Origin of the sequence: Pontibacter mucosus, assembly GCF_003054055.1 — a bacterium.
Lineage (GTDB): Bacteria > Bacteroidota > Bacteroidia > Cytophagales > Hymenobacteraceae > Pontibacter > Pontibacter mucosus.
The window spans coordinates 344,617-459,959 of record NZ_QBKI01000002.1; the positions used below are offsets into that span (position 1 = coordinate 344,617).

At 53.6% G+C, this 115,343-nt stretch carries 87 protein-coding genes (2 of these 87 only partly in view); 46 read left to right on the forward strand and 41 right to left on the reverse strand.

The genetic code is table 11. The features are described 5' to 3' along the window. The 3 genes from C8N40_RS05095 to C8N40_RS05105 form a co-directional block, all read left to right on the forward strand. Positions 1 to 1,463: the 3' portion of a Tex family protein gene (locus C8N40_RS05095; protein WP_108210703.1), read on the forward strand. 790 nt of this gene lie to the left of the window's left edge; only the last 1,463 of its 2,253 coding nucleotides appear in the window; its start codon lies off the left edge, out of view; its stop codon occupies positions 1,461 to 1,463. A 171-nt stretch (positions 1,464 to 1,634) separates the two neighbouring features. Further along, a complete protein-coding gene (locus C8N40_RS05100) occupies positions 1,635 to 2,273 on the forward strand; it encodes a porin family protein (protein WP_108210704.1) in 639 nt (212 codons plus the stop codon). A gap of 284 nt (positions 2,274 to 2,557) precedes the next feature. Continuing rightward, positions 2,558 to 3,106 carry a porin family protein gene (locus C8N40_RS05105; RefSeq protein WP_108210705.1) on the forward strand — a complete coding sequence of 183 codons (549 nt, stop codon included), beginning with the start codon at positions 2,558 to 2,560 and terminating at the stop codon, positions 3,104 to 3,106. A gap of 123 nt (positions 3,107 to 3,229) precedes the next feature. Here the strand turns inward: C8N40_RS05105 and C8N40_RS05110 are convergent, their stop codons facing one another. Together C8N40_RS05110 and C8N40_RS05115 are read right to left on the reverse strand one after the other, a co-directional pair. Beyond that, positions 3,230 to 3,643, reverse strand: coding sequence for a SpoIIAA family protein (locus C8N40_RS05110; RefSeq protein ID WP_170114021.1), 414 nt, complete (start codon positions 3,641 to 3,643; stop codon positions 3,230 to 3,232). A 76-nt stretch (positions 3,644 to 3,719) separates the two neighbouring features. After that, positions 3,720 to 5,129, reverse strand: a complete 1,410-nt coding sequence (locus C8N40_RS05115) for a high affinity choline transporter 1 (protein ID WP_108210707.1) — start codon at positions 5,127 to 5,129, stop codon at positions 3,720 to 3,722. Between the two features lie 176 nt (positions 5,130 to 5,305). Here C8N40_RS05115 and C8N40_RS05120 point away from each other — a divergent pair, with 176 nt between their 5' ends. From C8N40_RS05120 to C8N40_RS05175, 13 genes are all read left to right on the forward strand, one after another. Then, complete coding sequence (locus tag C8N40_RS05120) at positions 5,306 to 6,202, forward strand: M48 family metalloprotease (RefSeq protein WP_108210708.1); 897 nt, start codon at positions 5,306 to 5,308, stop codon at positions 6,200 to 6,202. A gap of 109 nt (positions 6,203 to 6,311) precedes the next feature. Next, entirely contained in the window at positions 6,312 to 7,028 is a 717-nt protein-coding gene (locus C8N40_RS05125) for a head GIN domain-containing protein (protein WP_108210709.1), read from the forward strand. 14 nt (positions 7,029 to 7,042) lie between these two features. Next, on the forward strand, positions 7,043 to 7,624 hold the full coding sequence (locus C8N40_RS05130) for a hypothetical protein (protein WP_245904998.1): 582 nt from the start codon (positions 7,043 to 7,045) through the stop codon (positions 7,622 to 7,624). Between the two features lie 165 nt (positions 7,625 to 7,789). Continuing rightward, positions 7,790 to 8,008, forward strand: coding sequence for a hypothetical protein (locus tag C8N40_RS22400; RefSeq protein ID WP_146173512.1), 219 nt, complete (start codon positions 7,790 to 7,792; stop codon positions 8,006 to 8,008). A 1,080-nt stretch (positions 8,009 to 9,088) separates the two neighbouring features. Beyond that, entirely contained in the window at positions 9,089 to 10,006 is a 918-nt protein-coding gene (locus C8N40_RS05135; protein ID WP_108210711.1) for a M28 family peptidase, read from the forward strand. 212 nt (positions 10,007 to 10,218) lie between these two features. Next, positions 10,219 to 10,983 carry an outer membrane beta-barrel protein gene (locus C8N40_RS05140; protein WP_108210712.1) on the forward strand — a complete coding sequence of 255 codons (765 nt, stop codon included), beginning with the start codon at positions 10,219 to 10,221 and terminating at the stop codon, positions 10,981 to 10,983. 92 nt (positions 10,984 to 11,075) lie between these two features. Continuing rightward, positions 11,076 to 12,098, forward strand: coding sequence for an SDR family NAD(P)-dependent oxidoreductase (locus tag C8N40_RS05145; RefSeq protein ID WP_108210713.1), 1,023 nt, complete (start codon positions 11,076 to 11,078; stop codon positions 12,096 to 12,098). A gap of 75 nt (positions 12,099 to 12,173) precedes the next feature. Then, positions 12,174 to 12,692 (forward strand): NUDIX domain-containing protein, encoded by a 519-nt coding sequence (locus C8N40_RS05150; RefSeq protein WP_108210714.1) that lies wholly within the window; start codon positions 12,174 to 12,176, stop codon positions 12,690 to 12,692. Between the two features lie 194 nt (positions 12,693 to 12,886). Beyond that, on the forward strand, positions 12,887 to 13,573 hold the full coding sequence (locus C8N40_RS05155; protein WP_108210715.1) for a response regulator transcription factor: 687 nt from the start codon (positions 12,887 to 12,889) through the stop codon (positions 13,571 to 13,573). After that, positions 13,570 to 14,931, forward strand: a complete 1,362-nt coding sequence (locus tag C8N40_RS05160; protein ID WP_108210716.1) for a sensor histidine kinase — start codon at positions 13,570 to 13,572, stop codon at positions 14,929 to 14,931. The genes C8N40_RS05155 and C8N40_RS05160 overlap by 4 nt, the downstream gene beginning before the upstream one ends. Positions 14,932 to 15,009: 78 nt before the next feature. Continuing rightward, positions 15,010 to 16,314 carry a TolC family protein gene (locus C8N40_RS05165; RefSeq protein WP_108210717.1) on the forward strand — a complete coding sequence of 435 codons (1,305 nt, stop codon included), beginning with the start codon at positions 15,010 to 15,012 and terminating at the stop codon, positions 16,312 to 16,314. 15 nt (positions 16,315 to 16,329) lie between these two features. After that, positions 16,330 to 17,436 (forward strand): efflux RND transporter periplasmic adaptor subunit, encoded by a 1,107-nt coding sequence (locus C8N40_RS05170; protein ID WP_108210718.1) that lies wholly within the window; start codon positions 16,330 to 16,332, stop codon positions 17,434 to 17,436. A gap of 5 nt (positions 17,437 to 17,441) precedes the next feature. Further along, positions 17,442 to 20,549 carry an efflux RND transporter permease subunit gene (locus C8N40_RS05175; RefSeq protein WP_108210719.1) on the forward strand — a complete coding sequence of 1,036 codons (3,108 nt, stop codon included), beginning with the start codon at positions 17,442 to 17,444 and terminating at the stop codon, positions 20,547 to 20,549. Positions 20,550 to 20,982: 433 nt separating this feature from the next. Here the strand turns inward: C8N40_RS05175 and C8N40_RS05180 are convergent, their stop codons facing one another. Then, positions 20,983 to 21,714, reverse strand: a complete 732-nt coding sequence (locus C8N40_RS05180) for a ZW10 interactor (RefSeq protein ID WP_108210720.1) — start codon at positions 21,712 to 21,714, stop codon at positions 20,983 to 20,985. Positions 21,715 to 21,751: 37 nt separating this feature from the next. Further along, a complete protein-coding gene (locus C8N40_RS05185; protein WP_108210721.1) occupies positions 21,752 to 23,611 on the reverse strand; it encodes a glycoside hydrolase family 3 protein in 1,860 nt (619 codons plus the stop codon). Positions 23,612 to 23,906: 295 nt separating this feature from the next. On the opposite strand from C8N40_RS05185, the gene C8N40_RS05190 reads away from it, so the two are divergent. The 4 genes from C8N40_RS05190 (at position 23,907) to C8N40_RS05205 (ending at position 26,848) form a co-directional block, all read left to right on the forward strand. Continuing rightward, a complete protein-coding gene (locus C8N40_RS05190; RefSeq protein ID WP_245904999.1) occupies positions 23,907 to 24,620 on the forward strand; it encodes a rhomboid family intramembrane serine protease in 714 nt (237 codons plus the stop codon). A 4-nt stretch (positions 24,621 to 24,624) separates the two neighbouring features. Beyond that, entirely contained in the window at positions 24,625 to 25,419 is a 795-nt protein-coding gene (locus C8N40_RS05195) for a TVP38/TMEM64 family protein (protein ID WP_108210723.1), read from the forward strand. 386 nt (positions 25,420 to 25,805) lie between these two features. After that, positions 25,806 to 26,213, forward strand: coding sequence for an RlpA-like double-psi beta-barrel domain-containing protein (locus tag C8N40_RS05200; protein ID WP_211318043.1), 408 nt, complete (start codon positions 25,806 to 25,808; stop codon positions 26,211 to 26,213). 71 nt (positions 26,214 to 26,284) lie between these two features. Further along, positions 26,285 to 26,848 carry an HD domain-containing protein gene (locus C8N40_RS05205; RefSeq protein ID WP_108210724.1) on the forward strand — a complete coding sequence of 188 codons (564 nt, stop codon included), beginning with the start codon at positions 26,285 to 26,287 and terminating at the stop codon, positions 26,846 to 26,848. Positions 26,849 to 27,522: 674 nt separating this feature from the next. Here the strand turns inward: C8N40_RS05205 and C8N40_RS05215 are convergent. Next, a complete protein-coding gene (locus C8N40_RS05215) occupies positions 27,523 to 27,762 on the reverse strand; it encodes a hypothetical protein (protein WP_245905000.1) in 240 nt (79 codons plus the stop codon). Between the two features lie 134 nt (positions 27,763 to 27,896). On the opposite strand from C8N40_RS05215, the gene C8N40_RS05220 reads away from it, so the two are divergent. Further along, positions 27,897 to 28,853: a sterol desaturase family protein gene (locus C8N40_RS05220; protein WP_108210726.1), complete on the forward strand. Its 957-nt coding sequence runs from the start codon at positions 27,897 to 27,899 to the stop codon at positions 28,851 to 28,853. A gap of 2 nt (positions 28,854 to 28,855) precedes the next feature. On the opposite strand, the gene C8N40_RS05225 is transcribed toward C8N40_RS05220, so the two are convergent. The 3 genes from C8N40_RS05225 to C8N40_RS05235 form a co-directional block, all read right to left on the reverse strand. Continuing rightward, positions 28,856 to 29,290: a hypothetical protein gene (locus C8N40_RS05225; protein ID WP_108210727.1), complete on the reverse strand. Its 435-nt coding sequence runs from the start codon at positions 29,288 to 29,290 to the stop codon at positions 28,856 to 28,858. 205 nt (positions 29,291 to 29,495) lie between these two features. Then, positions 29,496 to 29,927, reverse strand: coding sequence for a hypothetical protein (locus tag C8N40_RS05230; protein WP_108210728.1), 432 nt, complete (start codon positions 29,925 to 29,927; stop codon positions 29,496 to 29,498). A 96-nt stretch (positions 29,928 to 30,023) separates the two neighbouring features. Then, the gene (locus C8N40_RS05235; RefSeq protein ID WP_108210729.1) at positions 30,024 to 31,073 is read right to left on the reverse strand and encodes a nucleoid-associated protein; all 1,050 of its coding nucleotides are present in this window, start codon (positions 31,071 to 31,073) and stop codon (positions 30,024 to 30,026) included. A 277-nt stretch (positions 31,074 to 31,350) separates the two neighbouring features. On the opposite strand from C8N40_RS05235, the gene C8N40_RS05240 reads away from it, so the two are divergent. Further along, positions 31,351 to 32,073: a porin family protein gene (locus C8N40_RS05240; RefSeq protein ID WP_108210730.1), complete on the forward strand. Its 723-nt coding sequence runs from the start codon at positions 31,351 to 31,353 to the stop codon at positions 32,071 to 32,073. 129 nt (positions 32,074 to 32,202) lie between these two features. Next, positions 32,203 to 33,204, forward strand: coding sequence for an alpha/beta fold hydrolase (locus tag C8N40_RS05245; RefSeq protein ID WP_245905001.1), 1,002 nt, complete (start codon positions 32,203 to 32,205; stop codon positions 33,202 to 33,204). Positions 33,205 to 33,208: 4 nt separating this feature from the next. On the opposite strand, the gene C8N40_RS05250 is transcribed toward C8N40_RS05245, so the two are convergent. Beyond that, a complete protein-coding gene (locus C8N40_RS05250; protein ID WP_092103335.1) occupies positions 33,209 to 33,436 on the reverse strand; it encodes a hypothetical protein in 228 nt (75 codons plus the stop codon). A 379-nt stretch (positions 33,437 to 33,815) separates the two neighbouring features. Here C8N40_RS05250 and C8N40_RS05255 point away from each other — a divergent pair, with 379 nt between their 5' ends. Further along, a complete protein-coding gene (locus tag C8N40_RS05255; protein WP_108210731.1) occupies positions 33,816 to 34,169 on the forward strand; it encodes a hypothetical protein in 354 nt (117 codons plus the stop codon). A gap of 143 nt (positions 34,170 to 34,312) precedes the next feature. Here C8N40_RS05255 and C8N40_RS05260 read toward each other — a convergent pair whose 3' ends face one another. The 3 genes from C8N40_RS05260 to C8N40_RS05270 form a co-directional block, all read right to left on the reverse strand. Next, positions 34,313 to 34,699, reverse strand: a complete 387-nt coding sequence (locus C8N40_RS05260) for a hypothetical protein (protein ID WP_108210732.1) — start codon at positions 34,697 to 34,699, stop codon at positions 34,313 to 34,315. A 296-nt stretch (positions 34,700 to 34,995) separates the two neighbouring features. Beyond that, on the reverse strand, positions 34,996 to 35,400 hold the full coding sequence (locus C8N40_RS05265) for a response regulator (RefSeq protein WP_108210733.1): 405 nt from the start codon (positions 35,398 to 35,400) through the stop codon (positions 34,996 to 34,998). Between the two features lie 27 nt (positions 35,401 to 35,427). Beyond that, positions 35,428 to 38,754: a PAS domain S-box protein gene (locus C8N40_RS05270; RefSeq protein WP_108210734.1), complete on the reverse strand. Its 3,327-nt coding sequence runs from the start codon at positions 38,752 to 38,754 to the stop codon at positions 35,428 to 35,430. Positions 38,755 to 39,115: 361 nt separating this feature from the next. On the opposite strand from C8N40_RS05270, the gene C8N40_RS05275 reads away from it, so the two are divergent. Together C8N40_RS05275 and C8N40_RS05280 are read left to right on the forward strand one after the other, a co-directional pair. Next, positions 39,116 to 41,350, forward strand: a complete 2,235-nt coding sequence (locus C8N40_RS05275; RefSeq protein ID WP_108210970.1) for a heavy metal translocating P-type ATPase — start codon at positions 39,116 to 39,118, stop codon at positions 41,348 to 41,350. Between the two features lie 135 nt (positions 41,351 to 41,485). Further along, positions 41,486 to 41,695: a heavy-metal-associated domain-containing protein gene (locus tag C8N40_RS05280; RefSeq protein WP_108210735.1), complete on the forward strand. Its 210-nt coding sequence runs from the start codon at positions 41,486 to 41,488 to the stop codon at positions 41,693 to 41,695. Positions 41,696 to 42,221: 526 nt separating this feature from the next. On the opposite strand, the gene C8N40_RS05285 is transcribed toward C8N40_RS05280, so the two are convergent. Together C8N40_RS05285 and C8N40_RS05290 are read right to left on the reverse strand one after the other, a co-directional pair. Beyond that, positions 42,222 to 43,238: a PorP/SprF family type IX secretion system membrane protein gene (locus tag C8N40_RS05285; protein ID WP_108210736.1), complete on the reverse strand. Its 1,017-nt coding sequence runs from the start codon at positions 43,236 to 43,238 to the stop codon at positions 42,222 to 42,224. Between the two features lie 9 nt (positions 43,239 to 43,247). After that, entirely contained in the window at positions 43,248 to 49,118 is a 5,871-nt protein-coding gene (locus C8N40_RS05290) for a T9SS type B sorting domain-containing protein (RefSeq protein WP_108210737.1), read from the reverse strand. 992 nt (positions 49,119 to 50,110) lie between these two features. On the opposite strand from C8N40_RS05290, the gene C8N40_RS05295 reads away from it, so the two are divergent. The 9 genes from C8N40_RS05295 (at position 50,111) to lhgO (ending at position 60,096) form a co-directional block, all read left to right on the forward strand. Continuing rightward, positions 50,111 to 51,499: an undecaprenyl-phosphate glucose phosphotransferase gene (locus tag C8N40_RS05295; RefSeq protein WP_108210738.1), complete on the forward strand. Its 1,389-nt coding sequence runs from the start codon at positions 50,111 to 50,113 to the stop codon at positions 51,497 to 51,499. Beyond that, entirely contained in the window at positions 51,489 to 52,313 is an 825-nt protein-coding gene (locus C8N40_RS05300) for a WecB/TagA/CpsF family glycosyltransferase (protein WP_245905002.1), read from the forward strand. The genes C8N40_RS05295 and C8N40_RS05300 overlap by 11 nt, the downstream gene beginning before the upstream one ends. Before the next feature lie 403 nt (positions 52,314 to 52,716). Next, positions 52,717 to 53,520: a glucose-1-phosphate cytidylyltransferase gene (gene rfbF, locus C8N40_RS05305; RefSeq protein ID WP_108210739.1), complete on the forward strand. Its 804-nt coding sequence runs from the start codon at positions 52,717 to 52,719 to the stop codon at positions 53,518 to 53,520. A 51-nt stretch (positions 53,521 to 53,571) separates the two neighbouring features. Next, positions 53,572 to 54,657 carry an NAD-dependent epimerase/dehydratase family protein gene (locus C8N40_RS05310; RefSeq protein ID WP_108210740.1) on the forward strand — a complete coding sequence of 362 codons (1,086 nt, stop codon included), beginning with the start codon at positions 53,572 to 53,574 and terminating at the stop codon, positions 54,655 to 54,657. Positions 54,658 to 54,666: 9 nt separating this feature from the next. Then, positions 54,667 to 55,230: a dTDP-4-dehydrorhamnose 3,5-epimerase gene (gene rfbC / locus C8N40_RS05315; protein ID WP_108210741.1), complete on the forward strand. Its 564-nt coding sequence runs from the start codon at positions 54,667 to 54,669 to the stop codon at positions 55,228 to 55,230. 43 nt (positions 55,231 to 55,273) lie between these two features. After that, positions 55,274 to 56,632: an NAD(P)H-dependent oxidoreductase gene (locus C8N40_RS05320; RefSeq protein WP_108210742.1), complete on the forward strand. Its 1,359-nt coding sequence runs from the start codon at positions 55,274 to 55,276 to the stop codon at positions 56,630 to 56,632. A 77-nt stretch (positions 56,633 to 56,709) separates the two neighbouring features. Further along, a complete protein-coding gene (locus C8N40_RS05325) occupies positions 56,710 to 57,483 on the forward strand; it encodes a nucleotidyltransferase family protein (protein WP_108210743.1) in 774 nt (257 codons plus the stop codon). A gap of 19 nt (positions 57,484 to 57,502) precedes the next feature. Continuing rightward, positions 57,503 to 58,708: a glycosyltransferase gene (locus C8N40_RS05330; protein WP_108210744.1), complete on the forward strand. Its 1,206-nt coding sequence runs from the start codon at positions 57,503 to 57,505 to the stop codon at positions 58,706 to 58,708. Positions 58,709 to 58,872: 164 nt separating this feature from the next. Then, entirely contained in the window at positions 58,873 to 60,096 is a 1,224-nt protein-coding gene (lhgO, locus tag C8N40_RS05335; RefSeq protein ID WP_108210745.1) for an L-2-hydroxyglutarate oxidase, read from the forward strand. Between the two features lie 82 nt (positions 60,097 to 60,178). Here the strand turns inward: lhgO and C8N40_RS05340 are convergent, their stop codons facing one another. Genes C8N40_RS05340 through C8N40_RS05350 form a run of 3 tightly spaced genes read right to left on the reverse strand, consistent with a single transcriptional unit; the run spans position 60,179 to position 64,067 of the window. Then, positions 60,179 to 61,414, reverse strand: a complete 1,236-nt coding sequence (locus tag C8N40_RS05340; protein WP_108210746.1) for a glycosyltransferase family 61 protein — start codon at positions 61,412 to 61,414, stop codon at positions 60,179 to 60,181. A 40-nt stretch (positions 61,415 to 61,454) separates the two neighbouring features. Next, a complete protein-coding gene (locus tag C8N40_RS05345) occupies positions 61,455 to 62,591 on the reverse strand; it encodes an alginate O-acetyltransferase AlgX-related protein (protein WP_108210747.1) in 1,137 nt (378 codons plus the stop codon). Between the two features lie 6 nt (positions 62,592 to 62,597). Further along, positions 62,598 to 64,067, reverse strand: a complete 1,470-nt coding sequence (locus C8N40_RS05350) for an MBOAT family O-acyltransferase (protein ID WP_108210748.1) — start codon at positions 64,065 to 64,067, stop codon at positions 62,598 to 62,600. Positions 64,068 to 64,423: 356 nt separating this feature from the next. Here C8N40_RS05350 and C8N40_RS05355 point away from each other — a divergent pair, with 356 nt between their 5' ends. From C8N40_RS05355 to C8N40_RS05365, 3 genes are all read left to right on the forward strand, one after another. Then, the gene (locus tag C8N40_RS05355; RefSeq protein ID WP_108210749.1) at positions 64,424 to 68,083 is read left to right on the forward strand and encodes an Ig-like domain-containing protein; all 3,660 of its coding nucleotides are present in this window, start codon (positions 64,424 to 64,426) and stop codon (positions 68,081 to 68,083) included. 6 nt (positions 68,084 to 68,089) lie between these two features. Beyond that, positions 68,090 to 69,094, forward strand: coding sequence for a PorP/SprF family type IX secretion system membrane protein (locus tag C8N40_RS05360; RefSeq protein WP_108210750.1), 1,005 nt, complete (start codon positions 68,090 to 68,092; stop codon positions 69,092 to 69,094). Positions 69,095 to 69,339: 245 nt separating this feature from the next. Next, positions 69,340 to 71,628: a LamG-like jellyroll fold domain-containing protein gene (locus C8N40_RS05365; protein ID WP_108210751.1), complete on the forward strand. Its 2,289-nt coding sequence runs from the start codon at positions 69,340 to 69,342 to the stop codon at positions 71,626 to 71,628. A 59-nt stretch (positions 71,629 to 71,687) separates the two neighbouring features. Here the strand turns inward: C8N40_RS05365 and C8N40_RS05370 are convergent, their stop codons facing one another. From C8N40_RS05370 to C8N40_RS05455, 18 genes are all read right to left on the reverse strand, one after another. Next, complete coding sequence (locus tag C8N40_RS05370) at positions 71,688 to 74,537, reverse strand: PA14 domain-containing protein (RefSeq protein WP_108210752.1); 2,850 nt, start codon at positions 74,535 to 74,537, stop codon at positions 71,688 to 71,690. A 605-nt stretch (positions 74,538 to 75,142) separates the two neighbouring features. Then, on the reverse strand, positions 75,143 to 76,393 hold the full coding sequence (locus tag C8N40_RS05375; protein WP_245905003.1) for a glycosyl hydrolase: 1,251 nt from the start codon (positions 76,391 to 76,393) through the stop codon (positions 75,143 to 75,145). Beyond that, positions 76,394 to 77,233 (reverse strand): glycosyltransferase family 2 protein, encoded by an 840-nt coding sequence (locus C8N40_RS05380; protein ID WP_108210753.1) that lies wholly within the window; start codon positions 77,231 to 77,233, stop codon positions 76,394 to 76,396. A gap of 17 nt (positions 77,234 to 77,250) precedes the next feature. After that, positions 77,251 to 78,498, reverse strand: coding sequence for a glycosyltransferase family 4 protein (locus C8N40_RS05385; protein ID WP_108210754.1), 1,248 nt, complete (start codon positions 78,496 to 78,498; stop codon positions 77,251 to 77,253). A gap of 8 nt (positions 78,499 to 78,506) precedes the next feature. Next, positions 78,507 to 79,442, reverse strand: a complete 936-nt coding sequence (locus C8N40_RS05390) for a nucleotide-diphospho-sugar transferase (RefSeq protein ID WP_108210755.1) — start codon at positions 79,440 to 79,442, stop codon at positions 78,507 to 78,509. Between the two features lie 62 nt (positions 79,443 to 79,504). Next, complete coding sequence (locus tag C8N40_RS05395; protein ID WP_108210756.1) at positions 79,505 to 80,806, reverse strand: O-antigen ligase family protein; 1,302 nt, start codon at positions 80,804 to 80,806, stop codon at positions 79,505 to 79,507. 15 nt (positions 80,807 to 80,821) lie between these two features. Next, positions 80,822 to 82,024, reverse strand: a complete 1,203-nt coding sequence (locus tag C8N40_RS05400; RefSeq protein ID WP_108210757.1) for a glycosyltransferase family 4 protein — start codon at positions 82,022 to 82,024, stop codon at positions 80,822 to 80,824. 43 nt (positions 82,025 to 82,067) lie between these two features. Further along, positions 82,068 to 83,594 (reverse strand): lipopolysaccharide biosynthesis protein, encoded by a 1,527-nt coding sequence (locus C8N40_RS05405; RefSeq protein WP_108210758.1) that lies wholly within the window; start codon positions 83,592 to 83,594, stop codon positions 82,068 to 82,070. Positions 83,595 to 83,673: 79 nt separating this feature from the next. Further along, positions 83,674 to 86,046, reverse strand: coding sequence for a GumC family protein (locus C8N40_RS05410; protein ID WP_108210759.1), 2,373 nt, complete (start codon positions 86,044 to 86,046; stop codon positions 83,674 to 83,676). Between the two features lie 2 nt (positions 86,047 to 86,048). Continuing rightward, the gene (locus C8N40_RS05415) at positions 86,049 to 86,816 is read right to left on the reverse strand and encodes a polysaccharide biosynthesis/export family protein (RefSeq protein WP_108210760.1); all 768 of its coding nucleotides are present in this window, start codon (positions 86,814 to 86,816) and stop codon (positions 86,049 to 86,051) included. Positions 86,817 to 87,167: 351 nt separating this feature from the next. Beyond that, entirely contained in the window at positions 87,168 to 87,392 is a 225-nt protein-coding gene (locus C8N40_RS05420) for a DUF1737 domain-containing protein (protein WP_108210761.1), read from the reverse strand. A gap of 277 nt (positions 87,393 to 87,669) precedes the next feature. Then, positions 87,670 to 88,968 (reverse strand): sensor histidine kinase, encoded by a 1,299-nt coding sequence (locus tag C8N40_RS05425; RefSeq protein WP_108210762.1) that lies wholly within the window; start codon positions 88,966 to 88,968, stop codon positions 87,670 to 87,672. Beyond that, a complete protein-coding gene (locus tag C8N40_RS05430; RefSeq protein WP_108210763.1) occupies positions 88,952 to 90,331 on the reverse strand; it encodes a sigma-54-dependent transcriptional regulator in 1,380 nt (459 codons plus the stop codon). Before C8N40_RS05430 ends, C8N40_RS05425 begins: the two co-directional genes overlap by 17 nt. A gap of 757 nt (positions 90,332 to 91,088) precedes the next feature. Continuing rightward, positions 91,089 to 92,267, reverse strand: a complete 1,179-nt coding sequence (locus C8N40_RS05435; protein WP_108210764.1) for an ABC transporter permease — start codon at positions 92,265 to 92,267, stop codon at positions 91,089 to 91,091. After that, complete coding sequence (locus C8N40_RS05440; protein ID WP_108210765.1) at positions 92,264 to 93,505, reverse strand: ABC transporter permease; 1,242 nt, start codon at positions 93,503 to 93,505, stop codon at positions 92,264 to 92,266. Before C8N40_RS05440 ends, C8N40_RS05435 begins: the two co-directional genes overlap by 4 nt. A gap of 2 nt (positions 93,506 to 93,507) precedes the next feature. Further along, the gene (locus C8N40_RS05445; RefSeq protein ID WP_108210766.1) at positions 93,508 to 94,209 is read right to left on the reverse strand and encodes an ABC transporter ATP-binding protein; all 702 of its coding nucleotides are present in this window, start codon (positions 94,207 to 94,209) and stop codon (positions 93,508 to 93,510) included. Between the two features lie 654 nt (positions 94,210 to 94,863). Further along, positions 94,864 to 96,345, reverse strand: coding sequence for a TolC family protein (locus tag C8N40_RS05450; protein ID WP_108210767.1), 1,482 nt, complete (start codon positions 96,343 to 96,345; stop codon positions 94,864 to 94,866). A gap of 152 nt (positions 96,346 to 96,497) precedes the next feature. Continuing rightward, complete coding sequence (locus tag C8N40_RS05455) at positions 96,498 to 97,742, reverse strand: efflux RND transporter periplasmic adaptor subunit (RefSeq protein WP_108210768.1); 1,245 nt, start codon at positions 97,740 to 97,742, stop codon at positions 96,498 to 96,500. Positions 97,743 to 98,241: 499 nt separating this feature from the next. Here C8N40_RS05455 and C8N40_RS05465 point away from each other — a divergent pair, with 499 nt between their 5' ends. The 5 genes from C8N40_RS05465 (at position 98,242) to C8N40_RS05485 (ending at position 104,452) form a co-directional block, all read left to right on the forward strand. Continuing rightward, entirely contained in the window at positions 98,242 to 98,844 is a 603-nt protein-coding gene (locus C8N40_RS05465; protein WP_108210770.1) for a short chain dehydrogenase, read from the forward strand. Between the two features lie 69 nt (positions 98,845 to 98,913). Next, on the forward strand, positions 98,914 to 100,689 hold the full coding sequence (locus C8N40_RS05470) for an aminopeptidase P family protein (RefSeq protein ID WP_108210771.1): 1,776 nt from the start codon (positions 98,914 to 98,916) through the stop codon (positions 100,687 to 100,689). Positions 100,690 to 101,402: 713 nt separating this feature from the next. After that, positions 101,403 to 101,840 (forward strand): GNAT family N-acetyltransferase, encoded by a 438-nt coding sequence (locus C8N40_RS05475; protein WP_108210772.1) that lies wholly within the window; start codon positions 101,403 to 101,405, stop codon positions 101,838 to 101,840. A gap of 3 nt (positions 101,841 to 101,843) precedes the next feature. Next, on the forward strand, positions 101,844 to 102,548 hold the full coding sequence (locus C8N40_RS05480; protein WP_108210773.1) for a 3'-5' exonuclease: 705 nt from the start codon (positions 101,844 to 101,846) through the stop codon (positions 102,546 to 102,548). After that, a complete protein-coding gene (locus tag C8N40_RS05485) occupies positions 102,545 to 104,452 on the forward strand; it encodes a DUF294 nucleotidyltransferase-like domain-containing protein (protein WP_108210774.1) in 1,908 nt (635 codons plus the stop codon). Before C8N40_RS05480 ends, C8N40_RS05485 begins: the two co-directional genes overlap by 4 nt. 40 nt (positions 104,453 to 104,492) lie before the next feature. Here the strand turns inward: C8N40_RS05485 and C8N40_RS05490 are convergent, their stop codons facing one another. After that, on the reverse strand, positions 104,493 to 106,544 hold the full coding sequence (locus C8N40_RS05490; RefSeq protein WP_170114024.1) for a T9SS type A sorting domain-containing protein: 2,052 nt from the start codon (positions 106,542 to 106,544) through the stop codon (positions 104,493 to 104,495). 388 nt (positions 106,545 to 106,932) lie between these two features. Here C8N40_RS05490 and C8N40_RS05495 point away from each other — a divergent pair, with 388 nt between their 5' ends. Beyond that, the gene (locus tag C8N40_RS05495) at positions 106,933 to 107,853 is read left to right on the forward strand and encodes an AEC family transporter (RefSeq protein WP_108210776.1); all 921 of its coding nucleotides are present in this window, start codon (positions 106,933 to 106,935) and stop codon (positions 107,851 to 107,853) included. 85 nt (positions 107,854 to 107,938) lie between these two features. Here C8N40_RS05495 and C8N40_RS05500 read toward each other — a convergent pair whose 3' ends face one another. The 3 genes from C8N40_RS05500 to hemN all read right to left on the reverse strand — a co-directional run bounded on the left by C8N40_RS05500 (position 107,939) and on the right by hemN (position 111,222). Then, positions 107,939 to 108,568, reverse strand: a complete 630-nt coding sequence (locus tag C8N40_RS05500) for a hypothetical protein (RefSeq protein WP_108210777.1) — start codon at positions 108,566 to 108,568, stop codon at positions 107,939 to 107,941. A gap of 560 nt (positions 108,569 to 109,128) precedes the next feature. Then, positions 109,129 to 109,656, reverse strand: a complete 528-nt coding sequence (locus C8N40_RS05505; protein ID WP_108210778.1) for a CopD family protein — start codon at positions 109,654 to 109,656, stop codon at positions 109,129 to 109,131. 189 nt (positions 109,657 to 109,845) lie between these two features. Next, positions 109,846 to 111,222, reverse strand: a complete 1,377-nt coding sequence (gene hemN / locus C8N40_RS05510) for an oxygen-independent coproporphyrinogen III oxidase (RefSeq protein ID WP_108210779.1) — start codon at positions 111,220 to 111,222, stop codon at positions 109,846 to 109,848. Positions 111,223 to 111,374: 152 nt separating this feature from the next. Here hemN and C8N40_RS05515 point away from each other — a divergent pair, with 152 nt between their 5' ends. Further along, on the forward strand, positions 111,375 to 112,475 hold the full coding sequence (locus C8N40_RS05515; protein WP_108210780.1) for an alanine racemase: 1,101 nt from the start codon (positions 111,375 to 111,377) through the stop codon (positions 112,473 to 112,475). A 128-nt stretch (positions 112,476 to 112,603) separates the two neighbouring features. Then, on the forward strand, positions 112,604 to 113,440 hold the full coding sequence (locus C8N40_RS05520; protein WP_245905004.1) for a glycoside hydrolase family 25 protein: 837 nt from the start codon (positions 112,604 to 112,606) through the stop codon (positions 113,438 to 113,440). Between the two features lie 804 nt (positions 113,441 to 114,244). Here C8N40_RS05520 and C8N40_RS05525 read toward each other — a convergent pair. Then, complete coding sequence (locus tag C8N40_RS05525) at positions 114,245 to 115,180, reverse strand: hypothetical protein (RefSeq protein ID WP_108210782.1); 936 nt, start codon at positions 115,178 to 115,180, stop codon at positions 114,245 to 114,247. Positions 115,181 to 115,255: 75 nt separating this feature from the next. Continuing rightward, a protein-coding gene (locus C8N40_RS05530; RefSeq protein WP_108210783.1) for a glycosyltransferase crosses the window boundary here: on the reverse strand, positions 115,256 to 115,343 show its 3' portion. The gene runs 1,733 nt beyond the window's last position; only the last 88 of its 1,821 coding nucleotides appear in the window; its start codon lies off the right edge, out of view; it ends in the stop codon at positions 115,256 to 115,258.

Genomic DNA, 115,343 nt, shown 5'->3' on the forward strand with positions numbered 1-115,343 from the left:
AGCAGGTGCGTCTGGCTGCCAAGGATTGCTACAAGCGTTTGCTGAAGCTGAGCATGGAGACCGAGGTGCGCCTGAGCTCAAAGAAACGTGCCGACGAGGAAGCCATCCGCGTGTTTGCCGATAACCTGCGTCAGTTGCTGCTGTCTTCGCCGCTAGGCCAGAAAACAGTACTGGCCCTGGACCCGGGTTTCAGGACCGGTGTAAAGTCGGTGGTGCTGGACAAGCAGGGCAAGCTGCTGCACAACGAAACAATTTACCCGCATACCGGGCAGCACAAAGAGCAGGAGGCCGCCCAGGCCGTGCGCTACATGGTCACCCGTTTTGAGGTGGAGGCCATTGCCATTGGTAACGGTACGGCCAGCCGCGAAACCGAGGCCTTCGTGAAGAGCCTCAAATTGCCGGCTTCGGTGCTGGTGGTGATGGTGAACGAGAGCGGTGCCTCTATCTACTCTGCCTCTGAGGTTGCCCGCGAGGAGTTCCCGGACCAGGACGTAACGGTGCGTGGCGCTGTTTCCATTGGCCGCCGCCTGATGGACCCGCTGGCAGAACTCGTAAAAATTGACCCAAAAAGTATAGGCGTGGGCCAGTACCAGCACGATGTAGACCAGTCGGCCCTGAAGCACTCGCTGGACGACGTAGTGATGAGCTGCGTGAACGCCGTGGGTGTGGAGGTGAACACGGCCAGCAAGCAATTGCTGACTTATGTATCTGGTCTTGGCCCGGCCCTGGCGCAGAACATCGTAGAGTTCCGTAACCAGAACGGTCCGTTCCGCACGCGCACCGAGCTGAAGAAAGTACCGCGCCTGGGCGAGAAAGCTTTTGAGCAGGCAGCAGGCTTCCTACGCATCCGCGACGCTGCTAACCCGCTGGACGCCTCTGCCGTGCATCCGGAAAGCTACCCGATTGTGGAGCAGATGGCTAAGGATTTGGGCGTAACGGTGCAGGATCTGATGAAGAGCGAGGAACTGCGCAAAAAAATCAACCTCAAAAATTACGTAACCGACACGGTTGGTCTGCCCACCCTGCAGGATATCATTAGCGAACTGGCCAAGCCGGGCCGCGACCCGCGCCAGACCTTCGAGGCGTTCAGCTTTACAGAGGGCGTGAACGAAATCAAAGACCTGCGTGCCGGCATGAAGCTGCCGGGCATCGTGACCAACGTAGCGGCCTTTGGTGCCTTCGTGGACATCGGCGTGCACCAGGACGGCCTGGTACACGTGAGCCATTTATCTGACCGCTTTGTGAGCAACCCGCACGAGGTGGTGAAGGTTGGGCAGAAGGTAGAGGTAACCGTGCTGGAAGTAGACGAGAACCGCAAGCGCATTTCCCTCAGCATGAAAGGCGACCCGGCTGCTCCAAAGCCTTCGGGCGGCGGTCGTGGCAAGGGCGGCAACAAGCGCGAGGAAGAACCGATGAACGACTTCCAGGCGAAACTGGCACAGCTGAAAGGCCGCTTTAAGTAAGCTAAAGAAAGTATAAGGATAAAAAAGCCCCTGCTAAAGTATAGCAGGGGCTTTTTGTATTTAAAAAATTGGGCTCTGTAAAGATGGGGCGGAAATATTATTATAGTATAAAGTATATATATGATAACGTTTTTGGATATTTGCCACATCCAATCATTTTAAAACCTGTTTATGAAAAACAAATTTTTACTTACCCTGCTGTTTGTTGTGGCCCTAGGCTACACTTCCATGGCACAATCCGTTACAATTGGTCCTCGTGTAGGAGCTACTTTCGCTAAGGTGGCCATGTCAGAAGAGGAAGATGGTTTTTCCAACGATGATATCGACTCCAACGCAGGCTTGCAATTTGGCGCTGTGGCAAATTTCATGATCAATGACATGTTCTCCATCCAGCCAGAACTGCTTTACATACAGAAAGGCTTCAAGATTGGAGAAGATGAGTTCAGTGCCAAGCTCCGTTCGAACTATATTGAGGTTCCTGTTCTGGCAAAAGTATACTTTGGTACAGAGCAGCTGCGCGGCTTTGCGACTGGCGGACCCACTATAGGCTACTGGGCAAGCGGCAAAAACACCGCAAAATTCGGAGGCTCTGAAGCTAGTGAGGACTACGACTTTGATGACTCAGATAACCGTTTGGAGTTGGGTGCCAGCTTCGGCATTGGTGCTGCCTATAAAGTGGGCCAGGGAGAACTGAACCTGGACGTGCGCTATGGCCTTGGCTTTTCCAGCCTTTATGAAGCTGAAGGAGACGAAGCAAAAACAAGAAACCGCGTGCTTGGCGTTTCCCTGGCTTACCTGTTCAGCCTGTAACAGCATCTGATTTTATACTTTAAGGCGGCTCCTGCACCAGCGGGAGGCGCCTTTTTTATTGCACCGGAAAGTAAAAAGCATTTGCCACTTTACGTACTAGCTGGTGCAGTTTGGAAGTGGCTTTAAGGCTGAGTCTTTCTCTTGAATAACTTATAGCTTGTTGATGCACAGTGTATAACATAATTCGGATGTGTTTTTATATATAGAAATTGAATTATATTTCGGAATTTATATATAACCATTACTTTTGCACTGTATATTTTTAACAATTTAACTTTTAGTCTATGAAGACATTTTTACTAGCATTAGTAGCAGTTGTTATGACTGCGGGAACAGCCTTTGCACAGCAAGAACCTGGAAAGCTGAAACTGGGCGCCGGACTGGCTTACGGAACAGAAGCTGGCTTAGATGAGGATGGCGGAAAAGGGGGCTTGGGCATTTATGTTGGCGGTGAGTACTTCTTCACGGAGAAAATCAGCGCTGCTCCAAGTTTTACTTATTTCTTTAAGTCAAAGGCTGACTTTTACGGTGCAGAAATATCAGGTCAGGCCAGCACCTTAGACATCGACGGCCGGTATTACTTTGCAAGCACTGAGACGGTATCGTTTTATGGCATGGCAGGTCTGTCGGTGGCGTTTGCCAAGGTAGAATTTGATGGTGAAGATAGCTGGGGAGCCTCAGACTCGGCTTCAGACAACAAGGCAGGTGTTAACGTTGGGGCAGGATTGGTTTATCCACTCACCGAAACGTTGGACCTCAATGCCCAAATCAAGTATAACACGCCACTGGAGCAGCTTGCCATTCAGATTGGCATTGCCTTCCCAATTAACTAAACAACAAGTATACAGCAGCTATACTTTATAAAAAACGCCTCTGGGGTACTTGCTCTGGAGGCGTTTTATATTAGTCGGTTACGTGTCTTGTCTTAACCTGTAGTACTTCTGGTAATAAAGCCGCTAAGATACCTCATCCTTAAACCACTCCAGCGCGTCTTCCTCTTTCTCAAAGAATTGCATTTCAAAAGGGATGATGTCTCTGGCTTTGTCCATCATGTTCTCCAGGATGAGTCGGCTAAAAGTATCGGCAGGTTCTAAAAAGGCCATTTTGCGGAGAGATGATTCGGTGGCAAGGCGGGGAGCAATCACCTCATTGGCCCAAATCTGGTCCTCTATCGAGATAATGCCACTTTTCTGGTTATCTACCAGCCAATAAAGCAGGCGCTGGTTAATGGCAGTTTCCGTTGCCAGTTGCAGACCCTTTCGATACGTCTCGGAAGACACTGTGCCTTCTGCCTGTAGTACGATTAGATGATGCTCCGCCTCAGTATAAATATAGAAAGAAGGGGTGTTGAGCAGAACTATTTTAGGCAAAGGCATAGGTGCATGGGCAGTGGTAAGGATTAGTTGTTTAAGTAGTACGAAATCTGGGAAAAATAGTATACAGGTTTCAGCGAGCAACTTGTTCTTGTGCTTCGTCCAGCTTTGGCTCCTTCAGTTTTACCAGTAATTGGCCTGAAAACAACCCGCCTATACTTCCGGCCAGTCCGTAGAGCATGGGGCTTACGGCTGTGCTAAAGTATAAAGCCAGCAGCCATACGCCCATTCCGGCCAGCATAGAGAAAATGGCCGCTGCAGCGGTGGTTTTGCGCCAGAACATGCCCGCCACCAGCGGCACAAACAAGCTCACCAAGCTCAAAGCCGACGATTCGCTCACCAGTTCATGGATATTGCTGCGCATCAGCGCCATGCCCAGCGACACGGCTGCCACCAGCAACACGCTCAGCCTGGAAAGCAGCAGCAATCCCTTGTCGTTGATGTTGGGGAGGAGAGGCCGCAGCATGTTTTCGCTCAGCACGGCGGCCGGGGCAAGTATGGCGCCGCTGGCCGTGCTGATGATAGCCGACAGCAGGGCCCCGAAAAACAGTACCTGCACCGCCAGCGAGGAGGATCCCATTACCAGGCCGGGTACCAGCAGTTGTGCATCCTGTTGCAGCAGGTCCGGATGGAGCTCTTTGGCGTAAAGCGCCAGCACAAGGGGCATAAAGGCCACCGTCAGGTATAAAAAGCCGGCTGCGATGGAGGAGGCCACCGCCACCCGCTCCGACCGCGCCGACATCACCCGCTGAAACACATCCTGCTGCGGAATGGAGCCCAGCCCAATCGTGATCCAGAGGGCAAAATAGTTGAGCCAGCTGATGCTGTCGCGCTCCTGCGGCACAAACCGGAAAAAGTCTTCGGGCAGCGAGGCGGTTACCTGCTGTAGCGGCACCTCCTGCATCAACTCCCACGAAATAAACATCAACCCGACGATGATCATCACCGTCTGCACAAAATCCGTGACCGACACGGACCACATGCCGCCCATAAAAGTATAGCCCACCACCAGCATACTTCCCAGCACAACACCAGAGGCTGTGGAGATGCCGAACACCTGGTTCATGATGATGCCCAGCGCCACCATTTGCGCCGCAATCCACCCGAAATAGGAAACGATCATGAAAAAGCCGGCGATTTGCTCGGTCAGGCGGTTGTAACGCACCCGGTAGTAGTCGCCCATGGTGAGCAGGTTCATGCGGTAGAGGCGTTTGGCAAAGAACAAGCCCACCAGCACCAGGCAGAGCGCAGCGCCAAACGGGTCCTCAATCACCCCCAGCAGCCCGTGCTGCGCAAACTCAGAGGAGGCTCCCAGCATGGTTTCGGAGCCGAACCAGGTGGCAAATACCACCGCGGTGGAAATGTAGAAGGGCAGCTGCCTGCCCGCCAGCAGAAAGTCTGTGGTGTTTTTAACGCGTCTGGAGGCCCAGAATCCTACCCCCACGTTAAAGAGCAGGTAAAGCAGCACAAGAAGTAGAAGCATGGCTAAAGGTTAGAAAAGCGAAAATAAGCGATCCGGAAAAATGATAAAAGAGGAGGCTGCCGGCGAATGGTACAAAAGTGGATGGGTGCTGCATTTTTGGCAGCATACTTGCTATTATACTAGCCGTGCCGGAACCTGCGTTCTCAGGTATAGCCGCTTCATACCAAAGATTTACCATGCCATACTTCAAAAAAATAGCTGTAGTGCTTAGCCTTGTACTTGCCCCGGTGCTGGTGCAGGAAGCTGCAGCCGCAGCAGTGCCTCCTGCCGCTGTGGCTGTTCAATCCGATACCCGCGACATTGTGCAGGAGATCATTAACGTGGTGGGCCTGAAGCCCCGCTTCGAGCTGCGTGCCGCCGATATAGACAATGCTGCCGCTGTCATCTACAACGGCAAGCGGTACATCCTCTACAGCGAGCGCTTCCTGGATGCCATCAACAATGCCGTGCACACCGACTGGGCCGGCGTAAGTATACTGGCCCATGAGATAGGCCACCACCTGAACGGCCATACCCTGAGCCGCAGCGGCAGCAACCCCGCCGACGAACTGGAGGCCGATGAGTTCTCGGGTTTTGTGCTGCGGAAAATGGGAGCAAGCCTGGCCGAGGCACAGGCCGCCATTAATTTGCTTTCAGAGGAGGAAACCTCGCGATCGCACCCGGGCCGCAGTTACCGCCTGGCCGCTATCAGCAAAGGGTGGCGCAGCGCCGACGAGCAGCTGCTGGCCAGCGCCAGCAACCCCAAACCCGATAGCCGAGCCATAGAGCCAGCTCCACGGCAGCCGCGTGTAGCTCAGCAGCAGCCCACCGCTCAGTCGGCCTCGCTCAGCAGCCGCATGGTGCTCTCCAAGGTGGTGTTCAGCCAGGCCCCCCGCGAGCAGTTTTACCTCACCACGCGCCTCCAGCTGGTGCACCTGACCAAAGACGGCCCCCGGGTAATAGGGAAGCTGGTGAAAACCGGAGACGCGCGTTACCCTTATTACTTTAAAAGCGAGTACCTGAGAACTGTTTTCATTACCGAAAGGGGCGAACTGGTGAACAAACAAGGGCAGCGGGTAGGGCACCTGGCATAAGGTACAGCACAAAAGCCGCAGGGAAGGCCACATCGCAGGAAAGCGGGGTGGCCTTTTTTATACTTTGGAAATTAATATATTGCAGCAAAAAGTATAAAATCTCTAAACTATGAAAATCCTGAAACTGCCGCTATACCTTTCCCTGCTTATGCTGGTGTGTGCGTTCACTTCCTGCAACTTAAACTGCCTTCGGGGCGAGGGCGATGTGGAAAGCCGCACCCTGGAACTCGAGCGCCTCAGCGGTGTTGACGTTAGCGGCGGCACTAAAGTATACATCTCCAGGGGAGAGCGGCAGCAGGTGGAGGTAAGAGGACAGGCGAACATCCTGAACGAGCTTGAAACCGACATAAACGGCGACGGCACCTGGGAGATAGGCTTTAAGCAATGCCTGAGCAACCATGAAACCGTGGAAGTATACATTACGGTGCCGGAGCTGCACACAGCGCGGGTAAGTGGTTCCGGTGCTGTGGAGTTGCAGGATGTGTTCGAGAGCCGGGAATTTAAAGCCGGTGTGTCGGGTTCTGGTAAAGTGCTGCTGCGTCTGGCTGCCGAGAAAGTAAGCGCGCGTATCAGCGGCTCTGGCACAATTCGTGCGGCAGGTGTGGCCGACGTGCAGGACATCTCCATCTCGGGCTCGGGTAAGTATAACGCCTATGACCTGAACAGTCGCAGGGCGCAGGTGGATATTTCCGGTTCCGGCAGGGCAGAGGTAGCGGCAGAAGAGGAGCTGAAGGTGGATGTGAGCGGCAGTGGCCAGGTATACTACGCCGGCAACCCAAGCGTTTCTTCGGATGTGTCGGGCTCCGGAAAAGTAATGAAAAGGTAATTTTAGGAATGAGAATGAAGAAGATAAGTAACTACGCGCTCTTGCTGATGCTGTTGGTTTTTGGCTTTGCGTGTAAAACAAAGAACGATGTAGAGGCCTTTAAGGAGGCAAAGTATGATTTGCAAAGTATAGATCAGATGGAGGTGAACGGCGTTGATTTGCTTAAGAAGAAGCGCCCGCAGGATTTCTCCTTCAACGATGCCGCCACACTATACACGGCCTTCTCCCAGAACGCACTCAACGCGGTGTCCACCATCGGGCTGAACGTGGAGCTGCCCGAGGGGAGCCAGGAGCGCACCATGACGGTAACGCAACTCAAATGGCAACTGCTGGTGGACGACAAGCATACGCTGGATGGGTTGGTAAGCGAACCGGTAGAACTTAAAAACGGGCTGAACACCATCACCATCAGCTCGCCGTTAACTTTTGCCACGGACGGCGGCAACCAGCCAGACCTGAACAACCTGCTCCGCCTGGCCACGCTCCTCAACAAGGACAGCGCCGACCGGCCCAAGATAACCCTGCAGATAAAACCCACGATCCAGACCTCGGTCGGGCCCTTCGAGCTGCCTGCCTTCATCAAGATAAAAGGATAGTATAAAGACCAGGTTTGCCGCCTGGTCTTTGTGTTTCCGGAAGTTTATTTAAAATTTTATGATGGGTTTGTAACTTTTAAGGGAATGCAATCGTAGTGGCACGATTTTTAAACACCTTCTGTTGGAGTACTGAAGCAAATATCCAATTTTCAACCAACGAAGAAGATGACCTACAACGATTTAAAAACGGAAGAACTGTTTGTAGAAGCAAGTGCCATCAAATTTTACATGCGCCACTCAGGTTGGGTAAATCCGGGTGAGATTATAGGAAGCCGCAGTACCGTTACAGTCCAGGAAACCTATTCCTCCGATTCACATCACGATACTAGCAGCAATCAACCGCTCCGCCAGCGCAACTGGATTGAGTGGGTAAGGTCTCTGTAAGCTATAAGTTATTGCCAAAGGTAGCAGCCTCTGCTGTGCCGGTTTTCCGGTGTAGCAGAGGCTGTTTTATTTATACTTCTATTTATGACTTCTATACTTGCTGCATGGCAGTGAATCTTCTCCCTGGCGCAAGTCTTCCGCTGTTCCGGACATCCTTGTCCGGAACGAAGGCTGCTGCGGACTTCCAAGTCCGCGTAAGCTATACTTTTATACTTTGGCTATGCTTTACACTTAGCTATACTTCCATTCACTCGCTGGCGCGGGTTTGCAACCCGTGCCTACCTAAGATGTTGGGTTTTCCCGATATGCTTCGGGACAGGGCATCCCAACAGGCTTGAAAAGCCATGCTTTATACTTTGGCTATACTGTTATACCTGCGGTTTATACTTTCATAGCCACTGCTTCCTTCTGTTTGAACCAAGCTATACTTCCAAACCACAGTTCATCCTGTAGTTCCCACAAACATCTCGTTTCATTTCCCGCTTTGGTGCCCTCCTAGGCCGGGAGGCCTCGCCTTGGGGGAAGGGGCCCTCGATAAGGGCATCGCGCTGTGTTCCCTCCTTGCCTCGCTTCGCTCAGCATGCCCTTGACGGGCACCGGATCTCACAAGGCGCTCCACCCAAAGGCTGGGAATTTTTCGATAGCTACGGCTATTACTACTGTCCCCTTGAGGGGACTACAGGGGTGTAAAGCCAGTGGTAAAAGTCTTTGCTAAAAGTAAACACCCCTATTGTCCCCTCAAGGGGACAGTTTCTGTAGAACTTAACAGCCAAAGTCCCTCTTTGAAGGTGGTAGGGGGATGTAATCGTCAGCAAATGATTCCCCTCTTGGGAGTGGCTAGGGGTGGATTTATACTTTGTAGGGACAGGTCGCGACCTGTCCGTGCGAGACCAGCAACTATAAAACTTATACTTTAGTCGAAGTAATAACAGGCTCCCCGCCTTAGACTACCGAGAACGGGTGTTCGAAGGTAGCGAGCGCAGCTCTGAGGGGCCAGGGGTGGTTGGACCCGGTGTTGCAATCTGCTCAACTCCACACTTGCCAGAACCGCGTGCAACGCTTACCTTCGGTTTTTATACTATGAAGAAACTACTCATATTCGCTTTTATACTTGCTGCCCCTGTTTTGGGGCTGGCGCAGAAAAGTAAACCCGATGCCGCCGTGTTGCTGCGGGACGTAAAGGTGCTGGCCGCCGACTCCATGCAGGGCCGCTTAAGCGGCACGCAAGGCAATCTTATGGCACAGGAATACCTTCTGAAGCGTTTTCAGGAAATAGGGCTGAAGACGTTTAACGACACCTACAAGCAGCATTTCCGGATAGACTCCAGAAGGGCGCAGGTGGAACAGGCCACTAACCTGATTGGCTACATTTCCGGAAAGTCAGAAAAGGTGATTGTGGTAACGGCCCATTACGACCATGTGGGGCAGCGGGACGGGGATATCTACAACGGGGCTGACGACAATGCCTCTGGGGTAGGTGCCTTGCTGGCCGCAGCAGCGCATTTCACGAAACAGCCTCCCAAGCACACCATCATCTTTGCCGCCCTGGATGGCGAGGAACTTGGGCTGCAAGGTGCCAAAGCTTTCCTGGACAACCCGCCGGTGCCGCTGGCCAGCATCCTGCTCAACGTGAACATGGACATGCTCAGCATCAACGACAAAGGAGAGTTGTATGCCAGCGGCGCCTTCCATTACCCGCAGCTGAAGCCATACTTGCAGAAAGTGAAGCCCCGCAAGAACGCCCGCCTGCTCCTGGGTCACGACGATCCCGCGCTGGGCCGCGACGACTGGACCGGGCAGTCAGACCATTTCCGGTTTCATGAGCGGGGCATCCCCTACGTATACTTTGGGGTAGAGGACCACCCGCACTACCACAAGCCTTCGGATGATTACGAGAACATCAACCCAACTTTTTACCCGGATGCGGCGGCCCTGGTGATAGACTTCCTGGAGCTGATGGACAACCACATGGACCGGCTGCCGGCGCATACGCAATAGGCTGAAGGGGCTTTTGGTAACGGGGTGCGGCTGCCAAATATATGTTATACTTTAACTATTCTGATATTTCCATATATTTACTGTGGAACTGTCATCTTTCTGCCCGATAAAACGTAGAGAAGAGGGAAGTGAAGGCATTCACGTAGCCAATCGTTGGAGCGCCTGCGGGTGCTGCCTGCCTACTCAAAAAGATGTTTAACCTGTCTGATGATATGAACAGGAAACGATACTATCTGCTTACATTCTTACTTCTTCTCTTACTGAACCCCTGGGATGCCCTGGCGCAGCAATACCGCTATAAACGCGGGAGCAAGGAAACCAATGTGCTGGAGCGGGGTTGGGTGATACTGCTCGGAGGCGGGGTAACGGCCGTGCGCAGCGACATTTGCGGCAGCTGGGACTGCAACGACATTGGCCCGAACGTGAGCGTGGGCGGCCTGTATAAGATTTCGCCATACTTTGGCGTGAGCGGCACAATAGACTACGTAAAGTTGGGGGCCGTGGAGAAAAACCCGGAGGCACCGCTCAACATTGCCTTCGAGTCGGAGGTGATAGAGGTGGCGGCGTCTGCGGTGGTTAACCTGCTCGACAGTTACGCTGGCTCCGGCAACTACCGGGCTAAGCGCAAACGCTTTATCGTGCCCTACATCCGGGTAGGCTTGGGCGGTTTATACTACAATGCCACTTCCTTTCCTGCCGACCGCAAGCTCAACGACTCGCAGGTGACCTATGATCCGCAGCAGAAGTATCCGGCCTTCGCGGCAGTTGTTCCGGTGGGCGGGGGCATCCGGTTCTACATCAACGATGAGTTTAGCCTGGCCGGGGAACTCGGATACCGCATCACCAGCACCGATTTACTCGACAACATTCCTGCCACCCTTACCAACGGCTCCCGCAAGGATGAGTATGGCGTGCTGGCCATCAAGCTGCAGTATACTCCGGTTTTTAAAAACAAGATCTTCTCGAAGAAACCCTAGCAGCTTTATACTTAACCCCGCTAATTCTACCGCCGTAGAGGTAAGGGCAGGTGCACAAAGGCATCTGCCCTTATTTTTATACTTCTACCGCTATGGAAACAAAAGACAGAAATAATCTCTTCTGGCTGGCTGCCGGCGTAAGTGCGCTGGCTGTGGGGCGTGCCGTGATCCGGAGCCTTACTGCCTATGACTTTAACGGGAAGACCGTGCTGATAACGGGCGGCAGCCGCGGACTCGGGCTGGTGATGGCAAGACAGCTGGCTAAGGATGGGGCCAAGCTGGTGCTCTGCGCCCGCGACGAAACCGAGCTGGAAAATGCCCGCATGGAGCTGACCGGAAATGGTGCCGAGGTGCTGGTGCAGAAATGCGACGTGACCGACGAGCAGCAGGTAAACGATATGATCACCAATGTGCAGAACGAGTTTAGCCCGATTGACGTGCTGATAAACAATGCAGGTATCATCCATGCCGGCCCGGTGGCGGAGATGACGGTGCAGGAGTTTGAGGAGGCCATCAACATACATTATTGGGCACCGATTTACACGACCCTGGCTGTGCTGCCCGCCATGAAGTCCCGGGGGGGCGGCCGCATCCTCAATATTGCTTCCATTGGTGGCAGGATAAGTGTGCCGCACCTGGTGCCCTACAGCGCCAGCAAGTTTGCCTTAGTGGGTTTGTCGGAGGGTTTGCGGGCTGAGCTGAAAAAGTATAACATCCTGGTCACCACCGCTACACCGGGGCTGATGCAGACAGGCAGCCCGCGCCATGCCTATATCAAAGGGCACCATAAGCAGGAGTATACGCTATTCAAGATCATGGATTCCAGCCCGATTACCTCTATTCCCGCCGAACAATCGGCTCGCCAGATGCTGAACGCGCTGCGCCACGGCGATGCTACCGTGACCACTACTGCCTTTGCCACGATTGGTGAGTTGCTGCACAGGCTCTCACCGGGCCTTACTACGGATATACTGGCGCTGGTAAATGCCATACTTCCCGGCGAGGGGGGCATCGGGAAAAACAGGGCCAGGGGCTACGAGAGCGAAACGCCTTTGTCGGAGTCGTGGCTGACGGAGCGCACGCAGAAGGCTGAGGCCAGAAACAACGAAGTATAATTTTATACTTGTACAAAGTATAAATGGCCCTATACTTTATTTTCTAACTTTATACTTGCCACAACATTCACCCTTATGAATATCAAGAGCAGAGAAAAGGCCTATGATGGCTACTTTAAAATCTATAAACTAACCGTAGAGCAGCAGGGACACACCTTTACCCGCGAGCAGTTTGACCGCGGCGATGCCGTGGCCGCCTTGGTGTTTGACACCGAAAAGCAGCAATACATCCTGACCAGGCAGTTCCGGGTGGGCTCGGAGTCGGAGCTGGTGGAAGTGGTGGCCGGCATGGTAGATAAGGGCGAGCAGCCTGAGGAAAGTATAACCCGCGAAATTGAGGAGGAAACCGGCTACCACGTAGACAGGCTGCAGCACCTGCACACGTTCTATTCCTCGCCGGGTGGCACCACCGAGCGGGTCATGCTATACTATGCTGAGGTGACGAAGCAGAACGGCGCAGGCGGCGGCAACGCCCATGAGCACGAGTTCATCGAGATCCTGCACCTCAGTCCCGAAGAGCTGGACGCCCTGGAGACACCAGATGCCAAAACCATCATCGCGCAGCAGTGGGCTAAGTTGCACAGGAGGAGGTAGGATGCTTTCACAGTTCTATCAGCAAAAGTATAAAGTATAAAGTATGTAGGCTAAAACGCTGGGCGACAGCTGCTCTGCAGAACATGCCCGGCGGGTTTGGTGTTGCGCTTACATACTATTAAGTATAAGCTATACCTGCAGCGCTGGCTGCGTTCCAAAAAACGGGGTCGGCCAAAATGCTTACCTTTGCCCCCATGAGAATCCTGATAGTAGAAGACGACCCTACCCTGAACAGCAACATCATCAAAGCCCTGAAGCATGAGGAACTTCAGGCGGAAGGCGTTTTTGACGGTTTGCTGGCAGAGAAACTGCTGCGCAGAGAGGCCTACGACTGCATTGTGATGGACATTAACCTGCCCGGTAAGACAGGTTACGATCTATGCAAGGACTACAGAACCCTCAACACCACCACTCCGGTACTGATGCTGACCGCTTTCTCCGAGCTGGAGGACAAGGTGAAGGGGTTTGAGTGCGGCGCCGACGACTACCTGACCAAGCCATTTTACATGCGGGAGTTGGTGATGCGCGTCAAAGCACTGCTGAAGCGGGCAAACCAGCAGCAGACAGCTTCCAGCGTAAACGACATAATCGTGGCCGGGGATATCAGCATCCATACCGCACAGAAAAAGGTCACCAGGCAGGGCACGGAGATCGCGCTGACGCCGCGGGAGTACCAGATTCTGAAAAAGCTTTGCGAGCATGCCGGAGAAGTCGTTTCCAAAAAAGACCTCATCAGCGAGATTTGGGGAAGCGCCCTCGATGTAAACACGAACACGGTGGAGGTGTACGTAAACTTTCTGCGCAACAAGGTGGATAAGCCTTTTGAGAAGGAGAGCATCAAGACAAAAGTAGGGTTCGGGTACTTTATTGCGTTTGAATGAAGCTACAGAACAGAATACTTTTATACTTCTCCAGCACGGTCATCACCCTGACAGCCATTTCGCTTACTGTTATTTACCTGCTGTTTTCTGAGCACCGGGAGCAGGAGTTCCGGCAACGGCAGCGGGAGAAAATCAAGCTGACGATTGAGCTGTTGGCCAAGTATAAGGAGATGAGCGAGAACCTCACCGAGATGATGGACCGGCTCACCATCCACGACTTCTACGATGAGAAGGTGCTGATCTTTGACCGGCACAAGGACCTGATTTATGAAAGCGTGGACGACCTGCCCATCGCCAACAGAAACGCTATACTTACCCAACTGTCGCCTGCCATGCGGGAGATAGAAATAAGGGAGAACGGCTACGAGATTATCGGTGTCTACGAGGAAAGGGCGAACACCCACTTCTACGCCATCAGCAAGGCCTATGACAAGTTCGGCTATACTAAGCTCAACTTCCTGCGCAATACCCTGATCTTTATCTTTATCTCCATCTCTGCCCTGGTAGTTTTTATCTCGCTGTTCCTCTCCAGGCGTATTTCGGAGCCCATTATCCGGCTTGCCCGGAAGTTGGGTCGTTTTAAGGTAGGCGATAACCCCGACTACACCGCGCTTCAAACCAACACCTACGAGCTCAATTACCTAAACGAGAAGTTCCACCAGCTGCTCAAGCGCACCAACGAGTCGTTTGATTTCCAGAGACATACCATCCACCACATCTCCCACGAGCTAAAGACGCCCATTGCCATTCTGGTGTCTGAGCTGGAGCGAATCGGGCAACACCAACTCCCCGGCGACCTGAACCGGCAACTGGAGGAGCAGATTACGAACGGCAAATCACTGGGCGACATCATCAACACCTTGCTCGAAATTTCCAAACTGGAGGCTGGGCAGGAGGTTTTTACGCAGGCCGTTCGGGTTGATGAGCTGATTTTTGACTTAGTGGAGGGCTTCAGCCTGATTCACCCCAGCTTCATCTTCGAGCTCAACTTTATTCCGGAGAACATTGATGAGACCAGACTGGAGATAAGAGCCAGCAGGACGCTCCTGCGTCAGGCTTTTCAGAACATTCTGGCCAATTGCATCAGCTACGCGGATAATGGCACGGCAAAAATCAACATCGACTGCGCAAGCCCCAGCCAGTTAAAGGTGCAGTTTAGCAACTCGGGCCGGGCCGTCAGCCAGGAGGAGCAAAAGTACCTGTTCAACCATTTCTTCCGGGGGGAGAACAGCCGCGGCAAGGGCGGTTTTGGACTGGGCTTGGTGCTGGTCAAGAGAATCATCAACCTCCACCACGGCACCATTGAGTACGCGCACGCCGACAACCAATTCAATGTTTTCGAACTGACCTTCCCTTAAGGTAATTTTTATCCGCCTTAAGGCCTTTTTAATCTCGCTGCCCGGACCTTTGCCTGCAGTTAAAAGCAGCGAGGTAAAATGGATATCATTAAGTTCGGCACGTTATACTTTCTTCTTCTCTTATTTTCTTTCCCGGCCAGGGCACAGGATACACTAAGGCTCAGCCGTGAGCAGAGCGAGGCCCGCTTTCTAAAAGAAAATTTACTGCTAATGGCCGAGAGCCTGCAAATCTCGCAGGCAGAGGCCGTGCTGATGCAGGCAAAGCTGTGGCCCAACCCCAGCCTCTCTGTGGATGAGGTTAACCTGTGGGCAACCGACAGGCAGTTGCGTGTCTTCGGGGAAGAGCTGCAAGGGTTTAACGGAGGCAGCTTCGGCAAAAACCAGCAGATTAGCCTCAGCATTGAGCAGCTGGTGCTCACGGCAGGCAAGCGCAAAAAGCTGATGGCCCTGGAGCAGGTAAGCGTGGATAAATCACGGCAGTATTTCGAGGACCTGCTGCGCCACCTGAAAATGGAGTTCCGTGGCCAGCTGACCAACCTGCAATACCTGCAGCGCGTCAGGGATATCTATCAGGTCCAACTCAGTTCTGTACAGCAGCTCACCCAGGCCTACAAGCGGCAGGTAGCGCAGGGCAGCATCCCCCGGGGAGAGTACATCCGCCTGAAGGCGCTGGAGCTCGAACTCGCCAAAAACATCAGCGCGCTGAACGAAGACCTGAACGAGGCGCAAAAGGAGTTGAAATTGCTGATGCGGCTGCCCGCCACTACGCACCTGGAACTTACCGACGACGGCTATACCCGGGATACCCAGCAGCTGCAGGCGCTGGCACTGGAGCACCTGGTTTCGCGAGCCAAAGAGTCCCGGCCGGATTACAAACTGGCTGAGCTGGAGCAGACCTACTTCGACAAGCTTTATACTTACGAGCGCGCCCAACGGGTACCCGACCTGACGTTCAGTGGCGGCTACGACAGGGGCGGTAACTTCATGTATAATTTTGTTGGCTTCGGCGTCGCCATGGACCTGCCCTTCTTTAACCGCAACCAGGGCCATATTAAAGCTGCCAAAATCGGCAGGGAACAGGCGAAGTTACTCTTCCAGCACAAAGACCAAAGTATAGAAAGCGAAACGGTTTTGGCCTACCAGAACCTGCGCAACGCCCTGCACTTTTATAGCCAGATTGAGCCGGATTATGAGCAATCGCTCGATGAGTTGCTCAGCAGCTACACCCGCAACCTGACGGGCAGAAACATCAGCCTGCTCGAGTACCTCGACTTCATGGAGGCTTACCTGGAAAACAAGAAAATCATACTGGAGGCGGGCAAGGAGCTAAACGACAAAGCCGAGGAGCTGAACTTCGCTATAGGGCAGGATATCATCAATTAAAAACGGATAAGGAAGATGAAAATAACACAACATGCTGCTGGGGCCTGTTTGGCCGCACTGGCGCTCAGCGGGTGTGGCAGCAATAACCCGGAGGTGTCACAATCAGAGCGCGTGGAGGCGTTTTGTTTGGAAGACTCTTTCCGGCAGAAACTGGAGTTTGAGCAACCTGTCAGCAAGCAGGTAACCGAAGGCATCCCGCTTACCGGAGCCGTGGAGACCAACCCGGATAAGGTAGTGCAGTTCGTGAGCCTGGTGGGGGGCGTTATCTCCAATACTTATTTCTCGCTGGGGGATAAAGTGGCGAAAGGGCAGGTGCTGGCCGAGTTAAGAAGCTCCGAGCTGAGCAGCCTACAGGCCGAAAAGAATAACCTGGAGCTGCAGATGAAGGTAGCCGAGAGCAGGTTGCAATCGACTAAATCTATGTATGAGGATGGCGTTTCGTCGCAGCGCGACCTGCTGGAGGCGCAAAGCGAGCTGGACATACTCAAGTCCCAAATGCAGCGGGTAAACGCCAACTTGACCCTCTACAGCGCCAGCCCCGAGAAAGGCGTGTTCCAGCTAAAGGCACCCACCTCCGGCATCATCACCTCCAAATCCATCGCGGCCGGAACACAGATTTCGGCAGAAGGAGAGCCCCTTTTTACGATTTCTGACCTGAGCGAAGTATGGGTGATGGCCAATATCCATGCCTCCAACGTGCAGTATGTGCAGGAGGGTATGTCGGTTGACATCAAATCTCTTTCATACCCGGATGAAACCTTCAAAGGCAGGGTAGCGGCCGTGTCGCAAGTATACGATAATGAGGCCAGGGTGCTGAAGGCAAGGGTTGTGCTGCCCAACACAGACCTGAAGTTCAAACCGGGGATGCTGGTCGATGTGATGGCCCTGAAAGAGCAGGACTTGGAGGCCCTGAGCATCCCGACCAGGGCGCTGGTGTTCGACAATAACCAGGACTTCGTGATTGTGCACCGCTCGGATTGCGAACTGGAAATCCGGAAAGTGGAGGTCTTAACCAGCAGCAACGGCACCACCTTTCTCGCCGCCGGGCTAAAGGAAGACGAGACACTTGTTTCAAAAAATCAGCTTCTGGTTTACGAGCAGCTTAAGAACTTACAGGATTAGTACGCATGCAAAAGTTTATACAAGGCATTGTCGCCTTCTCGCTGAAGAACTCCATCATTGTCTTCTTTCTCACGGGCTTATTGTTGGTGGCAGGAGTCATCAGCTACATCAACACACCTATTGAGGCGTTCCCGGACGTAACCAATACCCGCGCCCGGATTATTACCCAGTGGCCAGGAAGAAGTGCCGAGGAGGTGGAGAAGTTCATCACGCTGCCCCTCATGAAGGAGATGAACACCATCCCCAAGAAGTCGGAGGTGCGCTCCATCTCGCTTTTTGGCCTGTCGGTGGTGACGGTGATTTTTGAGGATGATGTAGAGGACTTTTACGCGCAGCAGTATGCCGCCAACCGCTTGCAGGGGGTGGACTTGCCGGATGGCGCAGATGCAGGCATTGAGCCGCCTTACGGGGCCACCGGGGAGATTTTCAGGTATGTGCTCAAGAGCAAAAGGCCCATTAAAGAACTCACCGCTATCCACGACTGGGTGATTGAGCGGGAGCTAGTCGCAGTGCCCGGCGTAGCCGACGTGGTGAGCTTTGGGGGCGAGGAGAAAATCTACGAAATCCGGATAAACCCCACCAAGCTGGCCAATTACGACCTGTCTCCCCTGGAAGTATACGAGGCGGTGTCGAAGAGCAACATCAACGTGGGGGGCGACGTGATAGAGCGCGGAAGCCAGGCCTATGTGGTGCGCGGCGTGGGCCTGCTGGAGAGCATTGCCGATATCGAGAACATCCTCATAGAGGTAAGAGGCACTACGCCCATCCTGGTAAAGCACGTGGCCGAGGTGGAAGTATCTGCCAAGCCGCGCTTGGGCATTGTGGGCCTGCAGGACGAGGATGATTTGGTGCAGGGCATCGTCATCATGCTTCGTGGCGAAAACCCGGGCGACGTTATTGCGCGGCTAAAGGATAAAATCGCTGACCTGAACGACCGCATCCTGCCCAAGGATGTACAGATAGAGCCCTTCATCGACCGCACCGACCTGGTGGATGCCACGGTTAGCACGGTGAGCAAGAATCTGGTGGAGGGCATATTCCTCGTATCTGTCATCGTCTTTATCTTTCTGTTCAACTGGCGCACCACCGTTATCGTTGCGTCCGTTATCCCGCTCTCCTTTTTGTTTGCCATTGTGATGCTGCGCATCCAGGGCTTGCCCGCCAACCTGATTTCCTTGGGCGCCATTGACTTCGGCCTGCTGCTGGAAGGTACGCTGGTGATTGTGGAGACGGTCTTTGTGGCGATGGAAAGGCGGGCGCACCAGCTGGGGATGGAGCGGTTTAACCGGATGAGTAAATCGGGGCTGATAAAGAAGAGCGCGGGCAGTGTGGCCACTTACATTGTATTTGCCCAGATTATTCTCATCGTGGCCCTGCTTCCCATCTTCTCCTTCCAGAAAGTAGAAGGGAAGATGTTCTCTCCGCTGGCCTTTACCCTGGGGTACGCTTTGCTCGGGTCGCTGCTGCTGAGCATCACCTACGTGCCTGCCCTGTGCAAAGTGATGCTGAAGAAAGACATCAAAGAGAAGGAAAATTTTATCTCCCGCTTCTTTCGCAAAAACCTGTTCAACCTGTTTCTGTGGAGCTTTAGGCGGAAAAAGGCCGTTGTGGCTGGTTTTGTGGGTATCCTGGCCGTCTGCGCGACAAGCTTTCTGTTCTACGGCTCTGAGTTTATACCCAAGCTGAACGAGGGAGCCCTCTACGTGAGGGCCACGCTACCCAACAGTGTGAATATCGAGGAATCGCAGCGGCTGGCCAAGGAGATGAAAGCCAGGCTCCGGGAGTTTGAAGAGGTGAAGTTTGTGCTCAACCAGGTAGGGCGCCCCAACGACGGCACCGACCCGACCGGCTTCTTCAACATCGAGTTCCATATCCAGCTGTACCCCGAAAAGGAGTGGACCCGGGAGATAAAGAAGGATGCCCTGATTGACGAGATGAGGCAGGCGCTGCAGGCCTACCCGGGCATTGTGTTAGGCTTCAGCCAACCCATCCAGGATAACGTGGAAGAGTATGTGGCCGGGGTGAAGAGCTCTTTGGTGGTGAAAATATTCGGCGACGACCTTTTTGAGTTGGAAGGATATGCCGAGCAGGTGGCCAATAGCCTCCGGGACGTGAAAGGCATCGAAGACCTGAACATTTACCGCAACATCGGCCTGCCCGAGCTACGGGTGCAGTTGCACGACCACAAGCTGGCCCGCTACGGGGTGGATATCTCCGATGCCCAGGCGGTAGTGGAGATGGCCATAGGCGGCAGGGCGGCCACAAAGTTCTATGAGAACGAGCGCATGTTTGATGTGCGGCTGCGCTTTGCCAAAGAGTACCGGGATGATGACCAGAAAATCGGCAACATCCTCATCCCGACCAAGGACAACCGGAAGATTCCCCTGAAGGAGATAGCTACCATTCAATACCTGACAGGCCCGGCCTTTATCTACCGCGAGGGCAGCAGCCGCTACATTGCCGTTGGCTTTAGCATCGAGGGAAGAGACCTGGGCAGCACGATTGCGGAGGCGAAGGCAAAAGTTGCCAGCGAGGTGCAGCTGCCGGCTGTGAACAAGATGGTGTGGGCGGGCGAATTCGAAAGCAAAGAGCGGGCAAGCAAGCAGTTGGCCGTGATTGTTCCGGCGGTTTTGCTGCTCATCCTGTTCCTGCTATACTTTAACTTCGGCACCGTCAAGGACACGCTGATTGCGGCCAGCACCATTCCTTATGCCTTCATTGGGGGCTTCATTTCGCTTTGGGTAACGCAAACCATTTTTGGGATCTCGGCGGGCATCGGGTTCATCATCTTGTTCGGGGTTAACACCATCAACAGCATTATTTTGATTGCCGTGATGAAAGAGAACATGAGGCGGATGCCGCTGAAGGAGGCCATCAGCAACGGCGTGTATGCCCGCATCCGGCCTATCGTGATGATTGCCCTGATGGGCTCCATGGGCCTGCTTCCTGCCGCACTCTCGACAGGTATGGGCTCCGAGATCCAAAAACCCCTGGCGATTATGATTGTGGGCGGGCTGCTTATCTGTATGATTTTGTCGCTGACGGTATTGCCGCAGGTGTTCTACTTTGCCTACCGTAAAACAGGGCATGCGAAACAGCGGCAGGTCAGGTAGCTCGCCTCCGCCGGTGTTTATACTTGAAGGTTAGTTGTTTGTGTGAGCAGGCCAGGCCTCGGAGCCTTCTTCTGTAGAAGCTCAGGGTGCCTGGCCTGCTGTGTTGATAGGGGGCTTAAGTATGGAAAGGCTATACTTTATAATCCAAGTTGCGACTTACTACTATCGTTCAGATGTAAACCCACCCCTAACCCCTCCCGAGAGGGGAATTCCTGCAAGTGTGAAATGCTTCCCCTCCTCGGAAGGGTTGTGGGGGTATCGTAACTTAGCTTTTATACTTCGCTTGGGAAACAACAGGCGCTACAGGTTCCTCCTACCCGAGGGGCATGCTGGCGACAGAAAAAGCTAGGGTAGGAGATGTATAGCAGGCAGAAAGTATAAAAGCTAACTATAGTCTCTGGTTAGCTTTTATACTTTGGGTGTATTTATACTTTTACTCCTCTACGTCCCGGAACATATCCTTGGTATCGGCGGCGCCTTCCAGGGTCAGGTACTCTGCCTGCAGGGTGCGGATTTTGAGGTTATCAGACGTGCTTATTTGCCCTTCAAGCTGGCGGCGGCGCTCGTTCAGCTGGCTGTATACATGGTCCACATAGTCCCAGTCGTTCTGGGTCCAGTTGCTCTTTTTGGTGCGCACGGTGCCGATAAAGGTTAAATAGGCCTCCCGTAGCTGTGCTGGTTGCAGTTGGTCGAGGTTGGCGTACTCGCGCAGCAGGTCCTTTTGCCAGCTGGTTACTTTTTCTGCCTGCAGTGGCTGTTGCATACGGCGCTCCTGGCGCTCCTCCCAGCTGCGGTAGCGTCTCTGCAGGTCCCGGTACTCGGCCTTAGACTTCTCGGAGAGGCTGTCGAAGTTCTCTTCCAGTTGGGCGTTGCGGCGGCGAAGCTCCTCTTTTACCTGCGGCCACTCGCGGCGGATGGCGGTATCGCCTTTCTCTACCTGCTTGTTCAGCCAACCCCTGAACTCCTCCAGCTCCCGCTCCGCAGTTTTTCCTGAGCGCACCACGGTAGCCGTATCGCGCTCTTCCGTAGTGGTCGCAGCGCCTTCCTCGCCCGCTACCTCGCGGCGTCCATCGCAGCTCCACAGCAGGGCAGCCAGGCAAAGTATAAAAGTGATATTTAAAGTATAGGTGGCCTTTTTCATCAGCATGTTTCTAGCATTTTTCATTTGATGCTATAGTACGAAACTTGCCGGTTCAGGATGCTTATTGTGCCGCAGCGCTCGCCATAAACGGTTTGTTCAGGTAAATGCCGTCGCCAAAGGCAAAGTGCTTGTTTACTGTGACAGCCAGCTTACCGCGGGCGGGCACCTTGCCGAATATAACCTCAGCGGCGGCGGCCTGTGCATGAAAGTAGCCCTGGTAGGCTACCAGCAGCGCCCGGCTCTCCTCTATGTCCGGAAACTGGTTTAAAGTATAGGCATTGTTGAAAAGCGTGATAACCGCCTTGTTGGACCTGGCTAGTTGCTGCACCAGCTTGGTGGCGTCTTTGGAATAAGCCACATTATTGCTTGGGCGTAAGCTAGGGCCGTAAAGCGCCACCAACACCACGTCATACTTTTTCAGTTGTTTCCAAAGTTTCTTGGTCTCTTTGGCGTTGGCCTTGCGTGAAATAAAGAAGTGGTCGGTTTCGGTGGCTATCTGGTTCACCTGCCGCTGAAAGGCCGTCACCCGGGTAGCCCCGATAGACAGGGTGGCAACGGTTTGCTTCGGTGACTCCTGCAGCGGGAGCATCTTCTTCCGGTTGTTCAGGAGCGTCACCGAGCCTTCCGCTATCCGCTTGTTTATCAGGTCGGCCATGGGCGGGTTCAGGTCCTCGTACAGGTTCTCCAGCGCCACCGGTTTATACTTGTCCAGCCCCAGCCATTGCTTGGCCGCCAGCACACGTTTGCAGCGCCTGTCTATTTCTTCCTGCGTCAGGTCGCCTCTTTCAATGGCCTCCTCCACGGCACGGATAGCTTTGGGTACGCTGTTCAGGCGCTCCAGCACATCGTTGCCGGCCATCAGGGCGCGGGCTTCGGCCTCGCCGGGCTCAAAGAATTTGGTGACGCCCTTCATCACCATCGCATCCGTAAAAATCAGGCCCTTGTAGTTGAGCCGCTGCTTGAGCAGGCCGGTAACGATTGGCTCTGAAAGGGTGGAGGGCAGGTTGGGTGTAGGGTCGAGCTGCGGGATGTGCATGTGCGCCACCATCATACCGCCCAACCCGTGCTTGATCAGCTCCTGGAAAGGGTACATTTCCAGCGAATCCAAACGCCCGCGGCCAAAGGGGATAACGGGTAAATCGTAGTGTGAGTCCACGTCGGTGTCGCCGTGGCCGGGGAAGTGCTTGGCCACGGCCATAATGCCGCCATCCTGCATGCCCTGCATATAAGCGATACTTTTAGCGGTCACGTCGTACTTGTCCTCGCCAAAAGAGCGGTAGCTGATTACCGGGTTGTTGGGGTTATTGTTCACGTCGGCCACCGGCGCGAAGTTGATGTGCATGCCCAGGCGCTTAAACTCCTGGGCCACCTCTACGCCCATGCGGTAAATCAGTTCGTTATCGGTAAGGGCGCCCAGCATCTGCTGCGAAGGGTACTCCACGGTAGAGTCCAGCCGCATGCCCACGCCCGTCTCTGCGTCCATCGAAATCCACAAAGGCACTTTGGAGGCAGCCTGGTATGCATTGGTAAGCTTTGCCTGGCGCACCGGCCCTCCCTGGAAAAAGATGATGCCACCCACCTTATACTCTTTGATAAGCCGCATCACATCCGCCTCATACTTGGGCCCCCGGTTAGAAAAAGCCTCTATAATAATGAGCTGCGCGATGCGCTCCTCGGAGGTAAGCGTGTTGAAAACCGAGTCAACCCAATAGGAGGAAGTATCCTCCAGGGCGGCAATAAGGGAAGCAGGACGGTTGTAGGCAGAGGGCCTTTCCACCGGGAAAAACTGTCCCTGATCTTCGGAGTAGCTGCTGCGCTGGGCATCAGAGCCCTCGCAGGCATACAGGAGCACCGCCAGCAGGGGGAGCATCCATAGCCAGCGCTTGCTTAATCGGTTTGCCGTGTAGTGAGTGCTTTGCATGATACTTCTTTTATAACGCACCAATTTGTACTTTCTTGCCTTAAACTGGTGTCTCTTTAACAGGAGTATACCTGATAGTATACCTTTTACGGTGTAACGGGCAATTACGTATGATTCGGATTGTTGAATAAGGTAACTGCATCCAGGACGCTTTTTGTTCATTTTGGGTTATCTTTAGCCAAACACAGCTTCATCTATGGCCCGCTTTTCATCCGGAGATTATATAACGCAAGCAGAGGGGGAACCCCCTCATTTTGGCTACAGCTTTCTGCCGGGTTTGCTGTTTGTGGCTCTTATGTGGCTGGTTAGTTTTCTGAGCTACCTTACCCATGTCAACCTGGCCTTTCTGGGGATAATGCCGCGCAATTTCCTGGGCCTGATCGGGGTATTCCTGGGGCCCCTGATACACGGCGACCTGCTGCACCTGCTCTCCAACACCTTTCCGCTGGTGCTGCTCTCGGGGTTTATACTTTACATGCACCGCCGTGTGGCGCTTAAGGTAGTGGTGCTGGTGTACCTGCTCAGTGGCCTGCTTACGTGGTTTATCGGCAGGCAGGCCTACCATATCGGGGCGAGTGGCGTGGTGTATGGCCTGGCGGGCTACCTGCTGTTTAACGGCTTTCTGCGGCAAAACCGGGGCGCCATGGCAGTATCGCTGGCTGTGCTGTTTCTGTACAGTGGCCTATTTTACGGGATTTTCCCCGGTGAGGAGCGGGTGTCGTGGGAGGGACATTTGGCTGGCCTGCTTAGCGGCTTGGTAGCAGCCATTACCTTTGGGGAAGGGGAGCTAACCAGGGAGGAGAACAGGCCTTTGGAACCGGATGTGGTGCAGCGCCACGTGAGCAGTACGGCAGGCAAGCACTACCAGCACATGTTCATCAGCTACAGTGTGCAGCCGCAAGAGCTGAGCAAGCCTTACCATTATACGTTGGATGCTGCCGGTTTATCGGCGAAAGTGTCAACCCCCGCCGCTCCTGCTCCGTCTAAGGAAAAGGCCAAGCCCAAGTAAACCTATGCGCGAGAAGCAAGAAGAAACCCGCCAATACCCCAAACAAGCAAGCGAGCTAAAGAGCCGCTTTGACGCTGACTCATCAGCATCCCATCCCGATACCCGGCAGCAGGACGACGAGGTGAAGCAGAGCAAGTGGCCCCTGTTTATAACCGCCGCAATTATCGGCTGCCTGGTGGCGTCCTACTTTATTTTCCCTGGCTTTCAGCAGGGGGTACAGGACGGCTGGGAAGTGCTCACGAGCGGCAACGAGCAACGCATATCGGAGTGGGTAAGCCAGTTTGGCTTCTGGGGACCCTTTTTCATTGTGGCGGCCATGGTGGCCCAGATGTTTCTGCTGGTGATAAACGTGGTGGCGCTGATGCTGGTGGCCATTATCGCTTACGGGCCGGTATGGGGTTCTGTCATTGCTGTAACGGCCGTGGCGGTGGCCTCAACTGTGGGCTACTGGATCGGCCGTGGACTGGGGGAGGCAACCGTAAGCAAGCTGATCGGGCAGAAGTCGGAGCGGAAAGTGGCTGGCTTTATGGACAAGTACGGCATTTGGGCCATCATCATTGCACGCATTTCTCCTTTCCTCTCCAACGATGCCGTTAGTTTGGTGGCGGGCCTGGCTGGGATGGGCTACTTTAAGTTCATGGCGGCCACGCTGGCTGGCATCGTGCCGCTTACTATTCTGCTGGCTTGGCTGGGCGAGGATAACGACCGCCTCATGAATGGCTTGATCTGGGTTTCAGCCGTCAGCCTGGCTGTGTTCCTGGGCTACTTGGGGTATAAAAAGTTCATCAGCAAGGAGTAAGTCGCCGCGATGCTACGGTTTATAGTTTATTCACAGTGCAGCCTGGTGCCGGGGGGATTTTCCCCCTCTTAAATGCGAAAAAGTTATCTCAACTTTAAGGTCTATACTTTGTTTATTTATAATGAATATTATAAAAATCTTACGTATTTGATTTTTCTCTAAAAGGCCCTTTAGCAGCATTCCGGATAACATTGCAAAACCCAAACAAAAATCCCTCGTTTAAGCGGTTTATTGTTTAGAAAATCGATGTTTCACGAAATGGACTGCTTATGTTTAGGATCAAAGTACTCGCAGCCGTGTTCTATGTAGTAGTGGCACTGGCTGAAGAATTATCCTTCTTCCAAGCTGATTCTTCCGCTCCGAATATCGAAGAAACGCCCTCCGGAATGATCCTAGAATGGCCCCCGCTGGAACCAGAAGACAAGGACACCAACCCGGAAGCGTTACCCGAACCTACCCCGACCCTCACAGTTACTGCTTCCATATACCACCCAGAGCCTGGCCAGACCGATTCCACACCCTACATCACCGCCGACGGCTCACGCATCAACAAAAAAGACCCCAAAAAACACCGCTGGATTGCCGTCTCCCGTGACCTGCATAGCAGATGGGGAGGGGTTATGGAGTTTGGCGACTCGCTTTGGGTAACGGGCATATCAGAGGAGCTGGATGGCCTGTACATTGTGCGTGATGTGATGAATCAGCGGATGCGCAACAAGATAGACATACTGGTAGGCAGGCACGATCCCATTTACGGCAAGTGGGAAAACGTGCAGATCGCGAAGCTGGATTAGCAGGCAAAGTTACCTTGTGCTGCTGCAGGATTATCGTTATTTTGGGTGCTTAGAACCTAAAAGATAGCGAAATGATAACCTACCAGGAGGCCAGGGAACTGCTCGAAAGTATGACCCGAAGCGAAAGCTTGCTGCGCCATGCGTATACCGTGGAATTGGTGATGCGCGCCTATGCAGCCAAATTGGGGGAAAATGAAGAGCAGTGGAGCATCACCGGCCTGCTGCACGACGCTGACTACGAAGCCCACCCGGATCAGCACCCCAAGGTGATTGTAGGCTTGCTGCGGGAGCGTGGCGAGGAGGAAATGGCGCATGCTATTTCGGCGCACTATACCAGGTGGGGTGTACCCTACAACTCGCTGCTGGATAAGGCGCTGCTTGCCTGTGATGAGATCACGGGCTTCATTGTGGCCTGCGCCTTAATCCGTCCGGGAAGGCTGCAGGGGCTAGAGGCAAAATCGGTTGTGAAGCGGCTGGGGCAGAAGAGCTTTGCCGCCTCTGTTGACAGGGAGGAGGTACGCCTTGGCGCCGAGAAGTTTGGCGTGGACCTGAAGGAGCACATCAGCTTCATCATCGGGGTACTGCAACAGCACCAGCAGGAGCTGCAACTGGAGCCTGTGGGCGAGCAGGCGTAGATTACTGGAAGCAAAGTATAAAAGCGGCAGCTGCTGGTAAAGTGGCTGTCGCTTTTGTGTTTTAGACGCGAGTTCTGACCTGTACCGGGTCCAACCACCCCTGGCCCCTCCTTGTCTAAGGAGGGGAATCTGTAGCTACTTTGGCTGAAGTATAAGTTCTATAGCTGTTGTCCTTGCGCGGACAGGTCGCGACCTGTCCCTACAGAGTATAAACTAAGTAGGCGATTACACCCCTATTGAGCTTTGCTCGCAAACGGCGAACTCTCGTTCTTGTTTGTCCTCAAGGGGACAGTTTATACTTACTCCTTTACCTGTCATCTCGAGCAGCGCGAGAGATCTATCTGGGATTCTAGTTTGATCTCTCCCAAAAGTCGAGATGACAGCAGGGGCAGCGGCTATCGAATGATTCCCAGCCTTTGGGTTGAGCGCCTTGTGAGATCCGGTGCCCGTTAAGGGCATGCTGAGCGAAGCGAGGCAAGGAGGGAACACCGCGCGATGCCCGAAGGCGAGGCCTCCCGGCCTAGGAGGGAGCCAAGTTGGAGATGCAACAATAGCCTACGTAAGTCTGGAGGATGAACAGAGGCTAGAGAGGATAGCTAGGTTCCAGTGGAAGGAAGCGGTGGCTATGAAAGTATAAACCGGCAAGTATAGCAGGCATCAAGCAAAACCCGCTGCTACGAAGTATAATCCTTCAAAATCTCAAACCCCTCCTTATCATCCTTCGCCTCTACCACCTCATCTATCACATATTGGATTTCCGGCTCCGTCCAATTCTCTTTCTCAGCAGCCTTTATAAATATATCGAGGGCGGCAAAGCGGGAGCCCTGCGCTGGTATAGTGGCTTTCACCTTTTTCCGGATACGCATCGTTCTGTTTTTGCCCCAATTTACGAAGTATACGCCAAATCGCGCCACTTTATACTTTGCTAATCCCTTCTTTGGCTGTCCATCAGGCGCGTACTACCTATAATCATACTTGCCGAAGCTAATGCTAGGCTAACCCTTTTGCGCGCTGGTCGTTTTAATAGGCTACATCATGTTTCTTGCCGATGGAGAAAGAGCTATACACCTTCGACGACCTTACCCGACTCAACGACCTTACCATGATGCACTACGCCGCCCCGATCATTGTGCTGTCGGTGGTGGGGGAGTGGCTCTATGGGGTTTATAAGAACAGGAACACCTACCATCCGACGGAGTTTGTCTCTGCCCTGACCATTGGGGGCGTGAATGCTGTGATGGGAGCCATGCTGAAGTTGTGGCTATTCGGACTGGCGCTGGTTATCTATAACATGGTGCCCTGGGCCATTCCCCGGGGCTGGGTGGGCTTTGTGGTGTGCTTTGTGGCCGTGGATTTCTGTCGCTACTGGGCGCACAGGATAGCGCACGAGCAGCGGTTTTGGTGGGCTACCCACGTGACGCACCACTCCTCGGAGCGCATGAATTTCTCGGTTTCTTTCCGCACCGGCTGGACCCAGCACATCAAGTTCATTTTCTTTATACCAGTGCCACTGCTGGGCATCGACCCGTTCACCTTCTTTATCTGCCACCAGGTGGCGGTGCTGTACCAGTTTTTTGTGCATACGGAGCTGGTGCGTAGACTGCCTAAACCGATAGAGTACATTTTCGTTACGCCGTCGCACCACCGGGTGCACCACGGCTCCAACCCCGGCTACATCGACAAGAACTATGGCTCCACCTTTATTATCTGGGACAGGATGTTCGGCACGTTTGAGCCGGAGCGCGAGCAGGTAAAGTATGGACTAACAAAACCGGTGAGCACCTTCAACCCGGTGTACCTTGTGTTTCATGAGTGGATGGATATTTGGGAAGACATGAAACATGCCAAAACCTGGAAGGAGCGGTTCCTTATACTTTACAAGCCTCCAGGGGCCATTGTGACGGAGCACCAGCGCAGAAGCCAGCACGAGCAGCAGGCGATTGAGCCAGTCAGGCAGCAAAGTATAGATCTAACCCCGGTGCAGCAGGAGCTTGGGAAAGTATAACCCTACTCTTGCAGGAGCCAGTGCAGGGCGCTTTCCTCGTCCGGAAAAGCATCAAACTGCAGTTCGCTTTTTGCGATGCCCTCCTCCTCCAGCCTAAGCCTTATCTGCATTGTACTAAGCTCTACCATTGAGTGAGGATCCTCGATACGCGCCCACTTAACTACAGAAGAACCCCTCAGCGACATGACGATCTTTTGCCAGAACCAGTTGCTATCCTGAAGGTCGAGGTAGTGCAGCGCACGTACGTTTCCTAAAATATACTTTGGCTTGAAAACATGGATCAAGTCCAGCAAGGCCAGCAGGTTCTGGCGCATCTCCTCCCCCTCCATGTGCTGTTTGCAGTAGGCCTTAATAATGGAGAGCGTCAGGTCTACGCTGATAGTGCATAGTTCGGTCTCCTTTACCACAATAATATTTCTCTCCTGTTTCGCTTCCATATTGCTCAATAAAACATACTTCAGATTTAAGGAAACTTCGGCTAGGTAGTTGAGACCTTGTTTTAAAGAGTAGAAATAACAAGATGGCCACACATAAGCAAATTTTAGTGTCAGACGGTCTGGTTTTGTTAGTGAAGGGAGATGAAATGGGGGATACAGGAACCGGGGCAAAAGAAAAAGCACGGCGGGAGCCGTGCTTGCTGAGTTAGTAACTGTCCTGGTAAGCGGAGTTTTGCTGCCTGGCGGCGGGGTTGCTCTGCATCTCGCGCGGCACGCCCATTTTCTCCTCGCGGCGCTGCTGGTATTGCTGAAACTGCTGCGGCGTCAGTACATCCTTCAGCTGCGACAGCCTGGTCTGGCTGATCATGTCCATCTGGGTTACCAGCTTCTTAGGGTTGTTCTTATACTTCTTCTGAGCCTCTTCGGCGCTTTTCAGGCTGCTCAGGTTAATGGCGTATACTTTCTGACTTTGCTGCGGCGAGAGGCGCAGGTTCCTGGTAAAGCCGGCGGTAATGGCCTCGGCCCGTTGCTCCAGCGTTTGCGCGGCCTGCGCGTTTTTGGCCTGCGGCTGTTGGGCCTGCGCAAAAACGGAGGGGGCAGCGATGGCAAATGCGATGGCAAAGACAATCTTCTTCATACTTTTCTTGTCGTTTTCTGTCCTGCTGGTACAGGCAATTATCGTTCCGGTTCTTTTAAGAAGTATAAAACAGGTTTCGGCTGCTGATAGTTTCGCTTAGCTCTCGTTGTAAAAGTATACTTTGTAGAAGTGCATGCCGCGCTCCTTGTCAAAGCCCCGCTCCACGTACTGCTCGCTCTGCTCGGGGTTGTAGCCGCTGAACTTTATCTCTATCTGGGTGTCGAGCTTTATAAAGTTGCGGAACTTACGCTTCATGTTGCGCACCGTGTTTTTGTTGATTTCAAAGTCGGTGAAGCCCTCAATGTCGCGCTCTTCGGCAAATGTATGGCTGTACTGCATAAAGCGCTCCTTCGTCTCCGGCTCGTCTATCACGCTGCTGGTAAACTCCTCCAGGTCAAATGTTTCGCTTTTGGAGAAGTAGTCCACCGAGCGGCTGATGAAGTCCACCTGCGCCTTTTTGCTTTCGGTGCGGGCGAAAACCTCCTCCGAGAAATCCTTGCACAGATTCAGAACGGCTTTGGTGTTAAAGTTAGTGTCCTTCAGCTCGGTTACGCTCAGGAAATCGTCTTTCCAGAAAACGGCGTCATAGCTGTTGGCGTCCACCATTTTGACCCGGAACCCGTCCTCGGCCTGTGTGTTGTAAATCATGCAGCCCTTGTCTACGCCCTTCAGGTTCACGCCGAAATGGTAGTTCACATTCAGGTCGTCCGCCTCATCCTGGAAAGTCAGGAACGTATCCTTGTTCTCGGATTTGAACACACCGATGGCGTCCACCACCTCGTCATCCATCACGCAGCCCTCAAAGTATACCACGTACAGCTCGCCGCTCTTCACCTTCGGGTGGTCCGACTGCTGGTAGAGGTGGTTGAGGATGTGCACCGAGTACTCGTGGAAGTTTTGCGGCTCGGTAAACATCAGCGCCGCGTAGGCAAACATCTCGTTCAGGGCCAGGTCAGAAGTATGGGTAAAGCGGAAAAACTCCTCCTGCTTAAACGGCGACAGGAAGTAGTTGAGCAGCAGGTCGTACAGTTGCTCGTCGTGCAGGTCCACCAACTCCCTGGAGGCCACCACGCCTTCCTCTTTTGCCTTGTTCCCGACCCGGTGCACAGCCAGTTTCCTCAGGCGCACCTGCGTTCTGTCTTTCATCTGTTAAGCTTCTTTTTTAAGGCTCCAAAGCTACGCATTTAGCCGCGCATTGCCGATGCGGAATCGAAATCACTTATACTTTTAAGTAGGGATGTGGCGACAGGTACGGCAAGAAGTATAGAATCTTGCTAAAATATGATATTGGTAATCAGTATTTTATACTTTTAAGAGTTTGGTGAGTAAGGGAGTTTATACTTTTCTGGCATGGTTATTTCTTTAGCGAGATCGAGCAGGCCAGCTTAACGGAAAAGGATGAAGAAACAAATCTACTATTACCATGAAAAAGATTTTCCTACTCATAGCAGTGGCTGTGGGACTGGCAGCGGCCAGTGCCGAGGCCCAGCAGCAGCCTGTTCGATACAACAAGCAATCTGCCTATAATAACAACCCAAATCAGGTGCGCTTCGGCATCAGGGCCGGCCTCAACCTGGCCGACTGGCAAGGTGAAACCGTGCAAAGCATGCAGGATCTGGTGGATATGTCTGGTGGGTATGTGAGCAAAGAGATGCGCCCAGGATTTCATGTGGGCACGTACGTAAGTATACCGGTAGCGCCGGGCTTCGAGATTGAGCCAGGGCTGCAGTACTCCCAGAAAGGCACCGTGCTGAAAGGCAAGATTCCACTCGAGCAATTCGACTTCCTGAACGCCAACGTAACCCTGACCAACAAGGCGGAGTACCTGGACCTGCCCATACTAGCCAAAGTATACGTAGGCGAAGGATTCCATATTTTCGCTGGCCCGCAGGTGTCTTACCTACTCTCTAACAAAGTATCGGCCGAGGCCGGCGCCTTTGGGTTTAAGGCCCTGAACCAGGAGTGGGACATGAACAGCGGCTTCCGCGAGTTTGATGTGGCCCTTACCGGCGGTCTTGGCTACAGGTTTGCCAGCGGCTTCAACCTCAGCGCCGGCTACGATTACGGCCTCAACTCCATCGACAGCAATGGCAACTTCGATACCTACAACCACGTGATAAAGGCCTCTGTAGGCTTTACCTTCTAAAAGTTTAGTGTTTGAGTGATTTACTGGGGCCCACCGCTATTACAGCGGTGGGCTCTTCTTTTTGCAGGGGCAGGAAAGTATAACTTAATCCCGGGCCAGCCTGTTATGAGGGGGAAAACCAAACATGTAATGATGCATAAACTTAACTTACTGCTGTTTAGCCTGCTGCTACTGGCAGGTCAGGTGCTGGCCCAACAGGTGCCGGCCTCCCTCAATGCCACCCTCGACGGCTATGAGTATCCCCACCCGGTAAATTATTTTGAAGTAGAACTGGAAGGGGGGAAGTATAAAATGGCCTACATGGATGTGGCTCCGGCCAAAAAAGCAACCGATGCGCCGGTGGTGATGCTGCTGCACGGCAAGAATTTTATGGGAGCCTACTGGCGCCAGACCATCGACTTTCTTTCCAAAAACGGCTTCAGGGTAGTAGTGCCGGACCAGATTGGCTTCGGAAAGTCTGACAAGCCGGAAGTATACTACACGTTCCACCAGCTGGCCCAGAACACGCAGCAGTTGCTGCAACACCTTGGGGTGAGGCAGGTGGCGGTGGTGGGCCACTCCATGGGTGGCATGGTGGCCACGCGTTTTGCGCTGATGTACCCGGAGATGACTTCCAAACTGGTACTGGAAAACCCCATCGGGCTGGAAGATTACCGCGTGATGGTGCCCTACAAAAGTATGCAGGAGCTATACCAGGCCGAGCTGAAACAAACCGAGCAGGCTATCCGCAATTACCACCAAACCTATTACCCCGCCTGGAAACCGGAGTTTAACGAATGGGTGCAGGTGCCCGCTGCCCAAATCAATCACCCCGATTACCCGAAAGTGGCTAAAGTATCCGCCTTGACCTTTGCCATGATTTACCAGCAGCCGGTGGTGTATGAGTTTGGAAATGTGAAGGCTCCTACCTTGGTGGTAATAGGGCAGGAGGACCGCACCATCGTAGGGAAGGGGTATATCCAGGACAAAGCGAAACAGCAGCAGTATGGGCAGTACCCGCAGCTGGGCAAGCAAACGGCCAAGGCAATTCCTCAGGCACAACTACTTGAGCTACAGAACGTGGGACACATTCCGCACCTGGAAGTTCCGAAGCGCTTCCACCAGGAACTGCTGCGTTTCCTAAAGAAGTGATTTATTAATGGTGGTGATGGTGGTCGTGGTCGCCGGGTTTGCTGTTAAAGTTGGCGATGGTGCCAAGTATAAAAAAGGCGATCCAGCAAACGTAAAGCGCGTTAAAGTTATCCACCGTTTTGCCTAGCAGCAGCATAATCAGGTTGGCGACTAAAGACATCACCAGGCCGGTGGTGGCCACAAACTGGTAGGAGTTCATCTCCCGCGGGTCGTATATCTTCGATAACTTCATTTGCTGCTGTTAATGGTTAATTACCTGGTAACGCATATTTCGTACCGGAGGTGCCATGGGGGCAAAATTTAAGCAAAGATAAGGGAAGCCTCCGTACTTGCGGCAGTTTATACTTTATAACTTGAATTGCGCTAAACCCGCCTTTCCCAAGAGGTAAATTCCTGTGACTGTAGTGTAATTCCCCTCTTGGGAGGGGTAGGGGTGGGTTTACACCTTCCCCAAAGTATAAATCGCGACCTGGTTTTATACTTCCGTCTGAAAGTATAACTCAAGCCAGATTATACTCTATAGTTTGTTTATTATGTTAATAAGGGTGAGTTGCTTTCAAACCGGGGCCTTGTTACAGCGTATACCTCTCTGTAACTAACCTTCAGAAACGATGAATAATAGAGAGGAAGATAAAAAGAAAGCTCCATCCGAGGAGAAGAACATACATAGCGACTATAACAAACGCGTAGGCATGGGCAATTCCCCTGACCCGACTGCAAAACGCAACATGGGACCCGAAGGCTATACCGAGCGCCCGGGGCAAAAAGACAAGCTTAAGAACATGCACATCCGGGGCGACGAAACAACCGGCTACGGCGCCCACGATCCGTTAAGCACGGAGTCTTTCGCGCAGGGCCCTGGCTTTGAGGCAGAGGGCAGCGACACAGGCATGTCCGGCGACACGGCGGGAATTCGCAAGGGCGAGCAGCCCCTGGGCGAGAATAGGAAAGGAGACGCAGACTAAAGCCGCACGTAACAAAGTTTTAATAAAGTATAAATGCAGCAGCGGGAGCCAATCATGGCTCCCGCTGCTGCATTTATAGGTATTTCCATTCGATGCAGGCCGGCAGGTGTGACGGCCTGCATCATCTTGGGCGTTTCGGGTGGTTAGTCCTCGTAGCTGACGGCTACGAAGCGGGTTTGCTGCTGCTGTGTCGGCTGACTTTTATAGTTAGCATAGGCCTGCAGCTGATTAGGGTTTAAGAAAGCCGTTACCTTCTCATCGTACTCCTGAGCCAGCTTCTCCAATAGCTGCTCGGCAAGGTGAGTGTCGTTGCGGTGGTTTTTGAGGATTTCCTGGGTGGCAGCAATACGCTCCCGGTTCAGTTCCTTCAGTTTAATGTACCCCAGCTCGTTTAGCCGTAGCTCGTTAGCCATGGAGCGGGTAAGGTTGGTGCAGTATGCCTCCGCCTCCCGGCTCAGGGTAATGTTGGATTGTGCGGAAACGGAAGTATGAATTAAGAAAGCAAACGCAAATAGTAAAATGTATTTCATAGGGTTATCTGTTAAGTGTAAAATTGTATTAATTTTTGTATCCCTCCTTGCCCCTATATAGCTATATAGAAGCCTCGGAAGACACTCAACAGTACGCACCTGTTAAAAGAAGGGTTGTATGATTTTTGTATTTAATATTGAATATTGTATACAGTATATATAAGAGTATATAAATTTACTTATGTTGTAGCAGTTGGCGGTGTGTAAAGACAGGGGGGCGGAGACACAAAAAAAGCCACCGCAGCGAGCAGTGGCTATACTTTAGCAATAGCTATATTTATAGTTCAGGGCAGATTTTACGACAGGAGGTAATCTTCCTTGATCAGGTGCAGGATTTCAGGCGAAAGCGGTTTTGAAAAGAAGTCGCGCACCTCGGAATGGGTCTTGGCGCAGATGATATCCTCTCTGTCCACAGCAGAGGAGAGCATAAACAGGCAGCATTTTTTGGTAACAGCCTCCGGCAAGCTCCTATAGGCATCCAGAAACTTCCAGCCATCCATACCCGGCATGTTGATGTCGAGGAATATCAGATCCGGAAACTCCTCGGGGTTCTGCTCAGCCGCCTGCTTCAGGTTGTTCAGCGCATCCTCTGCCCACTCATAACTCACCACCCTTTCCGCGAAGTTTTCACTCCTGATGATCGTCTCACAAACAAAATTGTTTATCTGATCATCATCAATAAGAACCACCTTTTTTAACATACCTCTCCTAATGTTCTGTCGTCTGTTTTAAATATAGACTTTGAATGTAGTGCCCTTGCCAGGCTGGCTATCTACCTCGATTTTCCCCTCCAGAAGGTCTACCTGGGTTTTTACGAGGTGCAGCCCCAGGCCCCGGCCTTCTATGTGCGGATGGAAGCGCTTGTAGAGTCCGAACAAGCTGCCCCTTACTTTTGCAAGATCGATGCCAAGACCATTGTCTGAAACTTCGATACAAATATAATCCTTTTCCTTATAAGTTCTTAAATAAATGCTTGGCTTACGCGCCGGGTCACGATACTTGACGGCATTTGTTATCAGATTCTGCAAGATGCTGTACACGTAGCTTCTCAGCGAGACAATGCCGGGGGCTTCGCTGAAATCATATGCCACCTCTGCACCGGATTTCTCCAGCTCCATAGAGATGCTCTTCAGTATATCCTGCAGCAGCTCCTCAAATAGCACCTCCTCCGAAACACTCAGCACCTGCCCGCGCACCGTCAGGATGTAATTCAGGTCGCGGATGATGTTATCGAGGTTCTGGGCCGACTTGGCCAGGCTGTCAATAATGTGCCTGTTGAGCTCCGACTCCGGCCGCTGGCGGTCATATACTCTGGTCAGGCCAAGTATGTTGGCGATGGGGGCCCTGAGGTTATGCGACACGATATAGGCAAACTGCTGCAGGTTTTGGTTTTGTAGCTGCAGCTGCTCGGTTAGCAGCGTTCGCTTAGCCTCCACCAACTTGCGCTCGGTAATATCGGCGGCGGAGGCGTCCAGGCGCAGTATTTTGCCATCTTCATCCAGCATAGGGGAGAGGCGCAGCAATACCCATTTCTCCCTGCCGTCGCGAGCTATGATGCGCATTTCGTGCTGTATCTTTTTGCCCAGCGGCACTTCTTCCTCCAGCAGGCCCCGCAGCGCCGGATAATCATCCTTATGGATAATCTTTGGCCAGAGGTGATCTTCTATAAATTCTTTTTCACTATATCCTGTGATATCGCAGCACTGCGGGCTGATGTAGAAGATCCGGAAGTCGGCATCGGCTGAGAAAATAACCTCTGGGATGTTCTCGATGGTGGACTGGAAAAGGTCCTTGGCCTCCCTTACCTCCATCTCTTTCTGCTTCTGCTCGGTGATATCCTGCGCGGTGCCCGTTACTTTCAGCACCTGCCCGTCGTGGGTTACCAGTGGCTCCATAGTCTGGTGCAGGTATTTGACCGATCCGTCCTTTAGTTGTATGCGGTGCTCTGTCGTAGCAGCTGTTTTCTCCTCAATCACACGCAGGAAAGCCTCTAAAGCGTCGTTTCTGTCGTCGGGGTGGAAAAAGGAAACGATGCTATTAAAGGTTACCGTAAAAGTATGGGGGGCGATGCCATAGATATTGTACAGGTTGTCGGAGATGGTGAGGGTGTCGCGCAGGATGTCGTATTCCCAGCTGCCGAGTTTGGCCAGTTTCTGGGCCCTGGTGAGCTGTGCCTCGTTGTTGCGGATGGCGGCTATGATTTTGCGCTGCTCCGATATATTATGGATGCTCATGGCCACCGCAATGATCTCCTGCTGCTGCGTCATCACGGGGCGATAAGCCACCTCAAACCAGAAGTCGCCGAAGCCGGTTTCGTAAGTGGTGGGTTTGCCCTGCATGGCCCGTGCATGACTTTCCAGGAGCATGCTCTTCTGTTCTTCGGCCGTGATGCTGAGTATGCTTTGCCCGGCCTGCAGTTCCCGAAGCGTTAGCTGCTTCACCTCCCTGGCTGCCACAGCGTTGAAAAGTATGACGTTCAGGTCCTTGTCCAGCAGGTAAATAGCCTGTGGCGAGCTGTCGAGCAGGGCGCGCAGGTTGGCCTCGCTTGCTATCAGCTGCTGCTGTGCCTCTGCCTGGTCTGTAATATCAATAAAAGTACCGTTATAGATAAGCGTCCCGTCCTCTTTGGAGGAAGGGAGCCCGTGCCCGCGAATCCAGGTCCACTTTTGCCGCACCTTGTTCCAGAGCCTGAAGTCTTTTACCCAGGGCTGGAAGTGGCGGGTGGCCAAAGCTATACTTTCCTTCACATCCGGCAGGTCGTCCGGGTGAACGGCATCGAAAAGTATGTTCAGGTCCTGGTATACTGCTTCCGGCGTAACCCCGAATAGCCTCGTAATGCCGCCGCTCAGAAAGGGTATGCTCATGTGCCTGTCGGCGTCCATCCTGAACTGGTACACGGCACCGGGTATACTGGAGCTAACCTCGCGGAGTTGTTGCTCCCTCTTGTGCAGCTCTTCTATAAAGTCCTCCTGCTTTTGCACGTTCTCAGACGTTACAAGGCGGGGAAACGCGCCATCTGCCGCTGCAAACGCATGCGACTTAAGTTTCACCCAGAAAACGGAGCCATCCTTCCGCTTGTGCAGAACCCGCTCGCTGCAGGCGAAGGCGGCCTTATCCAGCTGGCTGAGATGTCTTTTTGTTTTCTCCCGCTCCTCCTCCGGCCTGATATCCAGGATTGTCATTTGCCGGAACTCCTCCGTAGTATAGCCATACTCCTGCACGGCCGCCTCGTTTACCTCCAGAAACCGGTACGTATCCTGATCATACACAAACAGGGGGATCGGGTTGAGATCGAAGAGCCGTTTGAAGTGCAGTTGGGTTTGTTCCAGTTTAAGCTGTAGTGCCTCCCGCTCTTCTATCTCCTTATTGAGCCTGTCGTTCTCGTGCTGCAGCCGCCTGGTAACCCTGCTTGATGCAAAGGCTGCCCAGATAATGCAGACAGCCGCCAGCAAAAGCAGAAAAGCATAATTGTCAATAATATCCGTAACGGCCGGGAAAAACTCAGAGGTGTGCCTTTTGCCTGCCGCTGTAAGCCCGTTGCTAAGGTTGATGAGGTTTGCCTGGTGACGGATATAGAAAGGGGTTACGTGCGCCCTGTTGTACGCCGTTGCCTTTTGCTGCTGCTGGTTACGGGAGAGCCTGATCAGGCTGTCTGCATGGGCATGGTATTGCTCGAGGTCCTGGCTGATGCTGTGTAGGGTGCGCCGTTGCTCAGGCTGCTCCAGCACCGTGTGCAGTTCCCTGATAGTAGCCTCGTTGGATGCGTAGGCTTTTGCAAGCTCACGGTGTATGCTGTCTTTGCTGGCCCTATCGGCTGTGCGCAGGTGCGCGCTTAGCAGATCCTGGGTCAGTTCTTTGTTCTTGAAGAGGCTGTTTGCCAGTTCCAGCCGTTTGTAGGTGCGCAGCATCTCGCCTCCGTACTCCTGCTGCAACTGACTAACCTGTATGTAAAAGAAAAGGCAAACCGATACAAGGGCCACCATCATGCTAAGGAAGGCTATACCTATATACCGTATAGCCCGCGCATATCCCTGCCTGTTCTCAGGTGTTATCATTATTCTCTGTAAGCGTCAAGTCATACCCTCCGAACTGTTTGTTCCGGGGTTTAAGGTAAGCAGGTAAGTATAGTGCAATAAAGATATTGTGGTCCTTATTGTACAATAATAGATAAGAACATAAGAATGACCAAGGAAAGTGCTTTAAAATTATTTGGAATTAGCAAAATACCTTTTTGGGTAGAAGTAAAGGTAAGCATACAAAGTATAAATGCAGCAGCTATACAGTGCAACCACATCATGGCACCGGGGCAGGAGCGCCCACTTCGTTAGCGTAAACTATATAACCCTTATCCGGAATTATGTAACATCCCTGGAGACAATGAGAGGTATCTTTGTAACAGATAAAACGATGAAAGAAATGGCAACTGTAAAAGATAGAAAACTAACCAAAGCCACCTTTCCGGTAGAAGGAATGACCTGTGCCTCCTGCGCCAACAGTATCCAGAGTATGCTGAACGCGCGCGATGGGGTAGCCGAGGCTAACGTGAACTTTGCCGGTAAAACCGTGCAGGTGGCCTACGATGCCCAAGAGGTAAACCCTGTGCAACTGCGCGAGACCGTGCAGGAGATCGGCTTTGATATACTCATAGAGGAAACCACCCAGGAAGAACTGGAAGAGCGGCAGGCTAAGTCGCTGGCGGCACTAAAACGCAAAACGGTTATAGCCAGTATCCTGGCTTTCCCGGTGTTTGTGCTGGGCATGTTCTTCCACGACACCTTCGCCTGGGGCAACTGGGCCATGCTTATACTGACCACGCCGATATTGCTGTGGGCGGGGCAGCGCTTTTTTACCGGCGCCTGGGCACAGGCCAGGCACGGCCGTGCCAACATGGACACGCTGGTAGCCCTTAGTACCGGCATCGCTTATGTGTTCAGCGTGTTTAACACCGTATACCCGGAGTTTTTCCTGAGCCGCGGGCTGATGCCACACGTGTACTTTGAGGCGGTGGCCGTCATCATCGCGTTTATACTTCTGGGCAAGTACCTGGAGGAAAATGCTAAGGACCGGAGCTCTTCGGCTATTAAAAAACTGATGGGCCTGCAGCCCAAAACCGTGCGGGTGCTGCGAAACGATACCCAGATGGAGCTGAAGATAGAAGAGGTACAACTGGGCGACAGGGTCGTGTTGCTGCCGGGCGAGCGCGTGCCGGTGGATGGAGAAGTAGCTTCGGGCTCTACCTATGTGGATGAAAGTATGCTGAGCGGGGAGCCGCTGCCGGTGCAGAAGAACCCGGGCGATTTGCTCTATGCCGGCACCATTAACCAAAAAGGCAGCGTGCAATTGATTGCGCAGAAAACCGGCGGCGAGACCATGCTGGCGCACATCATCAAACTGGTGCAGGAGGCGCAGGGCAGCAAGGCCCCGGTACAGAAACTGGTAGATAAAATTGCGGGCATCTTCGTACCAATCGTGCTGGTGATTGCTATACTCACCTTTGCGGCCTGGATGGTGTTTGGAGGCCAGGCCTACCTAACCGAAGCGCTGCTCTCGACAATCTCGGTACTCGTTATTGCCTGTCCGTGTGCGCTGGGTTTGGCTACGCCAACAGCCATCATGGTGGGCGTGGGACGAGGTGCTGAAAACGGCATCCTGATAAAAGACGCGGAGAGCCTGGAGCACGCCCATAAAGTGAATGCCGTAATACTGGATAAAACCGGTACCATCACCTTGGGTAAACCCTCTGTAACGGATGTGGTATGGGCGCAGGATACGCCGGAGCAGGCGCAGCTCGAAACCCTGTTCTTTTCAATGGAGGCACAGTCGGAGCACCCTATTGCGCAGGCCATTTATACCTTCTACAAAGAGCAGGGACGGCAGGCCGTGCAACCTGACGCTTTCAACAGCCTTACAGGTCTGGGCATTGAGGCTACCTTCGCAGGCAAGCGCTACCTGGCTGGCAACGAGAAGCTCCTGCGCCAGCAGGGCGTGGTGCTGCCGGAGTACCTGCTGCAGGCGGCAAAAGCCCTGCAGGATGACGCGAAGACGGCCATCTTTTTTGCCGATGCCGCTCAGGCGCTGGCCGTGTTTGCCGTAAGCGACCCGATTAAACCTGCCGCCGCCGAAGGTATAAAAGCTCTGCACGAGGCCGGTCTGGAAGTATACATGCTCACCGGCGACAACAGGCAAACGGCAGAGGCCGTGTCCCGTCAGGTAGGGATAGACCATTTCCAGGCAGAGTTGTTGCCCAACGACAAGGCAGAGTTTGTGAAGAAACTGCAGGCAGAAGGCAAGGTGGTAGCCATGGTGGGCGACGGCATAAACGATGCGCAGGCGCTTGCCACCGCCGACGTAAGTATAGCTATGGGACAGGGCACGGACGTAGCTATGGAAGTGGCGGGTATCACCCTCATGCGCTCCGACCTGACGCAGGTAGCCAGGGCTGTGAAGCTATCAAGGGCTACGGTGCAGACAATCCACCAGAACCTGTTCTGGGCCTTCTTCTACAACGTCATCTGTATTCCGGTGGCGGCAGGGGTGTTGTTCCCCTTCACCGGCTTCCTGCTGAGCCCGATGGTTGCGGGGGCGGCCATGGCCCTGAGTTCGGTGTCGGTGGTAACCAATAGCCTGAGACTTCGCGGCAAGAAATTATGAGAGTTAGAAAGTTGAGAAGTTATAAAGTTAGAAAGTATAAGTCTTATACTTTGGTGGGGCGAACCTGCAACTCGTGCCGCTGCTCTCAATAAGTGTAAAGTGTGTTAATTATGTTAAATATAAAACTAGACAAGTATGGAAACCTATAAGTTTAAAACCAATATCAACTGCGGAAACTGTGTAAAAGCTGTAACCCCACACCTCAACAAGCTGGAAGGCGTGCAGGAGTGGAAGGTAGATACTGACAATCCGGATAAAGTGCTGGAAGTGAAAGCAGACGCAGTGGACGCCCAAACCATCGAAAATACCGTGAAGAAAGCTGGTTTTGAAGCAGCGCAAATTTAAGTATGAAGTATAAGTTTAGCTTTAGCTTTAGAAAGGCTGACGGGGTTTGTTCCCTGTCAGCCTTTTCGTTTTGGGGAGCAAGTATAAATTGATGTGAGGCTGTGTGTTTTACTTACAAATAAGCCTTTTACATATCCTCGCACACTTCTGGCGGGAGTGCGTAATGAATTGACGCCCATACATGCGTGTAATAAGTGTGAAAGTATAGGCAGCGAAAGTATAAAGTGTATACTTCAGTGGCCAGAGGCCGGGGGATAGCTCACACTCGCCAGAGGCGAGCGAGGGCGGATTGGTTTTCCCTAATTGAGCTTATTGCCATTGCGAATTACAAATCCGCGGTTCCTAACTTTCGGATTACAAATCCGAAAGAGCATATAATAAGTTAATCTAGGTCATAGTCCACAGCTATAGCTAGTCACGAGTACAGAGGAGTATAGTTTTATACTTTGAATGGGCTGAAAAAGAAAAGGACAGCTAAAGTAGCTGCCCCATTTCTGTACTCTCAAAACTAAACCATTATTTATATCTACCAGGCCCATTCCGGGCAAATTATCTTGCGGGTGTTGCGCAGCTTGAAGCCAAGCACTACTTCGTGGCTGCCGGCGCTGGCATGCCCGAGCGGAGAAGTGGTGGCATCATAGGAATATCCCAGGTCGAGGAGGGGGCTGATGTTGATGCCCGCCATCGCTGCCACTGACTCCTGGTGCCGGTACGTCACCCCGGCCCAAATCCTGTCGGCATACATCACTTTCATCGTGGCATCCACCGACACCGGACTTGGCTGTGCCACCTTTACCATCACCGAAGGGATAAGTGAAACATAGGGAGCTACGTCCACGCGGTAGCCGCCTGTTACGTAGTAGTGTTGCTGCAGCGAGCCATCGTCATCAGACGGAGCATTGTCGGTAAGGTATTTACGCTTGCTCGGTACCAGCTGCGCCCCTGCCACGCCTGCGTAAAAGTTGCGCGAGTACAGCCAAAGGCCCATGCTCAGGTCAAACTTCACCTCGTTTACCCTGCCATCATAAATAGCGGGGTCGTGCAGGCTGTTGCCGGCCAGCTTCACCTTCGCCGGGTCCAGGCTGTACTGTATAATGCCTGGCTGCACGCCGGCAGAAACCTTCACGGTGCGCGAAAGCGGCTGATGATAGGCATAACTGGCCGAGACGCTGCCCCGCTTCAATGGACCTGTTTCCGTGGACATGGCCATCAAGCCGAAGCCGTGGTGTGAGCGAACCCTGCGGTACATGTTCGTGGACTTCATGCTCGATTCCTTCGCCATCCCTCTGCCACCATAAGTGCTGCCACCCGACTTGTTTATCGGCATGTGCAGCGTGGCATAGTAGGTCTGAGGTGCTCCCTCCAGCCCCGACCACTGGTGGCGCGTTCCCAGCCTCAGGTCGGCATAATCCTCGATGCCCGTAATGGCAGGGTTGGCGAGGTAATTATTCAACGTATATTGGGTAAATTGAGGGCGCTGCTGGGCAAAGGCGCTGCCAGTTGCCACCAAAAACATCACACCCAAGGCTAAAAGTTTGTTCATAGATCTGGCTTATTTAACGATAGTTACACTGCCGGTAAGCGGCTTTTCGTTTCGGTCTAATTTGATAACATAGTAGTAAGTGGCCATTGGCAGCGGGTTACCGTTCTGGCGTCCGTCCCACGGCTGTTTGTAGCCATCGGATGCGAATACCAGGTTGCCCCACTGGTTAAAGATTTCCACCCGGCAGTTGCTATACTTTTCGATGTTCTCGATGACCCAGGTGTCGTTGATGCCGTCCTGGTTTGGCGTGAACGTGTTTGGGATGTCAACGTATGGCAGCACCACGACCACCACTTCATCCGTGAAAGTACAGCCGCCCTCCGTCATAGCCGTTACCGTGTAGACGGTGGTTTTCTCAGGCTTAACCATTGGGTTGGCGATGTTCGGGTTATCCATGCCGACAGCTGGTGACCAGGTATAGGTCAGGCCGCCGCTAGCCTGCAGTTGGGTACTTCTGCCTTCCAGAATGGTCACATCAGGTCCCGCGCTCAGCTTAGGCTCCGTTACGGTAACCGTTACCGGCAAACGCTTGCTGGCACAGCTCTGCACCTCCTGCACATAGTAGGTAGTGGTATGGAGCAAAGCCGGCGTTTTAAAGGTGCTGCCTGTGGCAACCGGGGTTCCGCCTGCCGCGCTGGCATACCACTCCAACTTGCCTACGCCTGTGCCTTTGGCCGTTAACGTCGTGCTGAGGCCGGCGCAGATGGTAGTGCCTTGTGCCACAGGAGTTTCTGGAAGCGGAGTTACTTTCACTTCCACCGGGTTGCTGGTAAGCGAGCCGCAGGACGCAGACGTAACCACACGGCGGAACCAGGTGCCCTCCGTCAGCGGGTTTGGCGTATAGTCCTTGCGGTTGTTTTGACCCGGAGCCGGCGTATACACCCCATTGCGTGCCTTGCTTTGCTCCCACAGGTAGGCCGGGTTGCCGCTGCCTCCGCTTGGCTCAGAACCTACCAGTGTAGCAGGTGCCTCGCCGTAGCAAACAGTCTGCGTGCCGGAAAGCACCACGTTGTTACTCAGGGCAGGCTTCACGGTAACCAGCACGGCATTACTGGTGCTGCTGTAAGCGCCGGAGGTGGCCACGCGGCGGAACCAGGTGTCCTGGCTAACCGGGCCAGGCTGGAAGTTCTGCGCATCGTTCGGAGCACCGTTATAGCCCTGTGCTGTTACAAAGCCCGTCTTATCGCCTTTGGTGCTCATCTCCCAGCGGTAATTAAAGTTGCCCTCACCGCCTTTTGGCACGTCGCCTTCCAGCAGGGCTGGCAGACTGCCGGTACAAATTACCTGGTCCGCTTTGATGACATTGCTGGCGATTTCAGCAATCACCGAGATTTTAACTGCGTTGGAAACAGCCTCGCAGCCGCCGGAAATAATTACCCGACGGTACCAGGTGTCCTGATACAAGCCTCTCGGGAAAGTATAGTCGGCATTCAGGTTGTTGCCCTCCGCCGGGGCAAAGTTCTGGCCGTCGGTACTGAACTCCCAGCGGTAGCTATACTTGCCGTTGCCACCTTTTACCGGAGCCGTGTTCAGGCCAGTTAGCGTGGCTGGCTTGGTACCGGCATAGATGCTTTGGTCAGCCTTGATATTATAGTTCTCAATCGGAGCGTTTACCGTTACCTTCACCGGCTCAGAGTAGCTAATACAGCCACCAGAGGTAACCTTGCGGCGGAAAAGCGTGGTTCGGCCCAGGCTGCCCGGCTGGTAGCTGCCGTCGGCGCGGGTGTTGGCGCCCGGAGCCGGCATAAAGTCGGTGCTGCCTTCTGGCTTATACTCCCAGGCATAGTTATACTTGCCGGCTTCGCCACCCGTGGTCGGCGTGAGGCTGGTCAGCAGGGTAGGGGTGCCGCCCTGGCATACTTCCTGGTCTCCTGTAATCAGGTTCAGGAGCTTGGGGTTCACGGTGACTGTTACCGGGTCGCTGGTGCTCACCGTGCAGGTGCCCAACATGACTACTCTGCGGAAAGAGGTGGTCTCGGTCAAGTTGCTTGCCGTCCAGTCTTTAGCGTTGCTGCCGCGGCTGTTCGGTATTTCGCGGTACTCGCCGCCTGCCGTTCTGGCCTCCCAGTAGTAAGTATAGCTGCCTGCGCCGTAGCCGCCTTCCGGCATTTGGCCAGTTATCGTAGCTGCATCGCCCTCGCAAATAGTTTGCGCGCCGGAGAGGATGTTCTTGCTGATAGGCGGCATTACCCGCACCAGGATGGTGTTGCTGGTTACTGCCTGGCAAGAGCCCGACTGCACCACGCGCTTATACCAGGTATTGCCGGTATGTGGCGTTGTTGGCTTGTAGTTAGGCGTGTTGCTGTTTTCTATCGCCGTAAAGTTGACGTTGTCCTTGCTCACATACCAGGTATAAGTATAGGGGGCGGCGCCTCCTGCCAATACCCCCTGAATCTCGTCCGGTACCTGGCCGTGGCAAATCGTCGCTACTTCGCGCAGCTCATTTTTGGTAATGGCCGGGATTACTTTCACTTCTACCGCTTCGGAAGCCAGCGCGCAGCCATCAGAGTATACCATCCGCTTGTACTTGGTCGGGAGCTTGAGCCCTGCCTGCACCTGGTAATCTTTACCGGTGGCGCCTGGAATGTTGGTGAAGGTGGTGCCGTTTTGGCTGCTCATCCACTGGTAAGTATAGGAGCCCTTGCCGCTTCCGCCAACAGGCTCTGAACCCGTTAGGGTAAACGGCGCATCCTCGCATACAATTTCCGGAGCCGAGATGGTGTTGTTGTCCAGGATAGGGTTTACCGTTACCTGCACCTGGGTGCGCGGGCCGGCGCAGTTGCCTACTACCGCCTCAGCAAAGAAAGTAGTCGTGCGCTCCACAGTCGGCTCGTAAACGTTGCTACCCTCTTTTACCAGGAGGTTGCCGCTGGCATCATACCAGTTATACTTGCTGGCATTGCCCTGCGCCACCAGCGTGGCCTTTCCGCCCCCGCAAATGATAACAGGTGCTACCACAGGCGCTGCAATCTCCGGACGCACGATTACGGTGACGCGGGTGCGCGGACCGGCGCATTGGTTCTCGCCCACGTGCTCGGCATAAAAATCTGTTGTTTTAGTCAGGTTGCCGGTCTCGAAGCCAGTACCTGCCGGAGTAGTGGCGATGAGTTTGCCTCCGTTCAGTTGGTCGTACCAGTTCACGTGGCCCGATTGTACAGCTGCCTGTAAGGTGGTCGAGGTGTTAAAGCAAATGTCTTTGATGCCCGATACTATCGGAGCGGCAGGCAGCGGTTTTACCACCACCTGCATCTCGTCGGTGGTGAAGCAGGTGCCGGTATACACCTTGTAAGTCAGCGTATATGTTCCTACTTCCGATGGCGTGAAAGTGCCGTCCACCGATACGAATTTAGAACCGCTCCACTTGCCACCCGCCGGACTAGCACCAAGTATAAACTTGCCCTCGTTCAGGCAGACCTCCTGTACTTTTTGTGCTACAGCAGCCTGCGCCACGTCGGTTACCTGCACCGTCATCTGGTCGGAGTTGGTACAGCCTTTGGCATCGGTGTAAGTATAGGTCAGGACAAAGGAGCCCCTGCCGTTCGGGATGAAGATGCCGTCAGCGCTCACATGCTCGCCGCTCCAGGTACCGCCTGCCGGGCTGGCTTTTAGCGTCAGTGGGGTAGGGTCGTCGCAAACAGTCATATCAGGGCCAGCATTTACTTCTGGCAAGGGGTTCACGGTTACCGTTACCGTAGATGTGCTGCTGCAGCCGGTGGCGCTGTTGTAACCTGTTACCGTGTACGTGGTAGTCTCGGATGGAGAAGCCGTTACCTCAGCCCCCGAGGTAGCGCTAAGACCCGTGCCCGGCGACCAGGTATAGGTGTCGGCACCGGAGGCCGTAAGTATAGCGCTGCCTTGTCCCTGGCAAATCTCCTGAGACGAAGCGGCTACTTTCACCTCTGGCAACGGGTGCACGACTACGGTATAGGTGGTGGTGCTGGTACAGCCTGTTTCTTTGTTCGTACTTGTGATGGTATAAGTGGTTGTCTCTGTCGGGTTGGCGGTTACCGTGTTGCCGGTGGTGGCACTTAAACCCGTGGCAGGTGCCCAGGTATAGGTGTCTGCGCCTGCTACTGTCAGGGTGGTGCCGCTGCCGCTACTACAAATGCCTTCTGGGGCAGCCGGGGTCACCTTTAGCTCCGGCAAGGGGTTGATGGAGATTTGCTGCGTAGCTGCCTCTGATGCCCCACACTCGTTGGTGGCCACTACACTAACCGTATAGGTGCCTGCCTCCGTGAAGTTTATACTTGGGTAAGCCGAATCCGCATCAGTGCCCTCGGCAAAGCTTGCCATTCCCGGACCAGATACGGACCAGGTATATTGGCTGATGGTGCCGAACTGCGCATCATACACAGGGGCGTGCAGCTTGCTGTCGGCTGTAAAGGCGATGGTCTGCGGGCCGCAGTATACTTGCTGCGCGGGCAGTTGCACCTTCGGCTTGCCTTTGATAACGACGGTGGCTTCTTTTAGCGAGGTTTGGCAATTGTTGCTGGCAGTCAGGGCGATGGTGTAGGTGCCCGGCTTGGTGAACTGAAACTCGGCATTTCTGGAGCTGGACTTTGTGCCATTGGCGAAGGCCCACCCTTCGGCAGGGCTCACGCGCCAAGTATAAGCTGCTTCCGGACCGGTAGAGGTATTGGTGGCAGCGAAAACGGCTGTCACGCAGCTATTGTCCCCGTTCAGGGTGAAATCGGCTACCGGAGGCTCTTCGATGGTGATAACCTTGTTCACGGTACTCGCCAAACACTTCGTGTTAAGACCCGTTGGCGTGGCCGTCATCTGGATAGAATATGTACCCGGTTTGGTGAATTTCACCGAAGGGCTCTTGGTCTTGCTGTTACCGGAAGTATACTCCCATCCATCTGCCGGAGAGATTACCCAATCCACGATATAGCTGCCGGCACTGGCATCCGTGTTGGCGTTGGCATTAAAGCCTTCAATCGTTTTATCGGTCAGTTTTATAGGAGCGTTCAGACAGGCAGTTCCAAAGGCGAAATCAGCTATAGGGCCTTTGGACACCTTGATACCGCCCACCGTGGCAGGTGTGGTGCCGCAGGGGTTGGTGGCAGTAGCCGTTAAGGTAAAGGCGCGTCCCGGTTTCTTCATCGAGGACTCGGTGAAGGTATGCTCGATGGTGGAAGGCAGGTTAGCGTGCGAGAACACCATCGGTGCCGAGCCGTCGTCGAACTGAAAAGTATAAACCGTTTGCGGGGAGTTATACTTGGTGATTTCCTTGTCGATGTCGAAAATGAAAGTGGCCGGGGCACAGTCGTTGGTGTTGCCGCGGCTGGAGATACCCAGGCTGGGGTTACTGCCAATGAAAACGCGCTCCTCATGGGTGCTGCTGCAGCCGTGCGCGTCATAAGCCGTTACGATCAAACGGAAAGAGCCACCCGATTTATACGTATGGGTGGCTGTCTCAAATTTTGCTCCCAGGGTGGTGGAGTTCCCATCGCCCCAGTTAATAACATAGCGGGTGTTCGTCTCTTTGGTGGTGGAAGCGTTCTCAATGGTGAGCTCAAACGTGGCCACGTTGCCCGCATAGCTACAGGAGGTAAAGAAGCTGATTGGGTCGGCCACCGTGGCATCCGGACCATTCGTTATCACCAGTTCCTCGGAGGTAGCCTCGCAGCCATCGGCCTGTGTGGTTTTAACCGAGTAAGTGCCAGGTTGGGTGATGGTTATACTTTTAGAAGTAGCCCCGGTAGACCACAAATAGGAGTCAGCCTCGGTGGCTGAAAGTATCACCTGGCCATCGCCGCAAAGGCTGCCGGAAGTGGTGATTTGTACGGTACAGGTTTGGGCGTAGGTTGAGTTTGAGAGGGCACTCCAAAGCTGCAGCAGTAGCAGACATAAAATGCCTAGGGCAGGGGATCGCATATACTTTGGCTGTAAAATTTCTCTATATAAAGCTGCTCTTGGTTATTAAAATCACATCCCTGGAGCCACGGCTCATACCCGGAAGGAAGTCGCCATTTCAGAAATGTTTCAATAAAGGAGCCTGCTAATCCTAAGTGCTTGCTGTGCATTCGGGTTTAAGTCCAAAAGCCGAAGGGGCAGGCTCATTACAGGTAAGTGCTTTTAGAGGCGCTAAAGTTCAAAACGGAGCATGTTTTTTTGAAAAAAGCCAATGAGTTTTGAAACCTAAAATTTCTATGTTTCGTATAGCGCTGATTTTTTGATGATTACAATTTTTTAGTCCGCTAAAGCAAGTTTGAAGAGAAGGACCAGAGCTTGCTGCGCGAAGACGTTTTGGACTCTTTCAGTAGCGCAATAACGGCTCAATAGCAGCGCGTTAAGTATAATATTTATATTTCCTTATATTTATATCTAGTCAGTATAGTTATACTAAATAATTAGAATAGTTATACTTTAGCGTGCTGATACAACTTCTCCGCCGGTCTTTCCTTCACCACACTCCCGGTCTCCCATATTAGGTGCTGATATATTGGAAGAGTTACATATCTGTGTGAGCGGCGGTCAAGTAGGGGGTGTATGGCGGGTAGTTGCAGGTGTGCATTAGAGCTAATAAGTGAGCTTTTTGAATATATAGATATGCTAATTTAGATATATTATTAAATTATTCTTTTTTAATAGAACTTAGTAAAATCATAAACCTTCCTGTTGGTGCGCCCGTATTTCCCACTACACTCACAAGACCAAATGCTGCAGCTTTAGTGCTACAGTTAATGTACTTAAAAGCACGGCCCCTTCACATAAGGCCGGACTGAGCCGGAGACGCCGGCATTGCATAAAGACTGTTGTAAGTAAGGAGGCAGCAAATAGGCCTGCAGGTAGCTAGTGATGATGGAACGTGAGGCAGAGACAAGATTTTCAAAGTTTACTTATGACCCCAAAATGTACTCAACCAAATGAATAGATATAGACATTACTATGGCTTTAACAGAGTACTTCTGTTGATTCTCGATATTACGCTTATCGCCTTCGCTTTTAAGCTGTCAAACATGCTCCGCTACGGGAGCTTCGAGTTTGAGTATCAATACAATATCTTCTTCGTGCTGTTCGCCCTGGTGTGGTGGATTGTGTCCGGCTTCTCTAACTTTATTGTGCGGGTGGACAGCTTCCTGCCGATAGACAGGCGTTTGGGAAATCTTATCAACGTGTTCCTGATGCACGCGCTCATCCTAGCCAGCTGTATCGTTGTCTTTAACCTGGAGCAGCTTTCGCGCCTGCTGTTACTGTATACGTACCTGTCCACTGCGTTTCTGATTGGTCTTAGCCGTCTGGTGCTGCACATGGCCGATCGCTACTTTACCGACTCCGATATGGCCCACACACGCTATGTGATAGTTGGCTCGGGTCCGGCAGCCGTTTCTTTGCAGCAAACCCTGAGCAACAACGATGAGATAGGTACCAAGTTCATGGGCTTTTTTGATGATGAGGTGGACCCAAGCAGCCCACACCAGGTGCTCGGAAGTATAGAAGACATGAAGGACTACTGCCTGCAGCACAGCATCGACGAGGTATACTATGCCAAGCCCATCATCGACTCTGAGCAGATAGAGGAGCTGACCGAGTTTGCCAACGACAACTTCATCTACCTGCGCCTGGTGCCTGATTTCAGCGCCATCGTGAAGAAGGAAGTGAACATGTATTTCTACCACAACATCCCGATGTTGAGCGTGCGCAACGAGCCGCTGGAGCTGGCCTCTAACCGCATTGTGAAACGCATTTTCGACGTGGTCTTCTCCCTGGCGGTTATCCTGCTGATTTTCCCAATCCTGTTCCCCATCATTGCCCTGCTGATTAAGCTGGAGTCGAAGGGACCAGTGTTCTTTAAGCAGCTGCGCCCGGGCAAGAAAAACAGGCTGTTTGTGTGCTACAAGTTCCGCACCATGCGTGTGAACAACAACACCGAGCTACAGGCTACCAAAAACGACCCACGCATTACGCGCTTCGGTGCCTTTATGCGCAAGACCAGCCTCGACGAGCTGCCGCAGTTCTTCAACGTGCTGCTGGGCGACATGTCGGTAGTAGGGCCACGCCCGAACCTGGTGTCACAGCTGGACCAGTACTCCAAGGTTATCTCCAAGTATAAAACACGCCACTTCGTGACGCCGGGCATTACGGGCTACGCGCAGGTGAGCGGCTACCGCGGCGAGACCAAGGAAGTGCACCTGATGGAAAAGCGCGTGGAGTACGATGTGATGTACATGGCCAACTGGAGCCTGATGATGGACATGAAAATTATCTTCCTCACCGTATGGAACATGATTAAAGGTGAAAAAAATGCTTACTGATACGACGACCCTACAAGAAAAACCTGTTGCCGCCGAGCCACCTATAAAAGTAAAGCGTCAACTGCTCGGCTCCCTTATCTCGGCCGGCTCTTTCAACGACTTTGTGAACCATGTTTTCTGGCTCTCCGATACGAAAGACTCCTCGTATGTGTGCTTTGCCAACGTACACATGCTCATGGAGGCCAGGCAGGACAAGGAGTTCCAAAACCTGCTCAACAACGCCGACATCGCCTCGCCGGATGGCGGGCCGCTGTCGAAGCTGATGAAGCTGCTCTACGGCAAGCACCAGGACCGCGTGCCGGGTATGGACCTAATGCCGCGCCTGCTGCAGGAGGCTGAGAAACGCGGCAAGTCTGTGTTCTTCTACGGCTCCACCGATCCGGTGCTGGAGGCGGTGGTAGCCCGCACCAAAGCCGATCTGCCGAACCTGCGCATCGCTGGTTATTACTCGCCGCCTTTCCGCAAGCTCACGCACATTGAGGATGAGGCCATCACGAACATGATCAATGACTCTGGTGCTGACCTGGTGTTTGTAGCCCTGGGTTGCCCGAAGCAGGAGCGCTGGATGGCGGAGCACAAAGGCAAAGTGAAGGCCTGCATGCTGGGTGTGGGACAGGCCTACATGACCTATGCCGGGCTGGAAAAGCGCCTGCCCAAGTGGGCCCGCGACCTGAGCCTGGAGTGGACCTACCGCCTGTGGCAGGAGCCGGGCAGATTGTGGAAACGTTATCTGCTCACCAACAGTAAGTTTATGTATGAGGTAACCAAGCTGATGCTCTTCGGCCGAAACAAGCGGGCAGAACTGAGCCAGTAAGTCTACGTATAGCTTTGATGCATAACGAAGCAAAGTACAATGAGATGGAGGCACTTCATCGTTCACCATTACCGTCATAAGCAGCGCTACAGCCTGTTCAGGCAATCCGCTGTGCAATTTTACGGGAAGGTGAGGTGCGGCAGAAGCAGTGCGCAAGCCTTGTGCCTCTCGACTAAACATGATGGCTTTACACGCTATGCAGGGATTACATCGGCCCATGCAGCCATTTCCAACAGCCAGCCTAAGCTGATGCGCAGCTAACAGAGTATCAAAAAGTTCTTATTTCAATAAATCCTAATATAGAAATCTCCGTATCAAGCAAAAGCATGCATCTCGAAGATAGTACAAATTTCTCCGGAGCATGCGCCAACATTATGTTTTATTTCTAAACCCTTTACAATAGATGAAAGCAGTTATACTTGCCGGCGGTTACGGTACAAGAATAAGCGAAGAAAGTGGTGTGCGTCCCAAGCCCATGGTAGAAGTTGGCGGTAAGCCAATTCTGTGGCACATTATGAAAATCTATTCCCACTACAACATTAACGAGTTTGTGATTTGCTGTGGCTACAAAGGCCATATGATCAAAGAATACTTTGCCAACTATTGTCTGTATAACTCGGATGTCACCTTCGATATGCGCAAAAACGGCATGGAGGTGCACAAGAACCACACAGAGTCGTGGAAGGTGACGCTGGTGGATACCGGCGAAGGTACTATGACTGGCGGGCGCCTGAAGCGTGTGAAAGACTATGTAGGCAATGAAACCTTCTGTATGACCTATGGCGACGGCGTGAGCGATGTGAACATTGCCGAGGCGATTGAATACCATAAAGCGCAGGGCACCAAAGCCACTCTTACCGCGGTGCAGCAACCGGGCCGTTTCGGTGCCTTTACCCTTTCTTCAGAAGCCACAAAGGTCCCTCAGTTTAAGGAAAAACCTACCGGTGGCGACATGCCGTGGATTAATGGCGGCTTCTTTGTGCTGGAGCCAAGCGTGTTCGACTACATTGAGAACGACAGCACGACCTGGGAACGCGGCCCGCTGGAAACACTGGCCGAGGAAGGAGAGCTCTCCGCTTACCGCCACAGCGGCTTCTGGCAGCCTATGGATACCCTGCGCGACAAGCATGTGTTGGAAGAACTTTGGCAAAGCGGCAAGGCACCCTGGAACGTGTGGCACAAAATGCTTTCCGGTGTTGTAAACTAACCCTCAGAGAACCCCAAACCCTTTTCTTACTATATATCCCTCTTTAAAAAAATGAAAATACTGATAACCGGAAACATGGGTTATGTTGGCCCTGGCGTGGTAGAGCGTCTGCGTGCTGCCTATCCCGAAGCTACCCTGGTGGGCTACGACATGGCCTACTTTGCCAACTGCCTGACCAACGCACCTATACTTCCTGAAAGCCGCCTGGATGTGCAACTTTATGGCGATGTACGCACCATGCCTGCCCACGTGCTGGAGGGCGTTGATGCCGTCGTACACCTTGCCGCCATCTCCAACGACCCGATGGGTAAGAAGTACGAGGACATCACGATGGAGGTAAACTATAAATCGAGCGTGCGCATTGCCGAAATGGCCAAGGCTGCCGGGGTAAAGAACTTCGTGTTTGCCTCCAGCTGCAGCATGTACGGTGCTGCCTCCGAGCATGCCAAAACAGAAGACTCTGAGCTGAACCCACTCACCGCCTACGCCCGCTCCAAAGTGGCAACCGAGAAAGACCTGAAACCACTGGCCGGCGATGGCTTTATCGTGACCTGCCTGCGTTTTGCCACCGCCTGCGGCATGAGCGACCGCTTGCGCCTGGACCTGGTGCTGAACGACTTTGTGGCAGGGGCCGTGTCCACCGGTAAAATCAATATCCTGAGCGATGGAACGCCTTGGCGTCCACTGATTCACGTGAAAGACATGGCGCGCGCGATTGAGTGGGCTGTTACCCGTCAGCCGTCCAACGGGGGCGAGTATTTAGCTGTAAATACCGGCTCTAACGAGTGGAACTACCAGGTGTACGAACTGGCCAATGCCGTGGCAGAGCTGATTCCGGGCGTGGACGTGACCGTGAACAAAGATGCCGCTCCTGATAAGCGCTCTTACCGTGTCAACTTCGATCTGTACAAGCAGCTGGCCCCAAACCACCAGCCGCAGTATACCTTAACCCAAGCGATTGAAGGGCTGTACGAAGGGCTTAAGGAGATGGAGTTTAAGGATGGCGATTTCCGTAACTCGCTGTTGATGCGCTTGATGGTGCTGAACAGCCTGCAAGAGACAAACCGCCTGAACGAGCAGCTGCAGTGGCAGCGAAACAGCGCCAAAGTGGCTGAAACCGAGTTAGAAACTGCCTAAGTTATACTTATGATTTTCACTGAGACCAAGCTCAAAGGAGCTTATATCATAGACGTAAAACGCATAGAGGACGAGCGCGGCTTTTTTGGACGTTCTTTCTGCCAGAAAGAGTTCGAAGAGTTTGGCCTGACAAATGATATCCGCCAGACCAATGTGTCCTATAATAAGAAGAAGGGCACCCTGCGCGGCATGCACATGCAGCTGGCCCCGAACGAGGAGACAAAGTTGGTACGCTGCACCCGCGGCGCCATCTACGATGTGATCATTGACATGCGTCCAGATTCGGAGACCTACAAGCAGTGGATTGGTGTGGAGCTTACAGCTGACAACTACCGCATGCTGTTTGTACCGGAAGGCTTTGCCCACGGCTTTATCACGCTGGAAGACAATACCGATGTAACCTATCAGGTAACGGAGTTCTACACACCAGGTGCTGAGAAAGGCGTACGCTGGAACGATCCGGCCTTCAACATTCAGTGGCCGATAGAACCGGTAGTTATCTCAGAAAAAGACCAGGCGCATCCGGATTTTGTGGATGAGCGGGAAGTAAACACAGGAAAGCTGCTGGTGTAACCAGCGGCTTTTTCTCTTCAAACCTAAAACTTATACTTTAGACATGATAATAGTAGATACAGCGCTGGCCAAACGCCAAGCTGAGGGCAACCCGGTACGCGTCGCCATGGTAGGAGCCGGTTTTATGGGCCGTGGCATTGCCCTGCAAATCTGTAAATATACGCCGGGGATGGAGCTTGTCGCCATTTCCAACCGCACCCTTGATAAAGCAAAACTAGCCTACAGCCAGGCAGAGATAGCGGATGTACAGGAGGTAGCATCCCTGGCAGAACTGGAGGAGAATATCCGCCAGGGCAAGTATAGCATCACCGAAGATGCCTCGCTGCTGTGTGAGGCAGAGGGTATTGATGCTGTAATTGAGGTAACCGGCGCCGTGGAGTTCGGCACCAACATCGCCATCAAAGCCATACAGAATGGCAAGCACATCATTATGATGAATGCCGAGGTAGATGGGACCATAGGCCCGATTCTGAAAGTATACGCTGATAAAGCCGGCGTGGTGTTTACCAATGCCGATGGCGACCAGCCGGGCGTGACCATGAACCTGTTCCGTTTTGTAAAGGGATTGGGCGTAAAGCCGGTGCTTTGCGGCAATATCAAAGGGCTGCACGACCCGTATCGCAATCCCACTACGCAGGAAGGCTTTGCCAAGAAGTGGGGGCAGCAGCCATCGATGGTTACTTCCTTTGCCGATGGCGGCAAGATTTCCTTTGAGCAGGCCATTATCGCCAACGGCACAGGCATGCGGGTAGCCAAGCGCGGCATGCACGGACCAACGGTAGCCAGCGGCACCTCGCTTAAGGATTGCGTACACAACCTCTACCCGCTGGAGGACCTGACCAAAGGCCCGGGTATTGTGGACTACGTGGTGGGCGCTGAGCCAGGCCCGGGTGTCTTTGTATTAGGAACATATGATAACCCGATTCAGCAACACTACCTAAACCTCTACAAGCTGGGTGAAGGTCCGTTATACTTGTTCTACACCCCATATCACCTGTGCCATTTTGAGGTGCCCAACACTGTAGCGCGTGCCGTATTGTTCAACGATGCAGCCCTGACGCCGGTAGGTGCTCCGCAGGTAGAGGTAGTTTCAGCCGCTAAGATTGACCTGAAAGCAGGGGATGTGCTTGATGGTATCGGCCATTACATGACCTACGGCCTGTGTGAAAACGCAGACACGACCGCGGCAGAAAGACTGTTGCCGCTTGGGGTGGCAGAAGGCTGTGTGCTGAAGCGTGACATTCCGAAAGACCAGGTGATTACGTATGACGATGTCGTGATGCCGGAAGGCCGTTTGGTAGACCAGCTTCGTATGGAGCAGGCTGCCTATTTTGCTGCCAAAACCGAAGACGAGAGAAATGGTGTGCTGAAGCAACTGCATAAAAAAGCGGCTTCCGTTTAAGACATAACTCTCAAACTGAACCAAAAATGTCGCGCATCGCAGGCCACAGGTAGCGGTGCGCGCTTTTTATGATTAATATGGCAACTGATGTCGTAGGCATTGTACCGGCCGCTGGCGTTGGCTCCCGGCTCTCACCCCTTCCGTGCAGCAAGGAGCTTTTTCCGGTAGGCTTTGAGGCGCACCCGGAGCATGGCACGCCACACCCAAAGGCTGTGTCGCAGTACCTGCTCGAGCACATGCAGCGTTCTGGGGCCAGGCAAGTATTCGTTATACTTCGAAAGGGCAAGTGGGACATCCCCAATTACTACGGCGACGGCAGCCAACTAGGGCTGCAGCTGGCTTACCTCATCATGCAGAAACCTTACGGCAGTCCCTTTTCTGTAGATCAAGCCTATTCTTTTGTAAGGCAACAGCGGGTGGTGTTCGGCTTCCCGGATATCCTTATTGAGCCAGAGAATGCCTTTGAGCGCTTGCTGCAGCGGCAGGAGCAAACCGGGGCTGACGTGGTGCTGGGTTGCTTTAAGGTGCCTTACCCGCACAAATGGGATATGGTGGAACTGCAGGAAACAGGTGCGGTGCAAGCCATACTTCCAAAGCCTGCAAATTCTAACCTTACCCTTGGCTGGGCCATCGCCTGCTGGGGGCCGCGCTTTACCGAGTTTATGCATACCTACCTGCAGAAGGTGGAGGAGCATTTAATTGCTCGCGGCGGCGAGCTGAGCATGGGGGAGGTGGTGCAGGCGGCCATTAACGCGAGGCTGCTGGTGCAGAGTGAGGTGTTCGACAACGGCACCTGCCTGGACGTGGGCACCCCGGAAGACCTGCAAGCAGCCATTCGTAGATTATCCTGATTGACGACTTTTATACTTTATGCGCATACTTCAGATACATAACTTTTACAAGCAGGCCGGGGGAGAGGACACGGTGTTCGAGCAGGAAGCGCAGCTGCTGCGGGCACATGGCCATACGGTGGAGCAGCTTACCTTCTCGAACAACAACGTAACAAGTATAAAAGACAAGCTGCAGGCGGCGCTGGGGGTGGTGTATAACCCGCAGAGCGCAGGCATTATCAGCAAAAGTATAAAACGCTTTAAACCCGATGTGGTGCACGTGCACAACTTCTTTCCGCTGGTGTCGCCGGGGGTGTTTTGGGTGTGCCGCAAGTATAAAGTGCCGGTGGTAATGACCCTGCACAATTACCGCCTCCTATGCCCGAGCGCCGTGCTATACTACGATGGGCAGGTGCAGCTGGAGAATGTGCAGCAGCGGTTTCCCCTTAAACCAATCCTGAAAGGCGTGTACCGGGGATCTAAAGTAGAAACGGCCTCGGTAGTGCTGGCCACCGGGGTGCACAAGCTGTTAGGCACCTGGCGCGGGAAGGTAAATAAGTTTATAGCCCTGACGCCAGGTGCAGCGGCGCTTTTCCAGAACTCGTCCCTCCACCTCAGGCCAGAGCAGCTAAGTATAAAACCTAACTTCACGGCTGACCCGGGATTGGGTGCTGCCACCCGCGAAGATTACTTTTTATACCTGGGCCGGCTGACCGAGGAAAAAGGCATCCGGACGCTGCTGAAGGCGCATACCCTAAAACCATTTCCGCTCCGGATCATTGGCACGGGGCCCTTGCAGGCGCTGGTGGAGGCGTATGCCGCGAAGCATCCGGCGGTGGAGTATATGGGCTTCCGGCCACGCGAAGAGGCCATGGAGCAGCTTAAAAAAGCCCGTGCACTCATTTTCCCGTCGGAGTGGCTGGAGACGTTCGGTATGACGGCAGTGGAGGCATTTGCCACCGGCACGCCGGTGATCGCCTCTAAGATTGGTGGTGGTGCCCACCTGGTGCAGCACCAGCACAACGGGATGCATTACACGCCCGGAGACGCGCAGGAACTGGTCAGGCAAGTAGAATTGCTGCAGCAACTTCCCGATCTGGCCAGGGCACTGGGGCAGAACGCCCGCAACGACTACGAACAGCTGTATACACCGGATATAAATTGCCAAATGCTGGTTTCCATTTATGAAGACGCTATCGGCCTGAAAAAGCAACAAACCAGTTTAAAAGAAATCGCTCAGCTATAGCCATATTGCATGAAATGATGCAAACAGGAAGACTGGAAAAGAAGTAGCAGGTATGTCTATATAATTTAGACTCTATATATAATTCAGCGTATAAGCTTTTAGTGCTACCCCACCTGGACTGTGGGGCAGTATAACACAAAATAGAAAGATAAAGCCATAACAGCATGTCATTAAAGAAGTACGATACTATTGTTATAGGAGCAGGTCTGGTTGGCCTCTCCGTTGTTTACCACCTCAAACGCAAAAATCCTGACAGCAAAGTGCTGCTGATCGAGAAGGAAGATAGGGTTGCCAAGCATCAGTCAGGCAATAACAGCGGCGTCATTCATAGCGGTATTTACTATGCCCCCGGTAGCCTCAAGGCCAAAAACTGTATCGCGGGCTATAGCTCTCTGCTGGCATTTGCCGAGGAGCATAACATCCCTTACGAACTTTGTGGTAAGATTATAGTAGCCACAACGCCGGCAGAGGTTGTCAAGCTGAAGGAGATTCACAACCGGGGGATCCAGAACGGCTTACAGAACCTGAGGGAGTTGAGGTCGCTGGAAGAAATACAGGAGCTGGAACCGCACTGCACCGGCATCCGGGGCATTCATGTGCCGCAGACCGGTATCATCGACTTTCCAAAGATGGCTGAAACGCTCCTGGACCTGTACCAGAACCAATATGGAGGGGAGGCTGTGTTTGGCGAGAAGGTGATTAACATCCATTCGCAAAATAACACCGTGCATGTGGAGACAGACAAGCACATGTACGCGGCAGACCACCTGGTGAGCTGCGCCGGATTGTTCTCCGACAGAGTGGCCAACATGACAGAGAAGGAGAACGACCTGCGCATTATTCCTTTCAGGGGGGAGTACTACAAGCTGAGTAAGGAAAAAGAGCACCTCGTAAAAGCCTTGATATACCCGGTGCCGGATCCGAGCTTTCCGTTCCTGGGCGTCCACTTTACCCGTATGATACGCGGTGGAGTGGAAGCCGGGCCAAATGCAGTGCTTGCTTTCAAGCGGGAAGGGTATAAGTTCCAGGACTTCAACCTGAAGGATACTAAAGAGACGTTAAGCTGGCCTGGTTTCTGGAAAATTGTAGCCAAGTATGGCCAGACAGGCATGGGCGAGATGTACCGGTCTTTATCTAAAGCGGCCTTTACAAAAGCCTTGAAGAAACTGGTGCCGGAGGTACAGGAAAGCGACCTGGTGCCTGGTGGTGCCGGCGTAAGAGCGCAGGCCTGCGACCGGAACGGAAAGCTGATCGATGATTTTAACATCCTCAAGAGTGCCAATATTATACATGTTCGCAACGCTCCCTCTCCGGCGGCTACCTCATCGCTGGCCATCGGAAACCATATCGTTAACGAACTCCTGGGCGAGAAAGCAGCTGTAATTTAGAGGCTCCCAAACTATAAAAAACGCCCCGACCTTTATACTTTATGGTCGAGGCGTTTTTTTATTATAGGTTGGATGGCGGAGTTCAGGCGATTTTATATTCCTTGCCCGCACTTGTGCGCATCCGGTCTAATATGTCTATTACTTTATCGATTTCCACCACTACGTGCTCCCGCTGCCCCTGGTCGGCGTTGCGCACGATCTTGTTGCCCTTGCAGATAATGTAATCGTAGTCCAGGTCCAGCTTGGTGGCGATGTCGTAGAACGGCTCAATCACGAAGCCCTCGTTAAAGATCTCGATCATCTTGGTGCCCGGCTTGCAGAAAATCATACTTATCAAGCCAGCGCCGGTCGCTCCCAATACTACTTTGGCCTTGGAGAATAGCCTGATCTTCTCTTTTATACTTAGTTTGCTCGACACGATGCTCCGGAAGCCATACGGCTCCAATTCCTCCAGCAGCTCCTGCTCGTTGAGTACGTTGCGGATGGCGGAGTCGGAGCGGCTCACGTACAGATAAGGCGTTTCCGGGGTGATGCTGTCGGTCTCCTCTTCGGCAAAAGGTAAAAACACCTCCTGCAGGTAGTTGCATAGCCATTTCGGAACAAGCGTGTGGTTGCCGCGCGGGGCCGTAGAGGCAATGATACAGTCGGCGGCGATGTGCGGAAACTTATCGCCCTCAATTATTTTCTCCTTCGGTATACCCAGCAATTCCAGTGTCTCAGATTGAAAGTCGTAGCGGGTGCTGGGCACATAAAACCAGTCTACTTTATCGTAAAGGCCGCTTTCGTGCAGCAGGTGCAGGCGCGGGAGCACGTCCAGAAACCAATGCCCAATGTTGTTGAGGCCCGCGCCGCCCGTCAGCAGCGAGAATACGGTGCCTTTATACTTTACCGGCGGCTTAAAGTAGCGCTGCTCAAAAATGTTGTTCAGGTTTGGCTCCGATACCTTGCCTCTGCTCAGGCTCAGCGACACGTTCTCCACCAGGCGGTTGTACTGCGATACCACCGCCACACTGCTCTCATTATCGGTATAAATGCGGCCGTTCGGCACCTCCACTACCATGTAGTCTGTCTCTACCTTTCTTTTCGGTTTCCAGTACTCGGAGCAGGCCTCATACAGGTCTTCGGAAATAAGCAGCTCCGTGGTGAGGTGGGGGTAAATCGGGTGTATTCTGACCTCGCGGGCGTTATTGGCCGAGAGTTGCTCCAGGTTTATCCGGCACACGCCCCCCGGGCGGTAGTGGGTATTATGCGGGATGTATCTTCCCAGTATCTTCTTTAATTTCTTGCTGCCTTTGGTATAGTAAGCTTTAAGTTTCATGGGTATTTTAGGTTTAATAGGTATTACATTCAATTTCCGGCTACTCCTCCTTGTAGTTCACCAGCAGGTGCTCTTCCGCCTCATACGGCGTTGCCTTAAGTTGTGCTACGGTGGAGTGCCTCGTTAGCAACTGGGCCGCTACTTTTACGGCTACTTCGTTCCAATGGGCATCATCTACCGGGTAAAGTTGCACCTGTTGCTGCTGGTAAAGCTCCCTGAAAGCAGGCTGCAGGTCTACGTATGCCACCCCGCGCGCATCAAGCCGGCGCAGCAGCTGCGGCAGAAAAGTGGCCTCTTTCTGGCTGGGGAGCAGTTGGTAGTAAATATTTTCCTTGTTTGGGATGGGCAGGAACACAAAGTGCATGCCCCGCTCCTGCAGCGCATCCCGGTAGCCTTCCAGCACATCGGCTATGCGGTCCAATTCCTCCTCCGGATACGCCCGGTTGGCCTGCTCGCCTTCCATGAAAAACTCGTTGTGGTAGCTGATGTACGCCTTACGCCCCATGGCACGGTCTATTTCGGCCAACATGCGGTGGTAGAGCGACAGCTTGGAAATACGGTCGGCTTTTACAGTAAGGTTTGTCAGGAAAGGGGAGGAGCTGATGAGCTTGCCGGTCAGGTTCCTGACTTTGGAGCCGAGGCTGTTGTCCCCAACGGCCGGGAGCTCGGGGATACGCCGTTCTATACTTGACACAATCACGAGCTCAGGCGGGTTTTCCTCAAAGCGGTCGGTGGCCAGGAAACGGTTGACGGTGGCAGGGGCAAAGGAATATACATCCCGGCCAAGGTGCTGCTCCAGCACTTCCGCCAGCGTCTCTTCCTGTGATAACTTGGCCCCGGTAATGTTGGAGTCACCGATGAGCAGCACGTCGTTTTTTGTGTCGCGGTTGCGGTAGCCATAGGGGTCGGTATACCACTCCACCTGCCGCTTTTGGGCAAAAGGTGTGCGTGGGGCCAGCTCGCCCTCCTCCTCCATCTGCATGTGCACGTTCGGGTAGAAGGGGCCCGGCATCACGCGCATGCTGTTTACCGAAATGGTCTCCCAGATGCGGAAGGTGAAGAAGTTCATGGGCAGCACAAACACCTCTACCAGCGGCCAAAGTATAAAGGGCAGCGCCAGCAGGGTGAGTTTCCCCAGCAGTCTCTTAACGCCTTTATGTTTCATGTCCTCTGCCATACTTCCTTAAAACTGAAAATAGATGAACTCCTGGTGCCCAAATTGCCCGAAGAGAAGTATGAAAACGATAGCCGTATAGTACAGGCCCCACCGCACCCAAACAGGGCGGCGCATGATAAGCTGGGAAACGCTGCCGTTTCGCTGGATAAGGTGTACGGTCTCCATGATGGCGATGGCTACCACCGACACGGCAAACACCTTTACGCCCTGGTCCATGAACACGTCGTGGCTCCAATCCAAGGCTATGAGCTGCGCCGGGTTGGTGACTACCGAGGCACACTGTCCCACAATGTAGAAGGCATCGCTGATGCTGTTGGCCCGGAAGAAAATCCAGCTGAAGCAGACCAGGAAGAACACGGTGAGCACCTGCACCCATTTGTATACCTGGGCGTTGCTGTTGAGCCCGAGTTTTTGTGCCAGGGCGTTGCGCTTCTCCTTCGTCATCATCCCAAATACCTGGTAAACACCGTGCAGGGCCCCCCATACCACAAAGGTCCAACTGGCGCCGTGCCACAGGCCGCTCACCATAAACACGATGAACAGGTTATAGTACCAACGCCACTTCACCACGCGGTTGCCCCCCAACGGGATGTAGAGGTAATCGCGGAACCAGGTGGAGAGCGAGATGTGCCAGCGGCTCCAGAACTCGGGGATGGTTTTGGCGAAGTATGGGCTGCGGAAGTTTTCCATCAGTTTTATCCCCATCACCTGGGCCGCCCCGATGGCAATATCAGAGTAGCCCGAGAAGTCGCAGTAAATCTGGAAGGCGAAGAACACGGTGGCGATGATGTGGGAGACGCCATCATACTCGGTCGGGTTGTTGTATACCTGGTTCACCATCAGGGCCAGGTTATCGGCAATTACTATCTTTTTAAAGAAGCCCCAGGCCATGCGACGCAGGCCGGCCACCACGCGCGGGTAGCTGAACTCGTGGTACTGGCGCAGTTGGCCCAGCAGGTTGCCCGCCCGCTCGATGGGCCCCGCCACCAACTGCGGGAAAAAGGTAACGAATAGCGCGAAAATGCCCAGGTGCCGCTCCGGCTTGATGCGCCCGTTGTACACATCTATACTATAGCTCATGGTCTGGAAAGTATAGAAGGAGATGCCCATGGGCAGCAGCAGCTCAAAGGCAGGCATGGCGTAGGCCATGTTCAGGGCATGGGCAATGTCGCGGGCGCTATCGTTAAAGAAGTTGTAGTATTTGAATAAGCCCAGGATGCTGAGGTTGGATATCAGGCTCAGCCACAGCCACGGCTTGCGTTGGGCCTTTTCTTCGTGGCGGCCCATCATCTGGCCGCAGAAGTAGTCTACCAGCGTGGAGAAGACAAGGATAAGAGCGTATGCCGGCTTCCAGGCCATGTAAAAGTAGTAGCTGGCAAGCAGCAGGATTAGCCAACGGCGGTTGAAAGGCGTCAGGAAGTACAGGGTAACTACTACCGGGAAAAATATGAAAAATTCAGTAGAGTTGAAAAGCATACGTTCTCCAGTTTCTCAGGGTGTTCGTCTCAGGTAGCATCAGGGTCTTCATGCACTGGCACGGGAGTCGGATAAGGCGAGGCGTTGGGTTAACCTCTTCTGGTATTATATAGAAGTTGCACTAAAAGGTTGTCCTATTTTGGATATATTTTTTTTAATACTTAGATATTGCCATGCTTAAGCCTCACAGCAGCGTTGCAAGCCCTATTTTGCGGCTTCCTCATGTAAGGGTTCATGAATGGGATTTTTGCAAAATGTACTTTTATCAGGGAATACCGGGTAAACGGCAACCAACACATAGGATGCCCGTTATATAGGGCATCATCAAAAAAAGGCCTAAACAGTATACCCGCTCTATGCCCTTATACTTTTACCTCAAACAGCTGCACGTCAGGCTGCTGCCTCTTGTTTTCTTGACGATTTTATACTTTTCTACTGCCGTCATACATGCTAAACCCACTGCCCTGTCGGCCCCGACCCTGGAGGCAAAGCCCTCGCTTGCGGGCGCCATCACGCTGAAATGGACAGCAGTGGCAGGAGCCACAGGCTATGTGCTGGAGCGCTCCTTAGCAGGACCGGAGGGCGCTTTTGTGCCTGTAAAAACGCTGGCCGCCTCGGAGCTTACGTTCAGAGACACAGACTTATACTATAGCCAGCAGGCGTACTACCGCATCAAGGCCACCGGCAGCGGGGCCACCCCCTACAGCAACGTGGCCAGCGCCACCACGCTCCCGCAGAACCATGTGTACAGAATCATGCCGCTTGGCGACTCCAACACGGAAGGCGGCATACCCAGCGATCCAGTGGGCGCCCGTGCCTCTTACAGGGCTAAGCTGGAGCAGCTGCTGAACGGGGCAAGTATAAAGTTCGATTATGTGGGCAGCGAGCGCCACGGTGGCAACCTGGTAAAGGACACCGACCATGCCGGCTTTGGCGGCAGCCGCAACGAGGACCTGGTGACCATCATCCAGAACGGCTGGTACGACCGCTGGTACGATGGCGAGCGCTTTGGCCTGGACCACACCGAAAACTACCTGGAGTACTTTAAACCCGATGTTATCCTGCTGCACAGCGGCACCAACGAGATCAGCAACGACGGCGTGGACAACTCGCAAAGCTCTGTGGATGACCTAACGCAGATACTCGATGAGGTGGATAAGTATGAGCAGCGCTCCGGCAAGGAGGTAACTGTGATTGTGTCCCGGATCATCCTGACGGTATGTACCCCGACCGATTGCTACCGGGGGCCTGAGAACACGAAAAACGACATCATCGAGCGGTACAACGACAAGCTGGAGGCCCTGGTGAAAGCCCGCATAAAGGCCGGCGACCGGCTGGAGCTGGTGGACATGGCCGATGCAGGCATCATTTACCAGTTCGTTTCTGATGGTGGCGACATGGCCGACCGGTTTCACCCGGCGCAGCGGGGCTTCGATAAAATGGCCCCGGTCTGGTTTAAGGTCCTGGACCCGCTGCTGAACAGAGCGCTAAAGCCTGTTGACACGACCGCACCCGAGACAGAGATAGCCGCCAGACCAAAAGAACTATCCAACAGCAGCAGTGCCGAGTTCAGGTTCAGCAGCAACGAGAACGGCGTAAGCTACCAGGTAAGTATAAATGGGGGTGACTTTACGACCGTGCCCAATCCGTATACGTTGGCGAATCTGGCGGATGGGGAGCACACTATCCGGGTGAGGGCCGTGGACGCCGCCGGAAACATTGACGCCAGCCCTGCCACTTATACTTGGATGGTAGACACCAAGGCTCCTGATGCCCCGGTGGTTACGGCCCCGGCGCAGGGCAGTTTCCTGAACACGAACAAGCCAACCTTCAACGGAATAGCAGAGGCGGGCAGCACAGTCGCTTTATACTTTGGCACTACGAAAATCGGCGAGAGTATAGCCGCTGCAGATGGCAAATGGAGCCTGGTACCTGCCAACGCCCTATCCGAAGGCACAAAGCAACTGACCGCCACCGCCACCGATGCCGCCGGCAATACCAGCAAGGCCAGCAGCACCCGAAGCTTCACCATCGATACCAAGGCCCCTGAAACCACGATTGCCTCAGGTCCGGACAAGATGAGTAATAGCAAGGAGGCCAGCTTTAGTTTCAGCAGCAGTGAGGAAAACGTAAACTATGAAATTAGTCTGGATGGCGGGGCCTATGCAGCGGCAGAAAGCAAGTATACTGCACAGAACCTGTCAGAGGGCAGTCACACTTTGTCGGTTAGGGCGGTTGATGCGGCCGGTAACAAAGACCAAAGTCCGGCTACCTACGCCTGGGAAGTAGACACCAAAGCCCCCGAAGCCCCCACCATGGCCGGCATTACGGAAGACCGTGGCCCGGCAGACGACGACCAGATCACTTCGGATAACACGCTCAGATTTTTTGGCCGTGCCGAGCCGGGCGCCGTGGCAGCTGTATGGCAGCAAGAGAATAAGTTGGGTACAACTGTCGTGAAGGAAGATGGCACCTGGGAGTATAGCCATGAGAAGACGGCGCTGCGGGAGGGGAAGTATACCTTCACGGCCACTGCGACGGATGCCGCCGGAAACACAAGTCCGAAAAGCAAGGAACTCGCGGTAACGATTGACCTGATCGCCCCGGAAGTAGCCATCAAAACGGAGCAGGAGTCACCTGTGAATACTTCGTTTCCTGTAAGTATAACTTTCACGGAAGAAGTGTACGGCCTCAGCGCTTCGAGCGTAAGTATAACCAACGGCAAACTGCAGGATTTTAAGGAGTCCAGCAAAGCAACGTACACGGCCACCGTGGTGCCGGAGGCGGACGGGGAAGTGCGCATTAGCCTTGCCGCCGGCAAGGTGACCGACCTGGCCGGTAACCCTAACCCGGCCTCAGAAGTGCTGCGGCTCACCTATGATGCCGCTGCTCCTGCAGGTTATACTTTAGCCTTTAACACCGAACTGGTGGATATAACCAACCAGGAGCGGGTAGGGCTGCAGGTAGCGAGCGCGGAGCCTGGCGCTACGTACTTCTACAGCATCAGCAGCAACAAAGGCGGCGCACCGCTAACTGGCACAGGCGCCGTGGCCTCGCAAAGCTTTACGATTGATAACCTGAACCTGAGCGGCCTGTCCGACGGGTTGCTAACTGCCACTTTATACCTGGTAGATGCGGCCGGAAATCGGGGTGAGGAAATAAGCGCGCAGGTGGAAAAATTAACCAAGGACATCATAGCGGTCATCAACCCAGCCGATAAAACAGTCAAGTTTAAAACAGGCTTTGAGGAAATCGGGCTGCCGCAGGAGGTGGAGGTGCGGTATACCTTCGGCAGCAACGAAAAGCTGAAAGTTACCTGGAACCCTGCTGATTACAACAGCGCCATCCCTGGCAGCTACCTGATACTTGGTCAGCTGGAGCTGAAGGAGAACACCAGCAACAGCAGGAACCTGACGGCCCGGGTGATGGTGACGGTGGAGCCGAACCAGCCCCCAACCGCCATTAGCCTGAGCGCCGACAAGTTCAGGCCAGACCTTAGCCCCGACGAGCAAATCGGCACATTCTCCACCACCGACCCGGACGACAACACGTTTGTTTATACTTTGGTGAGGGGCCAGGGCGATGCGGATAATCCGCTTTTCGAGCTGCGCGAGGACGGGCTGTATCTGAAGACAAATCGGGGCCTTTCGGGTAAATCCGCCTTTAGCATCCGCGTGCGCAGCACCGACCCGTACAACAACACGTTTGAGCAGCAGTTTACCCTCACCAAATCGCTCTATAATACTGATGGAAGTATAAAACTCGTCAACGCCTTCTCCCCGGACGGAGACAACATCAACGACCTGTGGCTGGTGCCTGAGCTGCGCTACTACAACCAGGTACAGGTGCAGGTGTTCGACCGTTCCGGCACGTTGCTTTTCGAGACGACTGACCCGGAAAAGGGCTGGGATGGCAAGGGCAAGGATGGTCGCGTAACGGCCGGGTCCTACTTCTACATCATTCAGATAAAGGACATTAACCTGGTAGAGCGAGGGGTGCTAACCGTACTTAATTAAAGGTAGATGAACAGATTTATACTTTGCCTCTGCCTGGCGATGCTGGCCGGCGCGGTGCAGGCGCAGAACCGCAGGCAACTGGCAAACTTCTCACAATTCAGACATTATTATAACCCGGCCCTCACCGGCCACGAAGGCACCGTGCTGCGGGCGGCTTACCGTAACCAATGGACGGGCTTTAAGGATGCCCCCAAGACCATACTGGCTTCCGGGGAGCTGGATTTGCAGGACGCGCAGGGCCCAAGCAGACCCTTTGCAGCGCGGACGCTGGGGCGGGAGCAAGCAGGCCCAACCGGCGCCAGGCACGGGCTCGGGCTTATACTTTTCCACGACCAGTTCGGGCCAACCAAAGAGACACAGGCTGTCCTCAGTTACGGTGCCGGTGTGCAGCTGTCGGAGCGCCTGAGCCTGCGCTGGGGCACCGGCCTGAGCTATACGTTCTATCGCCTCGATGGCAACAGCCTGACCGTGGACCAGGTGAACGACCCCCGCTTTGCCGATGTGCTGGGCAGTGAGAACCGCAGCGGCCGCGCAGACATCAACATCGGATTGTCGCTGACGGGGCAGCACTTCTATGTTGGCTACGCGCTACTGGATGTGACCGAAGGGAAAGTCGCTTCCAGCGGGAACGAGCTGCTGGGTGATTTTTACAAACGCCGGCATGTGGCCCAGGTGGGGTTCCGCCAAAGTATAACCGACCTGGTGGGCATTTCCCTGAGCGGCATTTACCAGCACGACAGCAACCAGAAATCGGTGACCGAGGGGCAGGTGAAGGCTATCTACAACAACCTCTTCTGGGTAGGCGGCGGCTACCGCCACGAGATGGCTTACACCTTAGGGGCAGGGCTGCGGCTGAACCAGCTGGGCATCGGCTATACCTACGAAACACCTACTCAGGACGCCAGGGCCATAGATAAATCCACTAACGAAGTGACCCTCAGCTTTTTCCTCAATCCTGCCGGGCAGAGCAACGGCAACGGACGCAAACCCTCGCGGCTAACAATATGGTAATGTTGCACAGATAAACCCTCCTCAAAGGCCCCTCGCCTGTGAATAATGCTAAAATGCAGAAGCTCAGCAATACTATACTAAACCTAGCTATATAATTGGCGTACTATGCTTAAGTGACGTCCTGATAGTAAGATTAGTAGAGAAGCAGTTCCTGGCCCTGAAGGAATGGTGCTATCGGCCTCATGTAAATTATTGCACAGGTCTGCTGCGGTTTTAGCGGCAGGTATCCAATAAGTATATACTTCATGACATACTTTATAGCAGCGTCAATACGCCGGAAGGGCGTAGCGCAGTATACCCGTTTTCTGTTGATAGCCTTGCTCCTGCAGTGGCTGGCAGGCGCTGCTGCCCAGGCGCAGCAGAACTGCCCGGATGGCCTGGTGCATTACTTTGGCTTTGATGAAACGGCCTCCGGCACCTATCAGGATTATGTTTCTGAAGCCACGGCCTCCTGCTCCACCTGTCCCACACCGGAAGCAGGGCTCTTTAACGGGGCACAGGCCTTCAAAGGACGAAGCCCGGGCATCACTATCCGGGGGCTGGAGCATTTTGAGTGGGGCCCCAACAGCAGCTTTACCATAGAGCTTTGGATGAAGGCCTCCGGCACCTCCTCCGACAACCAGGTGTTCATTGGCCGCGACGCCAAAGACACGAACATGATCTGGTGGCTCGGCATGAACACGGAGGGCAACCCCCAGTTCGACCTTTTCGACAACAACCCCAACCGCACCCAGGGAGGCTTTAGCCTGGTCGGGAAAGACATCAAGATAAATGACAACAAGTGGCACCATATTGTGGTGGTGCGCGACGGCCGCCTGCGCCTGAACAAGCTCTATGTGGATGGCTACACGGTGGGCAACTTCCAGTACGATTATACTTACAACTTCGAGAGCGGCTCTCCGGTAAACATTGGCTTTCTGGACCTTAATAATGGGTATGCCTACAATGGCCTGCTGGATGAGATCATGGTGTACAACCGCGATCTGACGGAGAATGAGGTTCGGGCCCGCTACAACAACGGCGCGGGCAATTACTGCGGACCGCAGCAGGTAAAGCCGGTTATCATGTCGGAAGCCGTTACCTACGGGGTGGCGGAGCAGCAGTATAAGTATGAGGTGAAGGCTGTGGGAAATGCCAGGCCATCGTTTGCCCTTGCCGAGGCGCCGGCCGGTATGAGCATCAACGCCACTACAGGCGAAATCAGTTGGGTACCCAGCGCTGCGGGCAGCTATAAGGTAGGCGTTACAGCCAGCAACGCCGCCGGCTCCGACAGGCAGGACTTTACCGTTACCGTGAAGCGGGCATCAGGGGAGACGTCCGGAATGCTGCACCACTGGATGCTGCACGAAATGCGCGGCCCCACTTACCACGACTACTATACTCCAAGTCACGCCGCTGGCGCGGATAGCAGAATGCCGAAGCCAGTCACCGGGGTAATATCCGGTGGGCAGGAATTTGACGGCGAAGACGATGGGCTGGATGTAACAGCCTGCGAAAACTTTAACTGGGCACCCGACGAGAGTTTCAGTATAGAGCTTTGGATGCGCAGTGCAGCCAGTTCCTCCGGCAACCGCGTACTCATCGGCAGGGATGCCAAAGATTCCGAAGCACACTGGTGGCTGGGGCTGGACAGGGAGGGGCGCGCCATATTTACCCTGCTCGACCTGGAATGGGCAGGTCCAAAACCTGAGCATGGCAGCGGCCCCGGGTTAAATGACGATCAGTGGCACCACCTGGTGGCGGTGCGTGACGGGAAATCAGGGCTCACGGAGCTGTATGTGGATGGGGAGCGTGTGTCAACACAGACATTTAAGTATGCCAACAGTTTTGCCAGCCGATCACCAGTCAACATCGGCTACCTTAACGATGGGGGCGGGTATCACTACAAAGGAATTTTGGATGAGGTCAAGCTTTTCGGTCGGGCGCTCTCCGCAGCCGAGGTGAAGCAGCGGTATGAGGATGTGTACGATGCCATCACGGAGCTGGTGCGCTTTGAGGGGGAATACGTGGGAGGCGTGGTGCAGCTGACATGGGAGACGGCTGCCGAGGCCGGGCTCTCGCACTTCGAAGTAGAGCGCGCTCCTGATACTGAAGCTTTCGAGAAGCTGGGTGAGGTAAAGGCCGCCGGAAACAGCAACACCCCGCTTTCCTATCCTTTCACGGATGTTGACCCCCTCTCCGGCATTGGCTACTATCGCCTGAAAATTGTGAAGCAGGATGGCAAGTATACGTACTCCAATATCATACAGGTAGAGAACAAGAGCCTGCGATCTGTCTCTTTCAAAGTATACCCAAATCCGGTGGATGTGGGAGACGTTACAGCCAGCGTGTTTGGCCTCTCGGCCGATGAGCCGGTGCAGTTTACCGTGTCGGATCTGCGGGGCAAGGTGCTGCTGCAGCAACAGTTGCAGGCCAACAGCTTTGGTCAGTTGGAAGTGCTGGTGCCCATCACCACGGACTACAGGGCGGGGGTTTACGTGCTGACGGTGATAACGGACAAACGGATTGTGAGCCGCAGGCTGGTGGTGCGGTAAATAAAAAGGGGCCTGCCAATCAGCAGGCCCCTTTCCTTTGGGCTAAAAGTTGTGGTTTTTTATTCTTTTACGAGCTTGATGCTGTCAGACTTGCCGGACTTGTCCGTATACTTCAGGATGTACATCCCTCTTTTCAGATCAACCAGGTTAAGCGATAGCCTGTTATTGGTCAGCTCCAGTTTTGATTCTTTGTAAACTACGCGTCCGGTCTGGTCCAGTACAGTAACCTCTGCCAGTTCAACGCCTTCTCTGTCTCCGAAGTCCAGCGTTACCACATCGGCAAACGGGTTGGGGTAGGCAGTGGTCTGGGCGAAGAAAGGCTCTGTGTCAGCAACTTCAGATACTTTCATGGCAGAGATACCGGTGAGCGCATCGCCGAATGGTGACAGGTGCTTGCCTTCTATTGGCATCTCTTTGGCGCCGCTTGGCAGCTGCCAGGCCACAGCCAGGTTGTCACCGCCGCCGCCTTCCAGGTGCAGGGCCTCAATGTAGTAGCGCTTGCCGGCTTCGAGCGTGATTTTAGCAGACTGCTGTCCGGTGCGCTTGTTCCACTCACGAGAGTTAGTCCAGTCGCTGGCATAGGCAATTCGCTGCTTCTTAGCCGGGTCCTCCGAGGTGCTCAGGTACAGGTCGGCTTTATCATCGGCAGCAATCCAGAAAGTATACTGGCCGCTTTCAGGAGCAATGATGTAGCCGCGGATGCGCTGGCCATAGTTGTCGCCTGAATTAGAAGGAGCCTCGAACTTAGTCAGTTCCTGCGTGCTGGCTGGTTTGCTGTCTACCGGAATCACGCTTACGTTCGAGCCATGTACGCCTGTCCACTTCTCCAGGATGATTTTGCCTGTGGCCACAATTGGCGTGATAGTAGCTGGTGCTTCAGGAGCCTTGCTTCCCATCTCAGAAAGCCTGCTGCCTTCTATTGGCATCTCTTTAGCGCCACTCGGCAGTTGCCAGGCCACGGCCAGGTTGTCTCCACCGCCCTCTTGCTTGCTCAGCGCCTCAATGTAGTAACGCTTTCCAGCCTGCAGTGTAATCTGCGCTGATTTCTGAGAGCTATACTTGCTCCACTCGCGCGGGTTGGTCCAGCTGGTGGTGAAGGCGATTTTTTTCTTGCTGCCTGCGTCCTCCGAGGTGCTCAGGTACAGTTCAGCCTGGTCGTCGCCGGCAATCCAGAAAGTATACTGGCCGCTTTCAGGAGCCGTCACGTAACCACGGATACGCTGGCCATAGTTGTTGCCTTTGCCGCCTGGCGCTTCGAAAAGTGCCAGGGTAGAAGTGCTGGTAGGAGCAGTGCTCACCGGAATCACGCTTACGCCAGCCCCGTGTACGTTAGCCCAGAACTCATGGGTGATCTTTCCAGTACCCGATGTCGTGCCATCCGTTGGTTGCTGTGCCAGGGGATCCTCCGTTGGTGTGGAAGCACCAGCCACCACGTTGATGTTTACCGCAGAAGAGGTCTTGGAAGCACCGGCGTTGTCATACGCCTTGGCTGTAAGGGAGTAAGCACCGGTTGGGGCATTGTTCCAGGTATAGGTAAACGGTGCGCTGGTGTCCTCGCCCAGTTTCACAGCACCCTGGTAAAACTCCACTTTGGTTACAGAGCCGTCGGCGTCTGTGGCGTTTGCCTCGATGATGATAGTGCCACCTTGCGTAACAGAAGCGTTAGCGATAGGCGAAGTGATGCTTACACTTGGAGCCTGGTTGGCAGGGGCAGATCCGCCGGTGCCGTTCGGGCCAAGCTTGATGCCGTTCTGAGACAGTTTGCCTTGCCATAGGTTAAACTCGTCCTTCTCCGTCTGCTTGGTGATAGGGTTAGGAAGGGCTGTGTTGCTCTTGAAGTCTGCGTTCTCGGCTACAGAAATGTCGTTACGGTTGTTGGTGTAACCCCATGCCACGATGCCCATCACGTTGTTATCCACGGAGTTAGCGAAGGTAGTGTTCTTTCTGTAGTAGTCTTTGCTCCAGAAGCCGGAAGTATACATGTTATACTTCGTGCCGTTATCGAAGGTGGCTGCGTTCACGGCTCTGTTGTGGTGGTAGCGGATGTTGTTGCCGCCGGCAATACCCATAGAGTAGTTGCCCAGGCCAACCAGGTGGTTGTCGTGCGCCTCGATGTAGGCGGGGCAGTTGTTAATGTCGCCGTCACCGTCGGTAATGATACCACCGCCGGAGTACTGCTTACCGCTGGCAGCAATCGGGTAAGCCCCTTGGATGTAGTTGTTGTGGATCTTGATAGGCGATCCTGACATACCGCGGGAGTTGTACATGTTGATGTTGTCCTCCACCAGCGACTTGTCTGCCTCGTTGATCACCTGGTTCCAGGCAATTTCAGCGTGGCGGATAGCGCCTTTGAAGTTAAACTGCACGAACTGCGAGTGCTCTCTGTCGCCGCCGTACACCCGGCCATCAATGTTTTTGGCGATGTTGTAGCGGATGCGAACGCCCTGCGATGAAGAGTTGTCGCCTTCGTAGCGCGTGCCCAGGTAAATACCCGCTGTGCTCTCCATGTAGTTGTTCTCTATCACTACATTCTTGAAGTTGTTTACAGTTACAAAGCGGCGTGGCTTCTTATGGTCGCTCCAGGGAGTCTGCTGAATGCCGTAACCGTTCGTGTGGCGAACCGTCAGGTTCACCGCGTACCCCCAGCTCTTGATCAGGTAACCGGCACCACGGATGTTGGAGTGCTCGATAATAACTGGTTCGCTGGTTTTGATTTCCACAGCGGGAACATTCGAGTCCCTGGACTCCCAGTTTCCTTTGTAAGTTCCGCCTTTCGTAATCACGAGTGGGCCGCTGTAAGTTTGTGCGTGTACTGTGGAAGGAAGAAGCACGAACAAAATGTAGGCGAAGAGCTGGGCAATAACCGCCCGATAAGCCCTTCTGCTCAGGGTAGAGGTCTTTGTGTTCATTTCCTTTTGGCTAAAAGTTGAAAATTAGATTTTTTAATGTTTTGTTTCCTGTAAAAAATCTTGCGACTGCCTTGGCTAGAGGCTAGTTAATAAGACTTTTTTGTTGTAATCCCCCGTAGTAGGTTGTGATAATGTGGCTAAAATTATAATCAATGAACTGCTGCAAATATAGAATAGAAAAAATTATAAATCCTACTTTGTCCTAGAAAAAACAATAAAAAATTTTGACAAACTTAAAAAAGTAATACGTTTTTGCTCCCTTTATAAGTATGTTTATTTTATATATTAATGATTTTCAATGGTTTAACTAAGGTTACACCATTACGCATTTCCTTGAAATGTTTATATAGCTATCTTCTTGTTAGTCAATACTTATCAATTATTTGGCGTATTGCTGAGTGGGAAAAAAGAGAGGTATAAGTATCGGAATAATAATATAAATATAAAAAGCGGGGTATATAGATATATTACCATGTAATGCATTCTGTAAGATTGCATTATTCTGGTGTGGAATATTTCCACACATCACTTGTTGGGTAATTAAAAAGTGCGAATGGGATAAACTGAAGGGGTATTGATTCCACAGTTTGTGGATTTGTCTTGTGTTATAGGGCCTGCTGCGGGCCGAGCTTGATGCTGTTTTGCTGCAGTTTTCGCTGCCACAGCCTGTACTCATCCTCCTCCAGCGCCTTGGTTATACTGTCGGGGAGGATGTGGTTGGCGTACTCAGCGGCGGCAGCAAAGGTACTGTCAAACACCTCGTTGCGCCAGGTGCGGTTCTTGCCCATCACAGCCAGCGTGTTGTGGTGCATGCTGTTGTTAAAGGTGTTGCCCATCTTATAGTAGTCCTTGGCCCAGATGCCGCTGGTCCAGAAATGGTAGGGCTTGCCGTCGGGAAACGCTGCCGCCACCACGGCGCGGTTGTGGTGCATCTCGATGTGGTTGCCGCCCGCAATGCCTAAACAGTAGTTGCCCAGGCCTACCAACTGGTTCTCGTATACTTTTACATAGGCCGTGGCCTCCAGCGAGTCGGTGCCGGGAGAGTCGGTAATAATGCCGCCGCCCGTATACTTGGTTAGGTGAAGCGGGTAGGGGAAGGCCCCCTGGATGTAGTTGTTGTGGATGCGGATAGGGGACTGCGGCGTGCCCCTGGAGTTGTAGATGTTGATGTTGTCCTCCACGGCAGAGGCTCCCGGCTCGTTGATTACCTCGTTCCAGGCAATTTCGGCGGCAGGTACCTGGCCCCGGTAGTTAAACTGCACAAACTGCACGCGCTCCAGCCCCTGGTATACTTCGCCGGTAATGTTGCGGGCCTTGTTGTAGCGGATTTTTATACTTTGTTTCGGGCTTCCGTTGCCGGTATACGCCACGCCCAGGTAAATGCCCGCGGTGTTCTCTAAATAGCAATTCTCCACCACTACATTCCGGAACACGTCCACTGCCAGAAAGCGGCGCGGCTTGGCATAGTCGCTAGTCGGGGTAGGCGGCAGTCCGTAGCCCTCTGTGTTCCGCACCGTGATATTCGCGCCATAGCCCTTGCTGCGGATCAGAAACCCGGCACCCCGGATTTTAGAGTTCTCAATAATAACGGGTTCGCTGGTGCGCACCTCCACAGCAGGCACCTCCGAGTCTCTGGATTCCCAGTGGCCGCTGTACGTACCGCCTTTGGTGATGATAAGCGGACCCTGGTAGGAAGGAGAGGCGGCCTTGGGGGAAAAGTATAAACTTCGCATCAGGCTACAGAGCGCAAGAGCAATGAGCAGCACAGCAGCAACAGCAAAAAGCCACTTCCTGCTCGCCTGCAGCACGTAGCCGTTGCGATGGGAAGTGGCTGTTATACTTTCGGATTCCGTCATCTACTTCAGCATATACCCGAAAATGCGGCGGGCATAGCCGTTCGCCAGGTAGTATGGAATATAAGGTGGCGGGCAGTTCTTCAGGGTAAAGCGGGTAAAGTCGCGCAGGTTGCCGCCGCCCTTGATGTCGAACAGGTGCTTGTAGAAGTTCTGCAGCGATTTGCTCTGGCGGTTCTTGCGCTCGCCGCTTTCCTCCGGGTACGTATAAAGCCTGGCATCGTAGTTCACATACAGCTCAAAGCCGTTGCGCAGCGCGGTGTGGGTAAAGTCGTAGTCGGCCACGTAGTGCGGGAAGCGTTCCTGGTCCAGCAGGCCAATTTTCTCGAACACAGCACGCGGAATCAACAAGCCACGGCCCGGCAACTGCGACACAGCATGCAGCCCCACCTGCTGCTCCTTGGGCAGCTCCTGCAGCAGGTAACGCACCTTGTTCAGCTTAAAGTCCACTATCTCGCCACCAAAGGCAGGCTCTCGGGTACCGGCATCCATCTCCAGCGCACCAAGTATGGCGTTTGGCTTCTCAGCCATCCTTTTATAGGTGTTCTCAATGTAATCCTCGGCTACCTCCAGGTCGTTGTTGAGCGTCATAACATACTCAGCCCCGGCCTGCAAAGCATGCTTAATGCCCAAGTTCACGCTGGCGGTCCAGAAGAGGTTTCCGTCTCCGAAGAGCACCTCTACTTCCGGAAACTCCTCGCGCAGCATGTCGGCGGTGCCGTCGGTGGAGCCATCGTCCACCACAATTACTTTATAGTTTTGGTTGGTGCCCCGCTTAAGGGAGAGCAGACACTCTTTGGTAAAATGCTTTCGGTTAAAAACAGGGATAACTAGGTATATCATTTCTAAAAAGGGCTTATTTAAGGTTGAACGGTTAGTTCGGCAGGCTGCGCCTGGGTATACTTACTGTAAAAGTCGTTGATGTGTTGTGTCTTCACGGTCCAGGTTTGGGATTTGGAGAATTTATAGCCGTTCATGCCCATCTGGCGGCGCAACAGGGGTTGGTCGTACAACTTCTCCACGGCGGCGGCAATGGCTTTCACGGTCGCGTCTGCCGTGCTCACCGGAACTTTTATCCCCGCGTCATCAGGCACTAGGTTTTTGGCACCGTGCAAATCCAGGGTGATAATCGGCAGGCCATAAGCCATGGCCTCCAGAAACTGGGCAGCGCTGGAGTCGCGCAGGCTGCAGAACAGGAACAAGTCGCTGTGGGTGTAGGCGCGTTTCACCTCATCCCAGGGCACCTGGCCTTTCCAATTAACTTTTCCGTGCAGGTTATACTCCTCTATCCAGCGCGGCATGTAATCACGCATCTGGCCATCGCCCAGTATCGTCAGTTCATACTTTAAGTCGGGGCGCACCTTGCTCAGGGCATCCAGCACCAGCGGCAGGCCTTTGCGGGGAAACAACCGGCCGACCCACAGGATTCGCAGCGTCTCGTCCGGGATGCGCTCGGGGTAGGCCTCCGGGTAAAAGTCCTCCGGCAGGCTGGTGTCCAGGAACATCTTCGGGTTCAGGGCGCCGATGCGCTGGGCCATGTCGTAGGTATCCTGGTTGGTGGTGAGCACCAGCGAGGCGTGGCGCATGGCTTTGCGGGCATTGGGGTTAAAGGCCAGCAGCATCTCACTGATAACCTTGCGCATCACCTCGGTTTTCCAGCCGCTGTAGAAGTACTTTTTCAGTGCCCTCGGGGCTTCCTGCCCGCCGCCTGTCGGACCGAAAATGAGTGGTTTGTTCAGGCGCCACAGGGCAGTACCCATCTGCAGGCTGCCGATGGTGACGTGGTGCACCAGGTCGAAGTTAATTTTCTCGTCCAGCTCCTTTGCCTTCAGGTAAGCACGGTGCTGCCAGTACATGTAGTGCGGGTAAAAGCCCAGGTGGTACTCAAATAGTTTGTCTACCCAGGCCGGAAGCTCCACAAATACAACGTGCAGGTTGGGCAGCGCTAAGCGTTCTACCTCTTTTTCTATACTTTCCCTGCCCTCCACAGTGGTCAGGCACCATACTTCGTGGCCGAGCCTGGCGGTGTTAAGCGCCCAGTTCCAGCCGTTACCCAGTTCGGTGCCCCGGTTTGGCTCACAGGCGTATGCAGATAAAAGTAATTTCATAAACTCTACTAAAGACTAAAGCTAAACATAGCTTTCAGTTTGGCGCTTGCTTTGTCGCGCATCATTTTGTTAAAGTTGCGCCGGTCCGACTCCACATCGCGAATCACGAACTTGGGGTGGCGCAGCGGGAAGGCGATTTCCTCCTCGTATACTTTGGCCTTCTTGTCGTGCAGGTTAAAGGTATGGGTGGCGTCCTCTCCGAAGCCGATGTTGCGCACCAGGTTCACCTCCGGCACAATGCAAAGGCCCGAGTTGCTGTACACGGTAAACTCCCACTGGTAGTCCCATACGTCGCCTTTCTGGATGTTCTCAAACGTCTCCTCCAGCTTGCTCAGCCTATACTTCTCCTCCAGCATGTTGAGGAAGATGCCGTTGAGGTAGCCTTTCTGCTTTAGCTCCGGGAAAGTACCCAGGTGGAAGTCGTAGAGTTGCCAGGCGCGACGCCAGGTGGCCCAGCCCCAGCTATTCACCTTGTCAGAGAAGTAGTAGGAGTAGTCGGAGTCGCGGCGCCAGCCATCGAGGTAGTTGTTGCCGCTGATGTGCATCACGCGGGTATCGTGTTTATACTTCTCCAGCAGCTCCTGGCAAAACCAGAAAAAGCTTTTGGAGGGGATGCAGTCATCCTCCAGGATAATGCCGGTCTCCTCGTGCTCAAACAGCCAGGAGATGGCGCGGGAAGGGGCCACGCCGCAGCCCAGGTTCTGCTCCTGGAACAGCGTTTTTACCTCGCAGTCCCAATCCACCTGCTCTACAATGCGGCGGGTCTCGGCGCAACGCTCAGCATCGGTGGCCACGTGCGGCCGGGCGCCGTCGGCGGCAACATAGAGCTTTGTGGGCTTTACCTGCCGGATGCGGTCAAATACTTTCTGGGTGGTATGGGCTCTGTTAAATATGATTAGCAACACCGGAGTGTGCAGCGGTTCTTGCGGTATAGCGGTACTCATACAAGTGTAAGGGTTTTGGTATATGCATGTACTGCTATTCTGTTGTAGAGGTTATGTAAGATTTAAACAGAATGCAGTGTTTTTTGTAGGCTTTCCCGGCGCGCCCTCATCCGCATACCGGATTCCTGTATACGTGTCTTATACGTCACTCTCTCCTCCTCCATGGCAGCAATGGCCCAGCCAACCACGCCATAGAAAAACACCGGCAGCACATAGGAAATACCAAACACAAAGCCGCTGGAAATGAAAGCGACAAGTATAATCTGGTTGATGGTGAGCACCCGGCGGCGGAAAGCCATGACGATGGGGTGCAGGTAGAAGAGCAGGAAAAGTATAAACCCGACCAAACCGGTATAGAACAGCACCTCTACGTAAAAGCTGTGGAAGTGGTGGCCGTTGCCGTCCTCAAACACAGGGGCGTTCAGATCGTCGCGGTAGAACTGGATGGGCAGCTCAAAGCCCTCGAAGCGCATACCTAGCATGAAGTTCTCCTGGATAAAGGGCACGTACGATAAGATCTGCTGGTAGCGCCAGCCGCCGGTTCCCTGCTTGTCATAGTTCTCAATGTCGGAGAAGCTCTCCTGTATCTTGTCTACAATCTCGGGGTGGATGGAAAGTATAAACCCGCTGGCAAAAAGCGCCAGCACACCCACCACCGTGCCAATGGGCAACAGTTTGGCTACGAAGTTAATGGGCTTGTCGGTCTTAAAGCGAATCAGCAGGTAGTATACGGCCAGCACAAAGGCCGTCGTGATCCAGACGGTGCGGTGCTGGAAAAAGAAGATCAAAAACAGCACGAAAAAGGCCATGAACAGGTCCTTGAACTTGCTGTGGTAGAAGTAGTTGCTCAGAAAGTATAAAAAGGGCACAGTGAGCATGTACACGGAGTTGGAATACACGCCGCGCTCATGGTTTGTAAAGGCCGATACGCTCAGGGTATGGGAGTTCACCAGCAGCACGTTCAGCAGGAAGCTGCCTAGTATAAACCAGGCTACATGCTTCATCTGGATGTGGTAGTTGCCCTTATAGTAAGTATAAACAAAGTAGGCGTAGGTGAAGATGAACACTTTCATGAACACGTGAGGGTATACCATGAAGGAGCCGTATACATACTTCGACTCGAACACGAGCGCGGCTATGTACACTACCAGCAGGCCAAAGGCAAGCTTCATGTGCTTCGACATCCGTCTGTAGAAAAGTATCCCGTAACCCAACGACAGCGCAGCCATCCCCTTGATCATCATGTTCAGGATCATGCCCTGTCTGTCCTCATTATTAGGCGACATCAGTTCGATGAACAACTGGTCCATGACCAAGACAAGTGCCAGGGGGATGATGAACAGAAAAGTATAATTTATCTTCATGGTGCGATCGCTAGTTTAGTTCGACCAGGCTGCCGTTGCTTTCGTGCCGGAGCCGGCCATGGTGGGTACGAGCGGTTTGCCCAGTATGGTGGCGTAGTAGTCGAGGTGCTGCTGGATGATGGCATCGGCAGAGTAGTTTTCCTGCGCAAATGCATAGCCTTTCTCTTCCAGTCTGGCCCTGAGCTTGTCGTCCTCCACCAGCTGCAGCACGGCGGCGGCAATAGATTCCGGCGACTCCACATCGCAAAGCAGGCCGGTGTTGCCCTTGTCCAGCAGGGTGGGTACATAGCCGCTCTTTTCCCCGCCAATTACGGCAGTCCGGGCAACCATGGCCTCCAGCAGCACCATCCCAAACGACTCCTCGCGGGCAGGGTGCAGCAGGGCTTTGGCGCCGGCTATCTGGTCCATTACTTCTTTAAAAGGCAGCTGCCCCAGAAACCTGACGCCCTCCGCCAGGCCGTTTTGCAGTGCATATCGGTGTGCCAGCCCGTTCTCCTCCATCTCTGCCCCCACCAGGTGATACTCCAGCTCAGGGTGCTTTTGGCGCACTTGCGCGAAGGCCTTCAGAGCCGTTTCGGCGTTTTTCCGGTGCGAGAAACCCATCAGCACCGACACAATGTAATCTCCCTTCTCGATGTTGGGGTTGATCATTTGCTCCACGTCCGGGGAGAAGAAGTTGTTTATCACGCGGGACTTGCGGCGGGTGCTGCGGTCGAGCATGTTATACGTATAGTCGGAGTTCGCAATCAGGTGCGTAGCCCGGGTTACTACTACATAGTTCATGGCCCAGCGCACCAGCCGGAACATGTCCTTATGGTTGAGCAGGATCTGCAGGGCCACATCGTGCAGGCTCACCACCATCGGTATACCCGACTTCTGCGCGGCCCAGGCATACTCATAAGACCAGAAGGCACTGATAAAGTCGGCAGGGTGCTGCTTTATCAGCCGGGCCATGTCGTTGATCTCGAACCAGAAAAAGCGCCGGCCCGGCTGCGGCTTCATGCGGCCAACGCACACGGTCAATTGCTCTGTCTGGTATACTTTGGGCTCAGTTAATTCAGGGGAGTTGGTGTACACAATTACCTTAAAGCCGCGTGCCAGCAACCCATTTACAAAATAGGTACTAAGCGGCACAGCATGGGTTTCAGGTAGATCCGACCCTGCCAACTCCCAATCCAGCATCTTTATATCCACAGGGGCGCAAACTCCTATCGTCATGGTTTTCTTCAGGTTGTACCGCCTCCACTGGCGGTTGTTCTGGTTAAGCTTCTTTTAATATGAATGTCCTGTACTTCTGCACCATACGGCCCACCGGGCTGTCGCCGCTGCCGTTCAGGCCGAACCTGTCGAGGATCATCTGCAGCTCGGCGCGCAACAGCGGGTGCGGGAAAAGCAGCGTGAGCACTGCCAGTAGCACAGCTCCTGTTACGGCCTGCGCGGCGAAGATGATGCCTGCCGGCACATCAGCCGTGCGCAGCAGCGAGCTCACAAAGTATAGCCCCACGGCCACCAGGATGCCATTCAGCAAGCCCGGCAGGTAAATAGCCAGTTGCTGGCGGTACGACAGCTCGAGCACCCGGTGCATCACACGCTGGTACAAAGCCATACGTACTGTCTCCCCGATAAGCACGGCAAAGGCAAAGCCTACCAGCCCATACGCGCGCAGCAGGTAAAACAGGGCGCCAATCACAAGTATAAATACGATGTTGAGGATGATCTTCTGGTTCAGGATAGCCTTGGCATCGCACACAATGCCCGCAAACATGGTAATGAAGCTCAGGGAAATAGCCAGGCTTAGTACCTGCAGCACTGGCACCGACTCGCCCCACTGCTCGCCCAGCACAATGCGCACCAGCTCCGGGGCCGCCACGGCTATGCCCATGCAGGCCGGAAGCACAATGGCAGCCAGCAAAGTGATACTTGACAGGTAAATCCGGCCAAGCTTTTCAGTGTCATTCTGGATTTTGCTGAAGCTGGGGAACACCACCTTGCTAAAAGTGCGCGTGAGCATGTACATGGGCAGATTCACCAGCATGTAGGCGCGGTTATAGATACCCAGTTTATGCGAACCCAGCACACGACCTATAAGGATGGTGCCGAACTCCTGGCTTAGGAACTCCAGAAAGCTGATGAACGACATGCGGCTGCCGTAACTGAACAGCGGCTTGTAGGGCTCCAGCCGGAACTGCGGCAGCACGCTGTGCCGCACGGCAACATAGGCTCCGATTGCCGAGAGCGCCATCTGCAGCAGGGTGGCGATGATCAAACTCCACACCCCAAAGCCGAGTGCAGCCAGCACAATACCCGCCACCAGATAGGAGAGCACGTAGGCCACCATCTCGATAATGCTGACAAGCTTGAACCGCATCTCGCGCTCCAGCATACTTACCGACGTAATCGACAAGCCACTAATCAGGAAAGCCAGCGACATAACCTGCACAATTGGCGTCACATCGGGGTTTTCGAAAAAGTCAGCGGCGAGAGGGGCCAGCAGAACGGTAAGGATGGTGAAAAGCAATCCGAGCCCTGCAGATGCCGTGAAGGCAGCCCGGATGTGTTGGGGCTCCAGGTCCTCCTTCTGCACAATGGCCTTGGTCAGGCCCATGTTGGCAAAGTAGCTTCCGAACCGGATAACAACCCCTGCGATAGCCACCAAACCGAAAGCCTCCGGAGCCAGCAGGCGGGCCATGGCCGAAGTATAACCAATCTGCATCACGGCGTTGGCTATGGTAGACACTGTTCCCCACTTCAGTCCGCTGACGGCTTTAGAAGCTAAATTTTTACTCATCTTAAAAAACGTAATTAGGTAACAGACAGGGTGCAGCCAGAGTATGGCTGCACCCGCTGGTATTTCCTTGCCCGAGGCTTTAGGCGTAATAGTACTTGGCCTTCTTCTTATAGCCGTACTCGTAGGTTTTGTTATAGTTCAGGTCGTTCATGATCATGTAGATGTTCTTGACCTTCCCGGTGCTGTAGAGCTCGTTGATGTCGGCCAGCAGATCTTTGTTCGTATACTTGTGCTTCACCACGTACAGGTTCACGTCCATGTGGCGCATCAGCACAAAGTACTCCGAAACGTAGCCAATCGGCGGCGTGTCGATTACAATGTAATCATAGCGATCTTTCAGCTCGTTCAGCAATTCCTGCATTCTTGGCAGCTCCAGCAGGTGAAGGGCATTGTCCGGTATCGGGCCGCACGGGATGATGTCCAGGTTCTCGAGGTAGGTCTTCTGCACCACCTCCTCCAGTGCCTGCCCCTGTGTAAGGTAAGACGACAAGCCGACTGACTCTGCCACCGGGAAATACTTGCTGAACGTTGGCTTGCGCATATCCGACTCGATGAGTACCACACGCTTGCCTGCCATGGCCATCTCCGAGCTCAGGTTCACCGAGCAGAAGGTCTTGCCCTCGCCTGAGATGGACGAGGTAACGCCAATCACCTTGAAGTGCTGATCGGCCATCAGGTACTGCAGGTTTATACGAATAGAGCGGAACGACTCGGCAATGGCAGAGCGCTGGTTGTTCATCACGGCCAGCTTGTCTGACTTGGAGCCATGCGCCACCACGCCTAGGAACGGAATCTTGGTCAGGTTGCTCAAATCGTTTTTGCCCTGGATGGTGTTATCCACGTTAGACAGCAGCACAATAACACCGGCAGGTATGGCCAACCCGATAATCAGGGCCAGCAGGTAGATCATTTTAGGCTTCACGTTCACCGGGGCGCTGCCTACCATCGAGGCCTTGTCTATGATCTTCTTGTCGGTGGTGTTGGTAGCCAGGGCAATAGCCGCTTCGGCACGCTTCTCCAGCAGGAAGTCATACTTTTTGTCGATGAACTCAGACTGGCTCTGCAGGTCCATCAGCTTGCGCTCATTCTCCGGCAGCGAGGCCAGCGTTCCCTCAATCTTGTTGATGCGCTCGCTCACGTTGGCAATGGAGATGTCGGCTGACTCCACCAGGTTCTGCAGGTTGGCCTCGATGGCGCTGCGGGTGTTGGCAATCTCTCCCTCGATTTTGCGCAGCATCGGGTTTTCCTCGGTGGCGGTAGTTCTATAGCCTGCCTTTTTCTGGTTCAGCTCAGCCAGTTGCAAAAACAAATTGTTCAGGATTGGACTCTGGATACCGCCCACCGTAGGCGATACCGACTGGGCAATGCCATTCCCGTTGCGGATCTGGTCCAGGATGTTCTCGTAGTATGTTTTATCCGTATTCAGTCGCGCGCGTTCAGCCTCCAGCTGCGAGAGCTTCTCGTAGTTCAGGTTAGACTGCACGTTGATGTTTGCGATGCGGTTGTTGGACCGGAAGGAGGAGAGGGCCTGCTTGCTCTGGCGCAGCGAGTCCGACAGCGTGGCCAGCTGGCTATCGATAAACTCCAGCGTCTTCATGCCATTCTGGTTCTTGTCCTTCAGGTCGTTGGCCACATACTCAGCCATCAGCGTGTTCAGGAAGGCTACCTGCTTGTCCGGTATACTTCCCTTGCTGCCCAGCACCAGCACGCGTGCCTCCCGGTCCAGCGGGGAGATACCCAGCGAGGCCTGCTGTTGCTTCACGAGGCTTTCGAGGCTGTTAATGACAAAGTAATGTTTCTTTGCCGGTTCGATGTCCTTTACGTCGCTGCGGTAAAGCGTCAGGCTTATGTTGTCATCGGTGTAGGGCTCGCCGAAGTGCAGCGTTTTCTTAAAGCTCACGATAGGCAGGGAACCTACCCGGGCATGGGAGCGGAAGTCGTAGCGGGGCACGTTTTCTGCCTCTATGGCCAGCTCATACGTTTGCTCATCCAGTATGCGCACCGAGATCGGAACATCCACTAGTTGGATAGAGGCCGTGTCCAAGTCCACCTCGTACGGGGCGGTTTTATACTGCTCCTCTACCACCAGGTCCGAAACTTTGTTCAGCCAGTGGTCGGTAACGCGGTAATAGGCAACGGTAAAGTCGAGCTTTTGCAGGGCCTGTTTAATCATTTCGGCAGACTGCAGCAGGCCGATTTCATCCTCTACTTTAATGCCCCTGCTCTGCACGTCCAGCACCTCCAGCAACTCCTGGGCTTTTTTGGAACCGGTCTGCTGGTCGCCGAGCAATAGGGTGGACTTAAACTCGAATACGCGCGGAGAGCTTTTTACATACACATACCCTGCCGCAAGGGCCAGCACGGCACTAAGGGCAAACCAGTACCAGTTTGACCTGAACTTGAAAAACCAACTCCTTAAATCTATCTCGTGCTCCTGTTTATTTCTCTTCATCGTTATCTGAACAAATTATACAATAGTGCCCCCGTCGAGATTACTCCGAACACAGCATTCAACACCACCAGGTTATCTCGTTTAAGTTGTCGCTTGCGTGGCTCCACGTAGAGCACATCATTGGGCATGAGGTAATAATATGGTGACTGTACGAGGTTAGGGTCTTTAAGGTCTAGCAGCACCACCTCGGAGGAGCCGTCGTTCTTCTGGCGCACCAGTTTTACGTTGTCGCGGTTGCCGGCCTGCGTCATGTCGCCGGCCAGGCTAAGGCCCTCCAGCAGGTTGGCCCGCTCGTTATAAATGTAGAAGTACCCGGGGTTGCGCACCTCGCCTAGCACACTCACTTTAAAGCTGATCAGCTTCACCACTACGGTGGCGTCGGTGATGTAGCGGTCCAGGTTTTTCTGTATCAGATCCTGGGTCTGGCTGGTGGTCAGGTTTTCCACCTTCAGCCGGCCCACAGTGGGCAGGTTGATAAAGCCCTCGCTGTCGATGGCGTAGCCGCTCAGGTAAAGGCTGGCCGGCTCCGACATGCCCATAGCATTAACAGGGTTAGTGATGTTGAACAGGTTAGACATGTCCGGGTCCACGCTCAGCACTTTAATGGACAGCACATCATTTGACTGCAGCTTGTAGGCGGCATAGCGGGTCTGGAAGTCGGTAGGGGCGTTCTCCTTTAGGTTTGGATTCTGAATGTATACAAGTTCTTTCTTTGTTACGCAGGAACTTACGCCCAACAATAGCAGGAGAAAGTATACTATATGTCTCATAATAAAGGGTTAAGGGTGATGTTACAGCGTGGCGAAATGGGTTTGCATCTGTAAGCCTTCGATAAATATTAATATATATGCTTAGGGATACCGGTAATTTGGTTCTGCCATATATACTTCTGCTTGCATAAAAGGATACTTAAACGGTGCAAATTTTTGGATATTTGTTAGGAAGCCTGCTTTAAGTATACCTGGGAGTTGGTATAGTGCAAGTATGTGGCGGGATGGTAGGGAACCTGAGGAGAAAGAGGGAAAGAAACGGAAAAACCCACTTGCAGAGCTGCCGTGGCTGGCCCTGCAAGTGGGTTCTTTATACTTTGGTTAGTAAGCTTACAGTAGGTGATATTGCTATTACTCAATCCATTTGGTGCGGCGCTGTTTGGCAGGCTGCCTGCGCTGTTGCTGCTGTTGCTGTTGCACCCGTAACCTGTCCTTGGTGTGGCGCACCAGCTGTTGCGCGTATCCATCGCCGTGCTCCAGAATGCCGCCTTTCAATCTCCAACCCTGTGGCAGAAAACCTGCCACTTCCGATGCCAGACCCTCCAGGTCAGGCGCAGTAATGATATTGTACTCCATTATAAATTTAAACTTGGCTAAAAAGAATAGGCCAAAGTAAAAAGAAAGAACATAAGATGCACGGGCGCGCTACGAAAATATTTGCAATAGAGTTACATTCTTTTTAAAATAAAGTAGAGGCATATAATTGTACAACAAAAGAGGATTTAAAGGTCTTGTTTTATACTTATAATCCTATTTTAGAATTATAATTACTGGCTGTGGAAGTTGCACATGCCTAATGCCGGGTACAGATGCCTGAAGGACAGGCAAGTATAGCTTTGGCTGTGAGCGAGCCTTAGAACCTGATGCTGAAGGTGGTATGCGTGGCGTTGCCAGAGCCAAGGGAGAAAGTGAACCCATGGTTTACAAGTATGTCGCGCACCATCGTAAGGCCGATGCCCTGGCCGTTGGCTTTGGTGGTATAAAACGGGGTAAACAGGTTGGCCTGAACTTCCGCCGGTATCCCTCCGCCAGAGTCTGTTATACTTAGCTGCGGCGGCGCCGTGCTGGTCGAAACAGTGATTTGACCTTCGGCGCCAATAGCCTCCATGGCGTTTTTAAAGATATTGAGCAGCACCTGCTCCAGCTGCTGGGCATCCAGTGACACGATGAGCGACTCCTTGGCTAAGTCCCATTGCAGGTGTATGTTGCGGCGCTGCAGCTCCGGCTGCAGCAGGCGGTGCAGGCTGCGTAATAGCGTGTGCACATCGGTTGGTACTTTTTTGGGTTGCGGCAGGCGCACCACCTCGGCAAAATTTGCCATAAACCGGCTCAGGTTGGTGTTGCGGTCGGTGGCTACCTGCAGCACGTGGGCAAAGTCCTCGCGGTCGTCGGGCTGCAGCTGGGAAGTATAAAACCCCAGCGAGCCAAGTATAGAATTGATGGCCCCGGTGGTGTTGTTCACCTCATGCGACATCACCCGAATCACCTTCTCATAAGCCTGCCGCTCGTTCTGAAGTATGGCCTCGGTGAGTTCCTCGATAAGTATAAAGTAGTGCTGAAAGCCCCGGTCCAGGAAGTGTGCGCGGTGGCAGCGGTAGGTCCAGGTGCCGTTGATGCGGAACGTGACGGACTGGCCGGTGTTCAGGTCTTTTAGCTCCCTGGCCCATACGTTGGGCAGCTGGCTGACGTGCTTGCCCGTGAGCAACGCAGCCGGTTGCCCCAGAAAGCGCTCTGCTGCCGGGTTTATACTTTCTACCTGATTATCAAAACCTAAAAGTATAATGCCTGCAGGGGAGGCCTGGATGAGCTTGTCGAGCAGAAAGTGCTTCTCGGCCTGCGCCACGCGCTCGTGTCGCAGTTGGTCTATCATGCGGTTGTACACGTTCACCAGCTCGTCCAGGTCCTTTTGGCCCACCGCCATGAACTTAGTTGAAAAGTCCTTGTCGCGGATGGATTCTATGCCCGAGCGAATGAGCTGCAGGGGTTTGAAAAAGGACCGGTAGAGCTGGAAGGTAACGTAGGCGGACACGATGATCAGCAGCTCCATGCCCAAGAACAGGAACTTGTTCTGTTGCAGCACAAACCACGACAGCGCCAGCAGGATGCCATGTATCAACACGGCAAAAAGTATAAACTTAGTCCGCAGGGTCATACGGGATGTTAAACTTGTCGAGGCGGCGGTACAGGGCGGCACGGCTCAGGCCCAGGGCGCGGGCCACTTTACTGATGTTGTTGTGGTAAAAGCTCATGGACTTGCGAATCATCGAGGCTTCCATCTCCTCCAGCGTCATAGTGCCCACGGCTGGCAAGGTTTTGTCGCCGGGTTTAGCGGGGCTCTGCTGTGCCTGCGCCTTAAAATCCTCGGCCTGCAGCACATCCCGTTCCGCCACCAGCACCGTGCGCTCCACCAGGTTCTTCAGCTCCCGGATGTTGCCAGGCAAAGGCAGCTCCCGGAGCCACTGCAGCGCCCGCGAACTCACCTCCAGCTCGGGGTGGTTGTAAGTCTTCTTCAGGTTGTTTACAAAGTACTGCACCAGCAGGGGCACATCGCCCTCCCGTTCGCGCAGGGCGGGCAGTTTTACCTTTATCAGGTTGATTCTATAGTATAAATCCTCCCGGAACTTGCCTTCCTCCACCAGCTTTGCCAGGTCCTTGTTCGTGGCGCACACCACCCGGATGTCGAGCTTGCGGGAGCGGCTGTCGCCGAGCACCTCGTAGGTGCGGTCCTGCAGCACGCGCAGCAGCTTTACCTGGCTGCCTAAATCCAGCTCCCCGATCTCATCCAGGAAAATAGTACCTTTATTGGCCAACTCGAAACGGCCCGTGCGATCGGCCTTGGCATCGGTAAAGGCGCCGCGCTTATGGCCAAACATCTCGCTCTCGAAGAGGGTGGAGGAGATGCCGCCCAGGTTCACCTTCACGAAAGGCTGGTTTTTGCGCTGGCTATTGCGGTGGATGGCCTCGGCAATAAGCTCTTTGCCAGTGCCGCTTTCGCCTTCAATCAGCACCGAGGCATCGGTTGGGGCAATTTGCCCAATCTTTTTCAGGATCTGCAGCAGCTGCGGGTCCTGTCCGATGATGTTGCCGAAGTCGTACTGCTGATCCAGCTTTTTGCGGGAGAGGGCTTCTTCTGTTTCCTGCGGCTCCTTCGATAAGCTCAGCGCCGTTCGCACTGCCTGCAGCAGGTAATCGTTGCTCCAGGGCTTGGTGATAAAGTCGGCCGCCCCCAAACGCATGCCCTCCACGGCCAGACTGATGGAGCCCCAGCCTGTGATAAGTATAACCGGGAGCTTGGGGTACAGGCTTTTAAACTTGCCCAGCAGGTTCAGCCCGTCGTGGCCGGTGGTGTCGATGGAGAAGTTCATGTCCATGATCGCCAGTTCCAACGAGTGTAGCTCCGCCAGCTGCAGCGCCTCCTTGGGGGTGGCAGCCTCTTTGGTCTTGTACCCGTTCTGCTTGAGCAGCAGGCTCAGCGAAGCGCGCACGGCTACGTCATCGTCTATTATCAGGATCATGGTTGCGGTTTAAAGTATAAAGATAAGGGTTTGGGATATAAATAGGTAGTGGGTGAGGGGAGTGTTGGTTATACTTTTCTTTCTGGTTTATTACTTTGGATTTTCTAGGTCTTCGTCTTAGTAGGTCATGCTTTTATACTTTGGCCATACTTGATTCCATCTCCTTTTGCTGGCGCGGGTTTGCAGCCCGTGCCTTTTTATCTTCTCGGATTTGCAATCCGAGTGGCTTGAAAAGCCATACTCATACTTTGGCTATACTTTATATATCAGTTTATACTTTCCTAGCCACCGCTTCCTTCAGCTTGACACAAGCTATCCTTGCTAGCCACTGTTTATCCTCCAGACTTACATAGGCTATCGTTGCATCTCCCGCTTTGGTGCCCTCCTAGGCCGGGAGGCCTCGTTTTCCCGCTCGGCGCTGGGAGCTTTTCCTGCCCTCGTACCTCGGGCTGCCTCGCTAACGCTCGTCACCGGAAAAACTCGCATAGGCGCCTCCCAGAAAAACTGGGAATCAGTTTCCAATAGCCACAGCCCTTGCTATGCAACAAGTATAGACTGTCCCCTTGAGGGGACCATAGGGGTGTAATCGGCTGTATAAAGCTCCCCGCCTTGGACTACCGAGAACGAGAGTTCAAAGGTAGCGAGCGTAGCTCTGAGGGGTAGGGGTGGTTGGACCCGGCACTGCAGAATGCTCCCTCCCTTGTTTTTAGGGGAGGGCCGGGGAGGGGTGAATTTCACCCCTCCCCGGCCAAGAGACTTACTCCTCATGCAGCGCTATAGCCGGGTGTATTTTGGCGGCTTGGCGGCTGGGGTAAAAGGCGCAGATGGTGGTGAGCAGGTAGATGATGCCCACCGCACTCAGAAGCGCTATAAAGTATACTTCCGACTCTACCTGAAAGACCTGCAGGAGCGGAAACTGCACCGCAAAGAACACACCCAGCAGCAACCCGAACGTGGCCAGCACCAGCACTTCACCAATGAACTGCCAATAGATCTGAGAAGATGCCGCCCCCAGCGCCCTGCGCAGGCCTATCTCGCTGTTGCGGCGGCTGATGTTGTGCCACAGCACGCCAAACAAGCCCAGCGCCACGTTAAAAATCAGGAAGCCACAAACCAGGCCCAGCGCGATAAGCGGCACCAAAGCGAGCTTGGATTTATTTTGCCGCATTTTCTCGAGCGTCGATACTTCCAGCGTCCAGTTTTTGGCGACCTGGCCGAGCTGACGGATCATCTTCTCCTCAAAGGCCACGCCTGTACCGGGCTTTACCCGAATGAGCATTTCGCCCCAGAACGCTCTCTCATTTTTTGCCGGAACTATGCGCTGGAAATAGCCTGCTTCCTCAGCGGCGTACTCGCTGGCAGGGCGGAAGTGTGCCACCACCCCCACCACCTGAAAGTTGCTGCTGTCGTTTTGTGGGAGCAGTTTTCCGAGCGGACTTTCTTCTCCAAACAGTTGCTGGCGCATCATCTCATTAATCACAATCGGGATGTGGTGCGACGCGTCGTCCTCCGGGCCGAACCAACGCCCCTGGCTTAGCTCTATTTGCATTACGTCTTTGAAGTCATCCTGCACCTCGAAGATGTTGGCAAGCACGGTTTTATTGTTGTAGGTGGCGTTGTTGTTCATCTGGCTGAAAGAAAACGGGGCGTTGCTGCTGATAAGCGCAGCGGCCTCTACCTCCGGCATACCCTTCACAAGCTGCAGCGCTTGCTCCATGGTTTGGCGGTTCAGCGCAGTCGAGTCGAGTTCGGGGCGCATGGTCAGCAGCCACACTTGCTCGTGCTTAAAGCCCAGTGGCTTGTTGTAGTTGCGGACGTTGTACACGATCAGGCTAAGTACCCCGAACAGCACCAGGAAGCAAATGAAAATTTCAGTGATCAGCAGGAAGTTGCTTTTCTTCCGGTTCCAGATCAGTTTAAACAGATGGCGTATCATTTTGAACCTCCTCTCAGTGCCTCTACGGCTTGTAAGCGTGACATCTTAAAAGCGGGGTATACCCCGGAAACCAATCCAAAAACAAGGCAGAGCAGCAAGCCTACCCCAAAAATGCGCAGGTTCAGGCTCAGGTCTGCGTAAACGATAATCCCGCTATCGTTAATGAGCCACAGCACCAGGGCCGACAGCACAAAGCCTAGTAAACCACCCAGCAGCGTCAGGAAGACGTTTTCGACCAGGAACTGCCCGATAATGGTGGAGGAGGAGGCGCCGAAGGCCTTGCGCACCCCAATCTCGGAAGAGCGCTCCATAATGCGGCTGATGTTGATGTTGACCAGGTTGATGGCTGGCAGCAGCATAAATAGCAGCGCAAGCCCCGCGAGCAGGCCATACACGATGCTCACACCGGACTCTTTCCCGTTGCCTAAGAAGGTGCGGGTAACGCTTTCCAGGAAGGTATCAGGAAAAGAGCTTAATTTCACCCCTTTCTCCGGCCGCTGGCGCTCCACTTCGGCCATCATCGAAGCATACTCCTTCTTAATCTGCGGGATATCGGAGGCTTTTGCCGCTTTGATGGTGGCAAAGTATGTACCGTGCAGCCCCGGCTTGTTAAAGTCCTGGCTCTTGAGTGAGATGGGCACCCACACATCGGCATAAGAGTGCAGGCGCAGCACGGGCACATCCTCCACCACACCCACTACTTTATACTTTACCTGGTCTACTTCTATGTACTGCCCCAGGGCCTGAGCATCTCCAAAGTAACTTTTGCGGGTGTTTTCGTTTATCACGGCTACGCGGTTGGCGCTTTTCACATCCTGCTGCCCGAAAGCAGCGCCTTCCACGAAGTTAAAATCGAGGATATCCCAGAACTCCTGGTCGGTATACTTGATATCAAGAGCCAGTTTGCGGTTGTTGATGTAGCTGTTGACCTGGAAGAACATGGAGTTGATGGACACCTTTTCAGGCGTTTGCAGCGTGCGCACGTTCCGGTCGAGGAAGTGGTAGCTGAGCGGGCCGCTTCTGGAATGGCCTTCCTGTATCTCCTCGCGCATCATATTCACGAAAAGCAGTTTGTCCGTTTCGCGCTCCGGCATTTGCGGCCCAAAGGTATGGTCGAAGAGGGACGTGGCCACCACCAGCACCATCAGGGTAAAGCTGATGCCGAAGAGGCTGATGAAGGTGAAGAACTTGCGTCGCAAGAGCACCTTCCAGGCTATTTTCAGGTAATTCTTCAGCATGGCTATACTTGTTGAAGGTTGGCAAACACCTTGGCATCAGACACCTGCTGCCCGTCGAAGAAGCGCACCAGGCGCTCGGTTTTCTGGGCCATGTTCTCGTCGTGCGTCACCATCACAATGGTGGTGCCATCCACCCGGTTCAAATCCAGAAGGATGTTCATGATTTCCTCGCCCATCACCGAGTCCAGGTTACCGGTGGGCTCGTCGGCAAGTATAATTTGCGGCTGCCCGATAAGCGCGCGCGCAATAGCTACACGCTGGCGCTGTCCGCCGGAAAGCTGCGTGGGGTAGTGTTTGGTGCGGGCGCTGAGGCCTACTTTCTCCAGGGCGGTTTTGGCGCGCCGGGTGCGTTCGGAGGCGGAAATACCGCTGCGGTAGAGTAGGGGCAGCTCCACGTTGTCAAGCACGCTCAGGTCGTTTACCAGGTGGTAGCTCTGGAAAACAAAGCCGATTTTCTCGTTGCGGATGTGCGCCAGTTCCTTGTCTTTGTAGCTGGTGATGGTGTGCCCGTCAATCTCAACGGTGCCCTGGGTCGGCACGTCCAGCAGGCCCATGATGTTGAGCAGCGTGGATTTGCCGCAGCCCGACGGCCCCATGATGGAGAGGAATTCGCCTTTGGGAACCAGCAGGTTCACGTGCTGCAGGGCTACCGTCTCGATAGACTTGGTTTGGTAGACCTTTTCGATGTTTGTTAGCGTGATCATATTTTTAAAGATAATGTCTTTTGGTTTTTATGGTGATTTAGTGTTTTTCTGCTATTAAATCCCTGATGCTTTTCTGGAGCAAATGTGGGTTTGTGCTTTTAGCATTTCTCGCTGGCGCGAGTTTGCAACTCGTGCCTACCTATGATGTTGGGTTTGTAACCCAACTGGCTTGAAAAGCCATACTTTATACTTTAGCTATACTTTTTACTTGCCAGTTTATACTTTCCTAGCCGCTGCTTCCTTCCACTTGAACCAAGCTATCCTTGCTAGCCTCCGTCCATCCTATAGACTTACAAACCTACAGTTGCACCTCCAACTTGGCTCCCTCAAGGCCGGGAGGCCTCGTCCTGGGGGTAGGGGCCCTGGATGAAGGGCATCGCGCGGTGTACATTTCCTGCCCTCGCGCCTCGGGCTGCCTCACTTCGCTCGTCACCAGAAATCTACAAGGCGCTCAACCCAAGGACTGGGAACAGGTTCGATAGTCGCTGCCCTTGCCGCGCAACAGGTATAAGCTGTCCCCTTGAGGGGACCATAGGGGTGTAATCGGCTGTATAAAGCTCCCCGCCTTGGATAAGGAGGGGTAGGGGTGGTTGGACCCGGTGCTGCCGAATGCTCCCTTCCCTGTTTTAGGAGTAGATGAATTCATACTTGTTCTCATAACTCCTCCTGCACCTCCACCACAATTGGTTCCTGTTTCTCGAAATCATAAAGCGTAAGTTGTCTTAAAGTATAATGTGCTTCCCAGAACTCGCTGAGCGAGGCGATGTAGGCACGGCGGGCCTGGTCTTTCTCTGCCAGGGCGATGTTCAGTTCCGTGATGCTGATGCGGCCAATCAGGAAGGTGTTCTTCGCAATTTCATAGCGTTCAGCGGCGATGGCGTCTGCTTCTGCGGTGGTGCTGATGCGGGTTTTCAGCGTGTTGTACTGATTTACCTGCGTCAGCACGGCCTGCTCAAAGTTGGTCTCTTCCTGGCTGATGGTATACTCAACCAGCTTCTGATTTAGCTGCGCCACCTTAGTAACTGAGCGCTGGCGGCCCCAGTCGAGGATGGGCATGGTAAAGCCGATGCGGGCGCGCTGTTGGTTGTCCGGCCGGTCGTAGATATCGCTGAAGGCAACGCCCTGGTTGGTGAGGCCGAAGGTGGCAAACAGGCTGGCGTTGAATCCGTTGTCGCCACGGGCTTTGGCTATCAGGCTCTCAGCCTCCAGCATCCTGCGGCGGAAGTTTATACTTTCCTTGCGGTTCTTCTTGGCCTCTGCCAGGGCTACTGCGGCTGCCACAGTGGTTTCTGGTATACTTTCGGGCACGTGCAGGCTGAATTGGGTGTCGGCTTTCAGGCCGATGTAGTTGCGCAGGGCCAACGCCGCTGTCTGGGCATCCAGGTCGGCCTGCGCCAGCGCCAGGTCTGAATTAAGGACTGCCAGGCGCAGCTGCAGCAGGTCGTTTTTGGAGAGGCGGCCGAGGTTATACTTTTCCTGGGCTACCTGGTACAGCGTGTCGTTGTTGGCCAGGTTCTTGGCGGCTATACTTTGGTTGGCCTGTGCCAGCAGCAAATCGAAGTATAAACCGGTGGCTTTCACGGCTATACTTTCCCGGTCCTCCACATACTGCTTCTGGGCCTCCTCGTAGCGCAGCGGCTCTATTTTCTTGTTCCAGCTCAGGGCGTTGTAGGCAAACAGAGGCTGCTCCAGCCCGATAATAGCCGGGTTGCCGTTGTAGCGGGTCTGGTCGCGGTCAAAGTCGTCGAAGCGCTGCATGAGCGAGGTCACGAACACCTTGCCACCGGTCGGGCTGATGACCTGGCTCAGTGTCAGGCCCAAATCCGTGTTATTGATGGAAACGGGTTTGAACTCGGTGGTGCCGTCTGGTTGTGTAACGGGCGTGATGGTGCGGCTGAAATCGGGCAGTGTTCCCTCCAAACTGAGCTGCGGCCTGTACTCCGATTTCACGCTGCGCCACTTCCAATAGCTGTTTTCCCGGGTCGTCTCCACCTGCAGCGCCTCTGTCGACTGCGCCTGCGCCAAAGCGATCACCTCCTGCAGGCTCAGTTGCCGGGTGCCAGGCTGTGCTATACTTTGGACGCAGTGCAGGGCAAACACTACAAACAGTAAACAGTATGGGTAATGCTTTTTCATCGTTTTATTTTAAGCGTAGCACGTATCAAGTATCACGACTTTTAAAGTATAGATCCTGCGGTTCTTTCTGTTCTGGACTACAAATCTGAAAAGTGGATTATGCAAAGTATAAGAAGGTCGAGCTACGTGTGTCGTGCTACTTGATTCGCAGTTTACTTCAGCCGCACTTTCTGCACGTGCTCAAAGTCTTTCATGTCGGATATCACCACCACATCGCCCGGCTGCACACCGTTTTCCAACTCTACAAAGTCTGGGTTGCTCATGCCGGTGCGGGCCGGCACCTGAATCAGTACATCCTCGCGCAGCACAAACACGTTGTCAGGAGAGCCGCTGTTGAAGTAGGGCCCATTCTTCACGCGCAGGGCGTCGTGTTTGCTGGCGGTGGTCACAAAGAGGTCCACGCGGAGGCTGGGGCGGAGAAGTTGGTGGCTTTTCTCCTCCAACGCCACATAAAACGTCACAGTGCCGTTCTTTACCGAAGGTTCAATGGCTACAATGCTGCCTTGCAGGTCGGTGTTGTTGATGCGGGCAATGGCGTCACCGCCCACGTGCAACTGGTCGGCAAAGGCATCCGAAATGCTGGCCTGCACCCGGAAGCTGCTCAAATCGGCCAGCCGGGCAATCACCTCGCCGGCATTTACGCTGCTGCCAATCTCGTTCTTTACCCATGTAACCACGCCGGGACGGGTAGCGCGTACTTCGGCTTGCTGCATCTTGCGTTCCAGCTCCTCCAGCGAGCGGCCGTTCATGGCTAACGTATAGCTCAGTTCCTGCTCGTCGGCCCGTAGCAGTTTGCGCTCGCTTTCGATGTCCTGCTCCAGCTGCGCCAGTTCCTGCTGCGCTATTTTCAGTTTCAGCTCCGCCTGTTTTACCTGCTCCTGGGTGCCGCCGCCAATCTTGAGCAGGTACTGCTCGTCCTCTAGCTGCGCCTGCAGGCTCCTCACATTCATGCGTTTAATGGCCAGCTGCGACTCCAGGCTGTTCAGTTTTTTGTCCAGTTGCAGGCGCATCTGCACGCTTTTGTGCTGGTTCAGCTGCTGTTCGTCTTTCAGTTTGTCGTAGGCCAGTTGGGTGAAGGATCGGTCGAGGAGGAGCACCTGGTCGCCGGGCTTTACCTGCTCACCGGCATTGCGCACCACCTGCTCGATGCGCGCCTGGATGGGGCTGGTGATGGCCTGCTCATGCTCCGGCACTACCACGCCCGAGGCGCTCAGGGTGGCCACTACCGGCCCGCGCTCCACCACGGCCGTCCGTACCTCGCTGCGGCTGATGCCCGGCGCCAGCAGGCTTCTGATCCCGAAGATGGCTGCCAGCACCAAGGCCGCGGCTATACTTACCTGCCAGATGCGCTTGCGGCGGTTAGCTTGTTTGGTAGCGGCTGATAATTCACGATCCATAGTCTTATTTTATACTTACTCGTGAGGGTATAGCCAATTTAGATGCCAGTTATGTAAGCTGCTGATAAATAGATACTTACGCTTTAAAATGTTGGTTTGTAGGCTTTTAGAAGTGTTCAGTATTGAACAGTTTGTGCGGTTTTGGGAGGGGGAGGAAAACCTACCGAGAATTAATTCTGAAGGGCGAAAATATTACCTCGTGAAAGCAAGTATAGGCATGACCAAACCTTCTCGGACAGCTATCATTCTGTTAATAATCTTGGTAGAAGGGAAATGAAGCCTCTGCTACTCGCCACCAAGATCTTTTCGGGATGACAAAAACGGTGACTTGGCTCTTAATAGTCGTTCCAGGGTAAACATGAAATGCAGCAAGTGAAAAAAATACTTTGGTGCCTGCCAAATCCAACTACAAAACTTTCATACATCCCCCCGGTTATACTTCCTGTAAAAATCAAAGTATAACCGTATACTTTACACATTAACCTAAACCTGAAGAACTATGAAAATTTTACTCGTTGGTGGCACCGGCACCATTGGCAAACGCATTTACTGGCGGCTACAGGACGCGCACGAAATCGTAACGGCTGGTTCCAAGAGCGGCGACGTGCAGGTAGACATGACAGACCCGCATTCGATTGAGGAAATGTTCACGAAAACGGGCAAGCTGGATGCGATTGTGGTGGCAGCCGGCGGCGCGCCCATGGCGCCTGTGCAGGAGCTGACGCAGGAGCACTTTTACGAGGGCATCCGCAGCAAAATGATGGGGCAGATCAACCTGGCGCTCATCGGGCAGAAACACCTGAACCCAGGTGGAAGTATAACGCTCACCTCCGGCATTTTGTCCGAAGACCCGATAGCACTGGGCGCGGTGCTGAGTACGATAAACAGCGCTGTAAATGGTTTCGTAATTGGCGCGGCCGGCGAGCTGTTGCGGCAGGGCATCCGCATTAACGTCGTGAGTCCCGGTATCGTGGAAGATTCGGCGGAGGCGATTGGCAGCTACTTCCCCGGCCATAACCCTGTGCCGATGGAGCGGGTGGTAAACGGCTACTTGAAAAGTATACTGGGCATCTGCACCGGACAGGTCATCAAGGCGTATTAAATGCCGCTTCCCTGCGCATTTCTCCCCATCTTTCCTTAATTTGCCCTCAACCGAAAAACAACATTCCACATGACGCATAAAGAAAGATTAGCAGCCATACAGAGCCAGATGCGAGGGGAAGGCGTGAGCGCCTACATCATTCCGTCGGCCGATCCACATATAAGCGAGTACGTGCCGGACAGGTACAAGTGCATTGAGTTTGCCTCCGGTTTTACAGGCTCGGCCGGTACGCTGGTGATAACTCCCGACACCGCCCACCTCTGGACGGACGCCCGCTACTTTGTGCAGGCCAATGAGCAACTGGAAGGCACTGGCTTTGAGCTGGCGAAATTGCGCGTACAGCATGCTCCGGAGTATATCGATTGGCTGGCAGAGCGACTTCCGGCTGGTGCTACCGTGGCCTTCGATGCCAAGCTGATTTCGGTGGGGCTGGCACAGCAGCTGGAGGCGCAGCTTGCCCCGCTGGGCATCCACATCAACAGCGACCGCGACTACCTGGACCCAATCTGGCAAAACAGGCCGGACCTGCCTTCTGCCCCCGCTTTCCTGCTGGGCGAAGACGTGGTAGGGGAGTCACTGGAGAGCAAGCTGGAGCGCGTGCGTGCGGCCCTTAAAAAGTATAGAGCCGATTACCACCTCATCTCCTCGCTCGACGACATGGCCTGGCTGTTTAACATGCGCGGCTCTGACGTGAAGTGCAACCCGGTGGTGCTGAGCTTCGCCCTCATCAGCCAGGACAAAGCCATGCTGTTTATCGACACTGCTAAGTTCTCGGAGGAAGACCAGGCAAGACTTAGAAAGGCAGGCGTTGAGCTGGAAACGTATGACATGATCGAGCGTGCCGTTTCGGCCATCCCCGGCGACAGCATTCTGCTAGACCCGCGCCGCAACTGCTATGCCCTGTACAAAGAGCTGCCAAAAGAGGTGCGCGTAATTCAGGATACCAACCCGACCACTTTCTTTAAGGCGGTTAAAAACGAGGTGGAGATCGCCCATACGCGCCAGGCAATGGTCAAAGATGGCGTAGCCCTGACCCGCTTCTTTAAGTGGCTGGAGGAGAACATTGGCAAGACCCGCATCACTGAGATTTCTGTGGCAGAAAAAGTGCGCGAGTTCCGGGCCGCGCAGGATGGCTTTGTGGGCGAGAGCTTCGATACCATTGCCGGCTACCGCGCGCATGGTGCCCTGCCGCATTACAAAGCTACCCCGGAAAGTGATGCCGAGCTGCAGCCTGAGGGCTTGTTCCTGCTTGATTCCGGCGGGCAGTATACTTCCGGCACCACCGATATTACGCGCGTAGTATCGCTTGGCAACCTGACCGAGGAGGAAAGTATAGATTATACTTTGGTGCTGAAAGGGATGATAGAAGGTGCCACTGCGCGTTTCCCGAAAGGCACCAGAGGCTACCAAATCGACGCCATCACCCGCAAGCCGCTCTGGGACTATGCCCACAACTACGGCCACGGCACCGGCCACGGCGTAGGTTTCTTCCTGAACGTGCACGAAGGACCGCATGTGTTCAACCCAACCCCGACTGCGGTGGATATTGAACTGGGTATGATTACGTCGGTAGAGCCTGGCATTTACCGCCCGGGCAAGCATGGCGTACGCATCGAGAACCTGGTGCTGACCGTGCCGGACGAGGCGAATGATTTCGGCGAGTTCTATACTTTCGAGCACCTCACGCTGGCTCTGATTGATACCACACCGGTTAAAAAGGAGCTGTTGGAGGCGTACCAAGTTAATTGGCTGAACGAGTATCACCAGCAGGTAGTAGAAAAACTCGGCCCACACCTGACCGAGGACGAACTGGCCTGGCTGAAGGAGAAAGCGAAGCCGCTATAGGTTTGAGTACCTCCCTCTCCTAAAAACAGGGGAGGGAGCTACCTGCAGCCGATTAACATCCCCCTGCCCCCTTCGAAGGGGGACTTTGGCTGAGGCTCCGTCAGCCCTAGCTATCGAATGATTCCCAGCCTTTGGGTTGAGCGCCTTCTAGATTTCCGGTGCCGCAGGCAGCCCGAGGCACGAGGGCAGGAAATGTAGACAGCGCGATGCCCGAAGGCGAACCCTCTCGGGCTTGAGAGCACCAAAGTAGGAGATGCAACAGTAGCTCATGTAAGGCTGGAGGATGAACGGTGGCTAGTGTGGATAGCTTGGTTCAAGAGGAAGGAAGCAGTGCTGTGAAAGTATAACCGATAAGTATAAAAAGGCACAAGCGGACGCTTGCGCCAAGGAATCATGAAGTATAGCCAAAGTATAAGTATGGCTTTTCAAGCCAGTCAAGTTACAAACTTGACACCATAATAGGACACAAGTCTGAAGACTTGCGCCAGCGGTGGGCAAGTATAAAAGTATGCCTTACGCGGACTTGGAAGTCCGCAGCAGAGTGGTTCCGGACAAGGATGTCCGGAACAGCGGAAAGTATAAAGCATAGCAGCAAGTATAAAAGGCAAGCAAAGTATAAGTATGGCTTTTCAAGCCACTCGGATTACAAATCCTAGAAAATAGAAAGGCACGGGTTGCAAACCCGCGCCAGCGGAAGGTATTCCCACAACCACATGCAGATAAAAGAAATAACAGCCGAAGAAACCTGGCAACTCCGGCGGGACGTGATGTGGCCGGAAAAGGACATCAGCTATGTGCAGCTGCCGGAGGATGAGGATGGCCATCACTTTGGTTTATACTTGTCCGGCGAACTGGTCTCGGTGGTATCGCTGTTTGTGGCGGGGCAGCGGGCGCAGTTTCGTAAGTTTGCTACCTTGCCGCAGTACCAGGGCAAAGGCTATGGGTCCATGCTGTTGCAGCACCTTATCCGACAGGCGGCAACACAGGGCATCACGCAGCTCTGGTGCAACGCGCGCCAGGAAAAGGCTTCTTTTTACAGGCGCTTTGGCCTACAAGAAACAAATCACACGTTTATGAAAGACGGTAAAAGTTATGTGGTGATGGAAGGAAGCATCGCCATACCTGCCGAATCAGGAAGCGCAGACAAATAGCCTATGCGGGAATTTATACTTTTCATCGACACCGAAACCACCGGCATTCCGCTCGATTGGGAAGCGCCCTACTCTGACAATGAGAGCTGGCCCTACTCGGTGCAGATTGCTTGGTCGGTGTATAATAGGCAGGGGCAGGAGCTCAAGTCAGAGAACCATTACATTTACGAGCCGGAGCTGGTTATATCGGAGGCTTCGGAGCGCATACACGGCATCACGAAAGATTTTCTGCTGGAGCGAGGGGAACCGAGGAGGAATGTACTTCTGCTGTTGACGCAGGATTTGAAGCAATACAAGCCCTTGGTGGTGGGGCACTTCATGCAGCTGGATTACCACATGCTCGGGGTGGGGTTCCACAGGGCGGACCTCCCGAACCCGCTGCCCGGCCTGCCGAACTTCTGCACCATGAAGGCCTCGGCCAGTTTCCTGCTTCACCAGCAGCAAAACTTTCTGAGGCTGGGCGAGTTGTACGAGCGGTTGTTTCACAAACCCCTGGAGCGGCAGCACGACGCCATTGTAGATGCCAAAGCCACGGCAGCCTGTTTCTTTAAGCTGCTCGAGCAGGGCGACATCACCGAAGATACCATCCGGCAGCAACAGGCAGCACGACAGGAAATCGTGAAAGCCCCGGAGCCTCGCAAAAACAGTATACTTTTGCTGCTACTGGCCATCGTTATACTTGCTGTTTTACTCATTCTACTGATATGACAGACAAACTAGCGTTTCTGAAAACGGTAAAACCCTTTCACCTGCTGCCCGAAGAGGTGCTGCGGGGTGTGGCCGATTTGCTGCAGGAGGTGCGGTATACCAAAGACACGGCCCTCTACCATCAGGAGGTAACCAAGATGAAAGGGGTGGACCTGATAGCGGCCGGGGAGTATGAGAGCTTTTTCTACGACAGTGAGCAGAACAAGCGGGTAGTAGAGCACCACCATAGCGGCTACTGCTACGGCGGCATTTCGGTGCTGCTGAACCGCAAGCGTTCCCTGCGCTCGGTTATCGCCAAAAAAGGCACGTTGGTATACTTCCTGCCCCGCCGCGATTTCCGGCAGCTGTGTCAGGGCTACGAAAACTTCTTCCATCATTTTACGGCAGAGTTCGGCCGCCGCATGCTCAACGATGAGTTTGCCCACTTTGTAAAGAAACCGACAGCCTTTGAGGATAACTTCATCTCCTCCGACCAGCTCTACTCCCGCAAGATAGAGTCGCTGGTGTACCGCGAGCTGGTGGTTTGTTCCGCCGAAACCCCGGTGTATGAAGCCGCCCGCATGATGGCCGAAAAGAAGGTGAGCTGCCTGTTTGTGCAGGACGCGCAGGGACAGATTATCGGCTACCTCACCGACATCACCATCCGCGACAACGTGGTGGCCAAGCAGGTAAGCGTGCAGGAGCCGGTACACGGGGTGATGGATAACCCGATTGTACGTATAAACACGCAGGCGTTTGTGTATGAGGCCATCCTGTTGATGTTCCGTACCAAAACCCGCTACCTGCTGGTGGAGAATAACGGACAGTATGTTGGTTTCCTGAGCCGTAACAAACTGCTGAGCGAGCAAGCGCAGTCGCCGTTCGTGTTCATACAATCTGTGAAGCTGGCGCAGTCGGTGCAGGAACTCCGGCGCAAGTGGGAGAAGGTGCCGGAAATCGTATACCAGCTCCTGGACAGGGGCGTGAAACCGGAAATCGTGAACCAGGTGATCACGACTGTTTCGGACACGATTACCACCAAGGTGATAGAGGGGGTGATAGCCGAAATGGGCACTCCGCCTGCCAAGTTCGCGTTTATGGTGCTGGGCAGTGAGGGGCGCAAAGAGCAAACCCTGAACACCGACCAGGACAACGCCATCATTTACGAGGACAAGGCCAACGAGCAGCGCGAGCTGGTGCGGGAGTATTTCCTGCGCTTCGCCGAGCAGGTATCGGAGCGGCTGGATATGATTGGCTTTAGCTTTTGCAAGGGCGGGTTTATGGCCAAAAACCCAAAATGGACGCATTCGCTCTCGCACTGGAAGCGTAACTATAGCAGCTGGATGAAAGAGCCGGACCCGGAAACGGTGATGAAATTCTCCACCTTCTTCGACTGTCGTTATATTTATGGGGAAGCCGCTATTATAGATGAACTGCGGGAATACCTGGACCAGGAGCTGCAGGAGCCGCTGGGCAGGTTTCTTTACCACATGGCCAAAAACGCGCTGCAGTACGTGCCGCCGCTCACCTTTTTCAAAAACATCAAGACCTTTACCAAGGACGGGCAGGAGGTGTTCGACATCAAGAAAACCATGACTCCCATCGTGGATTTGGTACGGGTGTATGCGCTCAAGGAGCGGGTTTTCAAGACCAACACCGGAGAGCGGCTAGAGGCTTTACGGGCCATGGGGGAGTTCTCCGATACCGATTACCACGAGCTGATGCACTCCTACTACTACCTGATGAGCCTGCGCCTGAAAAAGCAGGCGGTACAGATTATCCACGATAAGGCTGAACCGGACAACTTTATTGACGTGCGCGGCCTGACCAAAATTGAGCAGGTGACCCTGAAGGAGATTTTCAAGACCATCGCCAACTTCCAGGCAAGTATAAAACTCAAGTTCACTAACTCACTGCTTGGTTAAAAAAACCGGCTATCCTGTAGCGGGATAGCCGGTTTCTGCATTATTTATTTACCACAAGCCGTATTGTTCGTGCCTCATCCGAAGTTATCAGCCGGAGGTAGTAAACTCCTTTTGGCAGGCGGGAGGCATCGAGTTGCTGCTGCATCTCCTGGCCAGCCTCACCCGCACCCCTGGCCAGTTGCTTCACAAACAAACCGTTGGCGTTGTACAGCTCAATCCTGAAAGCGCCCGCTTCCTGCAATGTCCATACTATCTCAGCTAAGGAATTTATCGGGTTGGGGAACACGATGAAGCCTGGCGCAGCGTAGTCCGGCTGTTTAGAGCCGCATGCCCCTAGTTGGTCTCCCGGATGATGTTTCAGGTGTGCGGCCACGGCACTAGGCGGAATACAGATAGCTCTGCCGCGATGGCAAAGGGTTACTTTGTTGTTGCCACAGCGTACGTCAATCACCTCTATCTCGACGGATGCAGTTGACGAACAGGTGCCGTTATAGGCTGTTACCGTGAATCGGTACGTACCGGGGGCATTTGGCGTGAAAACAGGGTTGGCGATGGAGGCATCGTTCAGTCCGGCTGCCGGGCTCCACGCATACCTTTCCGCACCGCTGGCCACCAGCTGCACGCGCTGCGGCCCATAGCCTAGGTAAATGGTCGTGGCAGGACCGCCTGTGTAGACATTGGAGGCAGGCACCACCGCGATGGATGAGGTAGGAGCCGTGCAGGGCGCTTCCGGGCTTAGTTTTACGATCCAGTAGTCGAGAGTGCCTCCGCGGCTAGGCTCGCTTTTATCTCCACTGATGCCAGAAGTAGAACTCCCGGCAAGGAGGTATCCTCCGGTAATAGTATCTTGAACTGTTGTGGTAAGCAATTCGCTGTTTTCTCCTCCAATGGTTTTATCCCACTGCTTATTGCCTATACTGTCAATTTTGACTACCCACATGTCAGCGCGACCCTTGCCGTCCTCACTTTTCTCTCCTGAGGCATCAGACTCCGATTCACCACCAAGCAGGTATCCTCCGTCGTTGGTTTGTATAATATCGGATAACTCATCTGAATCGTTGCCGCCATAGGTACGGTCCCATTCCTTGTTACCCAAACTATCAGTCTTTACGACCCAGTAGTCTCCAAATTCTCCACCCCGGTGTTCCTCGCTTTTATCGCCACCAATACCAGAGCCAGAGGTTCCACCAAGCATGAAGCCTCCATCCTGTGTTTGTATAAGGGCAGAAAGGTAATCGCCTAGTAAGCCTCCCAAAGTCTTATCCCACTCTTTGTTACCCAAGCTGTCTATCTTTACAATCCAGAAGTCATATCCCAACGCAAAATCAGTGTTGTTCCCTCTACGAGGGTCGCTTTTTTCGCCAGATACATCAGATTCAGAAGAACCTCCCAGAATGTAGCCCCCCTCGTTAGTATGTTGAAGCCCGTTTAGAAAGTCTGATTCATTCCCCCCGTAGGTTTTATCCCACAATTTATTGCCAACAGAGTCTATTCTTATAACCCAATAGTCATAGCGACCTCTTGTACCTTCGCTCTTTTCACCTGACATATTAGATTCAGATGAGCCACCCAGGATATACCCACCGTCACCCGTCTGTTGTAGGGAGGTGAATTGATCCGTATTATCCCCACCAAATGTTCTGTCCCATTGCTTATTGCCGCTAGCGTCCAGCTTCACTACCCAGTAGTCAAAGCCGCCTCTTGAGTCTTCGGATTTATCCCCACTTGCATCAGAGAGGCTATAACCACCTAAGATGTAGCCGCCATCTCGCGTCTGTTTTATGTCCTGTAACTCATCCCGGCCGCTTCCTCCTAAGATGCGGTCCCATTCCTTGTTGCCCAAAGAATCAATTTTTACAATCCAATAGTCTTCTTCTCCTTTCGAGGCATCGCTTTTTTCGCCACCTTCTCCGGATGAGGAGATGCCGCCTAGGATATAGCCTCCATCTGTTGTCTGTTCAGCATGGCGTAGTAAATCCCAGCCTTCCCCGCCATACGTCTTATCCCACTCTACCTCCTGTGCTTTGGAGGCGAAGGCAAGTAGCAGAGCCAAACCCACGAGCAGGTACTTAAGGAAATTGTTCGGGCTCATTAAGGCTGTTAAATATTGAAACTGTGTTCTCATAGTGTAGGTGTTTAAGGTTTAGCATAGGTTTCTCAGATTATCTTGTGTAAGCAACAATCCTCCTGCGAAGTACAGCTGGAGACGGAAGGGAAAATAGTACGAATGGCTCCTATAGGCGGGCATCAAATGGCTGACGGGTAGTTGGTTATAACAGGGTGAAAGTGGGGCTACTGTAGGAGCAACGACGACAGAATTTATATTATATACTTATTTTTATAAAATTTTGTCTCATGTAAATAGTGTATGCTGTTGTTTTCCTAGTAAAGTATGGCCTGTAGCTATTAAATCATTTTTGCTGCCGTACCTTTGCCAGCTGTTCCATACTTGACTGGAGCAGAGAATCTGATATTGAGGAATGAGCAGTTTTATACTTTTGTTTGGGTGTCTGGGGCTGGGCTTGTTGCTGCAGCGCGTCAAGGAGTTCCCGAGGAATTCGGCGCAGGTACTCAACCAGTTTATTATTTATATCTCGATGCCAGCGCTGGCGCTATACTTTATTCCGGAGGTAAAGCTGAACAGCAGCGTGCTTTTGCCAGTAGCTGTAGCCTGGATTTGCTTTGGTGCTTCTGCCTTGTTCTTCTGGAGCCTGGGCAAAACGTTTGGATGGTCGCGGAAACTGGTGGGCTGCCTGATTATTACGGCTGGTTTTGGTAATACCTCGTTTGTGGGCTTGCCGGTCATCGAAGCGCTTTTCGGGCCTGAAAGTGTAGAAACGGTTATCCTGATAGATCAGCCCGGCACATTCGTGGTGTTATCTACACTGGGCATTGCGCTGGCAGCCAGTTACTCCCGCGGCGCTGCCAATGGACGGGCCATTTTCCGGAAGATCCTGACCTTTCCACCGTTCCTGGCATTTCTGCTGGGCCTGGTGCTTAACCTGCTCAACCTCCACTTCTCTGCCGACATGACCGACGTTTTCCAGCGCCTGGGCAGCACGGTGTCACCTTTGGCGCTCGTATCGGTGGGGCTGCAACTACGGCCGGAGTGGCGCAGCAAGCACTGGGGCTTTCTGGCCCTTGGACTGGCCTTTCAGCTTCTACTTGCGCCGGCGCTTATACTGGGGCTATACTATGGCGTGTTCGGTCTTCGGGGGGAGTTGCTGCAGATTTGTGTGCTGGAGGCGGCCATGGCCCCGATGATTACGGCCAGTATCGTAGCAGCCTCTTATGGCCTTAAGCCTAGGCTCGCCAGTATGATGGTGGGTTTCGGCATTCCCATCTCCTTCATCACGCTCGCCTTCTGGTACTGGGTTTTGAATGTAGTTATTGGTGTTTAGTTATTCGTTATTAGATGTTTATAAAATATCCCACAACTATTAACTATTAACTATTAACTATTAACTATTAACTATTAACTATTAACTATTCCTCCTGGTACGTATCCAGCTTAATCTTTTCAATCAGGAGGTAGTTCTTAAACTGGTGTATCAGTTTGTCCATTTCCCGTTCTTTCTCCATCAGCGCTTCTACCTCCTCGTCGGACCCTTGCAGCACAGGGCGCAGGCGCGAAAGGCTGTCCTGAAGTTGGGGCAGCGCTGCCTCGGTATGTTGTCGCAGGCTTGGGTCCATCTCTGCGTCTAATGATGCTTCCAGCTCCTTGATATATAGCTCCAGAAACGCCAACATGTCCCAGGGGTTGTTGGGGCGGTTCCAGGTGAAGGTCGTGTTGCAGCGGCGGCAGCGGTAAGAGTTGCACTTCCAGCCGTGCTCGTTGGTGGCGACGCCCTGTCGCTTCAGCATGTCGGCTTTGTGGCACTTTGGGCACTGGGCATTATCCTCGATGATTTTCTCCAGCTGGGCACGCTTCTCCAGGATTGCCGTGCGGTTATCGGCGTGTTGCAGCAGTTGCCGCTCCAGGTTCTCGCAGGCTTCAGTTAGCTTTTGCTGATCCTCGCTTAGCTCCCCGTCTATGGTCATTTGTTCCGCACGCTTGCTAAAGTAGCGGGTCAGCTTTATTAACTCTCTCTCGTTTGCCTTCAATGCCTTGTTCATACTTTCAAAGATAAAACTATTAAGTAAAAAAAGTTAGAGAGTTTGGGAGTTTAAGAGTTGGGAAGTTAGAAGGTTAAAAAGTTAGAAAGTGGGTAGTGCTTTGCTTCTTTATACTTTCTGCTGCAAGTTTAGTGTAGCGTAAATGTGGCTATGTACGGCCGCAGTTTTCAACTGCTTTGCTTTGGAAAAGCAAGGGCTGCAAAAGCTAAGGCTATACTTTATACTTTCGTAAAACAGCGTTTACAGCTTGTCGCTAAGGTCTGCCGAAGTATAAATTGTTAATGATAACACCAACAATGCCGGAAAAGACTACCAAGTCGCTAGCCATACTTTGGCTATGGTAAAGTACAGTATAAAGTATCTGCTAACCCATACTTTTCTGCTCACGCAGAAAGCAAGTTACAAACTTGCCTCAAGCACAGCCACAAGTTACGTTGCCGCTAAACTTGCGGCAGAAAGCGGCAAAGTATAAAATGAGAGTTAATTTCCTAACTCCTCAACTTTCTAACCTTCTAACTTCCCAACTCTCTAACTCCTAAACTCCTAAACTCCTAAACTCTCTAACTCTCCCTGGTTTTCTTGTAAATGCGGATGGCCAGCATCAGGATGGCTGAGAAAAGGATGAGGCCGATGATGCCCCAGAGCATGCTGAGCGAGCTTTTGAGCACGACCAGAAACACGATGCTGATGAGGAAGAGCGTGGCTACCTCGTTCCAGATGCGGAGTTGGGTGGAGGTATACTTGATGAGGCCCTGCTGCTGCTGTTTGAATATGCGGTGACAGAGGAAGTGGTACACGTAAAGCCCTACCACAAAACCGATTTTCCAGACAAGCCAACCCGGCACGGAGCCATACAAGTACAGCATCGTGCCGCCAAAAATGAGCGTCAGGATGGCGGAGGGCCAGGTGATGCCGTACCACAGGCGCTTCTGCATGATACCAAACTGCTTTTGAAGTATGGATTTCTCCGGCTCCGGTTTTTCGGCGGCCTCGGCATAGTAGATGAACAGGCGCACGATATAGAACAGCCCGGCAAACCAGGTGACCACAAAAATGATGTGCAGCGCCTTTACGTAGAAATAACTCATGTCAGCAGATGGTGTTTCTGCAAAGGTAAACCCTTTTGTGGAGTTTGGGAGTTGTAGAGGCGCAATACCTTGCGTCTTTGGAGTTAGAAAGTTAGAAGGTTAGAAAGTTGAGGAAGTATAAAAGACAAAGAGACGCGTGTTACAGCGTCTCTTTGTCCTCAAAACCAATTCAATCACTAAACCTATTCGTTATACCGATTTGCTGAACACCGGGGTGGTGGGTTTGGCACTCCACAGCCTGGCATCGAAGCACATGGCGATGTTGCGCAGGAACGGCCTTCCGGCTTCCAGTACGTGGATATCGTGGTTAGAATACTCCAGCAGGCCATCCTCCTCCAGCGGTTGCAGTCGGATGAGGGCATCCACAAAGTATGGTAGCTCCTCCTCGGTCCAGGATGTATACAGGCGGCACATGAGGTTGAGGATATGCTTGCGGATAATCAGGTCTTCCTCGGTTAGTTCGTGGCCTTTCAGCAAGGGTAGCACTCCAGATGCCACAGCCGCCTCGTAGGGCTCTACTTCTTTGATATTCTGCATAAAAGCGGTGCCGGTGTCGGAGATGCTGGAGCAGCCCAGGCCAATTAGCAACTCGGTGTGGCGCGGGGTATAACCCATAAAGTTGCGGTGCAGCTCGCCGCTTTGTGCGGCAAGGTATAGCTCGTCCACTGGCAGGGCAAAGTGGTCCAGGCCAATTTCCACATAGCCGGCTTCTTCCAGCATCGTGCGGCCCAACTCATATAGGCCACGTTTCTCGGCTGGCTCTGGCAGGTCTTTTTCAGAATAGCGGCGCTGTGCTTTACTCTTCCAAGGCACGTGGGCATAGCTGTAGAAGGCAATCCGCTCGGGACGAAGCTCCTTTACGCGCTCAATGGTATAGCGCACGCAGTCGGCATCCTGGAAAGGCAGGCCGTAAATAATATCAGCGTTGATGGAAGTATAACCAATAGCACGGGCCACGTCGAAGGTCTCTTTGGTGCGCTCAAAAGTCTGGATACGGTTGATGGCCAGCTGCACGCGCGGGTCAAAATCCTGCACGCCCACACTCAGCCTCCTGAAACCCAAATCATAGAGTACCTGCAGCTGCTCGGCATTGGTAGCGTTCGGGTGGACCTCGATGCTGAAGGCTGCGTCTGGCGTCACTTCGGTATGCTCCAGCAGCGTTTCCAGCAGCGTTTTCAGGTTTTGGGCACCGAAGAACGTAGGGGTGCCGCCGCCCAGGTGCAATTCCGTGATGCGCGGCTTCTCCTCAAACTCAGCCAGGTACAGCGCCCACTCCTCCAATATGGCGCGCAGGTAAGGCTCCTCCACGGCGTGGTTTTTGGTGATGCGCTTGTTGCAGCCGCAGTAGGTGCAAAGACTCTCGCAGAAGGGCAGGTGCAGGTACAGGCTAATTCCCTCCGTGCTGTTGGTCTTGCGGAAGGCCTGCTTTACGTGCTGCATCCACTGCGCCTGTGTCAGCGGCTTCTCGTCCCAGTACGGCACAGTAGGGTAGCTGGTATAGCGTGGCGATGGCACATCATACTTGGCGAGCAGTTCGGCAGGGGTGGTTTTCAGTAGGTCTTGCATCTTTTCTCCTTCTACTTAATTCGCTACAAAGGTCCGGAGTATCAGCCTCCAGCGAAATGACATTCGTCACCTTAAAGCATAGCCGGGGGTGGTACTTTGTCATTTTATACTTAAATTCACATGATTTGCCACCTTTTGCAGACTCAGAACCCATGAACATCACTACCCCGACCTTACTTTTAGATAAAGAGAAAGCCCTGCGTAACATTAGCCGCATGGTAGATAAGACTAAGCGAAGTGGCGTACGCTTGCGTCCGCACTTTAAAACGCACCAGTCGGTGCAGGTGGGGGAGTGGTTCCGGGAGCAGGGCGTGGAAGCCATCACGGTGTCGTCGGTGCATATGGCCCGCTACTTTGCCGACCACGGCTGGAATGATATTCTGGTTGCTTTTCCGGCCAATGTGCTGGAGATGGAAAGTATAAACGAGCTCGCCTCGCGCATAAAACTGCACCTGATTGCGGTGAACCAGGAGACGGTTGTGGCGCTTGCCAAAGGCCTGCAACACCCGGTGCAGCTCTCGCTCAAGATAGACGCCGGCTACCACCGTACCGGCATCCCGGCAAGCAATTATGCGGAGATAGACGCCATGCTAGCGCTCATACAGGGGCAGGACAAGTTGCAGTTTGCCGGTTTTGTGGTGCACAACGGCCACACCTACAAGCAAACCTACGCTGCTGCCATTCGAAATATTCACAACACCTCGGTAGACCAACTCCAACTGCTGCGCGAGCGCTACAAGGCCCAATTCCCGAACCTGCAGCTTTCAGTTGGCGACACGCCCTCCTGCAGCATTCTGGAGTCGTTTGAGGGAGTAGATGAGATACGGCCCGGCAACTTCGTGTTTTACGACATCACCCAGCAGCACATCGGCTCCTGCGCCTTTGAGGAGATTGCCGTTTGCATGGTTTGTCCAGTCATAGCCAAACACCCTGACCGTGGCGAGCTTATACTTTACGGCGGCAGCGTGCATTTCTCTAAAGATGTTCTGGTTCAGAAGGATGGCAATGCGGTTTTTGGCCGTGTAGTAGAGCTAACCGATAAGGGCTGGTCTGAACCGCTCGAAGGGTTTGAAGTGGTATCGCTTTCGCAGGAGCACGGGGTGGTGCGGGTATCGGCGGAGCAATTCGACAAGTATAACATCGGAGACCTGATGGGGGTGCTGCCCGTGCATTCCTGCCTCACCGCCGATGCCATGCGGGGCTACCTGACCACCGAGGGTGAGCCTATCGACCACTTATCCGGCGTCAGATAATCCACCATCAAGCAAAAGTATAAAACTGGTTCCTAATACATTTCCTGAGCAGCCATACTTTCAGGTGGGGGCCAGGACCTAGCTGATTTTAGCGGGAGCGCTGGCAAATTAGGTTTGCCTTTATACTTTTGCAGGGAAGAGCTATGGCCACCACTACCAAACCACCCTTAAAGAAAGCCCCGACTGTAAAGCCGCCTGTTAAACGGGTAGCCAAACCCCGTCAGCCGCGCAAGAAGCAGCGCACTGGTGGCGTGCCCAAGCGTTTCTGGGTGGGGCTGGCTGTTTTAGTGGGGATTGCGCTGCTGGTGTTTTACGTGGAGTACTTCGTGGTAAAGCCAAAGCCTGTGTGGCCGGAGGGGCATACCATCTACGGCATTGACGTGAGCCATTACCAGAAGGACATCGAGTGGGTGAAAGTGCGGGAACACGAAATTACTTTTGCCTTCGTGAAGGCCACTGAAGGAATATCGCTGCGGGACAAGAAGTTTGAGCAAAACTGGGCTGGGGCCGCCGAAGCGGGCATTATCCGGGGCGCCTATCACTTTTACCTGCCTTACCTGGACCCGGAGAAGCAAGCCAAGAACTTTACTTCCAAAGTACAGCTGCAGAGCGGCGACTTACCACCCGTGCTGGATGTAGAGGTACGCGGCCGTAAACCCATCGACAAATTCCGGAAAGATTTGAAAGTATGGCTGGACCATGTGGAAAATGCCTACGGGACCAAACCCATCATCTATACCGGTTATTCCTTCTATAAAGATTACCTGCAAGGCCACTTCGACAGCTACCCCCTCTGGATTGCGCATTACGATGTACCTAAATTAAACCTGGAGCGAAGCAACACCCGCAAACTCTCCTTCTGGCAACACACCGACAAAGGTTTTATCGGAGGCATAGACGCCACTGTGGACTGCAACGTGTTCTACGGTAGCATGCGGGATTTGAAGAGTCTTTGTATTCCGTAGACGCGTTAAAACCGAAGGGCTTCATTCGGGTTAATTGAAAGTATAAATCTGTAGTGCCGGGTCCAACCACCCCTGGCCCCTCCTTAGCTAAGGCGGGGAGCCTGTAATTGCCACTGTGCGAAGTATAGGCTTCGTAGTTTTCGTCTAATCTGTAGAAGTACAAACCCACCCCCAGCCCCTCCGAGGAGGGGAATTTATACTTGTCACTTTCGCTGTCATCTCGACCTTAGGGAGAGATCCATCGGGAATTCTATTTAGATCTCTCCCTAAGGTCGAGATGACAGCAGGAGCAGCAGCTATCGAACTTTTCCCAGCCTTTGGGTTGAGCGCCTTGTGGATGTTGCGGTGCCGAACGAAGTGAGGCAGCCGGAGCAGAGCGGAGGCAGCTTCAGGCACACCGCGCGATGCCCAAAGGCGAGGCCTCCCGGCCTAGGAGGGAGCCAAAGTATAGATGCAACAATAGGTATGTGCGAACTATAGGATGAGCGGTAGCTAGTAAGGATAGCTTAGCTCCAGTTGCAGGAAGCTGTGGCTAGGAAAATAAATTGCCAAGTATAAAAGTATAGCCGAAGCAAATATGGCTCTGCGAGCCAGTTGGGTTACAAACCCAACACCATAGTAGGCACGAGTTGCAAACTCGCGCCAGCGGAGGAGAGGTTGCGGGAAGCAGTGTTTCAAAAGCACAAGCGGCTACTTGCGCCAGTTATGGCCGGCAAGTATAAAGTATAGCACAGCCAACACCTGCAGAACGCTATAAAGTATAAAAGCGCAACCTGTTGCTGCGCTTTTATACTTTACCTCAAATCAATATCTGTCATAATCCCTGTTGCCTTCATGTCCGCGGTCCCAGGTGCGGCTGCGGTTATGGCTCCTGATGTACTCCGGGTCCCGGCGCACGTCAAAGCTGTGGTCCGGGTCGTAATCATAGTCGCTGTCGCGGTGCTGGATGCGGGTGTTTTCCGTGTCGCGGGGATAGGTGTCGTTCGGGTACTCGGTGTAGCGGCTGCTGGTATCGCGCATGCTGTAAGGCTCACCGTAGCTCATACTGCTGCTGCCCCGGTCGTAGCTGCCCATGGAGCCGTAGTTGCCGGTGCCGTAGTCGCTGCGGCTGGAGCGATTATAGCCGCTGCCCATGTAGCCGCCGCCAGAACTGCCGTAGCCGGAAGAGCCTCTGTCCCTGTCGGAGCCGCGGAAGCTGCCGCTGCCTTGGTTGTAGTTGTCGCGGTCAAAGTCGTAGCGGCCCTGGTCGGAGCCCTGGAACCTGCGCGACGTGTCCGAGCCGTAGAGCGAGGAGCCCATCTCATTATTATAGCCCGAGCCGTGGCTGTCGTAGTCGCTCTCATAGCCGTGGCTTCTGTGGCGTTCCCGCCCCATGTCGCTCTCTCCGCGGGAACCCATACCGCTGTAGTAATTGTAGTTGCTTCCCTGCGGATGCTGGCCGCCCCGGTAATCACCGAAGCCCTGGGCGCCGCCATAGCTGCCCATGTTGCCGAAGTTCCGGCCTGTGTCGTAGGTGCTGAAACCACGGTTGGCCACGTTTCGGGAGCCGCCCATCTCGTTGCCCTGATTGCCCCAGGTGTCACTGTAGCCCTCGTTGCCGTAGCCGCCCCGGGCCGAAGAACCGTAATCATCAAAGTGGTAGCTGCTGTCCCTTTCCGGAAAGCGGTAGCGGTCAGAGCGATGGGTATGAAACTCCCGGCTGTCGCCTCTTCCAGAACGATTCGAAAAATCTGAATTCATAGCTTTTTGGTTTTTAGGTTTAAAAGCAAGTTCACTTTCTATCTAAACGAATAGGGGCCGCAGGGGTTGAGGCGATTAGTTTACCGGCTTTTGAGATAGGGGCTTGGGAGGCGTGAGTGCTTGTGCTGCGGTTTCGGAAGTGGGGGAGGCTTCCACTGAACGC

Excerpts from the sequence above, each read along its gene's own strand:
- C8N40_RS05100 (WP_108210704.1), top strand. The coding sequence starts at position 1,635 with ATGAAAAACAAATTTTTACTTACCCTGCTGTTTGTTGTGGCCCTAGGC.
- C8N40_RS05105 (WP_108210705.1), top strand. The coding sequence starts at position 2,558 with ATGAAGACATTTTTACTAGCATTAGTAGCAGTTGTTATGACTGCGGGA.
- C8N40_RS05115 (WP_108210707.1), bottom strand. The coding sequence starts at position 5,129 with ATGCTTCTACTTCTTGTGCTGCTTTACCTGCTCTTTAACGTGGGGGTA.
- C8N40_RS05120 (WP_108210708.1), top strand. The coding sequence starts at position 5,306 with ATGCCATACTTCAAAAAAATAGCTGTAGTGCTTAGCCTTGTACTTGCC.
- C8N40_RS05125 (WP_108210709.1), top strand. The coding sequence starts at position 6,312 with ATGAAAATCCTGAAACTGCCGCTATACCTTTCCCTGCTTATGCTGGTG.
- C8N40_RS05130 (WP_245904998.1), top strand. The coding sequence starts at position 7,043 with ATGAAGAAGATAAGTAACTACGCGCTCTTGCTGATGCTGTTGGTTTTT.
- C8N40_RS22400 (WP_146173512.1), top strand. The coding sequence starts at position 7,790 with ATGACCTACAACGATTTAAAAACGGAAGAACTGTTTGTAGAAGCAAGT.
- C8N40_RS05135 (WP_108210711.1), top strand. The coding sequence starts at position 9,089 with ATGAAGAAACTACTCATATTCGCTTTTATACTTGCTGCCCCTGTTTTG.
- C8N40_RS05140 (WP_108210712.1), top strand. The coding sequence starts at position 10,219 with ATGAACAGGAAACGATACTATCTGCTTACATTCTTACTTCTTCTCTTA.
- C8N40_RS05145 (WP_108210713.1), top strand. The coding sequence starts at position 11,076 with ATGGAAACAAAAGACAGAAATAATCTCTTCTGGCTGGCTGCCGGCGTA.
- C8N40_RS05150 (WP_108210714.1), top strand. The coding sequence starts at position 12,174 with ATGAATATCAAGAGCAGAGAAAAGGCCTATGATGGCTACTTTAAAATC.
- C8N40_RS05155 (WP_108210715.1), top strand. The coding sequence starts at position 12,887 with ATGAGAATCCTGATAGTAGAAGACGACCCTACCCTGAACAGCAACATC.
- C8N40_RS05160 (WP_108210716.1), top strand. The coding sequence starts at position 13,570 with ATGAAGCTACAGAACAGAATACTTTTATACTTCTCCAGCACGGTCATC.
- C8N40_RS05165 (WP_108210717.1), top strand. The coding sequence starts at position 15,010 with ATGGATATCATTAAGTTCGGCACGTTATACTTTCTTCTTCTCTTATTT.
- C8N40_RS05170 (WP_108210718.1), top strand. The coding sequence starts at position 16,330 with ATGAAAATAACACAACATGCTGCTGGGGCCTGTTTGGCCGCACTGGCG.
- C8N40_RS05175 (WP_108210719.1), top strand. The coding sequence starts at position 17,442 with ATGCAAAAGTTTATACAAGGCATTGTCGCCTTCTCGCTGAAGAACTCC.
- C8N40_RS05180 (WP_108210720.1), bottom strand. The coding sequence starts at position 21,714 with ATGAAAAATGCTAGAAACATGCTGATGAAAAAGGCCACCTATACTTTA.
- C8N40_RS05185 (WP_108210721.1), bottom strand. The coding sequence starts at position 23,611 with ATGCAAAGCACTCACTACACGGCAAACCGATTAAGCAAGCGCTGGCTA.
- C8N40_RS05190 (WP_245904999.1), top strand. The coding sequence starts at position 23,907 with ATGTGGCTGGTTAGTTTTCTGAGCTACCTTACCCATGTCAACCTGGCC.
- C8N40_RS05195 (WP_108210723.1), top strand. The coding sequence starts at position 24,625 with ATGCGCGAGAAGCAAGAAGAAACCCGCCAATACCCCAAACAAGCAAGC.
- C8N40_RS05200 (WP_211318043.1), top strand. The coding sequence starts at position 25,806 with ATGATCCTAGAATGGCCCCCGCTGGAACCAGAAGACAAGGACACCAAC.
- C8N40_RS05205 (WP_108210724.1), top strand. The coding sequence starts at position 26,285 with ATGATAACCTACCAGGAGGCCAGGGAACTGCTCGAAAGTATGACCCGA.
- C8N40_RS05220 (WP_108210726.1), top strand. The coding sequence starts at position 27,897 with ATGGAGAAAGAGCTATACACCTTCGACGACCTTACCCGACTCAACGAC.
- C8N40_RS05225 (WP_108210727.1), bottom strand. The coding sequence starts at position 29,290 with ATGGAAGCGAAACAGGAGAGAAATATTATTGTGGTAAAGGAGACCGAA.
- C8N40_RS05230 (WP_108210728.1), bottom strand. The coding sequence starts at position 29,927 with ATGAAGAAGATTGTCTTTGCCATCGCATTTGCCATCGCTGCCCCCTCC.
- C8N40_RS05235 (WP_108210729.1), bottom strand. The coding sequence starts at position 31,073 with ATGAAAGACAGAACGCAGGTGCGCCTGAGGAAACTGGCTGTGCACCGG.
- C8N40_RS05240 (WP_108210730.1), top strand. The coding sequence starts at position 31,351 with ATGAAAAAGATTTTCCTACTCATAGCAGTGGCTGTGGGACTGGCAGCG.
- C8N40_RS05245 (WP_245905001.1), top strand. The coding sequence starts at position 32,203 with ATGATGCATAAACTTAACTTACTGCTGTTTAGCCTGCTGCTACTGGCA.
- C8N40_RS05250 (WP_092103335.1), bottom strand. The coding sequence starts at position 33,436 with ATGAAGTTATCGAAGATATACGACCCGCGGGAGATGAACTCCTACCAG.
- C8N40_RS05255 (WP_108210731.1), top strand. The coding sequence starts at position 33,816 with ATGAATAATAGAGAGGAAGATAAAAAGAAAGCTCCATCCGAGGAGAAG.
- C8N40_RS05260 (WP_108210732.1), bottom strand. The coding sequence starts at position 34,699 with ATGAAATACATTTTACTATTTGCGTTTGCTTTCTTAATTCATACTTCC.
- C8N40_RS05265 (WP_108210733.1), bottom strand. The coding sequence starts at position 35,400 with ATGTTAAAAAAGGTGGTTCTTATTGATGATGATCAGATAAACAATTTT.
- C8N40_RS05270 (WP_108210734.1), bottom strand. The coding sequence starts at position 38,754 with ATGATAACACCTGAGAACAGGCAGGGATATGCGCGGGCTATACGGTAT.
- C8N40_RS05275 (WP_108210970.1), top strand. The coding sequence starts at position 39,116 with ATGGCAACTGTAAAAGATAGAAAACTAACCAAAGCCACCTTTCCGGTA.
- C8N40_RS05280 (WP_108210735.1), top strand. The coding sequence starts at position 41,486 with ATGGAAACCTATAAGTTTAAAACCAATATCAACTGCGGAAACTGTGTA.
- C8N40_RS05285 (WP_108210736.1), bottom strand. The coding sequence starts at position 43,238 with ATGAACAAACTTTTAGCCTTGGGTGTGATGTTTTTGGTGGCAACTGGC.
- C8N40_RS05290 (WP_108210737.1), bottom strand. The coding sequence starts at position 49,118 with ATGCGATCCCCTGCCCTAGGCATTTTATGTCTGCTACTGCTGCAGCTT.
- C8N40_RS05295 (WP_108210738.1), top strand. The coding sequence starts at position 50,111 with ATGAATAGATATAGACATTACTATGGCTTTAACAGAGTACTTCTGTTG.
- C8N40_RS05300 (WP_245905002.1), top strand. The coding sequence starts at position 51,489 with ATGCTTACTGATACGACGACCCTACAAGAAAAACCTGTTGCCGCCGAG.
- rfbF (WP_108210739.1), top strand. The coding sequence starts at position 52,717 with ATGAAAGCAGTTATACTTGCCGGCGGTTACGGTACAAGAATAAGCGAA.
- C8N40_RS05310 (WP_108210740.1), top strand. The coding sequence starts at position 53,572 with ATGAAAATACTGATAACCGGAAACATGGGTTATGTTGGCCCTGGCGTG.
- rfbC (WP_108210741.1), top strand. The coding sequence starts at position 54,667 with ATGATTTTCACTGAGACCAAGCTCAAAGGAGCTTATATCATAGACGTA.
- C8N40_RS05320 (WP_108210742.1), top strand. The coding sequence starts at position 55,274 with ATGATAATAGTAGATACAGCGCTGGCCAAACGCCAAGCTGAGGGCAAC.
- C8N40_RS05325 (WP_108210743.1), top strand. The coding sequence starts at position 56,710 with ATGGCAACTGATGTCGTAGGCATTGTACCGGCCGCTGGCGTTGGCTCC.
- C8N40_RS05330 (WP_108210744.1), top strand. The coding sequence starts at position 57,503 with ATGCGCATACTTCAGATACATAACTTTTACAAGCAGGCCGGGGGAGAG.
- lhgO (WP_108210745.1), top strand. The coding sequence starts at position 58,873 with ATGTCATTAAAGAAGTACGATACTATTGTTATAGGAGCAGGTCTGGTT.
- C8N40_RS05340 (WP_108210746.1), bottom strand. The coding sequence starts at position 61,414 with ATGAAACTTAAAGCTTACTATACCAAAGGCAGCAAGAAATTAAAGAAG.
- C8N40_RS05345 (WP_108210747.1), bottom strand. The coding sequence starts at position 62,591 with ATGGCAGAGGACATGAAACATAAAGGCGTTAAGAGACTGCTGGGGAAA.
- C8N40_RS05350 (WP_108210748.1), bottom strand. The coding sequence starts at position 64,067 with ATGCTTTTCAACTCTACTGAATTTTTCATATTTTTCCCGGTAGTAGTT.
- C8N40_RS05355 (WP_108210749.1), top strand. The coding sequence starts at position 64,424 with ATGCCCTTATACTTTTACCTCAAACAGCTGCACGTCAGGCTGCTGCCT.
- C8N40_RS05360 (WP_108210750.1), top strand. The coding sequence starts at position 68,090 with ATGAACAGATTTATACTTTGCCTCTGCCTGGCGATGCTGGCCGGCGCG.
- C8N40_RS05365 (WP_108210751.1), top strand. The coding sequence starts at position 69,340 with ATGACATACTTTATAGCAGCGTCAATACGCCGGAAGGGCGTAGCGCAG.
- C8N40_RS05370 (WP_108210752.1), bottom strand. The coding sequence starts at position 74,537 with ATGAACACAAAGACCTCTACCCTGAGCAGAAGGGCTTATCGGGCGGTT.
- C8N40_RS05375 (WP_245905003.1), bottom strand. The coding sequence starts at position 76,393 with ATGACGGAATCCGAAAGTATAACAGCCACTTCCCATCGCAACGGCTAC.
- C8N40_RS05380 (WP_108210753.1), bottom strand. The coding sequence starts at position 77,233 with ATGATATACCTAGTTATCCCTGTTTTTAACCGAAAGCATTTTACCAAA.
- C8N40_RS05385 (WP_108210754.1), bottom strand. The coding sequence starts at position 78,498 with ATGAAATTACTTTTATCTGCATACGCCTGTGAGCCAAACCGGGGCACC.
- C8N40_RS05390 (WP_108210755.1), bottom strand. The coding sequence starts at position 79,442 with ATGAGTACCGCTATACCGCAAGAACCGCTGCACACTCCGGTGTTGCTA.
- C8N40_RS05395 (WP_108210756.1), bottom strand. The coding sequence starts at position 80,806 with ATGAAGATAAATTATACTTTTCTGTTCATCATCCCCCTGGCACTTGTC.
- C8N40_RS05400 (WP_108210757.1), bottom strand. The coding sequence starts at position 82,024 with ATGACGATAGGAGTTTGCGCCCCTGTGGATATAAAGATGCTGGATTGG.
- C8N40_RS05405 (WP_108210758.1), bottom strand. The coding sequence starts at position 83,594 with ATGAGTAAAAATTTAGCTTCTAAAGCCGTCAGCGGACTGAAGTGGGGA.
- C8N40_RS05410 (WP_108210759.1), bottom strand. The coding sequence starts at position 86,046 with ATGAAGAGAAATAAACAGGAGCACGAGATAGATTTAAGGAGTTGGTTT.
- C8N40_RS05415 (WP_108210760.1), bottom strand. The coding sequence starts at position 86,816 with ATGAGACATATAGTATACTTTCTCCTGCTATTGTTGGGCGTAAGTTCC.
- C8N40_RS05420 (WP_108210761.1), bottom strand. The coding sequence starts at position 87,392 with ATGGAGTACAATATCATTACTGCGCCTGACCTGGAGGGTCTGGCATCG.
- C8N40_RS05425 (WP_108210762.1), bottom strand. The coding sequence starts at position 88,968 with ATGACCCTGCGGACTAAGTTTATACTTTTTGCCGTGTTGATACATGGC.
- C8N40_RS05430 (WP_108210763.1), bottom strand. The coding sequence starts at position 90,331 with ATGATCCTGATAATAGACGATGACGTAGCCGTGCGCGCTTCGCTGAGC.
- C8N40_RS05435 (WP_108210764.1), bottom strand. The coding sequence starts at position 92,267 with ATGATACGCCATCTGTTTAAACTGATCTGGAACCGGAAGAAAAGCAAC.
- C8N40_RS05440 (WP_108210765.1), bottom strand. The coding sequence starts at position 93,505 with ATGCTGAAGAATTACCTGAAAATAGCCTGGAAGGTGCTCTTGCGACGC.
- C8N40_RS05445 (WP_108210766.1), bottom strand. The coding sequence starts at position 94,209 with ATGATCACGCTAACAAACATCGAAAAGGTCTACCAAACCAAGTCTATC.
- C8N40_RS05450 (WP_108210767.1), bottom strand. The coding sequence starts at position 96,345 with ATGAAAAAGCATTACCCATACTGTTTACTGTTTGTAGTGTTTGCCCTG.
- C8N40_RS05455 (WP_108210768.1), bottom strand. The coding sequence starts at position 97,742 with ATGGATCGTGAATTATCAGCCGCTACCAAACAAGCTAACCGCCGCAAG.
- C8N40_RS05465 (WP_108210770.1), top strand. The coding sequence starts at position 98,242 with ATGAAAATTTTACTCGTTGGTGGCACCGGCACCATTGGCAAACGCATT.
- C8N40_RS05470 (WP_108210771.1), top strand. The coding sequence starts at position 98,914 with ATGACGCATAAAGAAAGATTAGCAGCCATACAGAGCCAGATGCGAGGG.
- C8N40_RS05475 (WP_108210772.1), top strand. The coding sequence starts at position 101,403 with ATGCAGATAAAAGAAATAACAGCCGAAGAAACCTGGCAACTCCGGCGG.
- C8N40_RS05480 (WP_108210773.1), top strand. The coding sequence starts at position 101,844 with ATGCGGGAATTTATACTTTTCATCGACACCGAAACCACCGGCATTCCG.
- C8N40_RS05485 (WP_108210774.1), top strand. The coding sequence starts at position 102,545 with ATGACAGACAAACTAGCGTTTCTGAAAACGGTAAAACCCTTTCACCTG.
- C8N40_RS05490 (WP_170114024.1), bottom strand. The coding sequence starts at position 106,544 with ATGAGCCCGAACAATTTCCTTAAGTACCTGCTCGTGGGTTTGGCTCTG.
- C8N40_RS05495 (WP_108210776.1), top strand. The coding sequence starts at position 106,933 with ATGAGCAGTTTTATACTTTTGTTTGGGTGTCTGGGGCTGGGCTTGTTG.
- C8N40_RS05500 (WP_108210777.1), bottom strand. The coding sequence starts at position 108,568 with ATGAACAAGGCATTGAAGGCAAACGAGAGAGAGTTAATAAAGCTGACC.
- C8N40_RS05505 (WP_108210778.1), bottom strand. The coding sequence starts at position 109,656 with ATGAGTTATTTCTACGTAAAGGCGCTGCACATCATTTTTGTGGTCACC.
- hemN (WP_108210779.1), bottom strand. The coding sequence starts at position 111,222 with ATGCAAGACCTACTGAAAACCACCCCTGCCGAACTGCTCGCCAAGTAT.
- C8N40_RS05515 (WP_108210780.1), top strand. The coding sequence starts at position 111,375 with ATGAACATCACTACCCCGACCTTACTTTTAGATAAAGAGAAAGCCCTG.
- C8N40_RS05525 (WP_108210782.1), bottom strand. The coding sequence starts at position 115,180 with ATGAATTCAGATTTTTCGAATCGTTCTGGAAGAGGCGACAGCCGGGAG.